Genomic DNA, 115,343 nt, shown 5'->3' with positions numbered 1-115,343 from the left:
ACGACCAGCAGCACCAGGCCCGCCGCCGTGCACACCCCATGGCGTACGTCCCATGCGGAGACCCCGTACTGGGTGAGCGCCTGCGGGCGAAGAGCCCGGCGTGCAGGTCGGCTGCGGGGTCGGGTCGCGTCACGGGCAGCCAAGGTATGCACCAATCCCACCGCGTGCCACAGCCTTTACGAACAGGAGCAGCGCTCACCGGGCGCTTCCTTGCCAACGGCATAAGGGTCATCTCTAGCTCAACTCACCTTGCAAAACACGGACTTCGCGTCCGGCCACACCATCCGCAGCTTCCGCGGCGCCCCGTTCGACCACTGCGGCACTTCACTCGATGACTCGTTCGGCGACGGGATCGTCGTCGACGAGACCGCACCGGCTCGCATCATCGTCGAACACGACGTGTACGAAGTCGACGAGCCCCCGCTCCGCCGGGTTCGGGGCCGGTCGGAGCCGAAGGCGAACCCGGCAGCCGCAACATCTCGACGTGTGGTCTACACCACTATACGTTCCGGTACGCATGGACATCTGACGTCAGAGGTCCGTTGGTCGGGTGCTCTCGGCGCCCGGGCATCGGACCCTGTGGGGCTCAAATACGGGATTCGGCCGCTGATCTGCGGGTTCGTAGCGGTGTCAACTAGCGATCTGGTACTCGTTAATGAGTCCGCCGAGGACCGCTGTGCGGCGGACTCGGTGCTCGGCGAGGTCGACGGGGCGCGGAGGTCCGGCTTCAGCTTGCGATGGACAGAGCTGGCTCAGTGTCACGTTCCGGTCAGCTCGGTCGGTGGTGGAGCAGGGTGGCCCGTAGCTCGTTCTCGGTGATCTGCTCGGCAGGGCGGTGGAGCGTCCAGCGGTGGGCCTCGCCGTCCATGGGCTGCACCTCGACGACGGTCTCCAGCGGTGGGTAGCCGACTTCGCCGCAGATGAGTTGGCGGATTATGACGGCGGTGTCGTCGTCCAGGCCGAGCAGGGCGCGTACGGCATCCTTCAGTTCACGGAGGTGCGGGCTCGGCCAGGCGATTCCTGGGCGCGGTTCCAGGTACATGGGGGTACTCCTGGGTTCCGGAATGAGGGGCGGGCGGCGCAGATAGCGCCGGTGAGGTCGACGGTGTGTTCGGCGGCGAAGCCGATGCCGCAAGCGTTGCGACTGGCCCGCCTCTCGACGATGTCGGTGTCCGCGGGCGGGGTGTGCTGTAGCCGCGGCACGGCTGGGGGTGGCGGTGCCGGTCGGCGGGACGCAGACGGGTGCGCCCCGCCGGCCTGTCTGTTCGCGTACGGCATCCACTCCGCCTGCGGCTCGCGCAGCGTGGTAGAGAGTGGTCGGTGGTCAGGCCGAGCGACGGGGCTTCGGCAAGCAGCAGGGCGTGCAGTGCCTGGGCCGACACGAAATTGGTAGCCCGTGCGGCGGTGTGTGGCTTTGCCGGTCCCGCCGCACCCCGAGCCAGGACGCAGGCATCCCGGGCGGCTTCATGGTGGTGGTTCAGTTGGGTGGTGTGCGGGTGGTGGCCCAGTTGGGTGTCCTGACGGGCGGTCGGGCAGCGCGGTGTTGTCTGGTCACGGTCACCTGCCAGATGGCGAGGAGCAGCAGCGTGCCGGTTTCGGCGAGGAGGCTGAGGACGGCTTGTGGCTCGGGCTGCAGACCGTGCTCGGTGAATCCGAACACTCCTACGGTGCGCGAAGCGGTGAAGCCGCCGAGAGCGCCGAGCGCGACGCCTGCCGCGGCGGTCCTCAGCAGCAGGGGTGATGTCCCGATCAGCAGCAGGGCGGCGAGGGCGAAGGAAGCGCTGGCCTGGAGCAGGAACAGGGGGCCGATGATGTGGATGAAGCGGTATCCGTCGATGTAGAGCTGGGCGTGGATGTATCCGCTGGCAGCGAGGGTTGCGGCGGTCGCGGACCGCAGGGTGGGGGCGAGGAATCTTTGGGTGTTCATGCCAGCCTCTGGTCCTTGATGGCCAGTTCGCGGTCGCCTTGGCGGTAGCCGACGCTGCGGATGCCGAGTGCGTCTTTGAGCTGCCGGGCAGGGACGACCTGCGGAGTGGGGGCGGGGGCGCGGCCCGGCTTGGGCAGGGGGTAGGCGGTGGTGGTGGCGGAGTGGAAGGTGATGTTGCCCTCTGTCTTGGTGAACAGTTGGTGGACGTGCCCGTTGAGACAGGTGACGGAGGAGAAGCGGCGCAGGAGGGCGATGACCTTGAGGGCGTCGTCGGTGCTCCAGCCCCACTGCGGGTACATGGCGAACAGCGGGATGTGGCTGAAGACCACGATGGGGGTGTCCGACGACAGTCCGGCGATGTCCTTGCGAACGAAGTCGATCTGGTCGTTGCCGAGGTGGCCGAGCTTCTCCAGGCTCAGGGTGTTGACCAGGGCGATGAAGTGCACGCCGTGGGTGTCGAAGCTGTACCAGCCATCGCCCAGCGTGCCCATGCCGAAGTTCCGCCGGTAGGCGCGGCCTGCATCGCCGATGGAGTCGTGCTCGCCCGGCACGGTGAAGACGCGGTCCGTCTTCATTCCGGCCATCATCTGCTTGACCTGGTCGAACTGCCCGGCCATGGACAGGTGGGTCAGGTCGCCGCTGTGCATGACGAAGTCAGGTCTGAATCCGAGCGAGTTGACCTGCTTGATCGCTTCGGCGAAGGAGCCGACCACATCCATGTTCGCCGGGCCCTGGAACCCGATATGGCTGTCGGAGACCTGCACGAACCGCAGCGCGCCGCTTCCCGCTGCGGCGGCCCCGGCCGCGGCCCCGGCGTTGGTGTCTCGGGAGCCGGCAATGTGGCTGATCACCTCTCCACTGGCCACGGTCAGCACCACCGCGCCGCCGAACCACCCTGCGTGCCGGATAAGTTGACGTCGAGTCATGCCGCGTTCGGTATCGGGCTGACCGGCGTCGTCGGCCAGTGCTCCGTCGTGACTGTCGTAGTAGTCGGTCATCGGGTCACCTCCACGGTGGCGGTCATGAACGGATGGATGGTGCAGAGGTAGGCATAGGTGCCGGGCTTGGTGAACGTGTAGCTGTAGGTGGCGTGGGTGGCCAGGGCGGCCGAATGCAACGGGCCGCCCGATCCGGCGCTGGTGACGGTGTGGGCGTCGGTGTCCTGATTGGTCCACGTCACCCTCGTGCCCACTTTGACCTTCAGCGTGGCCGGGGAGAATGCGAAATTCTTGATCGCCACCGCGCTCCCGGTCACCGGCGCGGCCGGCGCGCCCGTGCTCGAGGGACTCATAGGCATGCTCATACTGGGCATCGGCGAGGCGCCGGGAGTGGAGCCTTTCCCCGGCCCCGTGGCGCCGGGCATCCCTGCCGTCTGGTGCTGACCCGGACCGGGTGTGATGGCGCCGACTCCGCTGGCCGAGGAATGCGACGACTGGCCGCATGAGCTGAGGAGCCCCACCGCGCCGGCAGTGGCGATGATGGCGACAGCCAGCCCGGCCGCAGCGCGTGACCGCTTGCCTGGTGTGCGAAAGTTCAGGTACACGGTGTCCGTTCCTCACTGATCAGGCGGAGACGGGGACTGCGCCGGCTCGGCGCACGTAACCGCAGGAATATGTAGTGGATGCTGTGTTCATGGGTGCGTGCCCCTCACGGACCCGGCGAACGAGCATGGGTGCCGCCCCGGTCCGGCGGCTCGCCTCGACGTGACCCGCGCTGCACGTCCGCCCTTGCGCGCCGCGAGCGTGCGGGCGGCATGCGGCAGTTCCCCCTATGGGGGGCCGCGAGTGACTCGGGGCAGGTCGGCGGTGCCCATACGGGTGGTGCGCACGCCGGGCCGGGCGGAGTTCTGTCCCGGTGGTTGCGCGGCCCTCGATCACTGTGCGCGTAGAGCCGTCGCCGCGGTGTGCGCTGGGCACGGGCGGAGACTGCGCGGTGGCGCCTACTTGGATGCACGGGGGCGGGGTGAGCTTGGCCGGCGCCATGAGCGCGTCCGTCGCGTGGTACATCTCGGTCACCTCTGATCCATCCTTTGTCGCATGGGGAATCGATGAGGAATTGCGCGTGAGTCGGCTCTTGTCCGGCTCCACGGACGGCGGGGGTCCCACGGTTCGGTAGATTTGCACTTTTTGTGAGACCTCTTGGCATCGCCGCAGATCAGCCGGCCTCCCGGGCGCCGCGCACGCTTGGCCCTCTTGGTGCCACAAGGCCCGACATGGACATATCACCCATGACGCTCACGGAACGTCACCGGCATCGCGCTGTGCGTTATAGGACAAAGCAGTACATGTGCGCGATGATCGGCCTATGCACTGGAGTTTCCCAAAACGTGGTCCAAGGACCGATCCGGATCGCTCCGCGCACCGTGTCTCTGGTAAAGGGACGCTTTCGACCGCAGATGAGGAACTGCTGCGCACGCTGTACGCGGAGCACGCAGGAGCCCTGTTCCACTACGTGCTGCGACTGACCTCAGGAGATTGGCAATGGGCGGAGGATGTGGTGCAGGAGACACTGCTGCGAGCGTGGCAGCATCCCGCCGCGTTCGACCCCGCACGCGGCCCGGCCCGGGCATGGCTGTGTACGGTCGCCCGACACCTGGTCATCGACGCCCACCGGGCCCGGCAGGCCAGGCCGGCCGAGGTCGGCGGCGAGGCCCTTCAGCGGGCCGCCGAGCAGACGCCGGGCGAGGACCAGATCGAGCAGGCACTGCAGAGCTGGGCGGTTGCCGACGCCGTCCGGTCGTTGTCCCCGGACCACCGCGCCGTCCTGCTGGAGACCTACTACCGGGGCCGGACCATGGCGGAGGCCGCACAGGTGCTGGGCATTCCGCTGGGCACCGTGAAGTCGCGGACGTACTACGCCCTGCACGCCCTGCGACTGGCGTTGCAGGAACGGGGCATCGAGCCATGACCGCGGCGGGCAGGAGGTGGCGACCATGAGTGCGGAGTACGACGCCCTCCGGCTGGCGCTGGGGGGATACGTCCTGGGCACGCTGCCCTCGGCAGAAATGGAACGGGTGCGCAGCCACCTCGCGGAATGCGCCGAATGCCGGGCCGAACACACCCGGCTGGCGGGATTGCCTCCGCTGCTGGCGACGGTGACCGAAGCCGAAGTCTCAGGCCAGACGGTGCCGACGGCCGACGGGGACCTGGCCGACCGGCTGGTGGCACGGGCAGCCGAAAGCGCGCAGGGCTCCCTGCCCGAACGGCCCGCCGCGCCGACGGTGTCGAAGGCGCCAGCAGGGGGTGTGCTGGAGAGGCTGCTCCAGCAGGCCGCGGCCCGGCGCCGCAGGACCTGGCGTCTGCAACTGGCCGGCGCGGCCGCCTCGCTGATGTTCATCGCGGCAGCGGCCGGCGGCACATGGCTGGCGGCCGTCGGATCCGTGGGCAGTCTGGCGACGCCGCCTGGGCCGACCGCACCGATTGCCTGGCGCACCTTCTCCGGAAGCGATCCCACCACCGGCGTCTCCGCCTCGGTGAAGGTCTCGCCCTCTGCCTGGGGCAGTGCCCTGCAGGTCTCCGCCAAGGGGGCACCCGCCGGAATCACCTGCCGGCTGCAGGCGGTCGGACCCGGCGGAGCCAGAACGGACGGCGCTACCTGGCGGGCAGGCGAGTACCCTCCCGGCACCACGATCCCAGGGGCGGTTGCCATGTCCCCGGGAGCCATCGACCACTTCGAGATCCTCGCAGACAACGGTCAGAAGCTGGTCACAATCCAGGCGTGAGGCGAGGCCAGGGTCGTCATGTCACTGGGCGGCCTGGCCGCCCAGTGACATGACGACAGCCGTTGGGTGTGAGCGCACGGCGGCACAAGAGGCCAAGAAGACGTCGCCACCGAAGGGCCGGGCCGTCAGCGGCGAGGGGGCCGGGCAGTCGACGAGAAGCGAGCCGCCTCAAGACCGGTGGGCCAGGCTGAAGAAGCGCACACAGGGCGTCCAGCCGATGGCCATCGAGGAGGCTTGTGCTCGTGACATCGGCTGCGCAGGCACGCTCGTGACCACCGTCGTCGACCGATGCCACCACGCCGCACGGCTCCGGGATCGGCGAGATCGTCCGACAACGGCACCCGACGGATGAGCGCGGCGGCCTCGGAGGCCGACACCGGCGCCTCTGTGGCCGAGGGGCTGATCGGCGCCACGCGCGCGGAGGCGGCTCGTGGTCGAAGCGGCTGCCACCGGCCGGAAAAGATCACCTGCGCGGCCGGGCTGATCGAGGTAAAGACCGTCCGGGTGCACGACCAGCGGGTCGAGGGGCGACCGCAAGCGGTCGTCGCTCTGGCCGCTGTGGTGCCACACGTCCCCGGGCCCGGTCAGATGCTGCGGCTGCTTCGCCCCACAGCCTGTCATCGGGGGACTGCGTCGGCACCGGGCAGTTCTGCGGCTCGTTCGCGGGGCTCTTGCCCGCTCCCGTCACGCGGCTTCCGGCAGTGGCAGGCCGGTCACCCCCGCGCCGGGCCTTCTCGGGTGCCGGCCGCGTACATGGGTGGGCACGGCTGTGCGGGGCCGAAGGCATACACCTCAACCTCCGCCGGGAGGAGGCCAAAGCCGACACCCGGGTCCTTCTCACGGCGCGCCGACGGTTTCCGGAAGCTGGTGACTCTCACCCCGGCTCCGGCGAACCGGCTGCGTCCTCAGCCGACTTGATGCGTGAGTGCGCCGACGGGGCGTGCACTCCCTCTCCGGGTGGCCAGTGGCGCCGCCCTTGGCCTCAGCAAGGGCCCGGCCGAAGTGATCCCCGTCCCGCGCGCAAGCAGAGGTATGCGGTTCACCAAACGGCCGGCGACCTCAACTCGCCTTTTTCCTCCGAAGTCCGTGCAGCCCGGAGAAGACGGTCCAGGATGTCTGCGCGCCGAGGGCCGCGACCGAGCCGAGACGCGGGCAGGGACGCTCGTCCGGCCCTGCGGCGCGACGTTCCCGCAGGGCCGTCCGGAAGACCACGGGCGAGGGAACGAGCTGCCGGTGCCCGGTCCGGCCGAGTACGGCATCGAGCCCCGGCAGAGGCGAGTGAGCCCAGCCAGGCCGCCGGCATCGACGTGACCCGCAAGAAGTCGAGAAAAAGGGGCGAACAGCTCGAACCGTTCGGCATGCGTCGCCCGTGGAACTGAATGAGCGCGCCCCTTCAGGATCCGGCCTACCGACCGCCCCCGAAGTTGTTGGTGGTCTCCCCCGTTCCGCTCTCCGCACATCCACAGAAGAGCCAGAAGACCATGTTTGTGACCGATTCCCCCAGCCCGAGTTCACTGCTCGGCCAGCCCTGCCGCCACGAGGCGCTGCTCACCCTGCCCGCGCAGAAAACGCACGTCTCCGCCGCTCGTCACTTCGCGGCCGATCTGCTGGAGACCTGGAGCGTGCCCGCAAACGAGCGGGACTCCGCCGTTCTCATCGTCGACGAACTCGCCGCCAACGCCGCCCAGTACGGCCGCGATCGCATGACCCTGCTGCTCGTCCTCGACGACGGCACTCTGCACATTGTGGTCACTGACTCCGGCATGGCAGTGGAGCGCCATCGCCCCGACATCGCCCCCGACGAACACGGCCGCGGCACTGGCATCGTCCAGTACCTCGCCCAGTCGACCGAGGTCCACCAGACACGCAGCAGCCGCGAAGTCCGCGCCTGCCTCAGGTGCTCGCCATGACCGGGCCGGGCGTTCCGCACGAACTGCGGCCCCTTGCCAGGGCCGGCACCGCAGCACAGCGACGGGTCACCGGGGGCGGCTGCGGCGCCGGGTCACCCGACGGCCCCGCCGAGTGGGCCTTCGCGACCCACAAGCCGTGCCCCGTCGACGGCTTCCCGGGCCCGGCCCGGGTGCCCATGCGGTCCGCAGCACACCCATCGGCCCTTGATCACGGCGACCACGACCACGACACGGTGCTGTGTCAACGCTGCGGCGCCGGCCCCTGCGTACAGGCGGAGATATGAGCGTGGACGTCACCCCGAACAGCGGCGAGGGCATCGGCGCCCCGCCCCCGCACGAGGCGTACGCGAATGCGCCAGACCTGCGCCGCGAGATGCACCAAGTGCTCGCTCTCGGGGCCGAACGCGACGGCCGCCAGGCCAGGCCCGTCACCGGCCCCCTGGTCGATGCGACGGCCGCCGAACGCGCCTGGCTGCTACGACGGGCCGCCCTCATGGACCGGATGGCCCTCGACGACCCCGGCCCCGGCCCGGTCGCAGCCGCCGCAGAAACCGCCGAGCAACTCGTCCTGCACGACCGTCGCCATCCCGACCTGGTGGCCGGCCCGCACCACCCCGACGCGATCACGCTCGTCCCCAGCCACCGCCTCTACGTCCGCCAGGAGTACGCCGCCTGGACGGCTGCCGGGCGCCCCAGAATCTGAATCGACCCCGATCCGACAAGGAGAAGGACCCATGACCCGCAAGGACAATGACACCCGGCACGCCCCCGCGGCAGCCGGCCCCCTCCACTCGCCTCGCCTCACATGCCCGACAGCCATGCGTGAACATCACGCCGGTCGGCGACAGGAACGGTCACGCCAGGGAAAGCCGATGAACGCACCGTGGCCGAACGCGAAGACCCATCGGCTGTTCCAGGTGCCCGAACGTGGTTGCTCCCAGGGGCAGCGGCTGGGCGTCCATCCGGCCCAAACGCCCCCGCACACTCCGCGGGCCGGGCAGCCGACGCAGGTGGCCATGCAGGTCACAGGCGGCGAACTGCGCCTCGTCGTACACCTGTTGCCAAGCGAGCTCCCCGCGGTTGCGGCGACGGGCGACGAATTCACTTGTGAGGCCTGGCTGGACGACGCCGTGGGAATCTCCCGATGGCGCGGGCGGCGGACACCGGTGAAACCGCCGTGCCAAGTGCACCGGGAAACCTCCTCCCAGGCGCCCGCGCACGAGACCGCGGGCGCGGGCACGGACGCCGGCCTGCCCGGCCACCTCCTGCGGATCCCCTTCTGCGACGACGAGTGCCAGCCATCCGTCGGTGTAGAGCCTTGCCGGGTCGTGGACATCGACCGCGTCCAGCAGCATGGTGTCCCGGCCGAGTGCGGCCGGGACGCGGAAGGGGAACTCCTCGCCGTATCGGCGGACGGGCAACCGTGCTGGACGCGCCCGCCGGCGGCAGCGGGCCGTCGTCCGCGGCCAAAGGTGTGCGCCTCCCGCCGCGTCAACCTTCTGCAAGGCCCGGTCGTGGACGGGACGCTTCTTTGGGCAGCGGCCGAAGTTCTGCGCGCGCCCGGAGAGCGATGGGGGCATGCTTGGGGCGGCAAGACACGATGCGCCGCGGTCGCTCCCGCTCCCACCGCTGCCGCGCAGGAACAAGCGGCACGGATCGCCGAGGCAGGTATGAGGGCCGACGCGTTCGAAGGGGTGGTGTGACGATGTTCCGCAATGCGCTGGAGCCCTGGCACTTGCTGATCCTGGTCGCGGTAGTAGTTTTGATCTTCGGCTCGAAGAAACTACCCGACACGGCCCGGGCGCTGGGCAAGTCCATGCGGATCCTCAAGAGCGAGACCAAGGCCATGAAGGACGACGGCGCCTCAAACGAGCCACGCCCCGAGCCTGAGCCTGCACCGGGACCGGGACCGGGACCGCGGACGATCTCGGGCGCTCCCGGAGACACCGCCACCGCCCGCACCGCGCCCACGGACAGCACGACCAACCACTGAGACTGAGCCCGGTCCTGCGCACCCCTGGCTCATCCCCGCACGAGACGCTGCCCGAAGCCTCCCCGGCCGGCTCACCTCTTACGCTGTCGGGCCGCCCGCGTCGTTGTCTGCGGTACCGGCCGGCGTCTTGGCCGGAGCAGCGCTGTTTCCTGGCTCAAGCGCGGCGCGTAACAGTGGACGGTCTGAGGACCTTCGTGAGCCGCCCACCCTCGGGCTGGGCAGGGCCGATCAGCTCGCGGTAAGTGGTACCGACCTGGACCAACTGCCTCCTGGACGCGCTACCGGCCGCAACCGGCGCCATGGCGAGCTCGCGCCCCACCGGGTGACGGAGACGATCAAGTACTAACGCAGGGCCGGTAGTCTCCGGTCTGCCGCACGAGATGAGGACGTGGCGTGCCTCAGTCAGCCCGCAACAAGGAAAAGGATCCCGAGGGGCGGATGCCGCTCGCGGAGCACCTTCGTGAGCTCCGCAACCGGCTCGCCAAGGCCGTCCTTGCCATCCTGGTCATCACGATTGCCGCAGCCTTCTACTACAAGGACATCATGATCTTCTTCACCAGGCCGGTGCTGGACTCGGTCGGCTGCCCGACGTCCTTCGCCGATCTGGCCAAGCAGACCGCGGACACCACCTGCGCGCGGATCACTATCAACGGTCTGCTCGCGCCTTTCACCCTGGCGCTGAAGGTGTCCCTGATGGCTGGCGTCGTGCTGGCCTCGCCGGTATGGCTGTACCAGCTGTGGGCGTTCGTTGCCCCCGGCCTGCACAAGCACGAGCGGAAATACGCCTACGCGTTCGTCGGCGCGGGCGTCCCGCTGTTCTTCGGCGGCGCCTTCTTCGCCTACAAGGTGCTGCCCACGACCGCGAAGGTGTTGATCGACTTCACCCCGCACGGGGTGAAGAACCTGCTGCCGCTGGACGATCTGCTCGACCTCGTCACCCGCATGGTGGTCGTCTTTGGTCTCTCCTTCGAGATGCCGCTGCTACTGGTGATGCTGAACCTCACCGGAGTGCTGTCCGGCCGGCGGATGCTCGGCTGGTGGCGCCGCATGATCCTGGGGATCACGGTCTTTTCGGCTGTGGCGACGCCGAGCACGGACCCGCTGACCATGCTGGCGCTGGCCGCGCCGATCTGGGTGCTCTATTTCGCCGCCGTTGTCTTTTCACTTCTCAATGACCGGCGCAAGGCCCGCAGAGAGGCAGAGGGACCCGGCGACGACGAGACCTCCGACATCGACCTCACGCCGCAGGACATCGGCGAAGTGGAATCGGTGTCCGCCAGCCAGGCCCTGCCCGCGCAGCCGGACGCTGACGACGACCGCGCCGACGGGTAAGACCACGGGACCTGAGGGGGCCTTCAGTAGGGCACGGAGCGCGGCAGCCCCGCCGACGCGCAACACCAGCTCCAGGCCGCCCGATCCCCGCCGCGCCGAGCACTGCTTTGCTCGGGTGCCGTTGCGGCTGTTGCCGCTGTTCTTCCCGGCCGCCTCATGCTTGTCGCAGCCGAGGTGATCAGTGATCTCGCCCTCCAGGGCGGATTCCAGCACCCGCTTCGTCAGCTGCTGCAGCAGCCCGCCCTCCCCAGTCAGCTGCAGGCCCTCCGACCGGGCCCGGTCTATCAGCATCGAGATCAGCTGGTCATCCGGCACCCCTCCGGGAACCGCCGGACCAGTGGCCTCGATCGAATCCAACTCCACACCCTGCACAGTCGCTTGGCGTCTCTTCCTTGATCAGCAGATCCGCCGTTAGTTTTTTTACACTCCCCGTTAGCTGGGCCTGGCCGGTCCGGCCGTGGTCGACGCCCATCAATCCCCGCCGGGTCACACGCCGGTGAGAGCTTCCTGTGGCTACCACTCCTCTGCGGCGAGCGCCTTGTTGCGCCGGACGGAGGACCAGAAGGACCAGCCGATCAGCACGACGCCGACGAGACCGGTGATGATCTCGTTGATCTGGTACTGGATGGTGATGAGAAGGATGACGGACAGCGCGCCGATGGCGTAGTGCGCGCCGTGCTCCAGGTAGACGTAGTCGTCCAGGGTGCCCTGGCGGACCAGGTAGACGGTGAGCGACCGGACGTACATGGCGCCGATGCCGAGGCCGAGGGCCATCAGCACGATCTGGTTGGTGATGGCGAAGGCGCCGATGACACCGTCGAACGAGAAGGACGCGTCGAGGACTTCGAGGTAGAGGAACATGAAGAACGCGGCCTTGCCGGAGAGCGCCACCGCCGACATCTTCTTGCCGGTCTTCCTGGCTTCCTCCTCGGCCTCGTTCTCGCGCTCCTCCTCTTCCTCGAGCCTGTTCTCGAAGTAGCCGGAGAGACCGCCGACGATGAGGTACGTGATCAGACCCGCGACGCCCGCGAGCAGGACGGTCTCCGCCTTGTCCGCGTGCGCGCCGCCGTGCTGGTGCGCCTGGGTCGCGAAGGTCATGGCCGAGACCAGCAGCACGATGAGCGCGATGCAGACCGACAGCATGTCGACCTTGCCGAGCTTGGCGAGCGGGCGCTCGATCCAGCGCAGCCACTGGATGTCACGGTCCTCGAAAATGAAGTCGAGGAAGATCATCAGAAGGAACATGCCACCGAAGGCGGCGATCGCCGGGTGGGCGTCCGTGACCAGTTGCTGGTAGCGGTCGGGCTGGCTGAACGAGAGATCGACCGCCTCGATGGGCCCGATCTTGGCGGTGATGGCCACGATCACGACGGGGAAGACCAGCCGCATACCGAAGACCGCGATGAGTACACCGACCGTGAGGAAGATCTTCTGCCAGAAGGCATTCATCTTCTTCAGGATTCCGGCGTTGACCACCGCATTGTCGAAGGACAGCGAGATCTCGAGGACGGAAAGAATCGCGACCACACCGAACGCTTCCCACCCCCCGTAGAGCACCGCTGCGACCAGGCCGAGCGCGGTAATCGCGAACGACCATCCGAAGGTTTTCAGAACCACTGGTACCCAATCGTGTAGACAGGGTCGCTGACGAACTCGTGCATGGTTGGCCAGGACGCACCCCGAGGCGACGGAATGTCAGGAATCTGCTTTCACCGCGAGGACCGGACACGGCGAATCCAGGAGGATCCGCTGCGCCGAGGATCCCAGGAGGAGCTTGCCGACCGCGCTGCGGTGCCTCAGCCCGATCACCACCAGGGAGACCTCGGACGACCCCGCCAGCTCGACGATCTCCTCGGCGGCATCGCGCCCGCCGACCACCTGGCGTATGTCGAAGTCGACACCCAGCTTGGTCAGGTCCCGTCGGACATGGTCGAGGTCTTTCTGCTGTGCGAAACCGCGGTCGACGTACGCGTCGCCTCGCGAGGCATTCATCACCAGCAGGGTCTCGCCCCGGGTGAGGGCCTCGTCGACTCCCGCGCGCAGGGCCGACTCTCCTTCCGGCGAGGGCACATATCCAACCAGTACCGTCATGACTGCCCCTTTCAGGCTCGTTGCTCAACGAGCGGATGCACGATGTACCGGCGGACCAGCGGCCAGGCCAGTACGAGCACGATCACCGCGTAGATCACATAGGACACCGGTCCGCCCAGCAGACCGGACAGTTCGCCGCCCGACAGCTGAAGCGACCGCCGGCCCTGCAGTTCCGCGCGGGGGCCGAGGATGACGCCGACAATGAGCGGCAGCACCGGCAGCCCGAATCTCCGCATCCCGAAACCGATCAGCCCCAGCGTCAGGAGGAGGAACAGGTCCAAGGGCTGGGCGTTGACCGCGTAGGCACCCATCGACGCGAAGAACACAATTCCCGCGTACAGATAGGGGCGCGGTATCCGCAGCAGCCTGGCCCAGGCCGGCGCAAGCGGCAGATTCAGCAGGAGCAGCAGCAGATTGCCGATGAACAGGCTGGCAATCAGCGCCCAGACAAGCCCCGACTCGCGCTCGAACAGCAGAGGGCCGGGCTGGATGCCGTACGACTGGAATGCCGCGAGCATCACCGCGGCGGTCGCGTTCGTCGGCAGCCCGATGGCGAGCATAGGCACCAGGGTGCCTGCCGCGGACGCGTTGTTCGCTGCCTCCGGGCCGGCAACTCCCTCGATCGCCCCCTTGCCGAACTGCTCGGGGTGCTTGGTCAGCTTTTTCTCTGTGGCGTACGACAGGAACGTCGGGATCTCCGCGCCACCGGCCGGCATGGCCCCGAAGGGAAAGCCGAAGGCGGTGCCGCGCAGCCATGGCTTCCAGGACCGTTTCCAGTCCTCCCGGCCCATCCACGGCACGCCGACGGGGATCACCCCTGCGGGCCTACGCCGCAGATGCGCCGCCACCCAGAGGGCCTCGCCGACGGCGAAGATGCCGACGGCGACCACCACCACATCAATGCCGTCGGCGAGCTGGGGGATGCCGAAGGTGAGCCGCTGCTGCCCGGAGACCGAGTCGATTCCGACAATGCCGATCACTAGGCCGACGAGCAGCGAGGCGAATCCGCGGATGCGTGACGAGCCGAGTACTGCGGTGACCGCGATGAAGGACAGCAGCATGATCGCGAAGTAGTCCGGTGCACCGAGGCCGACCGCGAAATCCACCACGAGCGGGGCGACGAGCACCAGCAGCAGAGTACCGATCGTTCCGGCGACGAAGGATCCGATCGCCGCGGTGGCGAGCGCCTGCGCCGCCCGGCCGGCCTTGGCCATCTTGTTGCCCTCGATGGCCGTGACGACCGAGGACGATTCACCGGGCGTATTCAGCAGGATCGAGGTGGTCGAACCGCCGTACATGCCGCCGTAGAAGATGCCGGCGAACATGATGAATGCCTGGGTCGGCTCCATTCCGTACGTCACTGGCAGTAGCAGGGCCACGGTCATGGCCGGGCCGATGCCGGGCAGGACCCCGACCGCCGTGCCGATCGTGACGCCGATCAACGCCAGCAGAAGGTTCATCGGGGTGACGACGTGCGCGAACCCCTCGAGCAGATGATTCAGGTTGTCCATTACAGGATTCCTTGCAGCACGCCGGCCGGGAGATTGACGCCGAGCCCGATCGCGAAGGCGTAGAAGGTGATCAGCGACAGCGCCACCGCGATCGCCAGGTTGCGCAGGTAGTGCCGGTTGCCCAGGGCGAAGGCTGTTCCCCAGAACAGGAGGGCTCCGCTGATCACCCAGCCGAGGGCTTCGATCAACACCGCGTTGACGACGAACGCGCCGATCAACAGCAGCACGGTGCGCCAGTCGATCGGATTCGTCAGGTCGACGTCCTCGCCGGCCTCCGGTTCAGCGCGGCCGCCCCGCGCGACGTCGACGGTGTACACCAGGGCGATCAGAAGGAGCAGTACGCCGAGGAGCACCGGCACTGTGCGCGGCCCGATCGGGTCGGTGCTGCTCGTCGCGTGCGCGATCCCGGTGGCGTCGACGATCACCAGCACGCCCAACAGGGCGAGGAACGCGCACACACCGTACTGTGCGCGGTCCCCGCCCGGGGACGGGCGGGAGCCCGAGTCGGTGCGCTCAGTGACGTCCAGGCTCATGCCAGGCCGAGCTCTGTGAGGATGTCGGCGACGGCCTTGTCCTGTTCCGTCAGGTAGGTGGCGAACTCGTCGCCTGTCGTGAACGCGTCGGTCCAGCCGTGCTTGGTCAGCTCGGCCTTCCACTCCTTGGAGTCGTGCATCGCGGTCAGCGAGTCGATCCAGACCTTCTTGTCGGCGTCTCTGATGCCGGGCGGGGCGACGATTCCGCGCCAATTGGTGAAGACCAGGTCGATGCCCGAAGACTTCAGCGTCGGGGCATCCTTGAGGGCGTCGACCGGCTTCTCGCTGGTCACCGCGAGCACCCGCACCTGACCCGCCTCGATCTGGTCGAGGAACTCACCGAAACCGCTGGCACCGAAGGCGATCTTGTTGCCGAGGATTGCCGGGAGCAGCTCACCACCGCCGTCGTAGCCGATGTAGTTGACCTTCTTCGGGTCGATGCCGACCGTCTTGGCGAGCTGCATCGGAAGCAGGTGGTCCGGTCCGCCGAGCGACGAGCCGCCCCCGACTGCGATGCTCTTGGGGTTCTTCTTCCAGGCGGTGACGAGATCGTCGATCGTCTTGTACGGAGAGTTCTTGGGCACGACGATCGCGCCCGCCTCCTCCATCAGCTTTGCGATCGGTGTGGTCTGGGAGAGCGTCGCCTTCGACTTCGAGGCGTACGAAGCACCGACGACTCCTAGTCCCATCTGCATGGTGAGCTTGCCGTTGCCCTTTTCGTTCACGGTGCGCTGCAGGCCGACCGTGCCGCCGGCGCCCGGAAGATTGAACACCTGAATTCCGGACGCGATCTTGGTGTCCTCCATCACCTTGGCCGCCGTCCGCGCCGTGGTGTCGTACCCGCCGCCCGGGGTGTTGGGGACCATGATCCGCAGGCCGGTGACGGGCTCGTCGCTCTTGCCCGTCCCCTCCTTCTCCGCGGTGGCGCCGCAGGCGCCTACCGCGAGCATGGACATGGCGGCCAAGGCACTGACGACAGCAGCTCTGCGAGTTCTCATGGCTTGTCTCTTTCACTTCCGGCAGTCGGACGCCATGATTGTGCGACTCGGCAGACACCACGTCTGTGTTGTGTCAGCATTGAAGATTGAGTTAATTGTGGTCGTAACTTTTCGCCGCCATACCCTCGCGGGCGAGCTGTTGGTACTCCAGCTCGCCATCGTCGTGGTGGTGCTGCTGGCGGTCGCCGCCGTCTCGCTGGCCCAGTCGGAAGCGACCTTCAACCGGGTCGAAGGACGCCGGGTCACCGCGCTGGCCGAGCAGCTGGCCGGCAACCCTTTGGTGTCCAGTCAGCTCGGCCGGCCGGCACCGGGTGAGACGCTCGCTCCGCTCGTCCAGACCACGCTGACCCAGTCGGGCGTCACCTCCGTGACGGTCGCCGACAGCAGCGGCAGGATTGTCAGCTCCACGAATCCCACGATGATCGGTACAAGGTTGCCGCTCGGCCCCGGCGTCGCCGAGGCTCGCGGCTGGTCAGGGGATCTGGTCCTGGACGGTACCCATGAGCTGGTGGCCCAGGTGCCGGTGATCAAAGCGGCTCAACCCAACCTCGGCCGACATCTCGGCACGGTGATGATCGGTGAGGCGTCACCGACGATCTGGCAGCGACTGAGTGGCGCGTCATCGTATCTGCTCGCCTACCTTGGCATTGCGAGCGGGCTCGGCCTGATCGGATCGTGGCTGCTGGCCCGGCGTACCAAACGCCAGACCCTCGGGTTGGAGCCACGCGAGATCGCGGGGCTCGCCGAGCACCGTGAGGCAATGCTGTACGGGATCGCGGAAGGCGTGATCGCCCTCGACCCGCAGTTGCGGCTCACACTGGTGAACGAGGTCGGCAGGCGGTTGCTCGATCTGCCCGAGCACTGTGTGGGGATGAGCCTGGCCGACCTCCGGATTGAGGGCCGACTGCACGACGTACTCGCCGGATCCCCCAGTGACACGGCCGAGCGTCGCGACGAAGTCGTCATACGCCGGAGTCGGGTTCTGGTGATGAACCGGATGACCGTCACCAAGGACGGCCGCCAGCTCGGCTCGGTCACGACCTTGCGGGACCGTACCGAACTGGCGCAGCTGGAACGCGAGATCGGATCGTTCCGCAGCTCCGCCGAGCTGCTGCGCGCGCAGGCCCACGAGTTCGCCAATCAGCTGCACACGATTTCCGGGCTGATCCAGATCGGTAAGCACGACGAGGTGGTGCAGTACGTCCGCGCGCTGAGCCGACACCGACAGTCGCTGGACACGACCCTGACCAGACGGGTTCGCGACATGGCCGTCGGCGCTCTGCTGATGGCGAAGTCCTCGCTCGCGGCCGAACGGAAGGTCGTGCTGCGCGTCTCGGAGCATACGGCGCTCGACCGGCTGGCGCCGGAGGACTCGGTGGACGTGGCGACGGTGATCGGCAACCTCGTCGACAACGCCGTCGACGCCGCGGCGGCGGGCGACGACGGCCACGATGCCTGGGTGGAGGTCGAATTGCGGCAGGACGCATCCAGCGTGGAGATCGTGGTGCGCGACTCAGGCCCCGGCGTGGCGCCCGAGCTCGCCCAGGAAGTCTTCTTGCACGGCTTCACCACGAAGGCTGCCCAAGAGGGGGATCGCGGCATCGGGCTGGCGCTCACCCGGCTCGTCTGCGAGCGCCGCGGCGGCGAGGTCGCGGTGACCAACACGCCCGACGGCGCCATGTTCACCGCGAGGATGTCCGTCGGCAACCTGGCCGGCGCGGTACCGGAAGGAGCCTCCCGATGATCGACGTACTGGTCGTCGACGACGACTTCATGGTGGCAAGTGTCCACCAGACCTTCGTCGACCGCGTCGAGCCCTTCCGGGTCGTCGGCACGGCGAACACCGGCGAGCAGGCGATCACGGCCGTCGGCGAGCTGCGCCCCGACCTGGTCCTGCTCGACCTCTATCTTCCGGACATGTTCGGCCTGGACGTCATTCCACGCCTGCGGACCGCCGGGCACGACTGTGACGTCATGGTGATCAGCGCCTCGCGCGAGGCCGACGCGGTCCGCCGCTCCGTCCGCCAGGGCGTGGTCAACTACCTGCTGAAGCCGTTCGACTTCGAAGACCTGCGTCCCCGCCTCGTACGGTACGCCGCCCAGCGCAATAGCCTGCTCACCACAGTCGTCAGAGGTCAGGCCGACGTGGACCGGGTACTGACCGGGGCCAGCTTGCCGGCGCCGAGTGTCGCGCTGCCGAAGGGCATGAGCGTGGAGACCGCGGAGCTGATCGAACGCACACTGTGCGGTACCGACGGAACGCTGTCCGCCGCCGAGTGCGCGGCCCGGAGCGGCATCTCCCGGGTCAGCGCCCGCCGTTACCTCGAATACTTCCACGACACCGGCCGCGCCGAGGTGTCCCTGCGGTACGGAGCCGCCGGCAGACCCGAGCGCCGCTACGGTTGGCGTGCATGAGTTCGCTCTTGCCGGTCCGGCCGCAATGGAGCCAGTCCCCCACTCACACAGCAGCGAAGGCATGGGGAGCAGTGATAGCAACGCGACGTGAGCCTAGTGTTCTGCGCCGGGAATTCGATCAAGATATGTCGCGAGGCGTTGGAGGATCTCGTCGGCGTCCTTGGTCCAAATGAACGGCTTCGGGTTGTCGTTCCACTGGGCGATCCAGGCGCGGATGTCGCGCTCCAGGGCCTGGAGGTTCCTGTGTACTCCGCCGCGTATCCGCTTGTCCGTCAGCAGGCCGAACCAGCGCTCGTCGGGTAGTACCGCTGCATTGCTGCAGGGTGGATTCAACCGGTCGTCGCAACACCTCGATCATGGAGGTGTCCGATGGGGCGACCGGCAGGGTGGACGACGGCGGTGACGGGGCGCCCGGCGATGCGGTCTCCGGGCAGGCCGCCGGTCCGCCGGGATGTGGAGCGTGCCTTCTGGAAGAAGATCGCTGATGGGCTGACCAGCGAGGACGCGGCGATCGCGTGCGGTGTGTCGGGGCCGGTCGGCTCACGATGGTTCCGGGAACGTGGCGGTATGCCGTCGATCGAGCTGGGCCCGGTGTCGGGCAGGTATCTCTCCTTTGCAGAGCGCGAGGAGATCGCTGTGCTGAAGGCTCAGAACACCGGGGTCCGGGAGATCGCCCGTCGGCTGGGCAGGCACCCGTCCACTGTTTCGCGGGAACTGCGGCGCAATGCGGCCACCCGCAGCGGACAACTCGCCTACCGGGCGTCGATCGCGCAGTGGAAGGCCGAGCTGGCCGCGCGGCGGCCGAAGCCGTCCAAACTTGCCTGCAGCGAGCGGCTGCACGAGTACGTCCAGGACCGCCTGGCCGGAGAGATCCGCCGCCCGGACGGCATGCCGGCGCCGGGACCTGCGGCACCGCCGTGGAAGGGACGGAACAAGCCGAGGCGCCAGGACCGCCGTTGGGGCAACTCGTGGAGTCCGCAGCAGATCTCCCACCGGCTGAAGGTCGACTTCCCTGATGATGATTCCATGCGCATCTCTCACGAGGCGATCTACCAGGCCCTCTATATCCAGGGCCGGGGAGCACTCAAGCGCGAGCTGGTCGCCTGCCTGCGCACCGGCCGTGCGCTGCGGGTGCCCCGGGCTCGCACCGCCGGCCGGGGGAAGAAGTTCGTCACCGAGGACGTGCTGATCAGTCAGCGGCCGGCCGAGGCGGAGGACCGGGCGGTCCCCGGCCACTGGGAGGGCGACCTCATCATCGGCCTCAACAGCTCCGCGATCGGCACCCTGGTCGAACGCACCAGCAGGTTCACGATGCTGCTGCACCTACCGCCCATGCCCGGCCACGACGGCACACGGGCCAAGAACGGCCCCGCACTGGCCGGCCACGGAGCCGCAGCCGTACGTGACGCCCTGACGGAAGCGATCACCCGCCTACCCGCCCAACTACGCAAGTCCCTTACCTGGGACCAGGGTTCGGAAATGGCGCAGCACGCCGAACTCCGCATCGACACCGGCCTGGAGATCTACTTCGCCGACCCGCACAGCCCCTGGCAGCGCGGCACGAATGAGAACACCAACGGGCTGCTACGGCAGTACTTCCCGAAGGGCACCGACCTCAGCAGACACACCCGCGAGGATCTCGCTGCCGTCGCAGCTGCCCTCAACGGCCGCCCCCGCAAAACCTTGGGCTGGAGGACACCCTCCGAGACTCTCAACAGTCATCTACTATCAACATAAAACGGAAGTGTTGCGACGACTCCTTGAACCCGGGCAGTGGTCCCCCCTCAGAGTGAAGTAGGCCGCCGACGAGATGCCCGTGGCGCGGGTCCTTTTCCGACGGCCCCTTCCCGAACCGGACGGGCCCGATTTCCAGGCATCCGGCTCTCCAGTGATCACTTCCGTAGTACTGCGGTGGGACGCCCCGCGTGGATGCCTTCATGACAGCGACGGCAGATCACCAGGGTCTTGCGCCGTCGCATCGCCATCAGACGGACCCATGCGGGTTTCTCCCGGCGTCCGGGCCGGTTGAGATCAGCGAGCTTGCGGACATGGTGAACCTCAAGGTTCGTCCGCGCCTCGCACATCTCGCAGCATTCGGCGAGGAGCCTATGGATCAGCTCGTTGCGTTTCATGCTGGCCATGACCGGCCGGATGTCAGTGAGAACGGCCGTGCGCTGCCGTTTGAGCGGTATCCCGCCGAAGCGGGCGACCAGTGGCTTCTTCCCTTCATCGCGGGGGACAGTGACCTGGATGCAACGGCGCAGCTCCTCCTCCGCGACGCCCTGCCCCAGGAAGTAGGAGGACCAGAAGCCGGGCATGCCGAGGAAAGGCGTCCCGTCGGCAAAAGGAGCGGTGTCGTCGGGCGCTGCGAGGAGGCGCTCGTATCCACGCACCTGAATGCTCATGCGGTCTCCAGCTCGGAAGCAGAGGGGCGCCGTTCAGACGGCGGGGCTGGATCAGGCGTTGAGGTCCAGTACACGGACCGGCTCGCCCTGCCACCGCTTCGGGGTGGTGGTGGCGATGATCGCTCCGTCGGGGCGGTCGGGTGTGGGCTGCGCTGCGTACTGGCTGTGGGCCGCAGCCCATGTTTCCTGCCGGGCGAGGGCCAGGGCCGCAGCCAGATCCAGGTCCAGGACGGTGATACCCGGCAGTGCGGCAAGGTGCTCGGCTGTGCCGGGCCGTGCGCGGTCGGCTTCGACGAGCGCACACGCCGGGGCGTACAGGAACCAGCCGGATTCGGCGTGGGCCCGGTGGATGAGACGGGACGCGAGGACGTTGCCCTGACCCGCTGCGGCCATCGCCGTTTCGTCCAGGACGATATGCATGGCGTCGGTCACCGGCTCGTCACCTGGGCCAGGCGCCGGTCCAGCTCACTGTCCAGGTCGTCCTGCTCGGCCGGGGTGGGGGCGTAGCCGTTCCACTCCTTCAGTGCAGCAAGGGCCTTCTCGGCACGCTCGGCACGCTCGGCCGGGGTGAGCATGGTCTCGGCCAGACGAGCCAGATAGGCGCGCAGCGACAGCCCCTCAGCAGCTGCGATCGCGGCGAGCCGGTCCTTGGCCTCTTCGGGGATACGGACATTGGCATCGGACATTGTCGTGCTCCTTCCCATTCCTCCAGGGTACGGGTACGTACCCGTACCCGTCACGCTGGTGTGGGTGACCACTACCTGCCGAACGGTGAAGGTGCGGCAGGCACCGCCCAGCCTGTGCCGACGATGAAGCAACGGCTGACGAAACGCTGCTCGTCGGTCCGCATCATCGGAGACCTGCTGACCTGCGGACTCACCGTCGAGGACCTGCGCAGCTGCGCCGACCGCCTCCATTTACTCGTCCAGGACCCGCCGCCGCTGTGTGGCTCTGTCGAGCCCGGCGTCTCCACCTCCAGGGTTGTCGGCCGCAGGCTCGCCGCCCTCGACGCCGGGAGCAACGGCTGACCCGACTGCGTGAGAGCCTCGCGCAGCGCGCCTCGGGAAAGAGAGACGGACGCTTCAGCCTCTCGCCACCCGAGTAGAGCCGCTGGCAAAGGCACCACCGCCGCTTGGTGACAACAAGGCTGCCTGTGTGACCACTATCGTGCGTCGGCTCAACCGGCCTGTGCCGAGGCTCGGTACTTGTCACTGGCAAAGCCGGATGACGTGGCGAATGGGACCGGTCGAAGCAGCCTGGTTGGCACCAGTGAGGCACGCGGCTTGTCACAAATGCTCATTCGGCAGCCCTTCTGTCACCAGTAACGGGTCTGTCAAACGAACGGGGAGTGTTTGAATCCCCAACCGCCGCGCGGCCGGCCGAACCCGGGCCCCGCCCAGAACTGTTGCGGTGTGTGCGGCCTCGCGAAAGAGGACTCAGCGACAGCTCACTGGATCAGGTCGGTGTGCGGATGCTCCGGAGACGCCGGGCAGACATAGAGCTGCAGATTGTCAGTGCTGCCGACTTCGACCGCGGTCGGCTGCGCGGGGTCCTGGCCGGCGACATGACCGGCGGAAAACGCGGCGGCTTGATCCTCGTACGGCGCCCAGCCGCGCGTACCGCCGTCCCATTCGAAGGAGGCGATGGTCAGCAGCGGGACCATCTGAGCGTCGCAGACAGCGCAGAATCGGGGATACGGGTCGGTGCGGCCCCACGGGGGCCAGCCGCCGACCTTCCAGCCGGGAGCGTCAGCCAGCTCACAGTCATAGAACTCCGCCGGATAGTCCGCGTACGAGCTGTCCACGCCGACGTCAGCTGCCTGCCATCTGCTCCAGTCCCCCAGCAGCTGCCGCACCTCCGCGCTCAAATCGAGGCTGTTGGGGTACTCGGTGATCTGTTCCGGTGCCAGCAGACACGGCTCCGGCACATAGCCTTCCCAGTCCGCCTCATACGGTTCCGGCGGCACGGCGAGGACATCGCCGACCCCCGCGGCAGACCGCCAGAACAGTGCGGTCGAAGGCTTGGCATGCGGCTCGTGGTCGTAAGGGCACCACAGCACCTGGAGCAAGTCCGCCTGTCCGGGCGGCCGCAACAAGGGCACGTCGCGCACATACAGCTGGGCCACAGGCAACATAGGGACCGGGCACTCCGCGGGCCACGGAGGGCCGGCCTCAAGTCGCTCCATGAACATCGCGTCGCTGCGCTCCTTGATCGCCGCCTCCTCAGGCGTGTACCCAGGACCGTGACTCCTCCCCGCCCTGAAGAGCGGGGCTTCTCGCTATGCCGGTTGGGCTTCGCGACGGGCCAGCCCGGCCCGTAGGACGTTGAGAGCCCCGGCTGTGTCGGCGTGTGCGCTGTGGCCGCATGCGACGCAGTGGAACTTCTCCTGTGTGGGCCGGTTTTCCTTCGCGGTGTGCCCGCATTCGGGGCACGTACGGGAGGTGTTGCGGGGGTCCACGGCGACCACTTCCCGCCCGGCGCTTTCAGCCTTTGCGTGCAGGATCGTCAGGAACACCCCCCAACCGGCATCGTTGATCGAGCGGTTCAGCCCGGCCTTCGCGGCGGCACCGTTGGGCAGGAAGGTGCCCGGCTGGTCGGGGTCCGGCTTGGAGGCGGGGGTCCTGCTCATGTTGCGGATCTTGAGATCTTCGTGCGCGATGACGTCGTGCGCGCGGACCAGGCCGAGGGCGGTCTTGTGCGCGTGGTCCAAGCGCTGACGGCGCACCTTGCCATGCAGTTTGGCGACCTGCTCCACGGCCCGCCGGTGGTTGGCGGTGCGGTCCTTCGCCTTGCGGCGCGGGAACCGGGACAGCGCCTGCTGGGCGGCTTCGAGCCTCGCGGCGGCGCGGCGTCCGTGCCTGGGGTTCTCCACGAACCCGCCGCCCGAGTCGGCGAGGAAGTTGGCGATGCCCAGGTCGATGCCGGCCACGCTGCCCGTCGGCGGCAGTGGCTCGGGCCGCTCCTGCTCAGCGGTCAGTACGACGAACCATTTGTGGCCCTCGCGCTTGACGCTGACCGTCTTGACCTTGCCCACTACGGGCCGGTGCTGGTTGACCTTGACATGTCCGACACCCTGCAAGCGCACGCGGGTGACAGGGTCGTGCGGGGTGGAATCCCAGCGGCAGCCGTCCCCGTCCTTCGGGAACTCCACCGTGTCGAACCAGTTCACCCCACGAAAACGCGGGTATCCAGGCGTCTCCCCAGCCTTGATCCGCCGGAAGAACGCCGCAAACGCCTTGTCCAACCGGCGCAAGGTCGCCTGCTGCGAGGAGAACGACCAACGCCCCTGACGCTCCGGGTCGAACGCCCGAATATCCTTCAACTGCGCCGACTGCATCCCGTACTTGATGCTCGTCTTCGATACATGACGGTAGGCATCACGCCGTTCCTGCAGTGCGCCGTTGTAGAGCGAGCAGTGATCTCGCAGCATCTCACCGAGCGCCTGGCCCTGCCGGACGGTGGGCCGCATGAGGAACTTGTACGCACGAATCACGCAGCCACCCCCCTTCGGTCAGTCCGATCAACATAGCTGGCGCCACTGACAACGCAGAGCACTCGGCGCTCCGCGCCTCCGGTCCAAGGATCGCATTCCCGCCCGGCCTGAAGGCCGGGATTCCCTGCGAAGATCAGGGATGGGGATCACGGTGCAGCCGAGCTCGCACGTGCCTCTTGAGCCGCACTTCTGCCGGTGACTGGCACACCCCACTGCCCGGGTGCGAACTTTCGCAGTCCGGCCATGGCTCCTCAGCCGGCCACAGCAACGGCCCCCCGACCGAGCTCTCCCACACCGAAGGCGACCCGGCACGAGGGTGCAGCCGAATTGCAGCACGCGCCAACGGAGCCAGCTCAGGAAAGACCGCAGTAACGTCGACAGGCCGCGGCGGAGTAGTACGTACGAAGACCATGCCGGCGATCCTGCCACCAGCCACCGACAGTCCCTGGCCGCCTCAACCGGCGTCAGCGCTCAGCTGGCCGAGTGAAACGCTCGCTGACTCAGTCACAGTGACAACAAGCCTGCCTATGTGGCAACTATCGTGCTTCGGCTCAATATTGTGCCGAAGCACGTTGGTTGTCACCACTACCACTATCCGACCTGGGGCTTCCCGTCCCGCGAAGCGGCCCAGTTGTCACCAGTGAGGCAGACTACTTGTCACCAGTGTTGAGTTTGCGGGTTTGTTGTCACCGTTCAGCGTCCTCTGGAGAGTGTGGACGAGGCCGAGAGGGCGAGTTTTCGAACAGACCGGCCCGACCAGGCGTAGCCACCATGCGGCCTGGGTTACCGTCCGGGCGCGAGTGCCGTGGTAACAGCGGCCTCGGCGTGCAGCCGGGTGGTGGCGAAGACAGGAACAGGGCTGTGCTCCGGGCCGATGAGGAGCTCAATCTCGGTGCAGCCGAGGATGATGCCTTGCGCGCCGGAAGCCACGAGCCTGCTGATCACCTCACCGTAGGCCGCTCGGGACTCCTCCCGGATGATGCCGAGGCATAGCTCTTCGTAGATCACCCGATGGACGACAGCCCGGTCGTCCGCGTCGGGAACCAGGACCTCCAGGCCATGCCCGGCCACGCGGTCGCGGTAGAAGTCCTGCTCCATGGTGAACGCGGTGCCCAATAGCCCCACTCGGCGCAGACCCACAGTCCGCACCGCAGCCGCCGTCGCGTCGGCCAGATGCAGCAGCGGAATGTTGACTGCCGCCACCACATGGTCGGCGACCTTGTGCATGGTGTTGGTGCAAATCAGCAGCAGGTCCGCACCAGCGGCCTGCAGGGATCGGGCGGCGTCAGCGAGTACTTCGCCAGCCTCATCCCAGTGCCCGGCCACCTGCAGCCGCTCGATCTCGGCGAAGTCGACCGAGTACAGCACGCACTTGGCCGAGTGGAGACCGCCCAACCGCTCCCGAACCCGCTCGTTGAGGAGCCGGTAGTACTCGGCCGTCGACTCCCAGCTCATGCCGCCAATCAACCCGATGGTCTTCATCGCCCCACTCTCGCACGCCCTTCGCTTGTCGCGGGGCTGAGGGCCGGGGTGACAGCAGCGCTGCCTTTGTGACAACTATCGTGCTTCGGCTCACGGCCGCGGTCGGCGGAGGCGGCGATGCCTGGCTGGTCAGAATTCGAGTTCGACATAGTCGATGTCGGTGAACTCCACCAGGAGTCCGTCGGCGCGGCGGCCGCGGTCTTTGAAGTACTGCTCCTGAAGTCCTTCGGCGATCACGGCCCGGAGTTGTTGTTCGGAGGCTCCGGCGGTCTGTGCGTCGAAGAGGCGGGCCGCGTACTGGGGCGGGAGGTGCTGGGTGATCAGCCGGATGCGTCCGTCGTCCGTGGTGCCCGGTGCGGCGGTGAATCCGAACCGCGCCCTGGTTTCGACGACGATGCCGGTGGAGGTGGCGGCGTTCTTCTTCGCTTTCTCCTTCACCCTCGGCTGCCAGCGGTAGCGGACCTCACCGGTGAGCCGGGCCGCGAGGTCCGGGCGCGGTTTTTTGATCTGGTCCTTGACGTACCGTTCGACCGTGCGCTGTGTGATGCCCAGGAGGTCGGCAACGGCTCTGGTGCCTTTGAACTGCTTGACCAGGAACCGCATCTGCGCACCGGCCGATTTCGGGATGGGGCGGGTGGCTGTGCTCGCTGCGGCCCTGTCGAGACTGTCTCCGAGGATGCCCATCAGGTGGTCCTACTCCCCGCTGTCTTCGGTGTCGCCCTTGATGTGCCGGGCCGGGTTGTGTCCTTCGTCGAGCATCTGTACGGCCCAGAGCAGGTCCTGGGTGCCCTCGTGCTTGACCATCCCTGGCGAGACACCGAGCCGGAACGTGCCCGGGGCCGGCTTCCCGTCCGCGGTGCGCGGCAGTACGTCCAACGGGCTCGGCCCGTCGGACAGGTAGACGGCGCAGTCGGAGAGCAGCGCGATCGGGATCAGTGCGTCCTCGCCGAAGGTCAGGTTCCTGGCCGGGGGCGGGGCGGTCTGGGTGACTGCGGCTGTTTTGAGGATCTTGCGGTGCATGTTGACGCGGGCGGTGGAGATGACGGCGGCGCGGATGTCGGGGCGCCAGGTGGGGCGTTCCAGTGCGGGCCAGCGTTCGCCGAACTTGTAGCCGGTGCCCTGGGGGCGCTCGCGGAGCTTGCCGATGCCGCCCTTGACCGTCGACTTGATGGCCGAGAGCACGGCCGCCATGCCGGGGTCGGAGTGCTTGTGGTGTTCCATCGCGGTCAGAAACTGGGCCTCGGACAGATTTGGGGTGACGCCGAGGTCGGCCATCGTCTGCTTGTACGCCTCGCTGAGGTGCTTGTACCAGGGGTCCAGGTACGGGCCGGACTCGGTACGGATCCATGCCTCAACCGGGCGCAGGGTGAGCGGCAGGTGGTAGGTGTCGATGAGTTCCTGGGCGTAGGCCACGGTCGGTGTCGCGTACCAGGCCGGGCCGTCGGGCTGCACGCCGTGGGGCGTGAACGGGTTCGGCATCCTCGGGTCCACCTCGATGCCGGACAGGTCGACCAGCCAGCTGCCGGGTGTCTTCTTGTCGAAGGCCGGGGCCTTGACATGGACGGGTGCGCCCAGGCCCACGATCAGGCGGTTCGCGGCAGCGAGGAACGCGGTGTTCACGTCGATGCCGACCGCGAACGCCCTGGTGCACTCGGCATCGGTGAGCAGTTGCGGGTCACGGGTCCACTCGTAGGCTTCTTCGTCCAGGACTTCGGCCGGGGTGCGCTGGTGGGTGCGCGGAAAGAGGGCGGCGACGACCGGGTGTTCGTCCGGGGCCTCGACCGGCGCCGGGTCGACGGGCTCGGTGAGGGAGCCGGGCATGGGTCCGGAGACCCAGGTGCCGTTCTCGTCTTTCACGGCCCGGGTCGGTGGGCGCAGCGCGGTCATCGTTTCCAGGCCGGAGACGGCGGTGGAGCCGCGGGGGGTGATGACCCGGGTTGCGTAGGTGCCGAGTACGTCGGCGATGTCGGCCGGGTCCAGGTGGTCGGTGGTCCCCCAGGAGCGGGAGTCGAGTGCGCCCCAGGGCAGGACGGCGAACTGGACGCACTGGCGTCGCCCGCCTTGTGCGGGTCGGTAGACGCGGGCCCAGGGGCCGAAGCCGCGGCGGGTGAGTTTCCATTTCGCTTTGGTGATCTGCTGCACGACCTTGTGGTCGTCCGGCAGGCGCAGGCGTCGCCGGTCTTCGAGCCGTTCGGGCAGTCCGAGACGTTCGGCGGCGGTGGCGGTCAGGACGATCAGGGGGTCGAAGTCCTTGCCGGACGAGTGCAGGCGCGGGGCGCCGAGCTGCGCCTGGGAAAGGACCCATTCGACCAGTGCGGGAAGGGACTTGGCAGGGCAGTCCAGGACCAGGCCGCCGACGCAGTACAGCAAGCCGTCGCCGTCCAGGACACCGAGCGGCCCGTGCGCGAACTGCGGGTCAGCAGCCACGGCAGAAGAACGGGGCGCCGTCTCCTTCACGGCGGGACGTCGTACTGCCGGGGGTACGGCCGGGGGTGCTGATCGCACTGAAGTCGCCGGGGCGCTGGACGATGCCAGGGCCGGAGCCGGCGCAGGTTCGCAGGTGGCCTCGGGCGGGCCGGGCACCTGCGGCACCGATGCTGTGGGTGGTGGCTCCGGGGTTTTGGCGGGGTAGAGCTCGGCCAGCTGGGCCAGCAGGCGTGCGTACGCCTCACGCTGGGGCGGCCGCGGCTCCGTCTTCCCGTTCTCCCACGACACCACCGTCGCGCGCCGGACCTTCAGTGCGTTGGCCACCTGCTCCTGTGTCAGCCCGTGGGCCTTGCGCAGCCGTTCTCGTTCCGTGGGCGGGGGCAGCGGGGACGCGGATTCGATCAGGGCGTCGACTGCGTCAAACAACTCGGACATGGCCCCTCCTCTCCTTCAGTATAACAAATAACTGCACATTCTACGTACTTTTCGCGTTCAATATACGTACACCTTCTATAGACGCCTGCCTGACGCACGGAACGAGGGAAGGGAAAGCGAAGCGCCACCACGTCCCGGCTGCCAAGCCGGGACGTGGAAGCGCGCAGCGCTCGGTCCGGACCGCAGCGAAGCGCCCGGCACGCAGCAAGGCGGGCGGGGAAGCGCGTCGAAAATGAAGCTGCGCCATCTTGAAGTGGCTGGTCAGGGTGCTGGTGTGATGTCGTTTCGGGGTGCTCGTGCTGGTCGTGGGCGGCAGTCTGGGGTGTAGATCGTCTGGCGGGAGTGGGTTTGTGGATTCCCGTCCGTCGTCGCGGGTGCCGCTCCTACGCTCCGGCCCATGATGGATCCCGAGGTGTTGGAGCGGATCGCCGCGCGGCGTGCGGAGCTGGACGGACTCGAAGAGCAGCTGGTCAAGCAGCTGTCGGAGGTACGAGCTGAGCGCGATGAGCTGGCCGTGGCCGAGCGGGTGTGGCAGCGGATGAGCGAGCAGCTCGCCGACGAGCGCACGGAGGCCGGGTCGCCGGTGGTCCAGGTGGCAGGTCGGGCGGTACGGCTGGTCCCGGACCGTGGGCCGGGGGTGGCTGAGTCCGCACTGCCAGCGGAGTACCAGCGCATCCTGACCGCGGTGCGGCAGGCCGCCGGCCCGGTCGCCACCCGGCAGATCGGCGAGGTGCTGGGCTTGGACACTGGGGTACGGGGCAAGCTGGAGCCGTTGCGCGGGAAGCTCACGAAGCTGGCCGACCGCGGCTGGCTGCACAAACGACCCGACGGGAAGTTCACCACCCGCCCGTGACCGGTCCGCACGGCGATCGGGGCGTAACCAAGGTACCCCCGGCGGCTGTTGGAATTGTGTGACGAAAACCGAAGAGCACGCCGGAGACACCGTGTCCCTGGTCTACCAGTGCCGCCTGCCGCTGTCCACGCACACCCTGCACTACCTCACCGACCTGCTGCGACGCCATCTCAAAGCGATACGGTCGAGGTGGCGGGCGCTGCCGCCCGGGAGGATCGCGGTGATTGTCTTGGCTGTGCTGCGGCACGATCAGCGCCTGGCCGACATGGCCGGCGGCAACGACATCTCCGCCACCACCATCCGGCGCTGGCGCGACGAGCTGATCCACCTGCTGGCCGCGAAGGCCCCTCGCCTGGACCGCGCCCTGAAGAAGATCGCCCGGCGGGGCGGCGAGGTCGTCCTGATCGACGGCACCCTCATCCCCACCCAGCGCCGTACCGGAGAGGCGAACCGCCCGAATTACTCCGGCAAGCATCGCCGCCACGGCCTGCACGTCCTCGCGCTGACCGACGAGCGGGGCCGTCTGGTGTGGATACGCCCGGCCCGGCCGCACCCACGACATCACCGCCGCCCGCCGCGACCGCATCCTGGCCCACCTGCGTGCTGCCGGCCTCGGCGCCCTGGCCGACCTGGGCTTCCTCGGCCTGGACGACGACGGGGACGATCCCGTGGTCGTCACCGGCTTCAAGGCCACCCGCGCCCGCAGGCTCTCATCCGCCGAGAAGGAGGCCAACCGGGTCCTGGCCGCCGGACGCGTCCCCGTCGAACGCGGCTTTGCCCACCTGAAGAACTGGCGGATCCTCACCAAGCTCCGTACTGACCCCGCCCGCGCCACCCACCTGTTTCGCGCGCTGCTCGTCCTGACGAACATCGAGGCCACTACCGACAATTGATCTCTACCGCAGGTAGCCCACGATCAGCACATGCCCCCGGAACAGCGTCACCGGGCCGGGATCGGCTGAGTGAGGTTCACCGGATTGCCGTCGGGGTCCTGGATGTGGGCGACCCGCTGTCCCCACGGCATGTCGTTGGGGCCGCCGCGGACCGAGCCGCCCAGCGCCTCCACCCGGCCGAGCGTCTCGTCGACGTCGTCGACACCGATGCTGAGCAGGATCCGCGACGCCGCCCCAGTCCCCGGGTTCGCCTTGGCCACCAGCCCGAGGTCGGTGTCGCCGATGCGCAAGCCGAGGTAGAAGGCCGGGCCTTCCGCCGGTACCCGGAAGATCTCCTCAGCGCCGAACAATTTCGTATAGAAGCCGAGCAGAACGTCCTGGTCGGCAGTCACGATCACTGGCTGGATGGTGGACATGGCACTCCTGTCGAGAACGGTCGTGTCGCTGGGTAGACCGTTCGAGGACGGTGAATTCATCGGCAAAACCACCCCGCCGGACGATCTACAACACAGACTGCCGCCCACGACCAGCACGAGCACCCCGAAACGAGGTCACGCCACCCCGCTGACCAGCCACTTCAAGATGGCGGACCTTCAATGAACGAAACCAGGAAGGGCGCCGACCTCTGCGCCGAGGTGTGGGACACAGCCGGTCGACTGCGCCCCCCGAAGGCCTAGCTGGTTGCGCGGGCTGGCCGTCCTGGACTTCACCATGGCGCGGACAGCGTCGACCGCGGGCGCCGCCGCATCGACCGCGACGCGCACTGGCCCCTCCTCAGCACCACGAAACGGCTTCGCCCCATCGCGTACCGCGCCCGCCACGGTCGGCCGGCGGGCAGCGGGCAAGCAAGAGCCTCGCCGACGGGGGGACGGCCTGCTCAGCACCGAGGAGAAGGCCGAGCTCGCCCAGCTACGGCGCGAGGTGCGGGAACTACGCCGGGCGAACGAGGTCCTGCGGACGGCCTCGGCTTTTTTCGCCGCACAGCTCGACCCGACCCGACCCAGGTGACCGCGCTCATCGACGAGCACCCGCAGCGGGGTCGCCCAGGACGTCCAGCGGGTCGGCGAAGGTCGCGAGCCACCTGTCGAAGCGGGCGAAGCACCGCATCCTCTCCTGGCTCACCGTCGACCAGCGCAGGGTCGCCACCACGGTCCTGAATGCCGGATTGCGCTACGAGGGCCGGGAGCCCTGCGGCTACGGAAAGGAACTCGGGTTCCGCAGCGGACCGACCTGGATCGTGATCGTCGCTGACACCACCTCCGGCTCGCCAGGCCCCCTTACCGAGGGCCTCCGCCCTCCCTGGGAGAAGCCCGCCACCCCCGGCAGGCTCCCCCGGCCCGGGTCCGTCGGGGGCTCCGGAACATCCGTGCTCACCTTGCTTGCCCAACCCGTGTTCCAAACCGACCGGCACAGGCCCCGGGTGGTCGCCCGGCTCCAAGAACAAGCGCCGGGTGTCGGCGTACACCCAAACGTGGTCAGGCAGGTACACGGCTACGTACCCAGCCTCGGCGGGCAACGTGCGCGCCCGCGTGTTGACGCTCCCTCCACTGCTGCAGGGGCAAGACGGCCGCGCTGCGTCCGATCCGGGGCTCATGCCCCGGCCACGCGGGCTATGGCTTCCATCTGGCTCCGGCCACGCAACCGGCCAGTTCACGCGTCCCTGACTCAGCAACAGGCGACGGGATGGCACCCGACGGTCCAGGACGAGCGGCGTGATGCAGTTGCCGTGCCAGCATGAGTCGCCATGATCAAGACGCAGACTACAGACGGTTGCCGAGGAGCCAGCGTGAGACACAACGTCGGATTGACGGTACCCCTGGCGGCTCTGGCGCTGCTGACCGCGTGCGGCGGTTGCGCGAGAGACACCCATACCTGCACCCTGATGGACTCGCCCGCCGGGATCCGGGTCAAGGTCCACCCGGAACTGGCGAACAGGGTGGCCGACGCGACTCTTACGGCCTGCTGGGACGGCACATGCCGGCAGAGCACGCTCCAGCTTCGGGAGACCCGCTCGGAAGAACCGCTGACCCCAGGGAACCCCGTGATGACCACGGAATCCCCCACCGCCACAGAGAACCCGGCAACGAGGCCCCCCAAACCCCCCGAGCCCTACACCTGGCCTGGCTTCGCGGCCGTCCGCGACCTCCCAGGAAAGCCGATACACGTCACACTGATATTCAAGAACCAGCAGGGCGCCACCGTGCTCGACCGACCGATCAGTATCACGCCGCAGCCCACCTATCCCAACGGCCGCAACTGCTCGCCGGGCGGCCACCAGGCACGCCTGACGGTCACGGAAGAGGGCTCACTGATCCCACGCTGATTGTGCGCTCCACAACGGATTTGGGCTGGCGTGGCGCTGGGACCACCGCGTCTCCAGGGCCCGGCTATCGGATAGCCCCAGCGGTCCGGCGTCCAGCCTGCTGGGTACGTTTCCGTGTACCCAGCAGGGTACTTTCCCGCGAACGCCGACACCGGGCGTCCCGCTGTCGGCAAGACGGTCAAAAGCGAACTCACGATCACCGCATATCAAACGGCCGGAGGACTCAGTAGCCTACGGCGCGAGCAACTCCGCCTGGAGCTGCGGAGCTAGGGCGTGTTCCAGGTTCAGATCACTGTTGGGTCAAATCGCTCCGCCGGAGTGGCTCGGGACGGTAGACATCCGGGGTGACGCGAGGCGATCTGACGGATGCAGAGTGGGAGTTGTTCGAGCCGCACCTGCCGCTCGGCGTGAGTGGACCGATCCCTGACCTGCGTAAACAGTTGAACGCGGTGATGTGGAGGTTCCGGACCGGGAGCCCGTGGCGCGACATCCCCGAACGCTACGGGTCCTGGTCCACCGTCTACGGCCGCTTCCAGAAGTGGGCCCTTGCGGGCACCTTCGAGACGCTGATGGAGCGGATGATCGCCGAGGCGGCCCGGCGAGGACAGGCCGATCTGGACCTGGTCAGCGTCGATTCCACCGTCGCACGCGCGCATCACCACGCGGCCGGCATGGCCGTCGAACCCGGGCTCCTGGAGGAACTGGTGAAAGCCGCCGAGGAGGAAAAGGGGCTCCAGCAAAGGGACAATCCGCCCAGGTGACGGCCGAAGGCGACCCGGTCGAGGAAGCGTTACGTGCCGAACGACGACGGATACGCCGCCGCCACAAGGCCCGCCTGAAAGCTGCCGCGTTGGGGCGCTCGCGGGGCGGGCTGACGGTCAAGACGCACCTGGCCACCGACCGGCGGTGCCGCCCGCTGTCGTTCGTGGTGACGCCGGGACAGGCGGCCGACAGTCCGCGTTTCGCCGCGGTCCTCGACCGAGTCAGGATCCGTGGGCCGGTCGGTCGGCCCCGCACCCGCCCCCGGGCCGTCGCCGCCGATAAGGCGTATTCCTCCCGCGCGAACCGCTCCTACCTGCGTAAACGCCGGATCCAGGCGGTGATCCCGGAGAAGAAGGACCAGGCCGCCCACCGCAAGAAGCGAGGCTCGAAGGGCGGCCGCCCCCTCTCCCACGACGCCGAGCTTTACAAGGAGAGGAACACCGTCGAGCGCGGCATCAACAAGATCAAGGAATGGCGAGGGCTGGCCACCCGCTACGACAAGACTCCTACCAGCTACCTCGCCGGACTCCACCTACGCGGATCGATCATCTGGCTCCGGAGTCTCCGCCCCACATGATCCGAACCTGGAACACGCCCTAGGTACTTCAGTGGAATAGCAGTGTCGACCAGCGAGCCGCCGCTACTTCCAGTGTCCTGGAGGGCCTGGAGGGAGATCACGTCACCGGCGTTCAGCTGAAGAATCGTGGACACCTGCTGCTGCCCGCCTTCGGCGAGCTCACGGTCACGGGCGACGGTATTGCCATTGATCATGATGAAAAGGATCTGATCGGCCGACGTCCCCGGATTCAAAAGGCTCCAGAGAATCTGCCCCTTGAGGAGGTAGCGGCCAGCGGTGTGGACCACCAGAGTCGAAGACGACGAATCAAACATCGCGTCAGTGTCGTACTCAGCGCCACTGAACTTGATCTGGGTGAGGGTGTTGTCCGGGATGACCTGGTTGACTTCGGCGAAAAGACTCGCGCCAGCATGAACCGTGGTCCCGGTGGCACCCGTAGCGCCAGTGGCGCCCGGCAAGCCTTGCGCTCCCGTAGCACCGGTCGGCCCGGTGGCGCCCGGTGCGCCCGTCCCGGTCGGCCCGGTAGCGCCAGTGACACCGGTCGACCCCGTAGGCCCCATAGGACCCGCCGGACCCGCAGGGCCAGTGGCACCTGGGACGCCCTGACAGTCGCCGCCCTGACGGCCGTAGTTCAGCCGGTGCTCGAAGGATGTCATGTCGGCCAGCTTGGACTGCGGCTTGTGCGGCTTGTGCGGCTTGTGCGGCTCGCAATCCTCGCCGCCATGCCCCGAGTGGCTAGCAATTCCGACACCGGCGGCACTTGCCGCAGCCATCGCCGGGCCAGCGACACCTGCCACCAGGACCAGCGCGAACGAAGCGAGCGCGCCGCCTACCATCCACTTGTCTCGCCGGGGCAGCGGGCCGAGATGCGACCCTGTCCTACGCTCAGGACTCATCTAATTGCTCCTCGTTCAGCGGGTTTGGGGATGATGTGAAAACCCGAGGGCGAGCTTGACCCCTGCGTGGCCGATAAATAGTGATACCGGGCCCGGGCTGGGCCGATTAGTCAACTAGGGCGTGTTCCAGGTTCAGATCACTGTTGGGTCAAATCGCTCCGCCGGAGTGGCTCGGGACGGTAGACATCCGGGGTGACGCGAGGCGATCTGACGGATGCAGAGTGGGAGTTGTTCGAGCCGCACCTGCCGCTCGGCGTGAGTGGACCGATCCCTGACCTGCGTAAACAGTTGAACGCGGTGATGTGGAGGTTCCGGACCGGGAGCCCGTGGCGCGACATCCCCGAACGCTACGGGTCCTGGTCCACCGTCTACGGCCGCTTCCAGAAGTGGGCCCTTGCGGGCACCTTCGAGACGCTGATGGAGCGGATGATCGCCGAGGCGGCCCGGCGAGGACAGGCCGATCTGGACCTGGTCAGCGTCGATTCCACCGTCGCACGCGCGCATCACCACGCGGCCGGCATGGCCGTCGAACCCGGGCTCCTGGAGGAACTGGTGAAAGCCGCCGAGGAGGAAAAGGGGCTCCAGCAAAGGGACAATCCGCCCAGGTGACGGCCGAAGGCGACCCGGTCGAGGAAGCGTTACGTGCCGAACGACGACGGATACGCCGCCGCCACAAGGCCCGCCTGAAAGCTGCCGCGTTGGGGCGCTCGCGGGGCGGGCTGACGGTCAAGACGCACCTGGCCACCGACCGGCGGTGCCGCCCGCTGTCGTTCGTGGTGACGCCGGGACAGGCGGCCGACAGTCCGCGTTTCGCCGCGGTCCTCGACCGAGTCAGGATCCGTGGGCCGGTCGGTCGGCCCCGCACCCGCCCCCGGGCCGTCGCCGCCGATAAGGCGTATTCCTCCCGCGCGAACCGCTCCTACCTGCGTAAACGCCGGATCCAGGCGGTGATCCCGGAGAAGAAGGACCAGGCCGCCCACCGCAAGAAGCGAGGCTCGAAGGGCGGCCGCCCCCTCCCACGACGCCGAGCTTTACAAGGAGAGGAACACCGTCGAGCGCGGCATCAACAAGATCAAGGAATGGCGAGGGCTGGCCACCCGCTACGACAAGACTCCTACCAGCTACCTCGCCGGACTCCACCTACGCGGATCGATCATCTGGCTCCGGAGTCTCCGCCCCACATGATCCGAACCTGGAACACGCCCTAATCGGCCCAGCCCGGGCGCCGGATGGAGCAATGGAGAGGGAATCGTCCTGAGCCCAGGAACTTGACGACGCCATCCGCGATCGCCGCTTCGAACGGCTCAAGGAACCGTTCCTGGGCAGTGAGCAGGAATGAGTCCCAGCTCACCGGTACGCCCCGAACGGTCTTGGGCGCACTGGTCCTCCGCTTTCGCGTCCCGGTCGGCGACGCATATCCCGTATGCGGTCCGTCCCGGGCGGGCGGAATTCCTACGACCTGGCCATATGGGTGTGGCCAGAGGCGACGGGGAGGCCCCGAACCATCTCGCTGGTGACACGGGGGCCCCGACTGCTGACGCCACACCCGGCATCCCAGATCGCACTGAATACGTTACGCACACCCCGCCGGACATGCCCGCAGCTCGTCGCGCCGTTCACCCAATCGTGCCCATGTTCGCCAAAACGATGTGTCTGCCCAGCAGTTGTGAACCCCTCGCCGACCGTGCTCCAGGTGGCACAGCTCGGTGATACGGGTGGCGTACGCGACGATCGAGCCGGTCGCCGATCCACGGCCCGGGCCGACGGGGATCTTCTGGTCGCGGGCGTGCTGGCAGATGTCCGCGACGACGAGGAAGTAGCTGGAGAAGTTCATCGGGCCGATGACCTTCATCTCGGTCTCGAACCGCTCCAGAACCTCGGCCGGGATCGGGTCGCCGTAGCGCATGGCGAGGCCCTTGAGGCACTCGGTCCCGGTTCCCCGGGCCCTGCCTCTCGAGCAGGCCCGAGTGGGCCGCACGGCGGTTCAGCAGTGACACCGCCCCGGTCAGTCTCGTCGTTGCATGCCCCGCATCTGCTGGTTCCTCACCTTGAAGGGCAGAGTGAGACATCACTCGACTGGCACATCAGGGCTCTACTCGTGCGTACTATCTCTAGACACTGCTGCACATTGCGGCAGTTGTGCCCTGCGGGTGTCCCAGTCAGCACAGACGGGACACCTGCCTCCACCCGCTCGCGGACCGGGTTCGTGCTTTTCACAGCCGTACCCGCGAGCTGCAGAAAGGCCCATGACATGTCCGAAATTCAGGTCCACACCACAGGACTGGCGTCCCAGTACATCGCCCAGGTGACGGGCGACCTTGAGCGCAACGTCAAGGAGCAGGAACGCCTCGGTGCGGAAATCGAGGCGTTGCAGGAGCAGTTGGGTGCCCTGCAACACGACCACTCCGTGCTGGTGAGCATGCAGGAGGCACTCGGCGGCGCGAGCCCCGCTAGCGAGGCTGACACCACGGCCGCGCCGACCGTGCCGCGCCAGGCCACCGCCGAACCCCAGCAGAGCAAGCCGAAGAAGGCGGCCGCCACGAGTGCAAAGGCGACGGCGTCCAAGAAGAGCGCCGCCAAGGCCTCATCCGCGAAGGCCACGTCCGCGAAGGCACCCAAGACAGACACCAAGCCGACCCTCGTCAACCTGATCCGCGGTCACCTGGAGCAGCAGAGCGAGCCGCGTTCCGCCACCGAAATCTCCGCCGCGCTCACGCACGCCCACCCTGACCGCGGCGTCAAGACCACCGTTGTGCGTACCACCCTCGAAGGGCTGGTCGCCAAGAGCCAGGCTCAGCGCACCAAGCAGGGCTCGTCCGTCTACTACACCACGGCGGCTGTCTCGGAGCCTGCTGCAGCCGACCCTCAGCAGGAGGCGGTGGCCGGCTGAGCACCCGCAGAAGCCCGCCACCAGGCCGCGGTCCGGTGGCGCCCCGGCCGGAACCGGGGCCGCCCAGTGAGAGTGCGGTGGTGGGGGCTGGGACGGGGCCGGTGAGGTGGCCTTTGTACAGGTAGTCGCCGGGCTGGCCATGGTAGGGCCAGTTCTGGGGCTGGGTGAGGTAGACGGCGTCGGTGCGGAAGGCGACGACGGTGCCGGGCGGGGTGTGGAGTGCGCCGACGAATGTGTTGTCTTCGCGCATGCGCATGGAGAGGAGTGCGGCGCGGGCGCCTGACCAGATGCTGGCGGCCCATTCGGGTGTGCGTAGGGGTCTCGGGTGAATCCGGTGGGGCGTTGCCAGGTGATGGTGGTGTTGTCGAAGCCGATGATTTCGGCGTCCGCGGGAACGTCGCGCTCTGCGGTGCGGGGGGTGGTTCCGGTGACGGTGCGTGGGCGTTGGGCGAAGGAGCCGATGCCGTACAGGAGGATGGCGCGCACGGCGCGGGAGGCGAGGTGGGCTGCGGTGCGCTGGGTGGGGTCGCCAAGGAGGTCGGCCTGGGCGGTGAGGTTGGCCCAGGCTTCTTTGAGTTTCCGGGACCAGCGCTTGTGCTCCGAAGGGCCGAGGTGCGGTGCGCCGACCAGGCGCGCTATGTGACTCCTCCCCGCCCTGAAGAGCGGGGCTTCTCGCTATGCCGGTTGGGCTTCGCGACGGGCCAGCCCGGCCCGTAGGACGTTGAGAGCCCCGGCTGTGTCGGCGTGCGCGGTGTGGCCGCATGCGACGCAGTGGAACTTCTCCTGTGTGGGCCGGTTCTCCTTCGCGGTGTGCCCGCATTCGGGGCACGTACGGGAGGTGTTGCGGGGGTCCACGGCGACCACTTCCCGCCCGGCGCTTTCAGCCTTTGCGTGCAGGATCGTCAGGAACACCCCCAACCGGCATCGTTGATCGAGCGGTTCAGCCCGGCCTTCGCGGCGGCACCGTTGGGCAGGAAGGTGCCCGGCTGGTCGGGGTCCGGCTTGGAGGCGGGGGCCCTGCTCATGTTGCGGATCTTGAGATCTTCGTGCGCGATGACGTCGTGCGCGCGGACCAGGCCGAGGGCGGTCTTGTGCGTGTGATCCAGGCGCTGACGGCGCACCTTGCCATGCAGTTTGGCGACCTGCTCCACGGCCCGCCGGTGGTTGGCGGTGCGGTCCTTCGCCTTGCGGCGCGGGAACCGGGACAGCGCCTGCTGGGCGGCTTCGAGCCTCGCGGCGGCGCGGCGTCCGTGCCTGGGGTTCTCCACGAACCCGCCGCCCGAGTCGGCGAGGAAGTTGGCGATGCCCAGATCGATGCCGGCCACGCTGCCCGTTGCCGGCAGTGGCTCGGGCCGCTCCTGCTCAGCGGTCAGCACGACGAACCATTTGTGGCCCTCGCGCTTGACGCTGACCGTCTTGACCTTGCCCACTACGGGCCGGTGCTGGTTGACCTTGACATGTCCGACACCCTGCAAGCGCACGCGGGTGACAGGGTCGTGCGGGGTGGAATCCCAGCGGCAGCCGTCCCCGTCCTTCGGGAACTCCACCGTGTCGAACCAGTTCACCCCACGAAAACGCGGGTATCCAGGCGTCTCCCCAGCCTTGATCCGTCGGAAGAACGCCGCAAACGCCTTGTCCAACCGGCGCAAGGTCGCCTGCTGCGAGGAGAACGACCAACGCCCCTGACGCTCCGGGTCGAACGCCCGAATATCCTTCAACTGCGCCGACTGCACCCCGTACTTGATGCTCGTCTTCGATACATGACGGTAGGCATCACGCCGTTCCTCCAATGCCCCGTTGTAGAGCGAGCAGTGATCTCGCAGCATCTCACCGAGCGCCTGGCCCTGCCGGACGGTGGGCCGCATGAGGAACTTGTACGCACGAATCACCCAGCCACCCCCCTTCGGTCAGTCCGATCAACATAGCTGGCGCCACTGACAACGCAGAGCACTCCAACGCTCCGCGCCTCCGGTCCAAGGATCGCATTCCCGCCCGGCCTGAAGGCCGGGATTCCCTGCGAAGATCAGGGATGGTGAAGAAAGGACGGGGTGAAGGGACAACGCGGCCACGGCGACGGCCACGAACCCTCCCGATGGTCGGCGGTCAGCGGTTCTCCGCGGCAAAAGCGCCGTCTTCGCCGAAGGCGAGGTGGGCGAAGCGTTCGCCGATGCGCTGGTGAGTGGCGGGGTTCGGGTGCAGATTGTCGGGCAGCGGCAGTTCGGCGTGGTCGGTCTTGCTGTAGAGGTCGAGGCCGTCGAGGTAATGCAGGTTCGGGTCTCTGGTGGCGCGCTGATGGACGATGCGGGCCAACTCGTCGCGGATCACGGTGAGGGTCAGTTTCCCGGCAGCTGTTTGCGCGGGGTCGCCGGTGGCCACGAACCGCAGCCGCCCCTCGCTCATCGCGCTGAGGTCCGGGGCGGTGGGTCCGGGCGTGTTCTCGTGGATGGCACAGTAGATGGGCGAGACGACCAGCAGCGGGGTGGTGGGGTGGCCGTCGCGGATGGTGTCGAGGAAACCGTGAACGGCCGGGCCGAACGCGCGCAGCCGCATCAGATCGGTGTTGACGATGTTGATGCCGATCTTGATGCTGATCAGGTCGGCGGGGGTGTCGCGCATGGTGCGGGCGGTGAACGGGTCGAGCAGGGCGCTGCCGCCGAATCCCATGCTGACCAGCTCCACCTTGCCCAGAGCGGCGGCTAGGGCGGGCCAGATCCCGGTTGGGGTGGCGGCGTTGGAGCCGTGGCTGATCGAACTGCCATGGTGCAGCCAGGCCTTGCGGCCGCTGGGCGGTGGTGTGTGGACGGGGGCGTTGGTGCGCAAGGCGGCCAGCTGGGTGGTCTCGTCGTGCGGCAGCCAGATCTCGACGTCCTTCTCGTCGTCGGGCAGGCCGGTGAAGCGCAGGGTCTCCACCGGCCCGAGCCGGGTTTGTGCGGTTCCGGAGGCCATGTCGATGGTGAGCGTGTCGCCCTCGGTCGCGCTGGCCCGCCCCGCGAGCCGCCCGTCGACGAGGAGCTCGTACACCCCGTCGGGGCGTGGCGGCGCTCCGACGTAGACCCGTTTGGTGGCCACGACGTCCAGCTCGACGGCGGTGGCCCGGGTGCGGAAGGCCAGCCGCACCCCGGAGGGCTGTGACTCCGCCATGGCCAGCTGGCCGTCGGGGATCTGCTGCCGGGCGCGCGCGGGCAACCGGTGGGGCAGTACACCGCGTTCGGTGCGCTCCAGGTCGAGGGCGCCGCGCAGGAGGCCGGCGGTGATGGGAGTGGTGGTCCAGTCGTGGTCGGTGTTCATCTCGTCGGTCTCTTCGATCAGGAGGGTCAGTTGGCAGAGGCGGCCGGAAGGGTTGGTCAGGAGGTGGTGGGCCAGGTGCGCAGCAGGGCGTCGAGCGCGTTGAGGATCTCGGACCAGCTCTCCTGCGAGTCGGGGGTGCTGTGGCTGAAGCCGCCGGCGGTCTCCAGGCCGACGTAGCCGCTGAAGACGCTGCCCAGCAGCCGCACCGCGTGCGTCTGGTGCGGTTCGGCCAGGTTGTATCCGCGCAGGATCGCCCGCGTCATCTGGGCGTGCCGAACGCCGGCGCTGGCGGCCGCCGTCTGCGGGTCGAGCCGGAACTGGGCTGCGGCGAAGCGCCCCGGGTGCTGGAGCGCGTAGTCGCGGTAGACGTTCGCGAAAGCGGTCAGGGCGTCTTTGCCGGCCCGTCCGGCCACGGCGGTGGAGACCTGGTCGGCGAGTTCCTCCAGGGCGAGCAGGGCGATCTTGGTCTTGAGGTCGTGGGCGTTCTTCACGTGCGAGTACAGGCTCGCGGTCTTGACACCGAACCGCCGGGCGAGTTCCGCGGGGGTCGCCTGCTCGAAGCCGACCTCGTCGGCCAGCTCTGCCCCCGCCCGGACCAGGCGCTCCGTGGTCAGTCCTACGCGTCCAGCCCGTGCCATGTTCATCCTCCGAATCGCTTCTCATCCCTGACATCGATGATTATGCACTTGCCTAATTACATTAGGCAAATTAGCGTGGCTTTTATGAAGCCGCTGACTGAGCAAGAGATTCGTACCGCGTTTGTGAACTGCACCAAGGGCGAAGCCAAGCGCCTGAGCGTCCCTCGCGACCTGGCCGAGCAGTGCTGGGACGACCTGGACTTCCTGGGCTGGCGAGATCCCCAGGCCCCCGACCGGGCCTACCTCGTGGCCGAGCTGGACGGCCGCCCGGTCGGCATCCAGCTGCGCTCCTCCGGCGTCGGCTCCTGGCAGATGCGACGCAGCATGTGCTCGGTGTGTGTGACCACTCACACCGGGGGCGTTTCCCTGATGGTCGCGCCGAGGTCCGGGAAGGCCGGGCAGCAGGGCAACTCGGTCGGCGTCTACATGTGCAGTGACCTGGCCTGCTCCCTCTATGTACGCGGGAAGAAGGACGCGGGCATCGGCGCACGCCTCCACGAGTCCCTCACCCTGGAGGAGAAGGTCCAGCGGACCGTGGCGAACCTCGCCGCGTTCATCGCCAAGGTGACCGCGTGACCCGGGCCCGCCTCCCGATCCCACCCGTATCGCCGGCGCTGCCCGGCCCTGAAGTGGCCGACCGAGGCATCGGCTCGCAAACTGATCACTGCCCTGGCCGGCCCCTGATCTTCGCTCAGCCCTCATCCGCCCCGTTGCCGTCATCGTCGAGGCCGGGGGTGTCCTGGTTGCGCAGCGGACGCAGGCCCTCGCGCGGGACGGAGGCGATGAAGCTGTAGCGGCCCAGGACGTTCACGTTTCGTTGCTTGAGCGGAGACAGCCGTGCGACGTCCTCATCACGGAAGGGCGAGGATGCCCGCGATGAAGCTGGTCACGATGAGTACCTGCATGGCCTTGGTCATCGCCTGGCCCACGAACTCGCTGTTGAGCGAAACTCGATCTGGGCGCGGGTGGCGGGGCTGAAGCGGAAGCGGTACCTGGGCGAGGCGATCAGCTGCGACAGGTGCGGCCCCATCAGCAGGACCACGCAATGGTCATTGACGGAGCGGACCCCGCGGCCCATGCCCTGCTCGATCCGCTGCAGCTGCCGGTTGACCATCTCGTCGGAGTCGCCGAGCACGATCGCCTCGCGGCGAGTCAGACCGCCGTAAGCCTGCGGCAGTCCGTCCAGGACCAGCACCTCGCAGGCTTTGCGGGGCAGGTCGATCCCAGCGTACTTGTTGACCAGAACCACCAGGCCGACGTGCCTCTCGTTTGACAGACCCGAATCGAGGCCCGGCTACCGCCTTGGGTCGACTACTCGTTGACCAGTACGGGGATGGAGACCACCGCGGTGGCCGGAGTGCCGGTGAGATTCTTCGCGGGCACGGTGAAGTCGATGCCGTTCCCGGCCGCGCGCGGGCCGTCATGGTGGGCGTCGCCGTGCGCGTCCTCTCCTTCTTCCTGGTACTGGAAGCTGCCCGTGCCCAGCAGGCGGCCGTCGGCGTCGTAGTAAGCGGCACGTAGTTCCAGGGCGAGGACGTCACTGACATCAGAGGTGATGGCCACATGACCGGTGACTGTCGGCTTCTTCGTGAGGGCGAGACCGGTGACGCGTACCCGGTCGGTGAACGGTCCCTCCTCGATACGTACTTCGCCCCGCTTTGGCAGTGAGGTGAGTGTGGGAGCCGGGGCAGGGGCGGAACGCGGGGCGGGCAGGGCGGCCGGAGTGAGCGTCGGCAATGGCTGCGCATCGGCGCGGTCGGCGTCCGCGGCGGTGCTGCAGCCGGTGAGGGCCGCCAGCATGACGGCGCCCAGTGTGGCGAACGCCTGAGAGTGGGTGAGGTGTCTCATCGTCGTACTCCAGATGCATCCGGGCCGGGACCGGGAGGGGGAAACCCTCTCGGCCCCGGCCTCAAAGAGGTCAGCCGTGATGGGGCGCGGTGCCGAACAGGGAGCGGTACAGCTTTCCGTACAGCTCGGTGTTGTTCTGGCTGGCGGCGAAGGCGCTGCCGTTCGGACCATAGGCGTAGATGGGCACGTCGGCGCCGGTGTGGTTGCCGGACAGGTAGGTCAGCCAGAGGCTGGCGTCTTTGCTGCCGTCCTGCACACCCTTCGGGTCGTCGGGCGTACGGAACGTGGCGGGCGCGAAGTTCTTCGCGTCGCCGGAGCCCGCGCCGTTGACGATGCCGCTGGAGCGGGCCGCATCCTTGGCGCCGGAGGACGAGCGGGACGGGGTGCTGTTGTTGGCCGGGTTGCCCGCGTCGGTGTTGGCCGGGGGCGCGACGGCCTCGGCGTTGGTGTAGGTGCCCTTCTCGATGATGTTGAAGCCGGCGCACTCGTGGTCGGCCGTGACGACGACCAGGGTGTGGCCGTCCTTCTTCGCGAAGTCGTACGCTGCCTTGACCGCGTCGTCGAACGCCTTGACCTCGGCGAGTGTCTGGGCGGCGTCGTTGGCGTGCGAGCGCTTGTCGATCTGGGCGCCCTCGACCTGGAGCAGGAAGCCCTTCTTCGAGCGGCCGTTCAGCAGCGAAAGGGACTTCTTGGTCATGTCCGCCAGTGTCGGCTCCTGCTTCTGCGGGGCGTCCGCGGGCAGGGAGGCCTTCGCCTGCTCGACGCTCAGGTTGCCCCGGTTGAACAGGCCGATGACCTTCTTGCCCTGGGCCATGTCCAGGTCGGTCTTGGTGGCGACCTTCTGGCTGGCGGCGGTCTGCGCGGTCAGCGACGGGTCGCCGAAGCTGCCGAGCACCTGATAGCCCTGCGCCTGCAGCGCCTTCTGGTCGTCCGGCTCGAAGCGGGCGAGGCCGCCGCCGAGAATCACGTCCGCCGTGCCGTTGCGGGCGATCTGCTCGGCGATCGGCGTAATCAGCGTCTTGTCCTGGGGCGCCGGCTCATACGTGCCGTCGGCCTTCTTCGGCAGGCAGGCGGCGTCGGAGTAGACCGGGCCCTGGCAGCCGCGCAGCAGCGCGTGGCTGAACTGGGCCGCCGGAGTGGCGTCGGTGATCTCGGCAGTGGAGACGTTTCCCGTGGCGAAGCCGGCCGACTTGGCCTCCTCCATCAGCGTCGACACCTTCTTCTCGTACGTGTCGACGCCGATCGCCGCGTTGTACGTCTTGATGCCGGACGACCAGGCGGTGGCCGAGCTGGCCGAGTCGGTGACCAATGCGGGCTGCTCGCTGCCCTTCTCGACGGCGTAGGTGGCGACCGCGCCCGTGTACGGCAGGCGCTCCATGTTGAGTTTGCCGGCCGCCCCGTAGTAGCGGTCGCGGCCGGCCGTGACGTGAGTGCGGCCCATTCCGTCACCGAGCAGGTAGATGACGTTGCGTATCTCCTTCCCCTGACCGTCTTGCTGGGGAGCGGAGTTGGCGGTGATCGCCGTACCGGCGGCCACGACGCCGGTCAGGGCCAGGACCGTCAGCGTCTTCACAGGTCTACGTCGCATGCTCGGGAGATTCCCCTCAAAATGTGTGACTCGGGCCGCCGACGTTAGGAGCGGGACATGAACACGCCACCTTCCCTGGGCGTCGCCGAGTCGAACACCGCCGGCTCCTATCGGCCCCTCACGCGGCGTGCCAGGATTCCAGCCGTGGTTTCTGCAGACAGCTATCCGGCCGAGGGTGAAGTAGACCAGGCCGCCCGGACGTGTCTTGTCCTTCGACAATGAAGTCAGTCGACGTCATTGCTCTGACCAGGCTCGACTGACTTCGTTGTCACGCGCCGCTGCTCTTCTCGTGCGGCTGGTGCCTGCCGCCGGGCGGGTACACATGCGGCCGATGCCGCGACGCCGAGAACACCACCCGCCTACAATTCCAGCGAATAAGAAGCCGGTCACATCCCGGCGCCGGCACCGACGACGAAGCAGGCCCTGGCTCCGGCATGCGGCCGCCCCCGTCAGGGCGGCCGCATGCGGGCCGGGCGGTGGGTGGCCCGGCGGTGTCAGCCCTGGTCAGCCCTGCTTCACGCGGCCGAGGACCTCGACCTCGGCCATGTTGAGTTCCACAGGGTTCTTGCCGGCGAGCCACACCCGCACATAACGCCCCCGGGCGTTGGTGTCGATGGTGGTCGGGCTGCCGGCCTGGGCGGTCTCGTGCTGGCTCCAGACGTCCGGTTTGCCGAGCTGGTCCGCGAGTGTGCCGGAGAAGGGCTGGTCGGAGACCAGGACGTAGTAGTCCTTCGTCCTGTCGGCGCAGCAGTCCGTCCGGTTGTAAATCTTGATCTTCTCGAGGTCGGCGCTGGTGCCGAGGTCCACCTGCCACCATGGCTGTACTTCCCGGCCACTGGTGGTGGAGAAGTTGAAGCGGTCGCCGTCGACGGCCTTGTCGGCACTGAACGGGAAGGTGCCGCCCCAGGCGTAGTCGGAGATCTGGGTCGCCTTCTTGCCCTGGGCGAGTTCGCGCAGGGGCGGCAGGCCCATCGACTCGTCGTGGAGGTTCTCCACACGCGTGACGAAATCCTCGACGAACGGATCGCCGATCTTCACCGGGCCGTGCTGGTGGTGCTCGGCCGGGTCGACCATGATCTGCGACGCCTCGGCGGCGAGGGAGTCCATGGCCTTGCGTTCCCTGGCCGCCTCGGTCGTGTTGCCGGCGTCGATCGCGGCGAGCGCGTTCAGGCCGTGCTCCATTGCCCGGCCCCACAGTTCCGTGGCGTCCAGCCAGCGGGAGGTGTCGGAGAGGAACAGCTTGTCGGGGACGCCCTCGCGGATGACGGCCGGTGCCCGCGTGACCGCGCGGACGGACGGGCGGAAACCGTTGATCGCGGATCGCTCATCGGTTGCGTACGCCTTCCAGAACCGCTCCAGCTCGGCGCTGAACACCGGGGCCTGGGGCTGCCACAGTTCGGAGCCGAAGGTCGGGGCCGCGTGGTTGAGGTCGACGAACACCTGCACCGCGTCGGCCGTACGCGGGTCACCCGCGGCAAGGTGGAGGGCGGCCTGGCGCCCGGAGCGGTCGCGGTCGTAGCCCCGGTCGTTCCACGAGAAGTCCGACATCGTGAAGACCGCGAGCTTGCTGGCGGCCTCCTGGTTCATCGGGTTGGAGACGATGCCGCTGAGGTGGTCGGACAGTCCCGGCTCACGCTTGTCGTACGGCGCCAGCAGCAGTCGCCCGGCGGTCCGGCCGAAGTCGTTGACCGGGTAGTTGTCCCACACGAAGACCTTGCGGCCGAAGAGTTCGGCGGCCTTGGACGCCTGGGCGTTGGTGATCTCCCGCGGCACCACGTCCGTCCCGGTCCACATCACCTGGACCTCGGGGTCGAGCGTGGCACGGAGCGCCTGCTTGTACGCGGTGTCGGTCAGGTCGCCGTACTCCGTGGGCACCATCTGCAGCGGGTTGGCCCCGGGCCGCTCGGCGATGAAGTCGCGCTGCACCGTGTTCAGCAGGCTCACCTGGGCGTGGGCCGCCGCGCCGCGGCCCGGCGGGCCGAACTTCCGCGCGTCCGCGTCGCAGTTCCAGCGGGTGTAGCTGATGTCGTCCAGGGGGATGGAGAACGACCGTACGCCTGCGTCGTACATCGCCTGCATCTTGTCGGTCAGCGCCTTGGTGTCGGCGTAGTCGGAGTAGCAGATGGAGGCGCCGGGTGAGACGGCGAAGGTGAAGCGGACGTGGTCGGCCAGGGCGCGGTCGATCAGTTCGCGCAGTTCGGCGAGCTTGGCCTGCGGGTAGGGCTCGCGCCACTTGTCCCGGTGGTAGGGGTCGTCCTTCGGCGCGTAGACGTAGGTGTTGGACTTCATCTCGCCGAGGAAGTCCATGTGGTCCAGGCGCTCTTGTGCGGTCCACGGCGGGCCGTAGAAGCCCTCGATGGTGCCGCGCAGCGGCATCGACGGGTAGTCGCTGACCTGAGCGCCCGCCACCTTCCAGTCGTCGCCCGCGCGCTGGAAGAGCTGGCGCAGCGTCTGCACAACGTAGAACTGGCCCGTGGCGTCCGTGCCCCCGAGGGCGATCTCGGGATGCGACTGCCGGCCCGTGACCCGTAGGGCGTAGCCCTCGGCGTGGCCGGGCACGGCGGTGTCACCGAGCGCCTTGGCAATGTCCGGGCGGTCGGCGGGCCCCAGCCTGACGGTGAGCAGTCCGTCGGACGCCGACGGGACGCTGTCGGGGGAAACGTTGTCGACACGCGCGGCGCCATGCTCCCTCAGCTCGCGGACGAGGCGGTCGCGGGCGGCGGCGTCCGTGTGCGCGTCCGCGACGACGAGTACCCGGCCGGTGACGGCCACATCGTTGCCCGAGCGGGAGATGGCCTGCGGTGTCGGGGAGACGGTCGGCAGGGGGCGGGTGCCCGCCGGGGCCGCGCGCGCTCCCGTGGTTTCCGCGGCCTGTGCTCCGGCTCCGGGGGTGAGCACCCCGAGCGTCACACAGCCGGCTATGGCGATCACGCCGAAGGCTGTTCTACGCCTTCTCATCAGACCCTCCACATGGTCTAGACCACTTTGGCCTTAAGAGGCTACTGGTCCCACTCGGTTCACTGTCAAGACATTCGACCCGTCGGCTGCGGCAGGGGCTCGTGCCGCGCCTCTGGCAACAGGGGCCGGTCGGGGAGAAACCGGTGACGGCGGCTGGCTTCCGCGCTGGGCGCTGGGGCCGAGCGAGACCAACGTGATGAGCGGGGAGGGTCCGACGCCGTTCATCACCTCCCTGTACGCGCGCGGGCTGCTCGACAAGCCCACGGCGCGGGCCCTGTTCGAGGCGCTGTGGAAGAACGTCACCGAGGTTCCGGCCGATCCGTCGGTGTTCCGTGGACGGGACGGCAACCCAACGTATGTGCGCAACGGATGGATCGGCTACCAGGACAAGGGCGGCTACGTCTGGGGCGACTCCCGGCAAGCCGGTTCGGCGACGCTGGAGTACGCGCTAGCCGACTGCGGTCTGGCCGACATGGCCCGCGGTCTCGGTGAGTCGGCGAAAGCGGCCGCGCTGCGCGAGCGGTGCGGGAACTTCGCCAACGAGTGGGACTTCGGCGTGGGCTCGAAGGGGTTGCGAGCTGCTGTTGGTTTGCCACCGGGCGTTACGTGCGAATCCAGCTCGCGACCACCGCTCCGCTGTCCCTGGCCGAGGTGGAGGTGATCCCGTCATGACCGCGGCACGTCGATGGCTGACGGGGTGTGCTGTCGCTGGTCCTGTGCGCCGCGACGCCCGCCTTCCTGCGTTCGGCCGGCGTCAGCGCGTCCTGCGTCCGACACAACCGGTCGGCCACGGTCTCCCCCGCCTCTCTGCCCCGATCGGAACCCGTGCGGGCGCGCCGCCCTCAGCATCTCGTCGGCCGCTCATGCAGTCCTTCCGCCCTGTGGACACTTGTCAGCGCGGATCGTTCCACAGCGGAGGGACGGCCCCCCGGCACTGCCCCCGAGCCCGCCCCGCACGGCCTCCAGCTCGCACCGCACGGCCCTGGCGCCACTCCGGTCCCGGGAACGGAGCAGTCCTCCGCGCAGGGACTGAGCAGGCCTTCACCCGGAAGCGGAGCAACCCGCGCCCGGGATGACGGACGCGAGCGTCGCCTCCGGCCGGCTCACCGGCCGGAGGCGACGCTCAACGGCGGCCGGCGTCAGCCGTCGTCCGCTTCGCCCGTCACCTTGATCCGCACCGGGTCGGAGACGGCCTCCCGCCCGCCGACGGTGACATGGGCACGGATCAGGGCCTTGCCGCTGCCGACGGCCATGACGAGCCCGTCGGCGGAGACTCGCGCGACCGACTCGTCGCTGCTCGCATAGGTGATCTCCACCGGACCGGACGTCTGGCGGTCGGCGTTGAGGGCGAGCCCCTCGCCGTCCGCTGTGATCTCGACCGGGTCCATGTTCCGGGTGTCGATCCGTCTGTTGAAGCCGTCGTCGTAGTCGTTGTTCGCGATCGTGACACCGCGCGCGCCGTCGAAGGTGAACAGCGGCGCGGTGTCCACGCGCGGGCAGCGTCTCGGGCTGTGCTTCACCCCGGCCTACGCACGGTACGACGGCGCTGGGCCTTCTCTCCGGCGGCTCCGACGAGACGGTGTGCAACGCCTCCTCCAGCGGCACCTACCGGAACTACTTCACGAAGGTGCAGACCGTGCTGAACGAACGTGGCCTGCACGTCTACTGACGGCTTACCCCAACCAGCTGCCCCAACCGGTGAAACCTGTCCCGGCCCAGCCACGTCACAAAGACCGGACAACCCACCAGTCCGTTCATCAGGGAGGCCACATGCGTATCAGGACAGCGCGGTCCGTCAGCCTGCTCGCTGGAATCGCTCTGTCTGCCGCCGGCCTGGGGGCCGCCGCCGGTTGCGGCAGTGAGCAGGAAACCAGTCGCAGCACGAAAATGCAGGCGCAGCGCGCTCAACAGGTCGCCGCGGCCTGGGACGGGTCAGCCGCGGCTGCCACATGGCGTGATGGTTTCCACCCCATGAGCAACGTGGTCCAACTACCGCGAGGCGGACTGCGGAGCAAGTCTGATCGGCAGGCCTACCAAGACCACAGCTTCGTTCTTGAAGGCAAGTTGCCCACCACCTCGCCGAAGGAGGGCCGAGTGGCATGGAACGACGGTAGGACACTCACGCGACCGCTGGTGGGGGCGGATGAGTCGTACAAGACCGTGGCTGGCGGCGACCGCGTCGGCGGAAAGCCACACCTCACCGTGACCGGGGCGAGGCTGGGTGAGATGAGCGTGGCCACCGCCCGCGGAGCGGCGGTGGTCCCAGCCTGGCTGTTCAGTCTCAAGGGTTATGGCTCTCCCCTCAAGCAGGCGGCTGTCATCCCGTCGAAACTCCCCCAGTCGCCGATCAAGCGGGCTATCGACGTCCCCGGTTATTCACTCAACAGGATGGTCCGAATGTCCGCAGACAGGCGATCGGTCACCGTGGAAACCCTTCATGGCGTCTGCGACTACGGCCCCACAATGAATGTGCTCGAAACACGCGGCAGCGTCGTGCTGTCAGCATCCGTCAAGGACCAGGCGGACGGCGGGCACTGTACTAAGCAGGGGAAGTTGCAGCAGGTGACAGTGAAGCTGGACCGAGCCGTGGGCGACCGCGTGCTGCTCGACGCACACACCGGCCGACCGGTTCCCTACAGGCCGCCGCACGGGCCTTCGCCGAGCTGGAGCTGAGCCGCGCCACGAGACCATCCGGCAGTGGTGCGCCAAGTTCGGTCCCGAGTACGCCCGCCAGTTGCGCCACCGCCGACCGCACCGCGGGTGCTGGTGACCGACAAGCTCCGCTCCTACGGTGTCGCCCACCGGCAGCTGCTGTCACAAGCCGAATTGTGCAGGCATGGAACGCGCGCCGAGACCACATCCACTCATTGCCGCCCCACCTGCTGCCGGCGTGCTGTCTCACAACCAGCCGCGGCGGGCCGCGATCACTCCGGCCTGGAAGCGGTTGGCGGCGCCGAGGAGGTCGTGCAGGCGGCTGATGCGGCGGCGCATGGTGCGGACGGACCAGCCGAGCTGGCGGGCTATCGCCTCGTCCTTGAGGCCGCTGACCAGGAGGGTGAGGACGAGTCGGTCCTCCTCGCCGAGGGGGTCCTCGGCGGGGGCGTTGAGGGGAAGGGCCTGCTTCCAGCACATTTCCCAGTAGCCGGTGAGGGCATCGAGCAGGGTGGACGGGCGGATCACCGCGGCGCGGACGTCGTTGAGGTCGAGGGAGAGCGGCATCAGGGCGAGCTTGCGGTCGGCGATGGCGAGTTTGATGCCCAGGCCGGGCAGGACGCGGGCCTGTTCGCCGTGCCGGACCAGCTCGCGGACGTCGTCGAGGACGCCCGGCCATTCCAGGGCCTCGGGGGCGTAGACCGCGCGGTACCGTACGCCGCGGCCGAGCGCCGTCGCCTCCACCGGGTTGGAGGTGGTCAGGGCGTACGGCGGCCGGTCCAGGGTCATCACGTCCTCGTGGGCCTCCTGCTGAAGGCGGACGAACCAGCGGCCGAGCGCCTCGCTGCCGGTGGTGATCTCCACCTCGTCCTCATAGGTCGCGCCGGTGCGCGCGGCGGCGAACAGCCGGGACAGCTCGTCGGCCGCCGAACGGACCCGCTCCAGTTCATTGCTTCTGGCCCGCACCAGCGCCTCGACGGCGGCGCCCGGTTCGATCGCGGCGTACCGGCGGCGGGAGCCGGCGAGCCGGCCGACCAGCCCGTGGTCGCGGAGCCGGTCCAGCGCCCTGGCGACGCGCTCGGCCGAACAGTCGAGATCCGCGGTGAGTTCGGCAGGCGCCGCCGTCCGCCGGGTCAGGACGGCGCGGTAGACGCTCTCGTCGAACGGATCGATGCCTGCCGCCGTGAGTTGCGGTGTCTCGGGAGTCATGGACGGATGGTGGCCCAATTGTGCCAGCGGCAGCAATGGGCCATGGAGATCAGTTGTGCGGCAAGTGCCCTCGCCACTAGGACCTTTACGCATGGCAATGAAGTCACGAAGATCGCGTCATGCCGCCCTCGCCGCCGTTGTTCTCGCCGGCACGTTGGCGGTGACACCGGGTGCCGCCAACGCGTCCACGCCCGACCCGTCGCAACGAGTGCTCGTCGAACTGTCCGGGAACCCAGCGGTCACCGCCGCGCCCGGTGGATCGCTGCTGTCCGCCGAGGCCGCCCGCGGCGTCGGCGCCGCCCGCCGCGCGCTCGACGCGCGGCAGGAGACGTTCCTCGGCTCGGCGAAGAGCGCCGGGCTGCACCCTTCGGCGACCCGCAAACTGGGTCTGCTCGTCGATGCCGTGGCAATGACGGTGCCCGCGTCCGAGGTGGGGCGGCTGTCCTCGCTGCCGGGCGTCACCGCGGTCCGCCCCGACACCCGGGTGCTGACAAAGACGGACGTGAGCGTGCCGCTGATCGGCGCACCCGGCGTCTGGCAGCGCAAGGACACGGCCGGAAGCCGCGTCACCGGCAAGGGGACCACCGTCGCGATCCTGGACAGCGGCGTGGACTACACCCACCCCGACCTGGGCGGCGGACTCGGCAAGGGGCACAAGGTCGTCGGCGGGCACGACTTCGTCAACGGTGACGAGGACCCGATGGACGACAACGGCCACGGCACCCACGTCGCCGGCATCATCGCCGGCAAGGCGGCTGAGAAGGGCGGCGTCACCGGCGTGGCGCCCGGCGCGAATCTGCTGGCCTACAAGGTGATGGACGCCGACGGCTCCGGCTACACGTCGGACATCATCGCCGGAATCGAGGCGGCCTCCGATCCGGCCAACCCGCACCGCGCCGATGTGATCAACATGAGCCTCGGCGGCCCCGGCGACGGCACCGACCCGCTGGGCCGCGCCGCGACCGCGGCCGTACAGGCCGGTGTGGTCGTGGTGGCCGCGGCTGGCAACGACGGACCGGGCACGGGTACGGTCAGCAGCCCCGCAACGGCCGACGGCGTGGTCGCGGTCGGCGCGTCGACAAGCAATCTGCGGCTGCCCAGCGCCTATCTGGCCGGCCAGAAACCCGAGTTGATCCAGACCTACCGCGGCATCCTGTCCGCGAACCCGCCGGAGCACCCCGTCACGGCGCCGCTGGTCGATGTCGGCGAGGGCACCGCCGAGGACTGGAAGCGGGTCGGCGACGTACGCGGAAAGATCGTACGGGCCGAGATGCTCATCGCCTCCAACGCCCAGTACCTGACGGCGAGGGCCGTGGAGTGGGCGAAGGAGGCGGAGAAGCGCGGCGCGATCGCCGTGCTGGCCGGCCTGCCCTCCAACGACGGCCCGGTGTTCGTCGCCGGAGCACCGGGAGAGGTCGGGCCGCCGGAGGTGAGCCCTGAGCCGGGAGTGGCCCAGGTGCCGTCCTCGTCCGCGCGGATCGACGCCTCCGGCGACTCGCTGCGCATGGACCACCTGGTGGTCATGGGCATCGACTCGACCCAGTACACGGAGTTGAGCGCCCGACTCGCCGCCGGGAAGGTCTCGGTGACGCTGCGCGGCACCGACACCACCGACCGGATCGCCTCGTTCTCCTCACGCGGTCCCGCACAGGGCTTCGGTTTGAAGCCCGATCTGGTCGCACCGGGCGTGGAGATCCGCTCCACCGTGCCCAAGGCACTGTACGGGCCCGGCGAGTACCGCATGTCGGGCACATCGATGGCGACCCCGCACGTCGCCGGCGCTGCGGCCCTGCTGCGCCAGCTGCATCCCGGCCGGGCGCCTGCCGAGATCAAGGCCGCGTTGGTCGGCACCGCGAAGCCGCTGAGCGGCAACGGGCCCACGACGCAGGGCTCGGGCCGGCTCGATGTGGCCGCGGCCGCCTCGGCCACGGTCAGCGCCTCGCCGGCGTCGGTGTCGTTCGGACTCGCCGATCTGTCCGGGCGTCACGTCGGCGGAATCGCGAAGGTGACGCTGCGGAACTCCGGCAAGCGGCCGGTCGCGACCTCGCTGCGGACCGACGGTCCGGCCACGGTCTCGGCGAAGCGGGTCACCGTACCGGCCGGGGGGACCGCGACCGTCACGGTCTCGCTGCGCGTCGCCCGACCGGCGGCCGACACCGAGATCAGCGGCCGTCTCACGGCGACTCCCGACCGGGGATCAGCGATCGGGGTGCCCTACCTGCTCGCCGTCCGGTATCTGGCCGTCCAGGCCGCACCCGACCCGAGCGACGGTCACTCGACCGTGCACATCGCCCCGCCGACCCGGCTGGCCGCACCGCCGGTCGTCACCGTCACCCCGCCTCGCGGCAAGGCCGTCGACGTCACTTCCACGCTCGATCCCGCCAGCGGCTACTACCGGGCCGAGGTGACCGGCAGCGTGGCCGGCGCCTACCGGGTCTCGGTAGGCGGCACCGCCGGCACCGGGCAGCGGCTCACCGGCGCCGGTGCCTTCGAGGTCACCCCGGTCGACAGCCGCAGGAACCGCTGGGAGCCGGTAGGTCCCAACGGCCAGGCCGGCTCCATCACCCTCTCGTCGAGCCGGCCGAAGCAGGCCGTCCTCACCCAGTACAAGAAGGCGGCTCCCTGGCTGACCACCGACAACGGCGCCTCCTGGCGCCAGTTGGGACGACTGCCTGTCGCGGACGGCACGGGTCCGCTCGTGGTGGACGCGAAGAATCCCGACCGCTGGTGGTACGCCGTGAACAGCGTTCACGACGGCAGTCGCCGGGGCGCCATCCTGCGCACCGATGACAACGGGCGGACCTGGCGCACACTCGACGTCCCGGACACCCGCATCGCGGCGCTCGCCGCCGATGAACGGACCCGCACCCTGGTCGCGGTCACCTCGGACGCACTGCTGGTCAGCACGGACGCGGGCGACCACTGGACGACGTATCCGACCGGCGTCACCGGCGGCATCACCGCCGCCGTCGTCACCGGTGACACCCTCTATATGACGACGTATCACGGCGTCTGGGCCCGCTCCGGCATCGGCTCGGGCAACCCCGGCGAGGCACGCCTGCTCTTCGACCCGTCCGGCGAGACCGTCGGCGGGCTGGCCGCCGACTCCTCGGTCGTGGCGGTGTATGTCCCGGGCCGGGGAGTTGTCGGTTCCCGTGACGGCGGGGAGACCTGGACCACCCTGCTGTCCATGACGAACGGCGGCCTCCGCCTGACCATCTCGGGTGACGACCTGTACCTGAGCACGCTGTCCGGCAGCGGCCGTCTCAGCCGCGACCACGGGCAGACGTGGACGACGGTCGCCGCGCCGTCGCGCGCATCGGTACCGATGGACTACGACCGTTGGGCCGACGGTTCCGTCACCGTCTCCAGCGAGCAGGACGGTCTCTACCGGGGTGCCGCGGACGGCACCGGATATCGGCGGATCGGCGTCCAGGGACTGACTGTCAACGATCTCGTGGTCAGTGACGGCCATCTGCTCGCCGCCACCGACAGCGCGGTCTACCGCACCGCCCTTCCCGTCGCGAGCCCGGAGTGGGGCCAGTCGGGCGGCGAGGGCATGAGGGGCGTCACCGTCCCGCACCTTGCCGTGTCGGCCAAGGATCCGAAGGTGATCTGGAAGGTGCGGCGCACCGCGTTCAGCTCATTCACCGTCGAGCGCAGCGGCGACGGTGGTGCCACCTGGGAGGAGAAGGGCCGTTCGGCGGAGGTGCCGACGGCGCTCCTGGTCCACCCCGCCGACCCGAACCGGGTCATGGTCAGCTTCCAAAGCCTTCTGGGCCGGGGGCTGTTCGCCACCAGCGACGGCGGCACGACGTGGAAGAACCTCTACCACGAGCGCTCCTTCGGCACCATCGCGGGCGACCCCGCAAATCCGCTGCGCCTGTGGCTCGGCAACACCGCCGGTCTCTACCGGTCTGACGACGGCGGGGTGACCGTCACCAAAGTCGCCGACGGCCCGGTGACCGCGATCGACCTCGACGGACGGCGTCTCGTCGTCGGCGGCGAGAGCGTCCGCGTCAGCACCGACGGCGGCCGGGCCTTCCGCACCGCGGACACCGGCGCTCTCGCGATCCATGTCTCCGACCTGCTCCGGGTCGAGGACACGCTCTACGCGGCCACCACCAGCTCCGGGGCCAGCGGCCTCCTGCAAGGCGGCCGCGGCGTACTGCGCAGCACCGACCACGGTCTGAGCTGGCACAACATCTCAACCGGCCTGCAGAACACCGACACCACCAAACTGGCCGCGAGCCCCGACGGCCGCACGCTCTACGTCGGCACCGTCGACGGCGGCGTGCACCGTCTCAACCTGCGCCACTGATCACTACGGACCGGGCGCCCGGACGGAACCTCTGTCCGGGCGCCCGGTCCGCGCGTTGACGCGGCCGGTGGATCAGCGCAACGACCACGACGGCCGGGCCGCCCAGCGCGGGCGCTTCAGCGGCGGTTTCGCAGCTGCGCTCCCCGGGCGGCAGCGGAGGGAACGGGCGGCGCTACGGGTCTCCGCCGGGGTCACCGCGCACCGCGTCGCACAGGACCGGGGGCCGCGTGACAACGAGAAGATGGGCTACGGCCACCGCGCCGGCCGGGTCCAGAGCCAGATCTCCCGGCGGGTGCGCAACGCCACCCGCCGCCTGGAGGAGCTGGAGCGTTCCCAGGTCGGCGAGCCGCCGAAGCCGCTGCGGTTCGAGAGCACGGCGCTCGCCGCACCGGCGGCGGAGGGCGACGGTCCGCTGGTGTCCCTGGATGACGTACGGGTGCCGGGCCGGCTCGCAGCGGTGAGTGCGGAGGTGTCGGCGACGGACCGTCTGCTGGTCACCGGTGGGAACGGGGCCGGGAAGTCGACTCTGCTGGCCGTGCTCGCCGGGCGGCTCGCACCCGAGGGCGAGATGCGGCGGCGCGGACTGACCGTGGGACTGCTCGCCCAGAACACCGTTTTCGACCGGCCGGACCGGTCCGTCCGGGACACCTATGAGCTGGCGCTGGGTGCCGAGCGGGCCGAGGCGGTGCCGCTGGGCTCGGTCGGCGCGCTGCTCGCGCACGCCGTGGAGGAGACCTGCCGGGCAGGGATCTCCCTCCTGCGCGTCGACCGCTACGCGGGCGACGACCGCATGCTCGTCGCGTCCTACGGAAGCAACGGCTTCCCGCCGACCGGGGCGTTCACGGTCGGCGAGGACCGGTGGCCGGGGCAGGCGCCGGCCCGGCGCGTGGGGCAGTGCGCCGGGCTCGGGCGGCGGGGTCGGTCAGTCCTCGGCGCGCAGGGTGCCGAGCAGTCCGTGGGCCTCGCCCTCGATTCCGGCGGCGAACCACACGGAGTCCTTGCCACCGGACTTCTGGGTGCCGCGCAGCAGCCCCCACAGCCCGGGGATCTCGATCGCGTTGCCCTTGCGGTCCCGCAGCGTGCCCTTGAACTTGCCGCTGTTCGGGTTGAAGACGTTGATGTGGCCGTCCCCGAAATTTCCGACGAGCAGGTCGCCGGAGAACTTGCCGAACTTCTTGGGCGCGATTTCCAGGCCCCAGGGCGAGTTGAGCACGCCGCGGCTCGCGAAGCGCTTCAGCAGCTTGCCCTCGGTGCTGAACGTGTCGATGAAGCCGTTGCCCGCACCAGGGACGTCGTCCTTCTTGTCCTCGTCCTGCTTGGCGTAGGTCACGAAGACGCGCGAGCCGATCTTCTTGACGTCGAACGGCGCGAAGCCGTCGGGGATGTTCGGGTCCTGGAACCGGTCGTCGGGTGGCAGGAGGTTGAAGTCCTTGTCGAAGACGTCGATGCGGGCGTCACGGAAGTTGGCGACAAGCAGCCGCGACCGCTTGTCGTTGCCGGCCGTCTTGCCGCGCTGTGCGCAGGCCCTGCTGTGCTTCTTCTTGGCCGGGATCAGGGTCAGGCCCTTGAAGACGGCGTTCTCGCCGTCGCTGTTCTCGTGCGCGACCTGGACGGCGTTCGTCAGGTTCACGTCCGGGCTCCAGGCGAAGAGGTCGCCGTTCTCGCCCGCGAACAGGAACTGGGCGACACCGCTCTTGCCGAAGCCACTGAAGCGGAAGTCGTCGGTGTCGTTGCGCACGATCCCGGTCGGGGCGCCGCCCTCCGGGATCGACACCACCAGGTCCAGGATGTTGACCGGCTTCCCACGGACGGCGCCCGAGTACATCGTGGCCTTGTCCATGCCATTGTCCGAGGCCCACACCTCTCCGGTGCGCGCGGCGGCCAAGCCCCAGGGGTTAACCAGGTTCCCGTCGGTCGCCTCCGCCCTGCCGGGGATATCGGAGACGAGATCACGCTCCCGGAAGCCGTGATCGGCCCCGTGCGGCGACTCCCCCGACCCGGGCGGTGCCGCGGCAGCGAGGGCGCCGACCGTGCCCAGGGCCAGCGCCGCCGCCGTCAGCCGCCTTCGAAGGGGCCGGGGTCGACAGGCCGATACGTGCTGTGCCATTCAGATACTCCTCTACCGCAATCAGACAAACTGGCAAAAGTCATCAGATGTGACGGGGTGTCATTTGGCCAGTCGACACACCGGATCGTCACACCCCGGTGGGCGGCTCCCTGCGCGGCACGAGGCGGACCTGCCCCTACGCCGCGGTCGCTGGTCCCTTACGCCGCGGTCGCCGGCTCTGGTACCCGAGATACCAGTGCCGGTCACCCACGTTGGTTCAGAGCGCGTGTCAGCTCGCGGTTGGTTGCCCGCGCGGCCTCCAGCTCAGCTTCCCGCTCCTCCGGGTGCGACGACAGCTCGACGCTCTTCTGCTCCAGCCGGGTAATCGTGCGCTGGAACTCCTCGATGTCCGCGGGAGCGCCCAGGTCCGACTCGCGCCAGGTCTGCTCGCCCATCAGCTCCGACAACGGCTTCTCCAGTTGGTGAACCCGAGCGATGAGCCGGATATTGCGGGCGTGAGCGTTAGCGAGGTCGGCCTGGAGCGAGGCCACGCTCACGGGGGGAGGCGCCAGCCGGGTCGTTCCGCGAGGGCTCAAGCTCGGCGGCGTGGTGCAACAACCCGCCATAGAGGCGGGTGATGGCGGTCGGCGCGGAGCAGTCGGCGGCGGTGCAGCGCTCCCCCGCAGGGCTGCGGCCTCGGTGGCAGCGGCGCCGAACGCAGGCTGCCTCGATCGTGGCCGGCGCATCGTCCGGGACCGTCCCCGGCTCGGGAAACGCCCGGGCGCTGAACTCACGCATCGCGCGGGTCTGCCGCTCGACCGCCTCCGCGATGCCCGGGTCCACCCGCCGCACGGGCGTGACGGCCTGGTGAGCGGCGAGCTTGTGAACGGGGTTCTGGGCTGACCGTTGACCGTTCTTGGTGCAGCTTGTCCTTGGCGCCTGGTGACTCTTGGACTCCTAACAAAAGTGGTGGGACCGGGTCGGTGTCGTGCATGAGGCCGCCGGTAGCGGGACGTGGTCAGCCGCGTAATCGCACGCGATAAACCCGTGCGACGTCGGCGATCATCCCCGGGATACTGTCGCCCATGGATGAGGTCAAAGTCGTCGTCGCCCATTCCGAGCGCGCGACCCTGCGCGTCGGCGACGTGTTCCTGAAGGTGGACGCCGATCAGGCACGCATCGACGTCGAGGTCGAGGCGATGTCCCTCGCCCCGGTCCCGACCCCGGAGGTCCTGTGGCGCAAGCCGCCCGTGCTCGCGATCGCCGCACTCCCGGGGACGACGCTTGGGCGCCTCGGCGGGCCGTCGACCGGGTCACCGGCGGCGTGGGCCGCGGCGGGCGCCGCCATCCGGAAGCTGCACGAAGCGCCGCTGCCGCCCCGGCCCGGCCGGGCCGGGCGGAGCATCGTCGCGCTGGCGGCGGAACTCGACGACGAGTGCGAGTTGCTCGTGACGAACGGCCTCCTGCCCGCTGACCTGGTCGCCCACAACCGCCAGGTCGCCGAGGCCGCGCTCCGGCCGTGGACTCCGGCGTTCACACACGGCGACCTGCAGATCGCGCACATCTTCGTCGACGGCGACGAGGTCACCGGCATCATCGACTGGTCCGAGGCGGGCCAGGGTGATGCCCTGTACGACCTCGCCACCTTCACGCTCGGACACGAGGAGCACCTCGACGACGTCATCGGCGGCTATGGCACCGACATCGACCTCGACGTGATCCACGCGTGGTGGTCGTTGCGAAGCCTGCTGGCAGTTCGCTGGCTGATCGAGCACGGCTTCGACCCCTCCGCGCCGGGCTGTGAGGTCGACGTGCTGAGATCCCGGATGTGAGGCTGCGCGGGCCAATCTGCCGGGTTTTGTCTGTCAACCGCGGTAGCGGTGGTTGCTGATGTGCGTGACTTTCGCCTGTGCTTCCAGCGCCTCCTCTGCCTGGGCAGCGCGGAGGGCAAGGAACTGAATCTGTGCGGCGGCGAGCTTGAGTTGATCTTTCAACTCTCGGTTGCGGCGACGGAGCTTTGCGTTCCTGGCGGTGAGCCGGTCGTGCTCGCTGCGGGTGCCGGGGGTCGGCTTCGTCGGTTCCGAGCGGCGGAGCCCGATCTCGCGTGCGATGTCGGGGTAGTTGCGGCGGAGGGTCGTGTTGCTCATGCCGACCTTCTGCGCGAGGGCGAGGACGCTCGGGCGACGGTTGTGCTGCTCGCAGGCGGTGAGCATCTCCTGGAGCTTCTTGCGGATCAGGGCCTCGGGGACGGTGTTCATGCTGAGGCCTCCAGCCGGCCGCTGTCCCGGAGGAACTCGGTGATCTTTTCTTGTCGTTTCCGCAGGCGGTCGGCCAGCAGCGGCGGCAGGGGCGGGCGGGCGTCGAGCCGGCACTCGATCCGGTCGAGTTCGCGGTGCCAAGCCGCTGTGTTGGCGGGTGTGAGGGCGACGTTGCGGCAGGCCAGCGGCTGGCATCCGCCGTGCTCGGGCATGTCTTCGGCCCGGCCGCGCTTGGCCTTCTCGCAGAGGGCATTGGTCGAGTCGTGGATGCAGGTGATGTAGTCGCCTGGATAGACCGCCGGATCATGCCGCTTCATGATCCTTTCTAGTCGGCGCTCGTCGAGAACGACGGTGCCTTGGAACTGGGAGCGCTCGCCGAACTCATCAAGGCGCCGTTCGGCTTCGTCGGCAGCCGGTCCGGCGAGGTCGCGGTGTTCGTGTCCTTCGACCATCCCGATGAGGCCCTGGCCGCGAGCCAGGGCCTGCTCACTTTCGACCTCCGCGCGGAAGCCGGACGAGCTGGTGCCGGCATAGCCCTCGAACATCTGGATGCTGTGGTGGCGGTATTGCAGGGCCCCGGCAACGACGCCTCCGGGGTGGCGGGCGATGAACCAGGCCAAGGTGCGCCGGAAGAGACTCGTCTTGAGGGCAAGGACGCTGCCGTTGACCTTCGGGATGCTGTCCGGCCGTTCAGTGGCGGTGCAGTAGTTGTTGATCCACTTCATGTAGTCGTTCAGCTGCTGATTGGTGCTGCTGGTGCAGAGGGCCGAGCGGACAACGGTCTTCTTGCTGCCCGGGCCGTGCGGCAGACCGTTGAAGAGGTAGTCGGCCTCGGGCGGCTGGAGTTGTTCGAGGATCTTGATCGCCTGGGCGACCGGCTTGCCGACGACCCAGGTGGCCATCACGCCCGCGCTCTCGTCCTCGCCCTTGAAGGCCAAGCTGGTGACTTTCCAGCGGTAGGGGTTGCCGTCGGCGTCGCATTTGACGTGGAGGCAGTCCCGCCGCAGGTGCTTGACCTCGGAGTCCCGCATGCCGCTGAGGAACGCGATGATCACGTAGGCCGCGGCCATGAGCTGGCGGGAGAGAACGGCCAGGCTCTGCGGGGTGGTGTGGTGGCATTCGATATCGGTGATCCAGGGCTGACCGTCCAGCCGGCCTCGGATCGGGATGTCCATCCCGGCAGAGTAGGTCGTTCCGACGTGTGCGGCTGCCTCTTCGATCTGCGATGTGTGCAGCGACACCTGGCGGCTTTTGGCCCGGATCTTCCGGGCGATCTGGGTGACGTTGGGGTGGCCAAGGAACCCCGGCAGGGGACGGTTGGCCTCAATGTGCTCGGCGAGGAAGCCCTCAACGAGTGCGGCGACCTCCGCCGGGGGCCGTCGCGGCATCGTGTCACTCCGGCCCGACCGGCGACGTTCGTGCCACTGGCGGCTGCCCTCCAGGATGTCGGGAGCGAAGTCGTTGATGAACCGCAGGGACCAGACGACCAGCGGCCCCAGAACGGACTCGGGCAGCCTGGAGGTTGCGTTCTCGCTCCTGCTGCCGGACGAGTGCGGACTGCTCCAGTCGTCGAGGTGGAGCGGGTCGAAGGCCAGCGCATCCGGCCCAAGAGCCGTGCGCCATCGCCAGAGCAGACGGACGAAGGACCGGGCCGTGACGCCGCGGGTCGAGCCGGCCGACAGGACGACGATCAGGTGCCGAAGGTATGCCTGCAGGTCAGGGCCGGTGATCAAGCCGAGGTGGAGGAGATCGGGATGGTGGGACCACCGTTTGTCGAGCCACTTCGTGAAACGTACGAACTCTCCGAAGTAGGTGCGGATCGTGACGATCTCAAGGCGGTCCTCGCCGTCCGGCAGTGGCCCGGACAACAACTCATAGAACAGCCGTTTGCCTGCCGGGCGGAACCTTTCCGGGACGCGGGGAAAGTTCAGGATCAACGCGCGGTCGTGGGCCATGAGTTGGGCCGAATCCATCCGCCAGACCGGGTCGCTGTAGCGGCTGGTGTCCTCAAGCCGCAGACCTGAGCCGAGCTGGCGGCCGTGCAGGACGAACGGGTCCGCCGCATGCTCGGGCAAGGCGGAAGGCAGGACAGCGGTCGCGGTAGGAGTCACGGGTGTTCCCAGGGTGATTCGACAAGATCGAGGAGGGCGTCGGGCAGGGGGTGCTTGCGGATCTCGGCGACCTCGGCCGGGCTGAACTTCGGCAGCACATCGCGGCGGATCGCGGTCCAGGTCGGGCCGTAGGCCTTCCACCAGGTGTCCTCGTCCATCTGCTGCAGCCGGGTGTGCATCGCGTCCAGAAGGGCCAGCAGCCGGGGTAGCTTGTCCCGGGTGATCAGGCAGTTGCCGCAGTGGAAGCAGGCCAGGAACGAGTCCTGGCAGGGCCGGCCGGTCTCCGGGTGATGGTCGTGGTCGGTGCAGGCTCCCCAGGCGGTGTCCGTGCCGGTCGCGTCCGCGTCCGGTGCGACGGCCGGGCCGCCACCGCGGACCCGCGAACGCTCCTCATGGACCTTCAGGGCAGCCCGTTCGTGGGCGGTGCGGGCCGCCTGTTCCGCATCCACCAGGGCCTCACCCATGACCTCCTCGGCCCACTCGCGGATGGTGGGGTCGGGCCGCAGATAGTTGGTGTAGAGGACCTGGGCGGTGTTCGACTTCGCCGCCGAGGGCAAGTGCCCGCCCATCCGTTTGGTGCGGCGGGCCTCGGCGGAGGTCTTGATCCGGTTGAAGGTCACGATCAGTGGCCCCGGCGGAGCCGGGGCCACCTCCTCGCCGTTTCCGGCCTCCGGGGCGACGTCGGCCAGCAGCGGCTTGGCCCGGGAGGCGGCCCAGCGGGCAAGCGGCAGGTTGCCGCGGGCCCGCAGGGCAAGGCCCTGTTCGGCGCACCGCTGATTCGCCGTGGTGAACATGTCCTTCCAGGTCGAGACCGCCAGCGGCATGCCCGACTCGCCCAGCCAGAACATCGCCGGCTCCAGGCCGTCGGCCGTTTCCCGCAGCAGTCGGCAACGCTCCGCGACTTCAGGCGCCGGACGTCGACCTGCTGGCCGGCCGCCGTGCCACCGGTTCGGGTGGCGATCATCGGGCGGTCTGGGTCGGCGATCACCAGCGGGCGGCGGATTCGGCGGTAACGGCCGGCAGCCCGGGCCTCAGCGACCACCTCGGCCCGGTCGATGTCCCGGTAGTTGGCCAGATCCCTCGCCACCGAGCCCGGGGCATAGATCCAGCGGGCCGAACCGCCCTTCGCGATCGCTTCCGGAAGCCAGAACCGGCGGAAACCCGCAGACCCCGGCCCGGCTGGCATCTCCATGTCAGTCACCGCGGACTGCTCGGAGATCCGCATCCCGGTGCGGACCATCAAGTCGGTGTAGAGCGCGTTCCGCGAGGCCCATCGGCCTCGGAACCGCGTCCGTGGCAGGCCCGCGACGTCGTAGCCGCGGACGCCGACGTCCCGCCAGCGCCGGTAGGACGCCGCCGGCAGCCACTCGATCCTCTCGCCGGCCTCGTCGTGGGCGTAGGTCGCCGGAACCGTCTCCCGCCCAGACCTCCCAGACCGGCGAGGGGCGACCGTCAGTCCGGGCGGCGGACTCCGCCGATCCCGCTGGGGAATGGGGACCTCGGACACGAGCTGCCTGCCGACCGCCCATTGGTAGAACTGGTTGACGTGCGAGACCTCCGTGCTCCACGTCGTCCCCTGAACCGTCGGCCCGCTCTCGTCCCGGCGCCGCCAATGGTGGAAGGCCAAATGGTCCTCCTCGGTGGCCTGCCGCCAGTCCTTGCCGCCCCGCGAGAAGTACAGGAAGTTGAAGTACCTCGCCATCGCCTCGGCGGCGTTGTTCTGGGAGTGCCACGACGCCTCCAGCAGGATCACCCGATGGAAGTACGCGTTTAGCGCGACGTCGTACGCGAACGTCGGTGACAACAGGTATGGCGTCCCATCCGGGATTCCTGCCTCGTCAAGCCAAGACTCCCAGGTCAGAGGCAACCCCGGCACCGCCCAGGCCAGCTCGGCGGCCTCTGGAAGCTCCCGCGAGCTGTAGTGGACTGACCAGCGCTTCCTCCCCAACACACCCGGACCATAGCTAGTGCTGTGACCGGGATGGTTCACCGTGGTCGGGAGACGGCTCACGGGACGAGCGCGGTCCGCGAGGCGACTGGTATTACTGGTGCATGCAAGAAGAGACCGCGCGGTCCGCGATCGACACGTTCATCTCCGCGTTCAACGCCTCGGACGACAGCTATGTGACTGCGCTGCTCTCCCAGGCCCTAACCTCGGACGTGGTCTTCTGGGGACCGTTGGGCCGCAGTGAGGGGATCGAGGCGGTCGAGCGGTTCGTGCTGGACATCCGGCGCCACCCCGCGGGGACCGGCACGATGGTGCGCTGTTCGGCGGTGGACATGCCGGACGAGTGGGCCCGGTACCAGTGGGTCTTCACGACGCCGGATGGAGGCCCCCGCCTGGCGGGAACGGACGTCGTCCATCTGCGGCGGAGCCTCATCGACCAGGTCATCGTCTTCGCGGGGGAGATCGAGCCGTCCGCCTCTTGAGTCATTCTCCTCTGGCGCCGTCCTTCTCCTGAACCGGCCCCGTTCGGGGCTCCGGGTCTGCCCAGCCGAGATCATCCGGCCGAGGCCAGCAGCATCATCGCGCGCCGATAGCGCACCGAGTTGGTGCTGCCCCGGCGCAAGATCTGCTGCAGCCGCTGCCCCTCCTGGTCGGTCAGTCTGCGCACACGGACAGGCTCGGCCACCGCGCCTCCAGCGGTCGGATCGGACGTCACCGCACATCCAACCGCCACGACGACCAACCCGGCGAACCTATGCGGTCACAGCACTAGCTCCGGTCATAGACCGAGCGCACACAAGCGAGCGCCTGACGGAAGCCGGGCGAGGCCATGTCGCGGATGTTCACCGGCGTCTCGGGCGCGGCAGCGGCTGCCGGGGCCGTCGCGCCGACGGCCAGGCCCCGGCCTGGGTGATTTCGTGCGCAGGCGGACTGTCGCGAAGGTCGTCTCGATGGGGTTCACAACTGCTGAGCAGGCACATCGTTTTGGCGAACGTGGGCACGATGGGGTGAACGGTGTCACAAGCTGCGGGTATGCCCGGCGGGGTGTGCGTAACGTATTCGGTGCGATCTGGGACGCCGGGTGGGCGTCAGCAGTCGGGGCCCCCGTGTCACCAGCGAGATGGTTCGGGGCCTCCCCGTCGCCTCCGGCCACACCCATATGGCCAGGTCGTAGGAATTCCGCCCGCCCGGGACGGACCGCATACGGGATATGCGTCGCCGACCGGGACGCGAAAGCGAAGGACCAGTGCGCCCAAGACCGTTCGGGGCGTACCCGTGAGCCGGGACTCACTCCTGCTCACTGCCCAGGAACGGTTCGTCGTCCGCAGGTGGTAGTCGTAAAACGCCAGCAGTTCGTCCTCGTCCTCGACGATCTTCTTGACGGCCTTGGGGAACTTCGCCCCATACTGCCTGGCGAACACGGCGACGGCCTGGGCCGCGCACTCGCGGTCTTCGGCGTTGTCCGTGGCGACCGGCTCCAGCAGCCTGGCCTCGGCACGGTCGCCACGTGACGACGGTCCATCCGGCAGCTCGGCCCCCTTGGCGCTCTGTACCTCAGCAGACACCGGCATGAACGGCTAGGGCAAGCTGCGACGCTGCACCGAGAGGAGTGGCAAGGCGGTGAACTTCTACCTCCGCCTCGCCGCATCGTCACGCTCCGCATGCTCATCCGCCGCGCGGCGACGCTGTACCGCTGGGACACCCGGCCCACCACCCGCCGCCTCAAGTGACACCTACTGCCGGTCGGTCCAAGGGTGAAGGTCAGACATGCGAACACCGTCGACGCGGCGGTCGTCGGGTTCACCGGTCCACGTGCCCAGCCCTGGCGGCTCGTGCTCGTCCCGACCGGGGAGAGGCAGGTCCGATTGCTGGCCCGGCTCGCCGCGGGCCTGTCTGTCCGGATCGGCCAGGAGCTCGGCGCGGCCGTCGAGCCGGCCCGGTCGGTGCACCTGGCCTGACCGGACCGACGGGCCGGACCCTCGTCGGGTGCAAAAAAAATGGCCCACGTCCGTCTGCCGTGTCGATCCGCGGCTGCCCCGTTCGACCTTGGAGTGAGAGGGTCGAAAGCGGCCCCGACATCAAGGAGACCGAAGATGGCGAAGTACATGCTGATCATGCGAGGCACGGACGAATCCGTCGCAAAGATGATGGAGACGCCCTTCGAGCAGATGCTCGAGACGGTGGGTCGCTTCAATGAGGAGATGATCCGGGCCGGCGTGCTCGTCGCCGCCGAGGGCCTGGACGACCCGGCCCAGGGCGTGGTGGTCGACTTCAGCGGCGAGGCGCCGGTGGTCACCGACGGTCCGTACGGCGAGACGAAGGAACTGTTCGGCGGCTTCTACGTGATCGACGTGGCTTCAAAGGAGGAGGCGGTCGAGTGGGCCAAGCGACTCCCGGCAGTTGCCGGCACGAAGTGCGAGATCCGCCGCGTGCCGAGCATCGACGAATTCCCGCAGGACAACGAGTGGATCATCAAGGAGCGGGCGTGGCGCGAGCGAACCGGCCAGCTCTGACGCCCGCAGCCACCAGCGGTCCGCCGAGCACCGAGTCGGCGCGGCGGGCCGTCGAGGCCGTCTGGCGGATCGAGTCCGCACGGATCGTCAGTGCACTGGCCCGCTACACCGGGGACTTCGAGCTGGCCGAGGACGTCGCACAGGAGGCGGTGGCGGAGGCACTCCTCACCTGGTCGCGCGACGGTGCGCCGGCGAACCCGGTGAGCTGGCTGCTGGCGACCGCGCGACGGCGCGCCATCGACAGCTTCCGCCGCCGGTCGGCACTCGACGAGCGATACGCCGTACTCGCCGGCCGGCTCGCCGAGGGGGAGGCGAGCTCGGGCGCGGTGGCCCCGCGGGACCGGTCGGACGACCTGCCGTGGGACCCCGACCGGGTCGACGACGACGTCCTCGCGCTGATGTTCGTGGCCTGCCATCCGGTGCTCTCGCCCGAGGCCCGTGTGGCCCTGACGCTGCGCGCGGCCGGCGGCCTGTCGAGCGAGGAGATCGCCCGGGCGTTTCTCGTGCCCGTGCCGACGGTCCAGGCACGGATCACGCGGGCGAAGAAGACGATCGCCGCGGCGGGAGTGCCGTTCGAGCTGCCGCCGTCCGAGGAGCGGCGCGAGCGGCTCGGCGGTGTCCTGAGCGTGCTGTACGTGATCTTCACGGAGGGCTCGACAGCGACGACCGGTGACCGCCTGCTGCGCCCCGATCTCGCGTACGAGGCGATCCGGCTGGCCCGGATGCTGGCCGCATTGCTGCCCGATGAGCCGGAGGTGTACGGGCTGCTCGCTCTGTTCGAGCTCACGGCCGCGCGCTTTCCCGCACGCACTGGGCCCGATGGCGAGGCGGTGCTCTTGGAGGATCAGGACCGGCGTCTGTGGGACCGGTCGGCGATCCGTCGTGGTCTGGCCGCGATCGGCCGGGCCTCGGCTGTCGGGCGCGGCCTCGGACCGTACGGGCTGCAGGCAGCGATCGCCGCCTGCCACGCGTCGGCGTCCTCGGTGCCGGAGACCGACTGGGAGCGTGTCGTGCTCCTCTATGAGGCGCTCGGCCGCGTGGCTCCGTCACCCGTCGTCGAACTCAACCGGGCCGTCGCCGTCGCAATGGCGAATGGACCACAGCAGGCGCTGTCCATTGTGGACGAGCTGGTCGCCTCCGGCCGCCTGTCGGGGTCGTACCTGCTCCCGAGCGTGCGCGGCGAACTGCTCGTCCGGCTCGGCCGGACCGCCGAGGCGCAGGCCGAGCTGGAGCTCGCCGCCCGGCTGTGCCGCAACGTCCGCGAGCGTTCGGTGCTGCTGCGTAAGGCGGCCGCGCTGGCGTGATACCCGCCCGCCTCCCGCTGTCCGGGGAGGCGGACCGACCGAGTCGGACGGGCCGCTGCGGAGCAGCCGGAACCACATGAGCAGCGAGTGTGCCGGGGCTCAGTCTCGGCTGCGAACCTGCAGATCAACTCATATGCGCCGAGTTCTGACACGCCTGGGCTGCGCCCTGATGATCAGGGGTGGGGCAGCGGGTGGCCGGCCGGGCGGGCCTCCCGTTGCGGGAGACCGCCCGGCCGGACCATGTGGTTACCGGACGTCGTGGGCGCGGGTGATGGTCTGGGTGACCGCGTTGCCGTTGGCGTCGGTGAGGGTGGCCTTCATCGTGACCTGCTTGCCGGAGGCGCCGGTGTGGTCGAGGACTGCCGTCCACTTGCCGTCCCGCTGCTCGGTCGGCGCCTGGGTCCAGGTGGTGCCGCCGTCGTAGGAGTAGGAAAGCGAGGCCGCCGTGATCGCGCCCGGGGTGTACCCGGCGTGGCCCTCGACCGACAGGCCGACCTTGATGCCGCTCTGCGCGGGCAGGGTGTTCATGCCGTCCACCGGCACGTCGTACGCCGGGAAGAGGAACGGCAGGCCGCGCGAGTAGACGTCCGGCTCCAGGTGGGAGCGGAAGCTCCAGGTGGTTTTGACAGCGGTGGAGCGCAGCCAGTTCCGGTCCGAGGTGTCGATCTTCTCCAGGTTCTGGGTGAGCTCGTACGCGGAGTCCTCAGCCGGCACCTTGAACACGGCGTACGGGTAGGTGCTGGTGGCGATCTGCTCACCGTTGCGCTTCAGCACCAGGTTGCCGAGGTCGCCGAACGATCCGCCGTAGGACCAGTGGTCGCCGGAGGCGTCGAGCCAGAGCGCGTTCTGGAAGCCGATCAGGTCGCCCTGCCGCTCGGCGGTCAGCATCAGCTTGCCGTCGGCGTCGCGCGGCGCGGCCGGCCGCAGGGGGCCGCCGTACCACTCCTCGGCACGCCGCTCTCCGGCCCGGTAGGTGCGCTCTTGGTCGCTCATGAACGCGGCAAACGGGAAGCTGGTCATCGCGCCGTGGTACCAGGCGTCGTCGCCGGTCGTGTAGTAGGCGGTGCGGGTACCGGGCACGTGAACGGAGCCGAAGGGGCTCACGGGGACGTAGGCGCCGCTGCTCCCGGAGGGGCGGATGAACATCGCGTCGATGTAGTCGGCCTCCTTGCCCATGGCGTTCCAGGTTTCGGTGACCTGGGCCAGCTTGGAGTCCTCGGACTTGTAGACCTGGTCGGACTGCAGCGGACCCTGGGTCGGGAACGACAGGTTGTAGACGTAGGGCGAGCCGTCCTCGGAGCCGGTCGCGCGCCAGGTGGGCCGGAACTCGAAGGTGCCGTTCTCGGCACGTCCGTCGACGTCTGCGTAGAACTTCTGGACGGTGTTGCCGGCCATGAGTGATCCGGATATCTGCCAGGTGTCGTCCCACGTGCGGGCGTAGCTGAGCGTGGTGTTGTTCACCGTCGAGGGGCGGTCGGTGTGCAGGCTCAGCTGGTGGGCCTTGCGGGCGTCGAGGACGACGGTGGTGTCATGGGTGATCCGCAGCTGCGGGTTCCCGAGGTAGCTGATCGATTCGGGCTTGTTGTTCGCGTCGTAGCTCGCCACGAAGCTGCTCAGGGCATAGTCGCCCGGGCGCACGCTGTACGTCTGGGTGGTCGCACCCGCGTTGCTGCGGCGCTCGCCCTTGTCGGTGTCGAGGCTGACCAGGTCCAGGGAGGTGGGGCCGGTCGCGGGCTTGCCATTACGGTCTATGACCTTGACCCGGAGGGTGACCGTCTCCGGCTGGACGTAGAGCGTGACGGGCACGGAGACGTGCGCATCGCCGCCGGTGGCCAGGATCCGGCCGGTGACAGCGCCGTACTGGCCGGCCTTGAGGCGGGCGGTGGGGTCGATCTGCAGCGGCACCTGGGCGGTGGCCCCTGCGGGGACGGTCACCTTGCCCTGTTCCAGCTTGATGGTGCCGGAGTTGACGTCGCTGCCGTCGTTGCCATGCACGCCGCTGAGCTTCAGGCTCAGGGTGATGTCACTGCTGCTGGTGTTGGTGAAGGGCACCTGCACGGTGGTGCGGTCCGAGGCGTCCTGCGGCCAGTTGTAGCTGCCGGCCTGGACAGCCGGTGCGGAGAGCACCTGCTGGTCCACCGCGGTGGCCACGTCGAGGACGCCGCCCCCGGTCTCGTCAGCGCCGGCGACCTTGCCATCAGTGCGGGCGGAGGAGACCAAAGAGGCCTTGACCTGCTGCGCGGTCCAGTCCGGGTGGGCCTGGCGGACGATGGCCGCAGCACCGGCGACATGCGGGGTCGCCATGGAGGTGCCCGACATCGTCTGGTACGCGTATGTGCCGCGGCCGCCCGCGGCCGCCGCCGAGATGCCGACGCCGGGGGCGGCGATCTCGGGCTTGAGGGTGTGGGTGACAGCCACGGGACCGCGGCTGGAGAACCACGCGGTGGTGTCATCGCGGTCGACGGCGCCCACGGTCAGCACACCGGGGACACAGCCCGGCGAGGAGACGGTCTCGCTGCCCGAACCCAGATTGCCGGCGGCAATGACGAACAGGGTGTGCTTGTTCTGCGACAGCTCCTTCGTCGCCGCGGCCAGCGGGTCGCCGCAGTCACCGACCGCGGAGTTGCCCAGGCTCATGGAGACGACGTCGGCCTGCTGGTCGACGGCCCACTGCATCCCCTCGATGATCCAGGAGGTCTGCCCGTAGCCGGAGTCGTTGAGGACCTTGCCGATGAGCAGGTCGGTCCCGGGGGCTACGCCCTTCTTGCGGCCGTCGCTGGCCGCTCCGGAGCCGCCGACCGTGGAGGCGGTGTGGGTGCCGTGCCCCTGCCGGTCCTTGACGCTCTGGGAGTCGGTGAAGTTCTTGGACGCGGCGATCCGGCCCGCCAGGTCCGGGTGCTCGGCGTCCGCGCCCGTGTCCAGCACGGCGACCTTGGTGCCCTTGCCGTCGTAGCCGGCCGCCCAGGCCTCCGGCGCGTGCACCTGCGCGGTGGACCGGTCCAGGGTGGCCTCGACCTTGCCGTCCAGCCACAGCTTCTTCAGCGTGGAGGCAGAACGTGAGCGGGGGTTGGTGACGTCCTGCCAGAAGGTGGCGGCAGTGTCCTTGCCGGCCTTGAGCGCGACGCCGTCCACAGCCGGGAGGCTCAGGCCTCGCTCGGCCCCGCGAGGGGCCGCCGGCGCGCTGTCGGCAACGTTCACACTGTTCTGGTAAGTGGCGATGAGTGGCAGCGTGTCGGTGTGTGTGTCGTCGTATCCCTGGCGGATGAGCCCAGTGACGTTGAACAGCTGCTCGTCGACCTTGCCCTCGGCAATCGCCTGGGAGGCGTCCTCCGGGTAGACGTAGAGGTCCTTGCCCCTCTGATAGGTCTGGACCATCGGCTGCGTGCCGTCCTCGCGGGGCAGCACAGCCGCCGAGCTGTGGCCCGACCTGTCCGTGGTCACCAGCACCTTGTCGCCGGTGACGAGCGTGACCGTCACCCGCTTGCCACCCGTTGCCGTGGTCCCGCTGCCGACGATGGGCCGCTTCCCCGAGGCACCGTCAGGCGGCGTATCCGCCGCCCCGGATGGCCCGACCGCGGTCACGGCCAGGACCGCGGCGGTCGCCGCGCCCAAGGCTGTACGCGTTATGGGGCGCATGAGTCTCCCTACTTGACGCCGTGAACATGCCATTCCGCAGCCTGGCAGACACACGGATCGTGTAGGGATGCTGCGTGTGACGGGTTTCCCGCATGTCGGTTTTCCGTCACGCGGTCACATCAACCGGTTCGTCAGCTCGTTGGGGCTTCGGACCTGGCAGGTGGGGGTTCACAACTGCTGGGCAAGCACAACGTTTTGGCGAACGTGGACACGATGGGGTGAACGGTGTGACGAGCTGCGGGTATGCCCGGCGGGGTGTGCGTAGCGTTCTCGGTGCGATCTGGGACGCCGGGTGGGCGTCAGCAGTCGGGGCCCCCGTGTCACCAGCGAGATGGTTCGGGGCCTCCCCGTCGCCTCTGGCCACACCCACATGGCCAGGTCGTAGGAATTCCGCCCGCCCGGGACGGACCGCATACGGGATATGCGTCGCCGACCGGGACGCGAAAGCGGAGTACCAGTGCGCCCAAGACCGTTCGGGGCGTACCGGTGAGCCGGGACTCACTCCTGCTCACTGCCCAGGAACGGTGACCACCCACAGACGGAGACACCTCGGCCCTCAGGCCGAGGAGGAGGAGGAGGAGGTCAAAGCCAGCCCGCACGTGCGGCGTGCCACCCGAGTTGCAGGCGCGAATCCGCTCCGGCGAGGTCCATCAGACGGCGTGTCCGCCGCTCCACGGTGCGTACGGAGAGGCCGAGCTGGGAGGCCGCCCGCCGGTCGGAGATCCCTGCCAGCAGCAGGGCGAGGACCTCCAGTTCCCCCTCGGTCGGCTGCTCATCGGCTGCCGGCTCCGCGCGCACACCCGTGGTGGTGGCGTACAGCGGCCGGGCCTGGGCCCATTCCTTCTCGAAGAGATGGACCAGTGCCGTCAGCAGGCCGCTGCGGTGCACCACGATTGCGCTCGGCTCGTCGCCGGAGTCCGCCATGTCCAGTGGCACCATGGCACGCTCCCGGTCCGACACGACCATCTTCAGCGGCAGCGAGTCGACCAGGCGGAGCTCGAGGCCCGCCGTGACGGCCGCCCGCACGTCCCGCGCTACGTCGTGACCGTCGAGATAGTCCTTGGCAGCCACAACCCGGAAGTCGACTCCGCGGTCCAGCGCGGAACTCTCCGACGCGTCGGCATCCTCGCGCGGCACCGCGATGGGCGCGCCGACAAGGAAGACGAGCAACTCCCGCTGGGCGCCGCGCTGCAGTTGGTGGAACCGGTGTGCGACCTGCTCCACACCGACGACCACCTCCACGACGCTGCCCGCAGGGTGTGCGGCGGTACTGCGGTACTGCTCGGTCAGCATCGAGAACGCGGTCTCGGCCCGGTGCAGCGCGTTGCGCTGCTCGACGAGGAGCGGGGCCAGGGCCACCGAGGGTGGTGTGAGCCGGTAGCGGGCGGACTGGAGGCCGGCCCCGCAGTCGGCCGAGTCGGGTGCCCCACTCTCGGCCTCGGTGGCGACCGCGACCAGCCCACGTGTCGCCAGGTCGAGCAGGATGCGGGCGGTCTCGGCCTTCTCGATTCCGGTCTGCCGGGCGAGGTCCTGCGCGGAGGCTGTCGGGCGGGCCAGCAGTGCCGTGTAGATGGCCTCTTCGGCCGGGCCCAATCCCAGTGCCTGCAGCATCCAGCTCCCCCTCGGGCGGCCGCCGTGTCTGGCCTTGGCGCAGCTCGGGTGGACCGAGCGGATTCTTCTCAGCCGACCCTATCCCGCTGTCAGGGTGTCGCCGTTGGCAGCTGCCTGTTGTGCACCCCACCTGGGATGTCCGGACCGGCCTCCCGGGTGGGAGACACCGCGCAACGAGGGCTCCGCGACATGGCTGGTGCTGTGATTCGTGCCCTGCACGCTGATCTGGCGACCACGCTTGAGCGGCGTGCGCTGCCGCCGAACCGGTGGGTGCGTCCCGACAGGGACGTTCGTGGCAGGCACCGTCACAGTCCTGACCGCCCCACCGGCCCGGCGTCGGCCATCGACATTTCTGAAGGCTCGGACGGGGGCGACCGTGCCCCGGATGACCCGAGTCTTCGACCCGCGGCTCCGCCACCGGGCGTGACCAGCGGATGCGCCCGGGTCGAAGGTGTACACGGGCCGCTCACCTTGCACGTAGTGCTGGTCACCGCACAGGGGACATCGTCCGGCGGGGCGCGGCTCACCCACGGCCGGGCCTGCCTACCGTACGGGGAGTACACCACCTGACCGGGAGGTCCCGTGCCCCGTAAGCATCCGAAGAGTTTCGCGCGTCCCTTCGAGGCCATCGAACCACCGCGCGACGCCGAAGTAGTGATCGGCGTGGCGTCAGTGACGGTCCTGGTGGTGGCCCTCGGTGCCCTGTCCGAGTCCCCGGTGTGGCTTCTCGGGCTCCTTGTATTCCTGCCGGGGACGGCGTCCGCGCTGTGCACCGTACGCCAGACGAAGTTCGTGTCTGCGTGGACCACGCTTGTGGTCATCGTCACCGTGCTGGTCCGGCACGGTGACGGGCGGTCGTGGCTCGACAGGATCCTGATGATGCTGCTCACCGTCGCCATGGGCGCGGCCTCCGTCTACGCCTGCCACCGTCGTATCCACCGCGAGCACGAGATGCTGCGGCTGCGCTCCACCGCCGCAGCGATGCAGCGCCACATCCTGCGCCCTCTGCCTCTGCTCACCGACGACGTCCTGGTCGACGGCGTGTACGAGCCCGTCCAGGAGGACCGGCTCATCGGCGGCGACATCTACGACGTCGTCGTCTCTCCGTGGGGAACCCGGGTTCTGATCGGCGATGTCCAGGGCAAGGGCCTGCCCGCGGTCGGCGCCGCGTTCGCCGTCATCGGCGCCTTCCGTGCGACGGCCCACCGGGAGCCCACCCTGACCGCGCTCGTCGATGCCCTCGATGCCTCTGTCGTACGGCACAATTCCTACGCCGCGCAGACCGGCGACGACGAACGGTTCGTCACGGCCCTCATCGTCAACGTCGACGCGCACGAAGAGGTACAAGTCATCAACTGCGGGCACATTCCGCCGCACCTGCTGCACGACGCCACCGTCATCACGCCGGCCCTCGGCTCCGGCGTCCCTCTCGGTCTCGCCGAACTCGCCGCCGAACCCGCGACCGTCGACTGGTTCGCCTTCCCACCCGGCGCGACGCTACTGCTGACCACCGACGGGCTCACCGAGACCCGCTCTGCCGACGGCACTTTTTACCCCGTCGCCGAACGCCTCACCGAGCGCGTGTCCCTCTCCCCCACCGACCTGCCGCGCGCCCTCTACGACGACGCGCGCGCGTTCGCCGGGGAGGGAGGCCAGCACGACGATGTGGCGGTCCTGTCCGTCCGACGGTCACCGCACCGCTGAGCGCATCGCAGCGCACGTCACGCAATCGACGGTTACGCCCGCCACCTGCGGGACGCACTCCCGCACGCCACGTTGCTCGCCTTCACCGGCACCCCGATCGTGCTGTGCAAGAGCGTGAGCCGGCGGGACGTTCCCGCGGAGCGGGTCGGTTGCAGTGGGGTGACGGCCTGGCGGCGTCTGCGGGACTGGACCGGGGCCGGGGTATGGCGGTCGCGCCGACGCGACGGCTGTGAACCGTCAACTCGCAGGAGAGCGGGCCTTTGTTGGGATTCCGTCAGAGCAGACACGCGGGAGCTCGGGGCGGGCCGCGTCGGCGGGTACGTCGTAGTCGTACGGGTTCGGTTGCCCGGGGAGCGCCTGCTCGTCGAGCCACCAGTCCGGTCCGCGGGATGCCTGGACGCGCCGGGAGACGGCCTCGGCCGCGGCGAGGACCGGTGGCGCGAGCCGCAGCGGCCGGAACGTCTCGACGGGCGTCACCACGCCGACGGCGGCCACCACGGTGCCCAGCGCGTCGCGGATCGGGGCCGCCAGTTCGGCCGTCTCCGGCGAGACGGTGCCGACGGTCACCGCGTAGCCCTGCCGCCTGATCTTCGCCAGGGAGTGCTGCAACTCCGCGCTCCCCAGGCCGGTGACCGGCTGGTCCGCTGCTCCCGCGTTCGCGTGGGCCAGCAGGACCAGGCCCTGCGCGGTGGTGTGCAGCGGCTGCCGTCGGCCCCGGGCGCCCGGGGCGGACGCATGGCCGGGGTCACGGGAGACGAAGCTCAGGCAGACGGTCTCGTCGCCGTCTCGGATCGTCAAGAGGGCGGCGGCCGCGGTCTGGCTGTGCAGGTCCACCAGGGCGGGCTGCGCGATCTCCGAGACGAGGGAACAGCGCAGAGCGAGTGTGCCCGTCTCCCACAGCCTGAGGCCGATGCTGTACTGCCCGTCCGCCGTCCGACCCAGGGCACCCAGTCGGTGCAGCTTGGTGACGATGCGGTGGGCGGTGGCGACCGGGAGCCCGGAGCGGCGGCTGATGCCGCTGAGCGTCAGGACGCGGTTACGTCGGTCGAAGGCGCTCAGGACGCCGAGCGTGCGGTCGACAGCCGAGCGTTCGGGGACGCTGGGGTGAGTGGTCATCCCGTCGACTTCCCTTCATTTGTCCAACTCGTCTGCGCGCCAGACGTGTTCTGGTAGCGGGCGATCAACTCCCCATAATTGAAGCCTCAGGTGAGCAAAGAAGGGTTGATTACGGAACGGCCATGGTCAATTCCGTAACGCTACCGATCCCCGTCATTCCGTACACCCCCGCCTGCCGGCCGTCACCGGCAAATCCACCAAGGATCTGATAGACGCCCGGGCGGCCCTGGAGGCACAACGGCTTCTCGTGCACGCGGACTGGGGAATCGGTGTCATCGCGCATGATCTCGGGTTCACCGAAGTGACCAACTTCAGCACGTTCTTCATGCGCCGGGTGAATGTGCCACCGGGAGCTTTCCGGCAGGACCCGACGGCACGCACCGCCCTGCCCTGTTCGGTATTTCGGCATCGGCGCATTGCGGCACACGGGCAGGCGGCACACCGCGAGGGTGTACCGCCTGCCCGGAAACGTGCGGTTTCGTCACACCGTACGGAATGCCAGTACCACGTTGTGGCCACCGAATCCGAAGGAGTTGTTCAGGGCGGCTATGCGGCCCTCCGGGAGGGGGCGGGGCGTGTCGCGGACGATGTCCGCGTCCACGTCGGGGTCGGGATTGTCGAGGTTGATGGTCGGCGGGGCAAGGCGGTGCCAGAGCGCGAGGACGCTGGCGACGGTCTCGACACCGCCGGCGCCGCCCAGCAGATGGCCCGTCATCGACTTGGTGGCGGACACCGCGAAGTGGTCGGTGTCGTCGCCGAACACCTTGCGCAGGGCGAGGATCTCGGCGACATCGCCCTTCGGGGTCGAGGTGGCGTGCGCGTTGACGTGGACGATCTCGGCGGGCTCGAGATCGCTGGTGTCCAGCAGGCTGGTCAACGCGGCGGCAATGCCACGGCCCGACGGTTCCGGCTGGGTGATGTGGTGGCTGTCGGCAGACAGGCCCTGGCCGACGGCCTCCGCGTAGACCTGCGCCCCGCGCTGGGCCGCATGCTCGGCCGCTTCCAGTACGACGACGCCGGCGCCCTCGCCCATGACGAAGCCGTCACGGTCGGTGTCGTAGGGGCGGGAGGCGGCGGTCGGGTCGTCGTTCCGCTTGGACATGGCCATCATGTTGCCGAAGGCGGCCATGTTGAGGGAGCAGATGGCCGCCTCGGTGCCACCGGCGATGACGACGTCGGCGCGGCCGGTGCGGATCATCTCGATGGCGTAGCCGATGGCCTCGGCGCCCGAGGCGCAGGCGCTGATGGGGCTGTGCACACCGGCGCGGGCGTTGACGTCCAGACCGACGTTGGCGGAGGGAGTGTTGGGCAGCATCATCGGGATGGTGTGCGGGGAGACCTTGCGGGCGCCCTGCTCCTTGAGGATCTCGTACTGTTCGAGCAGCGAGGTCACCCCGCCGATGGCGGAGGCGATGACGACGCCGAGCCGGTCGGGGTCGACCGAGGCGTCCTCGCCCGCCTGGCCGGTGAATCCGGCGTCGCCCCACGCCTCGCGGGCCGCCACCAGGGCGAGTTGGGCCGTACGGTCGAGCTTGCGGGCCTGAGGTCTGGGCAGGACCTCCGTCGGCTCCACGGCGACCTCGGCGCCTATGCGTACCTGGACCTCGGCGGTCCAGTCGTGCGTGAGCTGCCGGACCCCGGAGCGGCCGGCCATCAGGCCCTCCCAGGTCGAGGCGCTGTCACCACCGAGCGGGGTGGTGGCGCCGACACCGGTTACGACGACGGTGCGGTCGATCGCTTTCACAGGAATCACTCCACGTCTGGATGGGGGAATTGCCGGACGGAGCGGCGGCTGCGGGGCCACCGGTCGGTGAGTGCCTGGTCAGCCCTGGTTGCTGAGGATGTACTCGACGGCTTCGCCCACGGTCTTCAGTCCGTTCGCCCGCTCGTCGGGGATGGTGACCCCGAATCTCTCCTCGGCGGCGACGACCACTTCGACCATGGACAGCGAGTCGACGTCCAGGTCGTCGGCGAAGGATCGCTCCATGACGACGTCCTCCAAGGGGACCCCGGTGATCTCGTTGACGATCTCGGCGAGCCCGGCGAGGACTTCTTCCTTGGTGACGGTCATGTACTTCTCCCTATCAGTAGTTTTATTTACTTGCGCGAATTAATTTCGTGAACACGAAGGCAGTTCGGGTGTTTTTAACGACTCTGCCGGGCGGGACGTCTTCGTCTCTTTTCGCCCTCGGGGCCGTGCAGGGCCGCGAACCGTTCGGATATGAGTTTGGCGGTGGTCAGTACAGGTTTGGCGCGTTGTGTTGCATCGCCATTTTCCGTGCCGGTAATGAGGGAGATGGCGGCGATGACGGCTCCGGTGCCGTCGAATACGGGGGCTGCGACACTGCAATAGTTCTCGTTCATCTCACGGTCGCATATCGCGTATCCCTGCCTTTTCGCCCGGTCGACATGGGCGCGCAGGACCAGCGGGTCGGTTTCGGTCCACTTCGTGTATGCGTGCGGATCCTGAGCATAGAACTCTTCCTGCATTTCGGGGCTCGCGTACGCGAGGAGAACCCGTCCGGAGGCGGCCGAGTAGAGCGGGAAACGATTTCCCACACTGCCGGCGCCGCGGCAGGACGCCTCGCCGCTCCACACGCTCTCCAGGCAGATTCCCTCCAGCTTGTCCTGGACGGTGAGCGCCACCGAGGCGCGCGCATGGGCCTGGAGTTGCAGCATGTACGGCATGGCCACGGCGCGGAGCGCCGAGTACTGCGGGGCGAGTAAAGCGATTTCCCAGAGCTGCAGACCGATACTGTAGCGACTTCCTTCTGTTCGCTCCAGAGCCCCCCAGGAGAGAAGTTTTTTCACGATACGGTAGGTGGTCGCCACCGGCAGACCGGATCGTTGGCTGATATCGCTCATCGTAAGGGTACGGTCCCGGAAATTGAAGGCTTCCAGAACACTGAAGGTGCGGTCGATGATAGAGCGGTCTCCGCTGACTTGCGGGGCGGGCATCCGGCAGACTTCCCTTCACATTCAAGGCGCAGGCTCCGGTCGAGAACCAAAAGAATTGTTGCATCCTTGAGTAAACTCGGAAAGAGAAGCAGGGGAATTTTAAAAGAGCCGCCATAATTGTACGCGTGCAGATGTGAATTTCGATGTGCAGATGGGAATTCCGTCCGCACGGGGCTGACGGAATCCGTCGGCCCCGTGCCGGTCCCGCTCGCGCTCAGGCGACGGAGGCCGGTGCCCCCGCCTCCTCCCGGCGCGGGTGCCGCGGCCGGAGCGCCGGGTCGGTCGCCGGGAAGCCCACCCGGAAGAAGACCAGGGGCCGCTCCCCGTCCTCGGCCCCGCACAGCTCCGCGAGGTCGTCGACCGTGCCGGGACAGTCGATGACATGGCTCTGCGGATGGACGTACACGCCCTGCTGGAAGAAGTGCAGCCATAGCCGGGTGACGAGCCGCCCCGCGCCGACGTCCCGCGCCGGGTCGCCGCCCTTGCCCAGGATCACCAGGACCGCGCCGTCGCCGCTGGTCGCGCTGGAGGAGAGCACGGTGAGCAGCCGGACCAGGCCCAGCGGGCGCAGCAGCCGGTAGACGACGGGGGAGAACAGCACCCGCATCGCGGAGCGCTCCGCCCGGTTGAGCACAAGCATGACGTCGTTGAGACCGTCCTGCCGGTACTCGGGGCGGCGCGGGTCCAGCCGGGTCCACGCCAGCAGTTCGGCGGCAATCCCGGCGTGGCCGAAGAACCAGTGGTACGCACGGACCAGCAGCGGCCGGGCCGCGGCCGTGGACACCACGGCCACCCTGAACCCCGCCTCCCGGGCGGTCTGCTGGGCGGCCCCGATCAGCGGCAGCTCCACCTGCCGGGTGGACCAGGGCCCGCGCCACACACGGCGGCCCTCGACGTCGGAGACCTTGTACGCGGTCGTACGAGGCGTTCCGGCGGGCCGGAGCCGGCCGACCCGGGTGGCCTCGGCGTCGTGGTCGGATTCGAATTCGAGCGGGACGCCCGCCTCGGCGGCGCAGATCAGCAGGGTCTCCACATAGGTGCCCAGGGAGAGCCGCAGATCGCGGTGGGAGGGGTCGCTCGGGCCGAGGGCGTACTCGGTGCGCCAGCCGACCTCGACGTGGTCGGTGTGGTAACGCAGCTCCCACGGCTGGGTGTTGTGTGCGTTGGCCGCCCGGGCCGCGGTGGTCGCGATTTCCCGCAGCCGGTGCAGGGAGCCTCTCTCTTCGCTCTCGGTCGTGGTCATGGCAGCAGTCCCGTCTTCTCGCGGTGGCTCGCGGTGGTGGTCTCTTCCGTGCGGGGGGCGGCGGTGGCCGGTTCCTCCTCGGCCGACTCCTTGATGCCGAAGCGGCGGTGGAGGGCCTTGAGCGGTGCGGGGGCCCACCAGTTGTAGGGGCCGACAGCCCGCATGAACGCCGGCACCAGCACGCCGCGTACCAGGAAGGCGTCGATGACGATCGCGAGGCCGGTGGCCAGGCCGTACATCTTGATCAGCGAGACGCCGGAACTGAGCATCGCGAAGAAGGAGACCGCGAGGATGGCCGCCGCGGCGGTGATCACCGGGCCGCTGCCGCCCAGGCCCTCGCGGATCGAGCCGGCCAGGTTGCCGGTGTGGTCGTAGCGCTCCTTGATGCGGGCGACCAGGAAGACCTCGTAGTCCATCGACAGGCCGAAGGCGATGCAGAACATCAGCACCGGCATCGACACGGCCAGCGGCGATGGTGTGAAGCCCAGGGCTCCGGAGAGATGGCCGTCCTGGAAGATCCAGACCGTCGTGCCCAGGATGGCGACCAGGCTGAGCGTGTTGAGCAACAGCGCCTTGAGGGGCATCAGCACGCTGCCGGTCAGCAGGAACAGGAAGAGCAGACTGAACAGGCCGATCAGGACGATCGCGAGGGGCAGCTTGCCGGCGATGGAGTGGGTGATGTCGACGAGCTGGGCCGCCTGGCCGCCGACCAGGATCTCGGCTCCGGCCGGCGGGTCGACCGAGCGGATGTCCCGGGCGAGGTCGCCGCCCTTCTCCGAGTAGGGCACCAGGTCCGTCTCGACGAGCAGCCGGACCCCATCGCCCTTCTGGAACCCGGCCGCCGTCTGCGCGGGCAGGTCGGTGACCTTGCTGCCGTCCGTGTAGACGCCGGCCGTGCTGGTCACTCGGGTGACCTCTGAGGTCTTGGACAACTCGGCGGTGTAGTCGGCAAGTTGGGAGGCGGAACCCTTCCAGTTCGTGGAGACCACGTTGAGCGCGCGGTCGTCGCCGGCGACGAAGTCGTCCCGTACCGCCTCAGTCACCACACGGCTCTCGACGTCCTTCGGCAGCACCCGCTCGTCCGGCACGCCGAACTGGGCGCCGCCGAACGGCACGGCCATCACCAGCAGCAGCGCGACGACCGGGGTGGCGAGCAGCGCCGGACGCCGGAAGGCGAGGGCGGCGAACCGGCCCCAGAAGGTGTCCGCCGGGGGGCGGGGCGCGGTGCGGCGGCGCCGGCGGAGGGCGAGCACGTCGATCCGGTCGCCGAGCAGGACGAGCGCCGGGGGCAGCAGGAGCAGCGAGCCGAGGACCGCCAACGCCACCACCGCGATGCCCGCCATGGCGAAGGAGCGCAGGAAGTACTGGTCGAAGACCAGCAGCGCGGCCAGGGCGGCGCCGACCACGGCCCCGCTGACCAGGACCGTACGGCCCGCGGTGGCGCGGGTGACGCGCAGGGCTTCGGCGTTGGTGCGGCCGGCCGCGCGTTCCTCCCGGTAGCGGGTGACGATGAGGAGGCTGTAGTCGACGGAGAGGCCGAGCCCCAGCGCGGTGATGAGGTTGACCGCGAAGACCGACACCGAGGTGAACTGGGCAGCCACGTTCACGGCGGCCAGCGCTCCGACGATGGTGAGCACCGCCAGCAGCATCGGCAGCAGCGCGGCGATCACTCCACGGAAGACGATGACGAGCAGCAGCAGAGTGATCGGGATCGCGATCGACTCGGCCGCGACGATGTCCTTCTCGACCTGCTTGTTCATGTCGTTGTTGATGGCGGTGATGCCGCCGAAGGAGACCGACACGGCGCCGTCGGGGTCCGACAGCTTCTCGTGCAGATCGTCGGCGGTGTGCATGCTCTCGTTCTCGTCGCCGTCGACCCGCACCAGGATCAGACCCGCGTCACCGGAGCGCAGCGTCTTGTCGGGGGTCTCGAAGTACGAGGCCACGACCCGCGCGGACGAGGTGTCACCGATCGTCTTGTCGATGTCGTCGGCCTTGGCTGCGGCCCGCGAGCCGTCCACCCCGTCCTGGGCGTCCTTCACCAGGATGACGAGGTTGGGCTGGCTGTCGGGGAACGAGCGCTCCAGGGCCGAGGCCGCGCGCACGGAGTCGGAGCCCGGATCGTCGAAACCGCCCGATTTGAGATTGTCGAGCACACCGGCGCTGGCGGCACCGCTGATGAGTAGGAACAGCAACCCCGCGAACAGGGTGAACCACGGACCGCGGCGATTTTTCCGATCGCTCCCGGAGGGCACCGAGGCAGCCATCGTACGGATCCTTTCTGCTACTTCTGCTAGGAGGCGATCAAGGGCGAATGAATCGCCCGTGAACTCCTATGGGGTGGTGCGGTTCGGATGGGGCTCGTGATGCGGAATCCCGCCCGGATCCGTCGACACGGCGAAGCGCACTGTCGAATTCGGGGGATTCGCCGGGGGTACAGCTTGTTATTCGATCCGGCCTGGTCGTTTTGTTTTCCTCCGGCCGGGCATTGGCGGCGGGCCAAGTCGGCGAAGGGTTCAGAGAGCAGCGCTCTCGCTTGAGTGCAGTGTTACACCGAGCGGTGGCCCGAAGCAAGAGCACTGCTCTTGTTATTGGTCACTGCACCGAACGGTGGCAGACTGTTCACATGGGTGTCATTCGAGGAGCCAGGGAACGCGCACGGGCCGAAGTCACCAAGGCGATCAAGGACGAGGCCCGCAAGCAGGTCCTCGCGGAGGGCGCCGCCAGGCTGTCCCTACGGGCAGTGGCCCGGGAGCTGGGCATCACCTCCTCGACCCTGTACCGATATTTCCCGAGCCGCGACGAGCTCCTCACGGCGCTCATCGTGGACGCGTACGACGCCATCGGTGCGGCGGCTGAGCGGGCACTCGGGAAGTCCGGGCCGGCCGGCTCAATCGAGGAGTGGATCGCCGTCTGCCAGGCCGTTCGCCGCTGGGCGCTAGCCCATCCGCACGAGTACGCGCTGATCTACGGCTCCCCCGTGCCGGGCTACTCCGCCCCCTCGGACACCGTCGGCCCGGCCTCCCGGGTCGTCCTCGTCCTCTTCTCCATCGCAGCGAGCGCCCACGCGGCCGGCGCGCTGGAGGTGCCGGCCGCGGCGGGCCCGGCCGCCGACGGCATCGGCCCCGACGCCCGGCAGATCGTGCGGGAGTCCGGCCACGAGCTGTCCCCGGCGGCCGTGCCACAGCTGGCCGCCGTCTGGGCGCAGCTGTTCGGACTGCTGAGCTTCGAGGTCTTCGGACGCTTCGACCGGGTGGTCGACGCCCGCGACGATCTGTTCGACCAGGCGGTGCTCGGACTGGCCCGGCAGGCCGGCTTCAGGCCGTAGAAGCGTCCCAGAGACGTCGTAGAGGCGTCGTAGAGGCGCAGTAAAGGTGATGAAGGCCCTGTGGAGACGCCGAGGTGACCCGATTCACCAGTTACGGGCGAGTAGCTTTTCCGCTGGATGAGAAGCAGGGTTGTCCGGTCCGTCGCCGGCTCATGAGACTTTGAATCCCGACGTCAGGAAGACATGGCAGTAACCGCGCTCACGGTGATTCCCGGAGATTTTCCGTCGATGCCACCGCCGTGTATTTCTGCCGTCGTACCAAATTCATCAGTCAACGTTTGATCGAGGTATCGACCATGGCTGGTATAGCTATTGTTGGCATGTCGTGTCGTTTTCCCGGAGCCACGAACATCGATGAGTTCTGGGAAATGCTGATACGCGCCGAGCCTCAGTTTTCCGAGGTGCCGCGAAGCCGCTGGGACCACTCCGCCTACTACCGGCCGGGAGATTTCCGGGAGCCGCACAGCGTTTACACCGACCAGGTGGCCTTCCTCTCCGAGGTCGATCAGTTCGCACCCGCGCACTACGGCATCCCGCCGCGCCGCGCCCGCACCATGGACCCGCAGGCGAAGCTCTTCGTCGACCTGGCCCGGGAGGCCCTGCAGGACGCGGGTTGGGAGCGGGACGGCTTCGACCGGGCCTCGACGGGTGTGTTCGCGGGTGTGACCTCGCTGGACCACCGCGATGTCAGTGTCTCCAGGATCAGCGCCAATCTGCTCGCGGACGGCTCGCTGCACGACGACGAGGGCGACCCGGAGCTGATGGCCGCCCTGCACGACGCGACCGGTTCGTCGCTGATGCCCATGAACCCGTTCACCATTCCGGGCTGTCTGGCCAACATGGTGCCGTGCACAGTGAGCGAGGTCTTCGATCTCGGTGGCCCCTCGCTCTCCGTGGACGCGGCGTGCTCGTCCGCGCTTGTGGCGCTGGACGCGGCGGTCCGCAGCCTGCGCTCCGGGGCCTGTTCCACCGCCCTGGTGGGCGGGGTCTACCTCAGCCTCTCGCCCACCCCGCTGGTCGGTTTCGCCCGCTCCGGCGCCCTGTCCCGGGACGGGGTGTGCCGCCCGTTCGACGAGCGCGCGGACGGCTTCGTGCTCGGTGAGGGCGGCGCCCTGCTGGTGCTGCGCCCGCTGGAGGACGCCGTCGCGGCCGGTGACCGGATCTACGCCGTGGTGACCGGGGTCGGCTCCGCCAACGACGGCAAGGGCGGCGGCCCGATGACCCCGCAGGTCACGGGACAGCTCGCCGCCCTGCGCGCCGCCTACCGGGACGCCGGAATCAGCCCCGGCGAGATCGACCTGCTGGAGGCGCACGGCACCGGCACACCGGTCGGCGACAGGACCGAGATCGAGGCGATCCGGCTGCTGCGCGCCGAGTCCGGGCAGGCCGGCCCCTGCTATGTGGGCTCTTCCAAGGCGCTGATCGGCCACACGCTCTCGGCGGCCGGCGCGGCGGGCCTGGTCAAGGCGGCCCTCGCCATCCACCACGGCGTCGTACCGCCGCAGCCCGCCGAGCACCGGGTCAACGACGCCCTGGCATTGGGCGAAGCGTCGCTGCGCCTCACCACCGAGCAGCGGCCGTGGCCCAGGGAGGGAGCGCGCCGGGCCGCGGTGAGTTCGTTCGGCTTCGGCGGCACCAATGTGCACGCCGTCCTTGAGGGTACGCCCACCGAACCCGCCGACCAGGCCGAGGAGTCGGCGGACACGCCCTGGCTTTTCCTGCTCTCCGCCGGGTCCGTGCCGCTGCTGGCCCGCCACGCCGCGGAGGTCCGGGACGATGTCGCCGCCGCCCCGGAGGCCACACCCGCCGCGGTGGCCCGGACGCTGGCCGCCCGGGAACTGCTCACCGCGCGGCTCGCCGTAGTCGCCGCCACCCGCGAGGAACTGCTCGACCGCCTCGACGTGGCCGCCCGCCGACTGGCGGAGGGCGGCCTCGGCGAGCTGGCCCCGGGCATCCACGCGGCGGACAAGCCGCTGCCGCCCGAGGAGCGTAAGGTCGCCTTCGCCTTCCCCGGCCAGGGCTCCCAGCATCCCGGCATGCTGGCCGATCTGGTGCGCCGTTTCCCCGTACTGGCCGAACGTGCCGCCGAGTTGACCGCGCTGATGGCTGATCAGAACGACGCGCTGCCCGATTCCCTCGCCGAGCTCTTGTGGGAGCGGGAGCCGGACGACGCCGAGGCGCAGGCCGCCCTGATGGTGACCGACATGTGCCAGCCCAGCCTCGGCATCTGCGGGGTGGCCACCACCGAACTGCTCGCCGCCTGCGGGGTCGAACCGGACCTCGCGGTCGGACACAGCGTCGGCGAGTTCCCGGCGGCGGTCGCGGCCGGCGCGTTCGCGGGACCTGACGCGGTCGCGTTCATGGCACGGCGCGGCGCCGCCCTCGCCGCCGCCGTGCCGCCCGGCACGGGCGCCATGCTCGCCGTGCAGGCACCGGTCACCGAGGCGGAGCGGGTCGCCTCCGCCGTGGAGGGGGTGTGGCCCGCCTGTTACAACCACAAGGGCCAGCTGGTGTTCAGCGGCAGCGTTGAGGCAGTGGACCGGCTGCGGGCGCACTGCGCAAAGGAGGGTGTCGCGGCGGTCCGGCTCAAGGTCTCGCACGCCTTCCACTCCCCCCTCGTGGCCGCGGCCGACGAGGCGATGGCCGAGACGATCGCGTCCCTGCCTCTGACCGGGCCGACCCGGGCCTTCGTCTCCAGCGTCAGCGGCCTCACCTGCGAACAGCCGGACCATATACGTGAGTTGTGGGCCCGGCACAACACCGCCCCGGTCCGCTTCACCCGCGCCGTACGGTCCGTGACGGACGCCGGGGTCCGCTTCCTGGTGCAGATCTACGGCGGGGACACCCTGCTGCGGATGGCCCGCCAGGACGAGGCCGGCACCGCGCTCACCCTGCTCCCCCTGACCGCCAACCGGCCGGACGGCGGCCGGGCCCTGCTGACCGCCCTCGGCCGGCTCGCGGTGGCCGGCGTCCCCGTCGACCCGGCGCCGCTCTTCGCCCGGAACACCTCGCCGCTGCTGTCGCTTCCGGTGTCCCCGCTGGAGACGGCGGCCTACACCGTACGCACCGGTGGGGACCGCAAGCGCCCCGCCACCTCCCCTGGTGCCGCTCCGGCAGCCGCACCCGTGCCGAGCATCCGCACGGTCATTCCATCCCCCGTCCCCACGCACCCGATCGGAGAGCCGAGGATGAGCGGTCTCATCGAGTTGATGCACGCCCAGTTGTCCCTGCTCCAGTCCTGCAACGCCGCAGCCGACGCAACCGGGGAGCCCCACCTGGACCCGGCCGCCGAGGAGCGGCTGATTGAAGCCGCGCTCGCGCCCCGTCCCGCGCAGCACGTCCTGGTGGCCGAACCCGTCCGGGTACGGGAGCTGCCCAAGCCCGCGGTCGCCGCGGACGAAGCGGCGGTGCGGGTGTTCGCCGCGATCTCGAAGGTCAGCGCGTACTCCGAGGACTTCCTGCGCGCGGAGCACGTCTTCGCCACCGACCTCGGCTTCGACTCGATCATGCTCGCCGACCTCACCGCCCGGCTCCGCAAGGAGTGGCCCGGCCTGGAGGTGCACGTTGCGGACGTGGTGAACATCGCGACCATCGGAGAGCTGATCGCGACGGTGCAGAGCCGGTTCGGATCGGCATCCGCGGCACCGTCGCCCGGCGCGGTCGCCGCCGTCGCGTCACAGAGCACGGCGGCCATACCCGCGCAGCGGGCGCACGCCCCGGCCGCATCCGCCGCTCCCGCAGAGGCCGTACGACCGGCCGTGGACCGTGAGCAGACCGCCGACGTCCGGGTCTTCCCCGAGGTCCTCGCCTCGCTGGAGCGGAGCCGGGTCGCCGAGCAGGCGGGGGTGCGCAACCCCTACTTCCTGCCGCACGAGGGCACCATCCGGGACACCACCCGGGTCGACGGCGAGGAACTCATCTCGTTCTCCAGCTACAACTACCTGGGCCTGTCCGGCCATCCGATGGTCGCCGAGGCGATACGGGAGGCCGTCGAGCGGTACGGCTCTTCAGTGTCCGCCGCCCGCATCCTGTCCGGCAACCGCCCGTTGCACGAGGAGCTGGACCGGGCCCTGGCCGACCTCATCGGCGCCGAGGATGCGTTGACCCTGGTCAGCGGTCACGCCACCAATGTCACCGTCATCGGGCACCTGATGGGCCCCGACGACCTGATCGTGCACGACGCGCTCGCCCACGACAGCATCCTCCAGGGCTGCCGCCAGTCCGGGGCCGCACGCCAGCCCTTCCCGCACAACGACACGGCCGCCCTGGACCGCATCCTCACCAACGTCCGCGACCGCTACCGCCGGGTGCTGATCGTCGTCGAGGGCGTGTACAGCATGGACGGCGACACCGCCGACCTGGCCGCGCTGATCGCTGTCAAGCAGAAGCACGACGCCCTGCTCATGGTCGACGAGGCGCACAGCATCGGCGTGATGGGCAAGACCGGCGGCGGCATGGCCCAGCACTCCGGGGTGACGCCCGAGGACGTCGACGTCTGGATGGGCACGCTCTCCAAGTCCCTTGCGAGCTGCGGCGGTTACGTGGCCGGACGGCACGAACTGATCCAGCACTTCCGGTACACGCTGCCGGGCTTCGTGTTCAGCGCGGGCCTGCCACCGGCCAGCACCGCCGCCGCGCTGGCCGCGCTGCGACTGATCCGCGAGGAGCCCGAGCGGGTCACCCGGCTGCACGACAATTCGGCGCTGTTCCTGCGGCTCGCGAGCGAAGCCCGGGTCGAGGTCGGCACCAGCGGAGGCACCCCGATCGTGCCGTGCATCACGGGCGACTCCATGAAGGCGCTGCACCTCGCCGACCGCCTCTACAACCGCGGGATAAGCGCCAACCCGATCCTGCACCCGGCGGTGGAGGAGCGCCTCGCCCGACTGCGGTTCTTCATCACCTCCGAGCACACGGAGGAACAGATCACGGCGACCATCCAGATCCTCGCCGAGGAGCTGGCCCGGCCGTTCTGAGACGGAGCCGCTCCAAGGCCGCCGGCGGCCCGTTTCCGCAGCCGTCGGCGGCCAGGAAGCCCCCGGGACCGCTCTGTACGCGGTCGCCGCTCTCCCCCGATCCGCACCGGGGCCGTGCACACGGATCCCCCGCCGCCGGCCGGCCCCGCCGCCGGCCGGCCCCGGCGCCCCTCTCCCTTCCCACTTCACCTCTCCTCCTCAAGGAGCCCCCATGACTTTCTCCGCGCCCCGAACTCCCCCTCCACGTCCGGTCGTCGACGAGCCGGCCGGGCCGTCGCTCACCGTGCTGCTCTCGCACCGGGAGATGCTCGTCAAGGTCATGGCCGCGCCCCGCTCCGGCGACCGTGACGGCCCGGCCTACAGCGCCCGAGGCCGGACACCGAACCGAGAACCATCCCGGACACAGAAGCGAAGACTCCCAGTGCCGCGCGGGCACGGTGAGGAGATCGCGGCCGACGGAGAGACGGAGCCGGTGCTCGTGAAGCTGGACACATGGGTATCGAACACCCGCACGAGGCGAGACAAGCTCGCCCGAGAGCAGCTGGACGCGCTGGGGAAGCTGGGCGTGGAGTAGGCGTGATAGCGGCACCAGCGGCTCGTTGAACCCGGCCGGACATACCGGTACACAGAGAAACCCCGGGAGTCATGGCCCGGGGTCTCGTACTGTCAGCGCTTTTGCCGCTGTGGGGCTGGACTGTCAGACCCCGTTCCTAGTAGGGCTTTGTTAGGTGCGATGGTGGGGGTCGGAGGTTGGTGCGGGTTGGCCGCATATGGAGCAGGCGCCGGTCCAGGTGGCCAGGAGGGCCTGGAGTTCGCGGAGAACCGCGTAACAGCGGCCGGGCCGGCGGCTCCGGTCACGAAGGCGGTGCGGCCGGCGAGGCCGAGGGCGACGGCGCACGGCGCGGCGGCGAGGGGCGGAGCACGTCACAACACATCACAAGGCGTCAGAACACCTGCACCTCGGCCAGCGAGAGCGCACTCGTGCCGGTGAGTTGCACGCGCACGTAACGACCGGACCGGCCCACGGGGATCTCCGTGGGAGTGCCCGCCTGGGCCGTCTGCTTCGAGGACCAGACGCCCGGCGCGGCCAGGGCCTCGTCCAGGGAGTCCGGCAACGGCGTGTCCGACACGATCACGTAGTAGTTGGAGAGCCGCTGCCCGCAGCAGTCCGTACGGTTCCAGATCGCGATCTTGTTGATCGACTTGCTGGAGCCGAGGTCGACCTGCCACCACGGCTGGGACTGGGTCTCGGAGGTGTGCGTGACCGAGCCGTTCCCCCACACGCCGTCGGTGTTGCCGTCGACGGCGCGGTCGGGTGTGCCGTCGTACGCGGTCGAGGACTGCTGGGCCGGCTTGCGGACGGCGATGCCGGGGTCGCCGACCGCCGGGTCGAGGAAGAGGCCGAGGCCGGCGACGCTCGGCGCGAGCCTGGATTCCAGGATGCGCAGCCGGAGCCTGTCGGTCGTCGTCGGAGCCACGTTGAGCAGCCGCTTGTAGCCCACGGTGGTCCCGGTGCCGATCTCGGTCCAGCCGCCGTCCAGCCAGGCGTCGACGGCGAACTTCTCGATGCGCTGGCCGACGTCCATGCTCTCCTGGAGCGAGAGGGTGGTGAACCTGCGCGGCTCCGGGAGGTCGAGCACGAGCTCGGCCGGGACACTGCCCGAGCGCGGGGTCCAGTACGTCGACGCGTCGCCGTCGACGACCGTGGCAGTGCGGTGCTCGCCGGTCGTCTCCTTCGGGTCGGCCGAGGTGACGGTCGCGCCCGTGGCGAGGTCCTTGCCGAAGATCGTACGGATCGCCTCGCCGAACTCGCGCAGCCGCCGCACGTCGCCGTCGGTGAACTTCCCGCGCCGGTCCGGCGGTACGTTGAGCAGGAGCACGCCGTTGCGGCCGACGGACTTGTTGTAGATGCCGAGCAGCGCGGGGAGCGACTTGATCTGGCTGTCCTGACTGCTGTGGTAGAACCAGCCGGGCCGGATCGAAACGTCGGTCTCGGCGGGGAGCCAGCGCAGGTAGTCGTGGAAGGGTAGTTGCTCGCGTGCGCCGAGCACCTTACTACAGCAGGGCGTGGTGCCGACCTCGTTGGCGTGGGCGTCGCCGTACATCGGCAGCACGCTCCACTCGGTCTCCCGGCCCACGCCGGACTCGTTGCCGACCCAGCGGGCGTCGGGACCAGAGTACTCAACCTTCGACTGGGGGCCGGTCTGGATGACGGCCTGGGGCTGGAGTGCGCGGACCATGCGGTACCAGGTTGCGTAGTCGTGCCGTTCGTAGACGGGAGCACCAGGGTTCTCGATCTCGACCGGGTTCGCGCCGTCCATCCATACCTCGTCAACCGATCCGTATTCGGTGAGCAGCTCGTAGAGCTGGTTCTCGTAATAGCGGTTGTAGTCGTTGCTCACCACGTCGAAGGTGGGCAGCTCGCCAGAGGCCACCTTTTCGGCCCGGTTGTCGTCACGGACCAGTGTCGGGATGGTGGTCTTCTTCCAGGCGCTGTTGTTGTTGTAGACGCCCTCCTTGTACTGGTGCACGTCCGCCGGCGAGAGATAGAGCGCGGCGCGCAGGCCCTCCGCGCGTGCGGCCTCCACGAACTCACGCACCACATCGCCCTTGCCGCCCTGATACGGGCTGTTCTTCACCGAGTAGTCCGTGTAGCGCGACGGCCACATGGAGAAGCCCTCATGATGCTTCGCCGTGAAGATCACCACTTTGAAACCGGCGTCCTTGAGGGCGCGCGCCCACTGCCGCGCATCCAGGTCGGTCGGGGCGAACTGCGATGGTGGCACCTCGCCTGATCCCCACTCCACGCCATCGGCTCCGGCGAAGGTGTTGATCCCGAAGTGGACGAACGCGGTGAGCTCGTCGTTCATCCACTTCTTCTGCCGCTCGCTCGGGACGACGTTGGCCGCCTTGGCTTCGATGTCCTTGGCCGTGTCACACGGCGAAAGCGTCACGACCTGCCCGGGGCCCTTCGTCTGCCGCTGGGCGGGGGCTTCGAGTCGGAAGTCCGCGCTGGAGAACTCGCCGTCGAAGGTGGACAGCGCGATGCCGTCCAGTCCGCCCGCGAAGCCGCGGTCCGCGGCCGACGGGTTGGTGTCGCGGCCGAAGCCCACCGCCTCGGAGCGGCTCGGGGCGAGAGCCCCCAGCTCCAGCGCCTTACCCACCGCGCAGCCGTCGAGGAACAGCCGCAGCGTCGAACGCGTCGCGCTCACGGAGGTGTAGACGAGCGCGACGTGCCGGAACTGCGTCTTCGGAACCACCAGTCCCTGGCCGCGTACCGGGGCGGCACCGTCGGCGGACATACCGAACTCTGTCTCGAAGTCGTTGGCGTCCTTGTAGCGGAAGTAAGGCGAGCCGAACAGACTCAGCAGCGTGCCGAGTCGCGGCACATCGGTGCTCCGCTTCACCACGGCCTCGGCGACGAGATTGCCGGTGATGTGCCCGTCGGCGGCGAGCGGCGTACCGGGGGTGAAGCGCAGCCCGGACGCTCCGCCGGGCAGCGTCGCCTTGCCCCGGTCAACCCGGACATCGGATCCGTCCCGGGCCAGTGTGCCGCGAACGATCTCGCCACCTGCGGGGGTGTACGACTTTCCCTCGAACGATCCCTCGAAGTCCACCTTGAGCAGTGTCTGCGCGCGGGGTGCCGCCGACCCGGCCCCCGGAGGAGACCCGGCAGTGGTTGGGTCTGCGAAAGCTGACGGGACGGACGCCCCGAGGATGATTGCCGTCACGGCAGCCACCCACCCGGAAACTCTACGTACCATGTGGCTTCCTCCCAAGGGAGCAACAGGTCTACACCTCGGTTGTTTGTGGGGGAAGTTAACAGCTGACTCCTATTCGGACAAGAGAGGAGGCGCCAGTCATCCGATGACTAGCCTCGCCGTTTCGGTTGCCGTGACGGGATGTGCGGACTCCAGCACCCGCTTGGTCAACTGCAGCAACAAACCACCCTCACCGGTCAGTTGCGGGCCCTCGCTGCGGGCCCGGTCGACCAGCATCGCGACGAGCTGCTCGTCCGACACAGCTGACGGCATCGCACCGCCGGCCGACACCTCGACGGACTCGTGCTCGATCGTCGTCTCGCTCACTTGGCGTCTCTCCCTTGATCAGCAGATCCACCGTTGATTGGGCTCTGGCTCACATCCGGTGGTGACTGAAAGTCACGACGGCGACGAATAGGCCATCGATCACGAAGCCGCAGGTCCGTGCACCACAGCGGTCGTTCCCTGGGGCCGACCGATCGGCCCGGCGTCTGTCCGTGAGAGTCCGGCGCGACAAGCTCAGCGCCCCCGATGCGCTGCCATCCGCTTCAAAGCATCGAGGTCAGAGCACCAGCCGCACTCTCTGCAAGGTAGAGATACCCCATACTCACGATCCGTCACCGCTGAGTAGGTCCGGAGAAACGGACCGGGAGCAATCCCGGCACCGCGCTCCGGGCCTACTCAGCTTGCGCCCCCTCCCAAGGTGCACGTTCGGCGAGACAAGGACGGCCGGATCGTCGGCGCCGAACAGGCCGACGGCGAGAACCAGGAACAGCACGACGACACCCAAGCCGCGGTGGAGTCCGCGCTGCTGCACATCGGATTCTCTCCCCGCCTGAAGACGGGGATTCCCTCCGAAGAACAGGGATGGAAGTCGAGATCACCGAGGCCGTTGACGCGGAGCTGAGCAGGGAACGCGCGGCGCGGATCGAGCGGGACGCCGCGCGGATCGAGGAGCTGGCCCGCAGCGGGTTCGAGGGGCTGGCCTACGAGGTGTTCGAGATCGAGCGGGAGGCCGAGCCGATCCTGCTCGGCATGCTCCGCAAGGGCACGCTTCCCCGGATCGCCCGGAAGCAGTGCAGGAGCCGGGGCTGGAAGTTTCGCTCTTCCTCCTCACTTGAAGCCCCCGGAGCGCGGCCGACGAAAACTCCGTGCCGCGCCCGCCCGCGCAGGAGCAGAATCGCCCCATGGCTGACATACGAACGTTCCGGGACGCGGTCACCAGCTGGGCGGCGGGCAGCCCCGGTGGGCTGGCGAGTGAGCTGGCCGTGCGACTGCGGGTGCGGACTGCGGTGTTGTTGGAAGGGCTGAGCGACCTCGCGGCCGTTGAGACGCTGGCCGCGCGCTATGGTCGGGACCTGCCCGCCGAGGGGGTGTGCGTCATGCCCATGGGTGGAGCGATGAGCGTCGGCCGCTACGCCAGCCTCCTCGGGCCGCCGGGGTTGGGTCTGCGCCTCGCCGGACTGTGCGATGAGGGCGAGCAGCGCTTCTACGACCGCGCTCTTGAGCGGGCCCGTGCGCCGCGCCAAGGGTTCTTCGTGTGTGTGACGGACCTGGAGGACGAACTCATCCGCGCGCTGGGCGTGGCACGGGTTGAGGAGATCGTCCAGGCTGAGGGCGAACTCCAAGCCTGGCAGACTTTCGTGCGCCAACCTGCACACCAGGGCCGGCCCCCGCAGCAACAAATGCGGCGCTTCCTCGGCACGAAGAAGGGCCGCAAGATCCGCTACGGCCGCCTCCTGGTCGAGGCCCTCGACTCCGAGCGGGTACCTGCTCCCCTCGACAACCTGCTCGCGAGCCTGTGACCGAAGCACTGATCGAGGTCAGCAGCAGCGGCAGGTCCGGCGCCAAGCACGCAAGCTCCACAGGATCCGGTCCAGAGTCGCGGAGGCAGACGCCCTCGAAGCCATCGCGAAGATCACCACTTGTCTTGGACGCAACCCGCGCGGACGTCGCGCTGGACGCGGAAGATCAGCCGTCTTCGTCTCTGTCGCGGACTCGATGTCAGGGGGCCTGCCGACCGCTGCGCAGCCGGTACCGCTGGATCTTGCCGTTGGGGGTCTTCGGGAGCTCGGGCAGGAAGGTGACGGCTCGCGGGTATTTGTAAGGCGCGATCGTGTCCTTGACGAAGGTCTGGAGTTCGGTCGCCTTCGCGTCGTCGCTCGGCACCCCTTCGCGCAGGACGACGAACGCCTTGACGATCGCGCCCCGCTCGGCGTGCGGTACTCCGACGACCGCGGTCTCGGCCACATCGGGGTGGGCGAGCAGCGCCTGCTCGACCTCGGGCGCCGCGATGTTGTACCCGGAGGAGATGATCATGTCGTCGTTGCGGGCCTGGAACCAGAAGTAGCCGTCGGCGTCGCGTAGGTAGGTGTCGCCTGTGATGTTCCAGCCGTGCTGGACGAAGACCCGCTGCCGGTCGTCGTCGGCGAGGTAGCGGCAGCCGGTGGGTCCCTGGACGGCGAGTCGGCCCGGTGCGCCGTCCGGGAGCGGGTTGCCGTCGAGGTCCATGATCGCGGCGCGGAAGCCCGGGACCGCGCGGCCGGTGGCGCCGGGCCGGATGCCCTCGTCAGCGGCGGAGATGAAGATGTGCAGCATCTCGGTGCCGCCGATGCCGTCGATGATGCGGATGCCGGTGGCCCGCTCGAACTCCTCCCACACCGTGACCGGAAGGTGCTCTCCGGCCGACACACAACGTCGTATGCCCTTCAGGGCGTACGCGCGGCCCGCGGCGAGGATCGCCTTGTACGCGGTGGGGGCGGTGAACAGGACGGTGGCACCGTGCTCGGCGACCGCGTCGGCGAGTTCGCCGGGTGTGGCCCGCTCCAGCAGGAGCGTCGAGGCACCGGCACGCAGCGGGAAAACGATCAGTCCGCCGAGCCCGAAGGTGAAGCCGAGCGGCGGGGTGCCCGTGAACACGTCGTCCGGTGTGGGCCGCAGGACGTGCAGCGAGAAGGTGTCGGCGCTGGCGAGGACGTCGCGGTGGAAGTGCATGGTGGCCTTGGGCCTGCCTGTGGTGCCGGAGGTGGGGCCGAGCAGGACGACGTCGTCGGCGGCGGTGTCGACGGCGGTGAACCCGCCGCTCTTGGTGGCGGCGCGGGTGGTGAGGTCGTCCGGATCGCCGTCGGCGCCGAAGCACAGGACGGGCAGACCGTCGCCCGCCGCCGTGCGCAGGTCGTCCGCGTAACGGTGATCGCACAGGGCGAGGCTGGGGCGGGTCAGCTCGATGAGCGGTGTGAGTTCGCCGGCGCGCAGCAGCGGAACGGTGGTCACGACCACCCCGCCCGCTTTGACGACCGCGAGCCAGCATGCCACCACCCAGGGGGTGTTGGGGCCGCGGAGCAGTACGCGGTTGCCCGGCACCAGACCGAGGTCGTCGGTGAGCACCTGGGCGATCCGGTCCGTGTGGCGCCGCAGTTCGCCGTACGTCCAGTTCTCGGTGGGCGTGCGCAGGCAGGGGCGGTCGGGGCCGAATCGGCGGATGGTTTCGTCGAGGAGGACCTCGGCGCAGTTCAGGCGCTCGGGGTAGCGCAGTTCGGGCAGGTCGAAGTGGAATTCCGGCCACTGATCGGCGGGCGGCAGATGGTCACGGCAGTACGTGTCGTGGTGCGCGGACGGCGAGAGCTGCATGGGCAGCGCCCCCTTCTGACTGGCGGTGTCCGGAGCGCGGGTTGAGGGGCGGGCCGCTGCCGTGCGGGTGGGCGACGGCCCGGTGTCGTACGGCCGGAGCGGCGAGGGCCCGTGTCGTACATGCGGCGTGGGGTGGTGAATCAGACGGCTGGAAAGGGGGCGTCGGCGTAGGCGCCGGACAGCAGCCGGCCTGCGCCGGGAGCAAAAGCAGGCAGGCCGAGGGCGCGCATCATCTGGTGGGCGGTGGCGATCGAGGCGGACAGCACAGGCTTGCCCAGTTCCTGCTCGACGACCTCGATGGACTCCAGTGACGGCATCTGCACGCACGCCGAGAGCACGATCGCGTCCGCGTCGCCGTGGTCGAGTTTGCGGACGATGGGCACCAGGTCGCGCGGGTCGTGCGCGGCGACCTGGAGGTTGTCGGGGATCTCCAGTGCCGTCCAGTCGCCGACCTCGATGCCCTCGTTGCGGATGTAGTCGACGACGGTCTCGGTGAGCGGCCGCAGATAGGGGGCGACGAGGGTGATCGAGCGGGCGCCCATCGTGTGCAGCGCACCGACCAGTGCGCCCGCGCTGGTGACGACCGGCGCGGGAGCGCCGTTCTCCCGGGTCACCGCGGTCAGCTTCCGCTCGGACGTGCGGTGGTAGCCGTGCCCCATGCTCATGATCGCGACGAGGCAGGCGTAGCCGAGCACGTCGACACGGGCGTCCGACAGCTCGGCGGCGCAGCGGGTGGAGTCGGCGTCCATGGCCGCCAGTTCCTCCTTGCGCACCTGCTTCATCCGCATTCTGCTGGAGTGGAAGGTGAACCGCTCTGGGGCGACGGTCTCCCGGGCCCGGAAGAGGGCCGGGATCTCGGTCTCCATGGTGACGTTGGAGCTCGGCACGATCTGGCCGATGCGGAAGGTCTTGGGGCGTTCGCTCATCGTGCGTCCACCACCGGGTTGCGCAGGGTGCCGATCGACTCGACTGTTGCCTCAACGATATCGCCGGGGGTGAGGAACTGCTGCGGGGTGAAGCTCGCGCCCACTCCGGCCGGGGAGCCGGTGGCGATGACGTCGCCCGGCTCGAGGGTCATGCCGGCGCTGATGTCGGCGATCAGTTCGGGGATGCGGAAGAGCATGTGGCGGGTGTTGCCCTTCTGCTTCACCTCGCCGTTGACGCGCAGGGACAGGTCGAGGGCGTGCGGGTCCGGTACGTCGTCGGCGGTGCGGACGGCCGGGCCGAGGGGGGCGTAGGAGTCCTGGCCCTTGGAGTAGAACCACTGCCCGGAGCGGCGCTGGTCGCGGGCGCTGATGTCGTTGACGATGCTGTAGCCGAAGACATGGTCGAGCGCGTCCTCGGGCCGCACCCTCTTCGCGGTCCTGCCGATGACGACGGCGAGCTCGCATTCCCAGTCGAGCTGGGCGGTGAGGTCGCCGTCGTGCCAGATGGGCTCGCCGGGTCCGGTGACGGCAGTGGCGGGCTTGCTGAACAGCACGGGCCGCTGCGGCAGTTCCTTGTCGGTGTCGAGCGTGCGGGCCGACTCGGCGACGTGCTCGGTGTAGTTGAGGCCGACTCCGACGATCTTGCCGGGACGCAGGGGCGCCTTCAGCGTGACCTCGGCCAGCGGATGCCGCGCCGCTTCGGGCACGGGACGGGTCAGCAGTTCGGTCAGGGCGGCGACGGCTTCGGGTGCTGCGTGGACGAGGTCCAGCACGGTCGCGGGAGCTGCCCCGAGCCCGGGGACGACGGCGCGGTACTCGGCGGTGAGCGTGGCGATGTCGATGACGGTGTCGTCGCGCTGTATGCCCAGCCGGCGCGCCTCGTCGCCGTCACGGGTGTAGCTGACCAGCAGCATGTGGACTCCTTGGAGGTGTGCGCGGTTCCGGGGTGGTTCAGGCGGTGGGCTGGTGGCCGTCGTTGTCGGTGTGCGCCTCCTCGCGCCAGAAGGCGAGGGAGCGCATGACCGGGAAGTCGTTGAAGGAGAAGAGGACGGCGTCGTCGGTGCTGCTGGTGTTGGCGTGTTCGTGCCAGGCCCAGGACGGGACGCAGAAGATGTCGCCCTCCCGCCAGTCGAAGCGCTGCCCGGCGATGATCGAGTGGCCCTGGCCCTTGGCGACGTTGTAGACGACCGAGCCGGTGTGCCGGTGCGCCTTGGTGGCCTGCGAGGGGCGCAGCAGCTGGAGGTGGGCGCCCATGGTGGGCATCACGGAACCGCCGGTGAGCGGGTTGCTGTATTCGAGGATGATCCCGTCGTACGGGGAGCCGTCGCTCGCCTCGGCGGCGTTCAGCAGCGCCGGGTACGCCTGGTCCCAGGGGTAGGCGAACAGCGGGGAGTAGGGCTTGGTCCAGCCGTCCTCGAAGCCGTACGGGCGCAGCTCGCCGGCGCCGTAGGTGAGCAGCGAGGAGTTCACGACCTTCCCCTGCTCCTGGTGCAGGTCCGGGTGTACCTCGTAGAAGCCCGCGTCGTGCGCGTTGACCAGTGGGATGTCCAGGCCGTCCTGCCAGATGACGGGGGCGTCGTCGCCTTCGTTGCCGTGCTCGTGCCAGGCCCAGTTCGGGGTGATGGCGAAGTCGCGCGGGCCGACCTTGAGCTTCTGTCCGTCGACGATCGTCCAGGCGCCCTGCCCCTCGATGACGAAGCGCAGCGCCGCGGCCTGGTGGCGGTGCGCGGTCATGGACTCGCCGGGTCCCATGATCTGCAGTCCGGTGTAGAGCATGCCGACGGCGGCGGAGACGTCCTTGCGGCCGGGATTGACCAGCATCACGACTCGGCGACCTGCGTCATCGGCCTTGACCAGGTCGAGCGACTCCAGCACCAGCGGGCGCAGGCGCTCGTACGACCAGTGCACGGGGACCGACTTGGGCTGCGGGTACCACGGCTCGATCTCGTTGGCGACGGTCCATAGCGCTCCGGCTTCGTGCTCGGCGAGCCGCTCGTAGTACGCGCTCAGGTCCGCAGTGTCGCTGACTCGCGCCCGGCCCGGTACGTCGTCGCTGTACGTCATGTCCGCTCGGCCTCCTCGCCTCGCCGTCATCCCGTTATCTTGACGGTCGTCAGCATCACGCTATAGCTTCCGGGGTGTCAAGAGGCTGGAGGAAGAGCGATGGACACATCGGATCCCGGATCCACACCCCGTACGGCTTCCGAGGCGGCCGTGGAGCGTCGGGTCGAGTGGTACGACACCGACGCCTCGGGCCATCAGCACCACTCCGCGGTGCTGCGCTGGGTGGAGGCCGCGGAGGCCGAGCTACTGCGCCACCACGGCCTGGACCGGCTGTTCGGGCGCACCCCGCGGGTGCGCCACGAGGTCAACTACCGTGCCCGGCTGTGGTTCGGCGAGACCGTGACCACCCGGCTGCGCGTGGTCGGACTCGGGCGCACCTCCCTCACCTATGCCTTCGAGGTGCGCGGCCGTGAGGGTGTCGCCGCCGACGGCACGCTGGTCGTCGCCCATGCCGAGCCCGACTCACCCGCGGCCACACCCTGGCCGCAGGACGTGCGGGACGCGCTGGAGGGCGAACGGGACACGCGGGAGGGCGCACCTGCGACTGCCCCGGGGGCGATCGCATGACGCGCATCGCGATCATCGGCGGGGGCCCTGCCGGTCTGTACTTCGCCGCCCTCGCCCAGCAGCTCGACCCGACCCGCGAGATCACCGTCTGGGAGCGCAACGCCCCGGATGACACCTTCGGCTTCGGCGTCGTCTTCTCCGACGAGACACTCGACGGCATCGCGGGCGCCGACCCGGCCGTCTTCGCCGGGATGGAGGCCGAGTTCGCGCGCTGGAGCGACATCGATATCCACTACCGGGGCAGCGTGCAGACCTCCGGGGGGCACGGCTTCGCCGCCATCGCCCGCAAACGGCTGCTGCAGATCCTGCAACGGCGCTGCACCGAACTCGGCGTCGACCTGCGCTTTCGTACCCAGGCCCCGCCCGCCGACGAGCTGTCGCGCGCGTACGACCTGGTGATCGCCGCCGACGGGGTCAACTCCGCGATCCGTGCCAAGCACGCCGACGTGTTCCAGCCCTCGCTGGACGTGCACGGCTGCCGCTACATGTGGCTCGCCACCGACCGGGCGCTGGAGGCGTTCACCTTCATCGTCGCCGAGTCCGAGCACGGCCCGCTCCAGGTGCACGCCTACCCATTCGGCACCGACCGGTCCACCTTCATCGTCGAGATGCCGGAGGACACCTGGCGCAAGGCCGGCTTCGACCGGTCGGCAGCACGTCGGTACGGCCCCGGCGAGAGCGACCACGCGAGCGTCGCGGGCTGCGCCGAACTGCTGGCAGACCACCTCGACGGGTACCGGCTGCTGACCAACAACTCCAAGTGGCTGCAGTTCACGACGGTGCACAATCGCACCTGGCGGCACGGCAACATCGTGCTGCTCGGCGACGCCGCGCACACCGCGCACTTCTCCATCGGCTCCGGCACCAAGCTGGCCATGGAGGACGCGCTCGCGCTCGCCACGAGCCTGGAGGCCGAGCCCGGCGACCTGGCGGCGGCCCTCGACCGGTACGAGCGCGGGCGCAGGCCCGTCGTCGAGTCCACGCAGCGCGCGGCGCAGGCCAGCCTGGAGTGGTTCGAGACGATCCGGCACGCGGTCGGACAGGAGCCGGAGCAGTTCGCGTTCAATCTGCTCACCCGCAGCCGCCGGGTCTCGCACGACAATCTGCGGGCCCGCGATCCGCAGTACGCGGCAGGGGTGGAGCGCTGGTTCGGCGGGGAGCGGGCGGCGCCCCCGCTGTTCCAGCCGTATCGGCTGGGCTCGCTGGAGCTGCGTAATCGCGTCGTGGCCGCGCCCGTCGCCACCTACACGGCGACCGGTGAGGGCGTGGTCGGCGACACCGAGCTGGTGCACCTGGGCGGCGCGGCCTTCGGCGGGGCGGGCCTGGTGTTCGCCGGAATGACGGCGGTCAGCCCCGCGGGCCGAGTGACCCCGCTCTGCCCGGGGCTGTGGGACGACGCACAGATACCCGGCTGGCGGCGGATCACCGACCTGGTGCATGCGCACAGCGGCAGCGCTGTCGGCGTCCAGCTCAGCCACAGCGGGCGCAAGGGCGCGACGAGCGTCCCCACGCGCGGCTCACTGGGTGCTTCCCTGTCCGAGGGCGGCTGGCGCACCGTCGCGCCCTCGGCGCTGGCCTGGGGCGACCACCCCGCGCCGCACGCGCTCGAAGAGGACGAACTCGGCTTGATCGCAGAGGAGTTCGCGGACGCGGCCCGGCGCGCCGACGCTTCGGGCTTCGACGTGCTGGAACTCCAGGCGGGCCACGGCTTCCTGCTCTCCTCCTTCCTGTCCCCGCTCACCAACCGCCGCACGGATGCCTACGGAGGCGACCTGCCGGGCAGGCTCCGCTTCCCGCTGGGGGTCCTGGACCGGGTGCGCGCCGCATGGCCGGCCCACAAGCCGCTGATCGTGCGGATCTCCGCCGTCGACTGGGCCGAGGGCGGCACGACGATCGAGGACTCGGTCGCCGTCGCGGCCGCCCTGCATGCCCGGGGCGCGGACGCGATCGACGTCTCCACCGGCGAGGTCGTGCCCTGGGAGCGTCCCGCGTACGGGCGTACGTACCAGACGCCGTTCGCGGCCCGCCTGCGCGCCCAGGCCGGGGTGCCGGTGATCGCGGTCGGCGGCTACTCCACGTATGACGACGCCAACTCCACGATTCTCGCGGGTCGTTCGGACCTGGTGGCGCTCGGCCGTGCCCAGCTCCGCGACCCGGCGTGGACGCTGCACGCGGCCGCCGCACTCGGTCACCGGGGCCCGGCCGCCTACTGGCCCCGGGTCCTTCGCGCGGGCAGCACCCCGCCCCCGGACGGCAGCAGGCAACGCCCGGCGCTGACCCTGCGCCCGGCCGCCATGCCCGACATCCACCACCGCTGGCGCCCGGCTCGTCAGGAAAGGATCGTCTGAGCATGCGACACCTGGAGGACTTCCCCCGCTTCACCGCGGCGGCCGTCCAGACGGCCCCCGTCTACCTCGATGCCACCGCGACCGTCGACAAGGCCGTCGCGCTCATCCACGAGGCCGCCGGCCACGGCGCCCGGCTCATCGCCTTCCCCGAGGTCTTCGTCCCCGGCTACCCCTACTGGAACTGGACCATGAACCCGGTCCAGGGCTCCCCCTGGTACGAGAGGCTCTACCGCTCGGCGATCGACGTACCCGGCCCCCACGTGGACACCCTGCGTGCCGCCGCTGCGGCGACGGGCACCACGGTCGTCATCGGCGTGAACGAGCGCGGGGCCCACAGCCTGGGTGTGCTCTACAACAGCGTGCTCGTCATCGGCCCGGACGGCGCGCTTCTGGGCGTTCACCGCAAGCTCGTCCCCACCTGGGCGGAGAAGCTCACCTGGACGGGCGGCGACGGGAGTTCGGTGCGGGTGCACCACACGCCCCTCGGCCCGCTCGGCGTGCTGGCCTGCGGCGAGAACACCAACACCCTCGCCCGCTTCTCGCTCCTCGCCCAGGGCGAACTCATCCACGTCTCCAACTACATCTCGCTGCCGGTCGCACCCGCCGACTACGACATGTCCGAGGCCATCGCCATCCGCACCGCGGCCCACTCCTTCGAGGGCAAGCTCTTCTCGATCGTGGCCTGCTCGACGATCACCGAGGAGATGGTCGAGGTCGCGGCCGGCCACGACCCGGAGATCGCCCAGGCAATGCGACGCCCCCGCAGCGCCCTGTCCGGCGTCTTCGGCCCCGACGGCCGTCCGGTCACCGAACCGCTCGTGGACGAGGAAGGCATCGTGTACGCCGAGATCGACCTGGCCCGCTGCATCCAGCCCAAGCAGATGCACGACATCGTCGGCCACTACAACCGCTTCGACGTCTTCCGGCTGCACCACGACACCACGCCCCAGCAGCCTCTCGTACGCACCGAGGAACCGTCCGGCGACGCTCCTCTCACCGGCCCCTGGACGTCCCGGACATCGGCGCCGGGCGACGGTGCGGCCCAGTCCTGATCGCTCCCTGGGCGGACGGCTCACCACGGGTGCGCCGCCCGCCCATGCCGCTCTCGTGACGGAAGTCCCAGCGGTGTGACGGTGTCCTAGGATGACGTCATGGCGACAGCGAGCGGACATGAGTCCGATGGGGACTGGGGACCGGCGGGGCAGATTCCACCCCGGCAGTTGATCGTGACGATCTACGGACTGTACTCACGCGCCACGGACGGCTGGATGTCGGTGGCCTCCCTGGTCCACCTGCTGGCCGACCTCGGTGTCGACGAGTCCGCCGTGCGCTCCTCCGTGTCACGTCTCAAGCGCGCGGGGATGCTCGAGTCCGAAGCGATGGCCGCAGCCGCCGGATACCGGCTCTCCGACCAGGCGCGGCGCATGCTGCGCGACGGCGATCAGCGCATCTTCTCGGCCCGGCGGGCCACCTTGGACGAGGGCTGGGTGCTGGTGGTGTTCTCGGTGCCGGAGTCCGAGCGGGCCAAGCGGCACACCCTGCGCACCCAGCTCACCCGGCTCGGCTTCGGCGCCGCCTCCCCCGGCGTGTGGATCGCACCCGGTCATGTCCACGACGAGGTGGAGGACGTGCTCGCCCGGCTGGAACTGCGGTCCTACGCGGACCTCTTCCGGGCCGACTACCTCGCCGTGACCCCGGACCTGCCCACGAAGGTGCGCCGCTGGTGGGACACCGAGCGGCTGCAGGACCTCTACCTCCAGTTCCTCGCCGTCCACCGCCCGGTGACCGAACTCCTGGCCCAGGGCGGCCCGGCGACGGACGCCGAGGCCTTCACGGCCCACATCAGGGTGCTCACCGACTGGCGCCGGCTGGTCTACCTCGATCCCGGCGTGGCCCGGGAACTGCTGCCCGCCAAGTGGAGCGGCACCGAAGCGTCGGAAGTATTCGACGAGTTGCACGCCCGGCTGGCCGGACCGGCCCGCCGCCATGTGGAACGGGTGCGGTCCCGCTGACCGCCCCGTCCCGGACAGTCGGCGGGACCGCGAAGGTCACACGGTGACGGGTTCTTCCTCGACGGCTGACGGTGCGGTGCGCCGCCGGATCACCACGGCGTAGACGGCCAGGAGCACCAGCGTGAAGCCCAGGCCGATGACCGCAGCCTGACGCATCGCCGGGACGACAGCCGCCGTTGCCATGACCGCCAGCACCCCTGCGATGCCGGCCCAGGCGGTGCGACGGCCGCCGGGCACCCGGCCTCCGCGCCCGTCCGCCGACGCGTGCCCGCGTCCGCGCGTGAAGGCGAGATACGAGGCGAGGATCAGCAGCCAGACGAGAAGAATCGCGAAGATCGCGATCGACACGAGCACGCTCAGGACGTTGCTGACGCCGTAGGCGGCCAGCCCGGCGGCCACGGCGATCCCGCAGGCCGATCCGATGAGGGCGAAGACCGGGACACCCCGCCGGTTGAGCCGGCCCAGCGCGGCCGGGGCAAGCCGGTCGTGCCCCAGGGAGTGCAGCAGGCGACTGGCGCCGTAGAGATTGGCATTGGCGGCTGAGATCGCCGCGATCAGGACCACCGCGTTGGTGAGCGAGGCGGCCGCGGGTATCCCCATGTCGGCGAACACCCGGACGAAGGGACTGGCCTGGACGCTGCCGTCGCCCCCGGCGGACTCCCGCCACGGCAGCAGCGTGACCACCAGGGAGATCGCCACCACGTAGAAGAGTCCGAGCCGCCAGACCAGCGAGCGCATGGCCGTCCGGATGGACCGGCCGGGGTCCGAGGTCTCCGCCGCCGAGATGAATGTGGTCTCGAATCCGGCGAAGGCGAACATGACCACGGCCATGGCGACCCACACAGCGCTGCCGCCCGCAGGGAAGAAGCCCCCGTCCCGCGTCAGGTTCCCGAGACCCACGGCCGGGGTGTGCGGCATGCCGAAGAAGACCAGCAGGACACCCGACGCGATGAACACGATGAGTGCGGTGACCTTGATCGTGGAGAACCAGAACTCCGCGACGCCGAACGACCTCACGCTGATGAGGTTCACACCCAGGACGACGGCCGCGACGGCGAGCACCGCCGCGAGCAGCGGCACGTTCGGCCACCAGAAGCGTATGTAGACGGCGGCGGCCACGACTTCACCACCGACCGCGACGACGGCCCCCTCCCAGTACAGCCAGCGGGTCAGGAAGCCCGCCCACGGCCCGAGATAGCGCTGGGCGATGGAACCGAAGGCGCCCCGGACGGGGTGGGCGATCGTCATCTCCCCGAGGACCAGGCCGATGATCCCGACGAGGGCCGCTCCGGCGGCGTACGAGAGGATCACGGCCGGGCCCGCCGTGGCGATGGCGGAGCCGGATCCCAGGAACAGGCCGGTGCCCAGGGCCGAGCCGAGTCCGATCATCGTGATGTGCCGGTGGGTCAGAGACCGTGACAGTTCGCGCTCGTCCTCGGCGGACCCATCGGCCGGGGCGGTCATTCGGCGTCTCCGATGCCCGTGGCTCCGGCCAGCTCCGCCAGGACGGCCATGCCCCGGTGCACCTCGGCGAAGGACGTGCTCAGTGGCGCCAGCCCGATCCGGATGCCGTCGGGCGCCCGGAAGTCGGGCACCACCCCCTGCTTCCACAACTGCCCGGTCAGTTCACGGAAGTCGGGCCGGCTCAGGGTGATGTGGCCGCCCCGCCGGTCCGCATCCCGGGGCGAGGACACCGTGACGCCCTGGTCGACGAGCCAGGCGTCGGCGAGCTCCAGGGCATACTCGGTCATTAGCACGGACTTGGCGCGGATGGCCTCGATGCCGACCTCCTCCAGCATCTCCAGACCGGTCAGCAGCGGCAGCATGGCGAGGATGGGCGGGGTGCCGCTGAGCACCGACCGGATCCCCTCCGCCGGTTCGAACCCCGGGCCCATCTCGAACGCGTCCTTGCGCCCCATCCAGCCCCACACGGGCTGCTGCGTGCTTCCGTGGTGCCGGCGGCTGACATACCCGAACGCGGGCGCGCCCGGACCGGCGCCCAGGTACTTGTACGTGCAGCCGACGGCGAAATCGACGCCCCACGCGTCCAGCTGGAGCGGGACGGAGCCCACGGAGTGGCTGAGGTCCCACAGGGCCAGGGCGCCCGCGGCGTGTGCGGTCCGGGTGATCGCGGCGGCGTCGGCCAGATACCCGGACCGGTAGGCCACATGGCTGAAGACCACGAGGGCGGTGTCCGCTCCGACCGCCTCCGAGACCTGCTCCTCGGTGATGCCGCCCGTCGGATCGGTCTCGATCCACCGCAGGGCAAGGCCGAGCTCCGCGGCTATGCCTTCGAGGACATAGCGGTCGGTCGGGAAGTTGTCGGTGTCCAGGACGATCTCGCGGCGGCCAGGGCGGGCCATCAGCGCTGCCCGCGCCAACTTGTAGAGCATGACGGTCGTCGAATCCGCGACGACCGTCTGACCGGGCGCGGCGCCCAGCGCTGCGGCGGCCAGGCGGTCGCCGACGGTCTGCGGCCAGTCGAGCCAACCGTCCGTCCAGCCGCGGATCAGGCGCCCGGCCCACTGCTCGGTGATGAAGCGCTGCATCTGCTCGGCGGCGGCGCGGGCGGGGCGGCCGAGCGAGTTTCCGTCCAGGTAGGCGACCAGGTCGGAGCCCCCGGGAGCGATGAAGCGGTCACGAAAGGACCGCAGCGGGTCCGCCTCGTCCAAGGCGCGAGCCTTTCGCGCCAGGGCGCTCGGTGAGGACACAGCGGTGTCGGGAACAGCCATCGAGGGGCCTTTCGGGAGAGGGCGGCGCATGGCGTGCCGGACGCGGCAGCCGACAGAGGACGACACCATCACGCCAGAGCATGCGTCGATTATTCGACGGTCGTCACAAAAGTGCAAGAGCCTGAGTGAGAGCCGGGCCTCGTGACCCGTACAGTCCCCAGTGATCACCCCTGTCCCGGAGGAGGCCACCGGACCATGGCCGTCGACGAGCTCGACACCCGCATCCTGCGGCTGCTGCTGGAGCAGCCGGGCACCGGCGTGCGCGACAGGTGATCCGGCTCCCGGCCGTGGTCCGCACCCGCACCGAGGTGGCCCTGCGCGAACGGGTCCCGCATCGGCTGCTGCCCCTCGTCGAGGAGATCGGCAGCACGACCCGCACCCGAGCGGGCCGCCAGACCCCCGCGGCACAGACCGGCCGCCCACCCGGCGCAGCGCGAGCGGAGGTGCGGCGAGCCATTCGCTTGCTGGGGCGGACACCGCATTGCTGGTCCGTGCCGTCGATAGGGCGGATCCTGACGGCAGCGTTCCGTGGGCGCTCACCTTTCGCACCTGTGTTCACGAGGACGAGTTCGGGGTGGTGATGGAAGCCGTGGAGTGACTCCTTCGGAAGGCGACCATCGACGGATGGGTCGGGTTCGTCCGCAGTTCGGCCTCGGAGGGCACTCACCATGCTGTCCGGCACGAGGGCGGATTCGACCTTGTCAATGTCCGTTCAGCGGGAAAGTGGGTCCAGGTCTCGTGGTCGTAGCGATAGCCCGCCGTCCGGGGGGTCATCTGCCGGTCGGTGAGGATGTCCCGGCGGGGGCCGAGGGTGAAGTGGGCGGGAGCGGCCCTGCGCAGGGCGTACGGGCCGCCGAGCTCGGGATGGTCCCGGGCGCGTATGAGGGCGTCGGTGCCGCGGTCGGCGTAAGCAGTGTCGTTTCGGCGATGAAGTCGCTGGACCGTACGGGTGAGTTCGTGGCTCCGGGGCTGTCGCAGGCATGTGCGGACTGCGTAAATCCGGGGTTGTGATCACGAACCTCGTGCAAGTGAATGATCGAAGCTCGAACGGGGAGAAGACGGAAAGTGAGCACGCGTAGGAAATTCCTCGGCGCCGCTACCGCAGTCGGTGCCATGGCGTTTCTCGGCGGCACTCAGGCCGCATCTGCAGACGAGGGCGATCCGGGACCGGACTCGGCGGCCCTGGAACTCCAGGCCCGCAACGCAATCTTCGCGGTCGATACCGACACCCAGAAGAATTACGACGCGCTCCGGGCCGAGTTGATCAAGCATCTCAGCCCGGTCATCGTCGTTCAGAATGACGACCGGGGTGGCCTGTACACCCTCATCCACAACGGAGAGCAGGAGTCGTTGCACCCTGTCTCCGAAATCTTCGAGCTGGCCAAGTCGATCGCCCACGCTCCGCTGGGCATCTACTCGGTCATCGCGCCGTACCTGAGCCGCCAGATCCCGAACCTCCCCAGCTCCGCCTGTCTCGACCAGCACGACGTGGACATGGTGGCGTTCAAGGGGCCCGGAACGAACGACTGGGTCAGCCCACTTCAGGCTTTCGGTACCACCTTGACCACCGCCCGACAGCAGCTCGACAACGCGCACATGCCGCAGGAGCTGGAAGCGTCGAGCACGCAGATCCTCGACGTCGCGCTCAGGTTCATCAACGAGTCCATGCAGCGCGGCTCCTTTGACATGAAGTCGTTCGAGAACTTCACGGGCGGCCTGAACGACGCTATCGGTACCAACGTGAGGTATGCGACCCAGGCGCAGATCGACGGCGTGGAAGATCTCATGAAGCGGTGGCGGGGCAAGGTCGGCAAGGAGGACTGGCCCGGTCTGTACGTCGTCGTTCTGTCGATCTGGACGACGTCCGCCCTGAACCAGAACTCGATTATCGTCAAGCAGTTCATGGACCCCGCGAAGGCGGACTCGCACCTGATCGACCTGCCGACGGCCCAGCTGCCCGCCGACCCGGTCTTCGTCGCCCTCGACAACTTGGCCCGGATCGTGCAGGACAACGTCGCGGCGGAGATGGTGTTCCCCGTTGACCAGAAGCTAGCGGACGCGCTGAAGGGGCCCGAGGATCTGCTTGCGCAGGAGATCCTGCACCAGCTCGCCTGCCCCTACCAGAGCAAGACCCCGGCGAAGAAGGCCGTAGGCGCGGCCTCGTAGAAACGGCCCGACCACGCCTGAGACTGCTCGAACCACTCCACGGGACGAGTATCGCCTAGCGCTGCCTGGTACAGCATCGTGAAAGTGGTCGTCGACGAACCTCCGCCAGGGCCGAGCACCGCTTGCCAAATACCCTCAAAACGCCCTCCGAGAGGGGCAGTCCGCGAGCGGGTAGAGCCAGGCAGCGGCCTCGCGCTGATCGGCCGCTGCCGCAGGGGCTACGTCGTCGTCATCACCGTCGGGCTCCCCACCGGGCTTCGCCGGTTCCGGAAACCTCGTCCGCGTCCACCGCGTCGGCGTGGACAGCCCCACCGTTCCTGGGCAGTGAGCAGGAGTGAGTCCTGGCTCACCGGCACGCCCCGAACGGTCTTGGGCGCACTGGTACTCCGCTTTCGCGTCCCGGTCGGCGACGCATATCCCGTATGCGGTCCGTCCCGGGCGGGCGGAATCCCTACGACCTGGCCATATGGGTGTGGCCAGAGGCGACGGGGAGGCCCCGAACCATCTCGCTGGTGACACGGGGGCCCCGACTGCTGACGCCACACCCGGCGTCCCAGATCGCACCGAATACGTTACGCACACCCCGCAGGACATACCCGCAGCTTGTGAAACCGTTCACCCCATCGTGCCCATGTTCGCCAAAACGATGTGCTTGCTCAGCAGTTGTGAACCCTTCGGAAATGCCCCCCGCATCACCGAACCCCTCTCCGGGGAGCCCACGCGTCCCTCAGCGCATGGCGACACCGCACACCCCCCGACCCGCATCTATGGCCGTCCGCCCCATGGGGGAGGTCTCCCGCACCGCCCTACCGTGGCGGACCTGGACCACCGAGCCCGCCCCGGACGGGAGAGCCGCGATGCGCAGAATAACGAGCACCCTGCTCGGCCTGCTTCTCACACTGCTGAGCCTCGGAGCAGCCACCACACCGGCCCACGCCGCCCCACCCACCTATCTCACCCTCGAAGCCACCTACACCACCGTTGCCAACGGCTGGGACCGCGTCGACCGCTACCTCGACACCACCAGCGGTTTTCATTCCGAGCAGTACCCCCCGGACGGCCGTGGCGACCAGGACGGCCAGCGACGCACCTTCTTCAGCGGCGTCAAGCAGCCCTACTCCGGCCGTTTTCTCCTCTACTCCGCCCCCGGCTGGAACAGAGGCAGTCGCCCGACCCCCGTCCTCCTCGTCCACGGCGCCAACGACAACGCCGACCGCGCCTGGGCCAACCCCGGCGAAGCCGGTGGCTACGGCTGCGGCACCATCTCCTGCCCCAGCACCGGACTCATGCAGTACCTCGCCGACCGCGGCTACCGCGTCTTCGCGATCAACTTCGCCCATAAGCAGGGCGACAACCTGATGCAGGCCCAGCAGGTCGGCGACGCCATCGCCGTCATCAAGGACCGGCTCGGCGTCAGCCAGGTAGACCTCGTCGGCTGGAGCAAGGGGGAGATGTCCACCCGAGCCTACGTCTCCTCACTGCACCCCACTTGGGGACGTCCCTACGCCGGAGACGTACGCCGCCTCATCACTCTCGGCGGCCCCAACGGCGGCTACGACTACCCCTACGCTCATGGCTGGGCCCACGACTTCAGCGTCTGGCCCCAATGCGGCGGCAGCGTCAACGCCCCCTCGCCCCACCTCTACATGACCTGCTACGGCACCTACACCGCACACCCCGAATTCGCCTTCGCTCCCACCAGCGGCTACGACGCCTATCCCGGACAGCGCCAGATGCTCGCCCGCTGGGACACCGCCTACGGCATCGACATGACCCAACAAGACTGGTACACCACCTACCACGGTGGCCAGGGCGTCTACACCTCCGGCAGTGGCATCCAGACCGCCATCGACGCCGGCTCCCTGATCACCCCCCTCCACAAGGCAGGCATCCCCGGCACCGTCGCCACCTACCTCCTCGCCGGCGGATCCCCCAACGTCCTCGGCATCTACAACGAGAACCGCGGCCCCAGCGACGGCGTGGTCTTCGTCAACAGTGCCCTCGACCGCACCGGCATCGCCAACGTTGCCGGCAACTCCCTCATCGCCACCGCCAACCACCTCCAACTTGGCTGGAACTCCTCCGCCTGCGCCCAGATCGCCGCCTGGCTCGGCTGACCTGCCACTCCCAAGGACGGACCATGACCGCACCCGCACTCCTCCCCGGCATCCACGCTCGACTCATCACCACCCCCCGGCTCACCCTCAACCTCCTCGAACTCCCCGACCGGACCGGCGAACCCGTCCTCTTCGTCCACGGCAACGTCTCCGCCGCCACCTTCTGGCAGCAGGCCATGCTCGACCTGCCCCAGGCCTACCGCCCCCTCGCCGTCGACCTCCGCGGCTTCGGCGGCACCGACCCCCTTCCCATCGACGCCACCCACGGCCTCCGGGACTACAGCGACGACCTCACCGCCCTACGCGACACCCTCGCCCTCGACCGCGTCCACCTCGTCGGCTGGAGCATGGGCGGCGGCATCGCCCTCCAGCACCTCCGCGATCACCCCACCGCCGTCCGCAGCCTCACCCTCGTCAACCCCGTCTCCCCCTACGGCTTCGGCGGCACCCACGGCCCCGACGGCCGACTCAACCACCACGACGGCGCCGGCTCCGGCGCCGGCACCGTCAACCCCGAATTCGTCCGGCGCCTCACCGAAGGCGACCGCAGCGAGGACTCACCACTGTCCCCCCGCGCTGTCCTTGCCTCCAGCTATGTAAGACCGCCGCTGCGCCCCGCACTCGAGGACGCCTTCGTCGACGCCATGCTCTCCACCCGCACCGGAGAAGACCACTACCCCGGCGACACCCGTCCCAGCGACCATTGGCCCGGCACCGCCCCCGGCCCCCGAGGTGTCCTCAACGCCATGGCCCCCACCCACTTCCGTATTGACGACCTGCACCGGATCGACCTCAAACCGCCCATCGGCTGGATCCGCGGCACCGACGATCTCATCGTCTCCGACACCTCGCTCTTCGACCTCGCCCACCTCGGTGCACTCGGCGCCGTACCCGGCTGGCCCGGCGCCTACCACTGCCCTGCCCAACCGATGCTCGCCCAGACCCGCCACGCACTCGATCACTACGCCGCCGCGGGCGGACACGTCCGCGAAACTGCCATCCCCGACGCCGGCCACGCCGTACACATCGACAAACCCAAGGAGTTCACCGCCGCCCTCCTGGACACCCTCACCGCGGGCCGGTGAAGCGGCCCGGCACAAGGCCAGACAGACCGACGAGGTTGCCCGCGTCCGTCAGGATCAGCAGCGTGTCCGTGGTTCCTCGTCCACCGGCTTCACGCCAGGTCGGTGCTCTCGCTGCGGGCGGTGTCACATCGTGGCTGCAGCGTGCTCCGTTGCCGCGTCCCGGCCTTCGCAGGTACATCACGAGAAGTGACGAACCCCGCAACACTGCCCGGGGATATTTCGCTCCGAATCCACCACCGGCAAGCACCTGAACTGCGGAAACGCGGTAAGTCACCGGCATTGCAGCCCAGAAGGCTCTTTCGCATTACTGGCCACCAACTGACCCCGCCCCAACCGAAACCGCGAGGCTAGGTCCTGTCCGACAGGTCACGAGCCCGGTCGAACGGTCTCGGGCGTGAGGGCCGCGAAACTCCGTTGCCTACTGGCAAAGGGCGGCTTACGGTCTTGATCATGCTGCCTCCGGTGGAAACAGACGAACAGTGGGATGCGGTCGTTCCTGACGAGACGGTGATGCGGCCTGGAGTGGAGGCCCTTTGTGCACGCGTCGGTCTTGCCGACGCACCGCTGACTCGCTTCCCGGACGGGTCGCAGCCGGTATACGCGGTGGGCGACGAGCATGTCCTCAAGCTATTCCCCGGAGCCGCTGCACAGGACGGCGTCGCTGAAGGCCGTGTTCTGTCCTATCTCCAGGGGCGGCTACCAATAACGACGCCGCAGGTGCGCGAGTTCGGCCCGTACGAGAACGGTTGGCAGTTCGTCCTGATGTCCCGGCTCCGCGGCGAAAACCTGGCCCACGCCTGGGACCGCATACCGCAGGCCCACCGTGAACGGCTCGTCGCCGAGATCGGAGAGGCCCTCGCAGTTCTTCACTCTCTTGATCCCGGTCCCCTCGAGGACGTCCTCGGTCCTGGAGACTGGGGCGCCTTCCTGGACCGCCGGCGTGAAGGCACCGTGGAACAGCAGCGCGCACACGGACTGCCGGCCGGCTGGCTGGAGCAGATCCCGGAGTTCCTCGCCTCGGTCCCCCTGTCACGCGCCCCACACCGTTCCCTGCTGCACACCGAGGTCATGCAGCAGCACTTCCTCGTTGATCCCGACGGGTGGCGCCTGACCGGACTCTTTGACTTCGAACCGGCCATGATCGGTGACCGCGCATACGACTTCGTTGGTGTCGGCTTGTTCGTCACCCGAGGTGATCCGGAACTGCTGGCCCGGCTCGCCAAGTCGTATGGCCACATCTTCGAACCGACCGAACTGCTCGCGTACACGTTGCTACACGTCTACAGCAACCTCCCCTGGTACATGCGGGAATTGCACGTACCCGCCGAAGGAACGCTGCCTTCGCTCGCTGAGGCATGGTTCACCGCGGCGTGACGCAGGCGAACGTGCGTTTGCCATATCGGCGGACGCGGCGGCCTGTTCCCTCTCCGAATGGCAGGCCACCAGCGTGGCGTCGCTCCCAGCTACCTTCACTGCTGGCCCACGCTTCATAGTGGCCGGGGCGGGGTGTGCGGCGGGAGACGGGACCGGAGGGCCGCTGCGAACGATCGCGATCGTCAGGTGCATGATGCCTGTTGTCGGCTGCCGGTATCAGCCCATGCTGAGTGGAGCGGTTTACTCGGCCTCGAGTTGGTGGTCGGCCCAGATGTAGCTTTCGGGCAGCAAGTCGGTGATAAGGACGGTTCGGATGCGGTCGTCTTCGCCGACGATGACCTTGAGGGCGGGGAAGTAGTCAAGAAGGACCTGACGGCACCGGCCGCACGGGGGAACAACACCTCGGTCGCGGTCGCCCACGGCGACGATTGTGTGCAACTCGTAGGCACCCTGTGCGGCTGCCGCGCCGATGAGTACCAGCTCAGCGCAGGGGCCTCCCGTGAAGTGGAAGGCGTTCACCGCGGTGACGATCCGGCCGTCCTGGGCGCGGGCTGCGGCTGCCATGGTGTGGTTGTCGCCCCGGCAGCGAGTGCGAGCCACGTGAGCCGCGGCCTGGATGAGTTCGTGGTCGACGTGCTGGGTCTGCATGGTCATCTTCTCTGCCTTCGTCGGGTGTCAAGCGACGTTGACCCGCGTGACGAGGGTGCGCAAGCGAATATCGGCGGTGTGCTTGTTCCGCCAGATGATGTAGCGGTGCCCGCACGCCACCACTCGCTTCAGACAGCAAACCAACAGCAGCTCACATCCCCACTGACCAGCACCGAAACACCACACCACCGACTCTCACCACCACCGACACCAAACCGAGAGATCGCACTTGTCTGCCAGCGCCTCGAAGTCCTGTTTCTCCAGGGCTTGGGCGAGCCCGGGAAGCTGTTCAAGGACCTCACCTCAGCGACGTGCGACGGCTTGGGATCCCGACCTGTCTCGGCGGGTTCCCCGCTGAGCAATCTGGGCGAAGACACCGACTGATTGATCCCTGCACTCTGGTCTGTGAACACGCTCCGCGGGAGCTGAAGAAGTCTTCACGCGACTCGCGAGTGCGGCCGGATCGGAACTGGGGAAGGTCTCGCATGTCGTCCACTCTCTTCGGGTTTTCTGGCGATTTCGACGTTATCGTCATCGGCGGCGGACCCGCCGGTGCGACCACCGCAGCGCTTCTCGCCAAGCGCGGACACCGTGTTCTCGTGCTCGACCGTGAGAGATTCCCCCGGTATCACGTCGGGGAATCACTCATCCCTGGCGTCATGGTGCCCATGGAGGAACTCGGCCTGAAGGAGCGCATGGAGGCCAAGGGGTTCGAGCGCAAATATGGTGGCACTCTGGTCTGGGGCAACAACGAGGTCCCGTGGAATTTCTCGTTCACCACGGGCGGTCGTATC

At 69.0% G+C, this 115,343-nt stretch carries 92 protein-coding genes and 14 pseudogenes (2 of these 106 only partly in view); 48 read left to right on the top strand and 58 right to left on the bottom strand.

Annotated elements, in window-relative coordinates:
* The 5 genes from OH809_RS42855 to OH809_RS42835 all read right to left on the bottom strand — a co-directional run.
* Positions 1-143, bottom strand: partial view of a hypothetical protein gene (locus OH809_RS42855; protein WP_406415414.1) — the 5' portion only. Its footprint begins 43 nt before the window's first position; only the first 143 of its 186 coding nucleotides appear in the window; its start codon is at positions 141-143; the stop codon falls past the left edge of the window.
* Between the two features lie 626 nt (positions 144-769).
* Positions 770-1,042, bottom strand: coding sequence for a hypothetical protein (locus tag OH809_RS42850; protein ID WP_406415415.1), 273 nt, complete (start codon positions 1,040-1,042; stop codon positions 770-772).
* Positions 1,043-1,477: 435 nt separating this feature from the next.
* Positions 1,478-1,927: a hypothetical protein gene (locus OH809_RS42845; RefSeq protein ID WP_384952093.1), complete on the bottom strand. Its 450-nt coding sequence runs from the start codon at positions 1,925-1,927 to the stop codon at positions 1,478-1,480.
* A complete protein-coding gene (locus OH809_RS42840; protein ID WP_406415417.1) occupies positions 1,924-2,925 on the bottom strand; it encodes a metallophosphoesterase family protein in 1,002 nt (333 codons plus the stop codon). Before OH809_RS42840 ends, OH809_RS42845 begins: the two co-directional genes overlap by 4 nt.
* Positions 2,922-3,218: a plastocyanin/azurin family copper-binding protein gene (locus OH809_RS42835; protein ID WP_352272256.1), complete on the bottom strand. Its 297-nt coding sequence runs from the start codon at positions 3,216-3,218 to the stop codon at positions 2,922-2,924. The genes OH809_RS42840 and OH809_RS42835 overlap by 4 nt, the downstream gene beginning before the upstream one ends.
* 1,013 nt (positions 3,219-4,231) lie before the next feature.
* On the opposite strand from OH809_RS42835, the gene OH809_RS42830 reads away from it, so the two are divergent.
* From OH809_RS42830 to tatC, 7 genes are all read left to right on the top strand, one after another.
* The gene (locus tag OH809_RS42830; RefSeq protein WP_406415419.1) at positions 4,232-4,834 is read left to right on the top strand and encodes a sigma-70 family RNA polymerase sigma factor; all 603 of its coding nucleotides are present in this window, start codon (positions 4,232-4,234) and stop codon (positions 4,832-4,834) included.
* Positions 4,835-4,859: 25 nt separating this feature from the next.
* A complete protein-coding gene (locus OH809_RS42825; protein ID WP_406415421.1) occupies positions 4,860-5,648 on the top strand; it encodes a zf-HC2 domain-containing protein in 789 nt (262 codons plus the stop codon).
* A 1,379-nt stretch (positions 5,649-7,027) separates the two neighbouring features.
* Positions 7,028-7,558 (top strand): ATP-binding protein, encoded by a 531-nt coding sequence (locus OH809_RS42820; protein WP_406415423.1) that lies wholly within the window; start codon positions 7,028-7,030, stop codon positions 7,556-7,558.
* 280 nt (positions 7,559-7,838) lie between these two features.
* Entirely contained in the window at positions 7,839-8,261 is a 423-nt protein-coding gene (locus tag OH809_RS42815) for a hypothetical protein (protein ID WP_406415425.1), read from the top strand.
* Positions 8,262-8,430: 169 nt separating this feature from the next.
* Positions 8,431-9,261, top strand: a complete 831-nt coding sequence (locus OH809_RS42810; RefSeq protein ID WP_406514807.1) for a hypothetical protein — start codon at positions 8,431-8,433, stop codon at positions 9,259-9,261.
* A 2-nt stretch (positions 9,262-9,263) separates the two neighbouring features.
* Positions 9,264-9,551: a Sec-independent protein translocase subunit TatA gene (tatA, locus tag OH809_RS42805; RefSeq protein ID WP_406424644.1), complete on the top strand. Its 288-nt coding sequence runs from the start codon at positions 9,264-9,266 to the stop codon at positions 9,549-9,551.
* Between the two features lie 393 nt (positions 9,552-9,944).
* Positions 9,945-10,883: a twin-arginine translocase subunit TatC gene (gene tatC, locus OH809_RS42800; RefSeq protein WP_406415429.1), complete on the top strand. Its 939-nt coding sequence runs from the start codon at positions 9,945-9,947 to the stop codon at positions 10,881-10,883.
* Between the two features lie 105 nt (positions 10,884-10,988).
* On the opposite strand, the pseudogene OH809_RS42795 reads toward tatC, so the two are convergent.
* From OH809_RS42795 to OH809_RS42770, 6 genes and pseudogenes are all read right to left on the bottom strand, one after another.
* Positions 10,989-11,174, bottom strand: a pseudogene (locus OH809_RS42795) (transposase); the annotation flags it as partial.
* Positions 11,175-11,396: 222 nt separating this feature from the next.
* Positions 11,397-12,500 carry a DUF475 domain-containing protein gene (locus tag OH809_RS42790; RefSeq protein WP_406415431.1) on the bottom strand — a complete coding sequence of 368 codons (1,104 nt, stop codon included), beginning with the start codon at positions 12,498-12,500 and terminating at the stop codon, positions 11,397-11,399.
* A gap of 78 nt (positions 12,501-12,578) precedes the next feature.
* Positions 12,579-12,974 (bottom strand): universal stress protein, encoded by a 396-nt coding sequence (locus tag OH809_RS42785; RefSeq protein ID WP_406415433.1) that lies wholly within the window; start codon positions 12,972-12,974, stop codon positions 12,579-12,581.
* An 11-nt stretch (positions 12,975-12,985) separates the two neighbouring features.
* Positions 12,986-14,485 carry a tripartite tricarboxylate transporter permease gene (locus tag OH809_RS42780; RefSeq protein ID WP_406415435.1) on the bottom strand — a complete coding sequence of 500 codons (1,500 nt, stop codon included), beginning with the start codon at positions 14,483-14,485 and terminating at the stop codon, positions 12,986-12,988.
* A complete protein-coding gene (locus tag OH809_RS42775) occupies positions 14,485-15,018 on the bottom strand; it encodes a tripartite tricarboxylate transporter TctB family protein (protein WP_406415437.1) in 534 nt (177 codons plus the stop codon). Before OH809_RS42775 ends, OH809_RS42780 begins: the two co-directional genes overlap by 1 nt.
* The gene (locus OH809_RS42770; protein ID WP_406415438.1) at positions 15,015-16,016 is read right to left on the bottom strand and encodes a Bug family tripartite tricarboxylate transporter substrate binding protein; all 1,002 of its coding nucleotides are present in this window, start codon (positions 16,014-16,016) and stop codon (positions 15,015-15,017) included. The genes OH809_RS42775 and OH809_RS42770 overlap by 4 nt, the downstream gene beginning before the upstream one ends.
* 97 nt (positions 16,017-16,113) lie before the next feature.
* Between OH809_RS42770 and OH809_RS42765 the strand changes: the two genes are divergently transcribed.
* Complete coding sequence (locus OH809_RS42765; RefSeq protein WP_406424646.1) at positions 16,114-17,760, top strand: ATP-binding protein; 1,647 nt, start codon at positions 16,114-16,116, stop codon at positions 17,758-17,760.
* A complete protein-coding gene (locus OH809_RS42760) occupies positions 17,757-18,431 on the top strand; it encodes a response regulator (RefSeq protein ID WP_406514808.1) in 675 nt (224 codons plus the stop codon). Before OH809_RS42765 ends, OH809_RS42760 begins: the two co-directional genes overlap by 4 nt.
* 93 nt (positions 18,432-18,524) lie before the next feature.
* Here OH809_RS42760 and OH809_RS42755 read toward each other — a convergent pair.
* Positions 18,525-18,725 (bottom strand): annotated as a pseudogene (locus tag OH809_RS42755) (IS630 family transposase); the annotation flags it as partial.
* A gap of 75 nt (positions 18,726-18,800) precedes the next feature.
* Between OH809_RS42755 and OH809_RS42750 the strand changes: the two are divergent.
* The gene (locus OH809_RS42750; RefSeq protein ID WP_406416556.1) at positions 18,801-20,168 is read left to right on the top strand and encodes an IS30 family transposase; all 1,368 of its coding nucleotides are present in this window, start codon (positions 18,801-18,803) and stop codon (positions 20,166-20,168) included.
* Between the two features lie 155 nt (positions 20,169-20,323).
* Here OH809_RS42750 and OH809_RS42745 read toward each other — a convergent pair whose 3' ends face one another.
* Genes OH809_RS42745 through OH809_RS42735 form a run of 3 tightly spaced genes read right to left on the bottom strand, consistent with a single transcriptional unit; the run spans position 20,324 to position 21,522 of the window.
* A complete protein-coding gene (locus OH809_RS42745; protein ID WP_406415442.1) occupies positions 20,324-20,836 on the bottom strand; it encodes a hypothetical protein in 513 nt (170 codons plus the stop codon).
* Positions 20,837-20,887: 51 nt separating this feature from the next.
* Positions 20,888-21,256: a hypothetical protein gene (locus tag OH809_RS42740; protein WP_406424648.1), complete on the bottom strand. Its 369-nt coding sequence runs from the start codon at positions 21,254-21,256 to the stop codon at positions 20,888-20,890.
* A gap of 8 nt (positions 21,257-21,264) precedes the next feature.
* Positions 21,265-21,522 carry a hypothetical protein gene (locus tag OH809_RS42735; RefSeq protein ID WP_030936061.1) on the bottom strand — a complete coding sequence of 86 codons (258 nt, stop codon included), beginning with the start codon at positions 21,520-21,522 and terminating at the stop codon, positions 21,265-21,267.
* Positions 21,523-21,582: 60 nt separating this feature from the next.
* On the opposite strand from OH809_RS42735, the gene OH809_RS42730 reads away from it, so the two are divergent.
* Positions 21,583-21,864, top strand: coding sequence for a hypothetical protein (locus tag OH809_RS42730; protein ID WP_406514809.1), 282 nt, complete (start codon positions 21,583-21,585; stop codon positions 21,862-21,864).
* Positions 21,865-22,283: 419 nt separating this feature from the next.
* Here the strand turns inward: OH809_RS42730 and OH809_RS42725 are convergent, their stop codons facing one another.
* The 6 genes and pseudogenes from OH809_RS42725 to tap all read right to left on the bottom strand — a co-directional run bounded on the left by OH809_RS42725 (position 22,284) and on the right by tap (position 28,673).
* Positions 22,284-22,961, bottom strand: a complete 678-nt coding sequence (locus OH809_RS42725) for a hypothetical protein (RefSeq protein WP_406415446.1) — start codon at positions 22,959-22,961, stop codon at positions 22,284-22,286.
* A 153-nt stretch (positions 22,962-23,114) separates the two neighbouring features.
* Complete coding sequence (locus OH809_RS42720) at positions 23,115-24,329, bottom strand: RNA-guided endonuclease InsQ/TnpB family protein (protein ID WP_406415448.1); 1,215 nt, start codon at positions 24,327-24,329, stop codon at positions 23,115-23,117.
* 142 nt (positions 24,330-24,471) lie between these two features.
* Positions 24,472-24,741: pseudogene (locus OH809_RS42715) on the bottom strand (hypothetical protein); the annotation flags it as partial.
* Between the two features lie 371 nt (positions 24,742-25,112).
* Positions 25,113-25,811: an aspartate/glutamate racemase family protein gene (locus tag OH809_RS42710; RefSeq protein ID WP_406415450.1), complete on the bottom strand. Its 699-nt coding sequence runs from the start codon at positions 25,809-25,811 to the stop codon at positions 25,113-25,115.
* 129 nt (positions 25,812-25,940) lie between these two features.
* The gene (gene tpg, locus OH809_RS42705) at positions 25,941-26,495 is read right to left on the bottom strand and encodes a telomere-protecting terminal protein Tpg (RefSeq protein ID WP_406415452.1); all 555 of its coding nucleotides are present in this window, start codon (positions 26,493-26,495) and stop codon (positions 25,941-25,943) included.
* Positions 26,496-26,504: 9 nt separating this feature from the next.
* Positions 26,505-28,673 carry a telomere-associated protein Tap gene (gene tap, locus OH809_RS42700; protein ID WP_406415454.1) on the bottom strand — a complete coding sequence of 723 codons (2,169 nt, stop codon included), beginning with the start codon at positions 28,671-28,673 and terminating at the stop codon, positions 26,505-26,507.
* A 397-nt stretch (positions 28,674-29,070) separates the two neighbouring features.
* Here tap and OH809_RS42695 point away from each other — a divergent pair, with 397 nt between their 5' ends.
* From OH809_RS42695 to OH809_RS42685, 3 genes and pseudogenes are all read left to right on the top strand, one after another.
* Positions 29,071-29,526, top strand: coding sequence for a hypothetical protein (locus OH809_RS42695; RefSeq protein WP_406415456.1), 456 nt, complete (start codon positions 29,071-29,073; stop codon positions 29,524-29,526).
* Between the two features lie 265 nt (positions 29,527-29,791).
* A pseudogene (locus OH809_RS42690) lies at positions 29,792-29,998 on the top strand (IS5/IS1182 family transposase); the annotation flags it as partial.
* 88 nt (positions 29,999-30,086) lie between these two features.
* On the top strand, positions 30,087-30,419 hold the full coding sequence (locus OH809_RS42685; protein ID WP_406424650.1) for a transposase family protein: 333 nt from the start codon (positions 30,087-30,089) through the stop codon (positions 30,417-30,419).
* A gap of 47 nt (positions 30,420-30,466) precedes the next feature.
* On the opposite strand, the gene OH809_RS42680 is transcribed toward OH809_RS42685, so the two are convergent.
* Positions 30,467-30,835, bottom strand: coding sequence for a VOC family protein (locus tag OH809_RS42680; RefSeq protein ID WP_405482418.1), 369 nt, complete (start codon positions 30,833-30,835; stop codon positions 30,467-30,469).
* 481 nt (positions 30,836-31,316) lie between these two features.
* Here OH809_RS42680 and OH809_RS42675 point away from each other — a divergent pair.
* Positions 31,317-31,394 (top strand): annotated as a pseudogene (locus OH809_RS42675) (XRE family transcriptional regulator); the annotation flags it as partial.
* 39 nt (positions 31,395-31,433) lie between these two features.
* Here OH809_RS42675 and OH809_RS42670 read toward each other — a convergent pair.
* Positions 31,434-31,565 carry a hypothetical protein gene (locus OH809_RS42670; protein ID WP_406415458.1) on the bottom strand — a complete coding sequence of 44 codons (132 nt, stop codon included), beginning with the start codon at positions 31,563-31,565 and terminating at the stop codon, positions 31,434-31,436.
* A 598-nt stretch (positions 31,566-32,163) separates the two neighbouring features.
* On the opposite strand from OH809_RS42670, the gene OH809_RS42665 reads away from it, so the two are divergent.
* Positions 32,164-32,742, top strand: a complete 579-nt coding sequence (locus OH809_RS42665) for a hypothetical protein (RefSeq protein ID WP_406424611.1) — start codon at positions 32,164-32,166, stop codon at positions 32,740-32,742.
* A 344-nt stretch (positions 32,743-33,086) separates the two neighbouring features.
* Positions 33,087-34,081: pseudogene (locus OH809_RS42660) on the top strand (IS5 family transposase).
* On the opposite strand, the gene OH809_RS42655 reads toward OH809_RS42660, so the two are convergent.
* Positions 34,018-34,977 carry a hypothetical protein gene (locus OH809_RS42655; RefSeq protein WP_406514810.1) on the bottom strand — a complete coding sequence of 320 codons (960 nt, stop codon included), beginning with the start codon at positions 34,975-34,977 and terminating at the stop codon, positions 34,018-34,020. The pseudogene OH809_RS42660 and the gene OH809_RS42655 sit on opposite strands and share 64 nt — an antisense overlap.
* A gap of 192 nt (positions 34,978-35,169) precedes the next feature.
* On the opposite strand from OH809_RS42655, the pseudogene OH809_RS42650 reads away from it, so the two are divergent.
* Positions 35,170-36,162, top strand: a pseudogene (locus OH809_RS42650) (IS5 family transposase).
* Between the two features lie 496 nt (positions 36,163-36,658).
* Here the strand turns inward: OH809_RS42650 and OH809_RS42645 are convergent.
* Positions 36,659-36,904 (bottom strand): annotated as a pseudogene (locus OH809_RS42645) (hypothetical protein); the annotation flags it as partial.
* 324 nt (positions 36,905-37,228) lie between these two features.
* Between OH809_RS42645 and OH809_RS42640 the strand changes: the two are divergent.
* A complete protein-coding gene (locus tag OH809_RS42640; protein ID WP_406415461.1) occupies positions 37,229-37,867 on the top strand; it encodes a hypothetical protein in 639 nt (212 codons plus the stop codon).
* Positions 37,868-38,542: 675 nt separating this feature from the next.
* On the opposite strand, the pseudogene OH809_RS42635 reads toward OH809_RS42640, so the two are convergent.
* The 3 genes and pseudogenes from OH809_RS42635 to OH809_RS42625 form a co-directional block, all read right to left on the bottom strand.
* Positions 38,543-39,756, bottom strand: a pseudogene (locus OH809_RS42635) (RNA-guided endonuclease InsQ/TnpB family protein).
* Positions 39,757-39,970: 214 nt separating this feature from the next.
* The gene (locus OH809_RS42630; protein WP_406415465.1) at positions 39,971-41,155 is read right to left on the bottom strand and encodes a GDSL-type esterase/lipase family protein; all 1,185 of its coding nucleotides are present in this window, start codon (positions 41,153-41,155) and stop codon (positions 39,971-39,973) included.
* Between the two features lie 56 nt (positions 41,156-41,211).
* The gene (locus tag OH809_RS42625) at positions 41,212-41,793 is read right to left on the bottom strand and encodes a TetR/AcrR family transcriptional regulator (RefSeq protein ID WP_406415467.1); all 582 of its coding nucleotides are present in this window, start codon (positions 41,791-41,793) and stop codon (positions 41,212-41,214) included.
* Between the two features lie 84 nt (positions 41,794-41,877).
* On the opposite strand from OH809_RS42625, the gene OH809_RS42620 reads away from it, so the two are divergent.
* On the top strand, positions 41,878-42,369 hold the full coding sequence (locus tag OH809_RS42620) for an FBP domain-containing protein (protein WP_406415469.1): 492 nt from the start codon (positions 41,878-41,880) through the stop codon (positions 42,367-42,369).
* Positions 42,370-42,706: 337 nt separating this feature from the next.
* On the opposite strand, the gene OH809_RS42615 is transcribed toward OH809_RS42620, so the two are convergent.
* The 4 genes from OH809_RS42615 to OH809_RS42600 form a co-directional block, all read right to left on the bottom strand.
* On the bottom strand, positions 42,707-43,042 hold the full coding sequence (locus OH809_RS42615; protein ID WP_406415471.1) for a hypothetical protein: 336 nt from the start codon (positions 43,040-43,042) through the stop codon (positions 42,707-42,709).
* A 62-nt stretch (positions 43,043-43,104) separates the two neighbouring features.
* Positions 43,105-43,641 carry a hypothetical protein gene (locus tag OH809_RS42610; protein ID WP_406415473.1) on the bottom strand — a complete coding sequence of 179 codons (537 nt, stop codon included), beginning with the start codon at positions 43,639-43,641 and terminating at the stop codon, positions 43,105-43,107.
* A gap of 70 nt (positions 43,642-43,711) precedes the next feature.
* Entirely contained in the window at positions 43,712-45,229 is a 1,518-nt protein-coding gene (locus OH809_RS42605) for an alkaline phosphatase (RefSeq protein ID WP_406415475.1), read from the bottom strand.
* 504 nt (positions 45,230-45,733) lie between these two features.
* Positions 45,734-48,187 (bottom strand): beta-N-acetylglucosaminidase domain-containing protein, encoded by a 2,454-nt coding sequence (locus OH809_RS42600; protein ID WP_406415477.1) that lies wholly within the window; start codon positions 48,185-48,187, stop codon positions 45,734-45,736.
* Between the two features lie 112 nt (positions 48,188-48,299).
* Here OH809_RS42600 and OH809_RS42595 point away from each other — a divergent pair, with 112 nt between their 5' ends.
* Positions 48,300-48,848, top strand: coding sequence for a glycoside hydrolase domain-containing protein (locus tag OH809_RS42595; protein ID WP_406424652.1), 549 nt, complete (start codon positions 48,300-48,302; stop codon positions 48,846-48,848).
* 478 nt (positions 48,849-49,326) lie between these two features.
* Here the strand turns inward: OH809_RS42595 and OH809_RS42590 are convergent, their stop codons facing one another.
* The gene (locus tag OH809_RS42590; RefSeq protein WP_406415479.1) at positions 49,327-49,677 is read right to left on the bottom strand and encodes an Ig-like domain-containing protein; all 351 of its coding nucleotides are present in this window, start codon (positions 49,675-49,677) and stop codon (positions 49,327-49,329) included.
* 280 nt (positions 49,678-49,957) lie between these two features.
* On the opposite strand from OH809_RS42590, the gene OH809_RS42585 reads away from it, so the two are divergent.
* On the top strand, positions 49,958-50,860 hold the full coding sequence (locus OH809_RS42585) for a hypothetical protein (RefSeq protein WP_406415481.1): 903 nt from the start codon (positions 49,958-49,960) through the stop codon (positions 50,858-50,860).
* A 225-nt stretch (positions 50,861-51,085) separates the two neighbouring features.
* On the opposite strand, the gene OH809_RS42580 is transcribed toward OH809_RS42585, so the two are convergent.
* Complete coding sequence (locus OH809_RS42580; RefSeq protein ID WP_406415483.1) at positions 51,086-52,048, bottom strand: helix-turn-helix domain-containing protein; 963 nt, start codon at positions 52,046-52,048, stop codon at positions 51,086-51,088.
* A gap of 97 nt (positions 52,049-52,145) precedes the next feature.
* Between OH809_RS42580 and OH809_RS42575 the strand changes: the two genes are divergently transcribed.
* Both OH809_RS42575 and OH809_RS42570 read left to right on the top strand, forming a co-directional pair.
* Positions 52,146-56,369, top strand: coding sequence for a S8 family serine peptidase (locus OH809_RS42575; protein WP_406415484.1), 4,224 nt, complete (start codon positions 52,146-52,148; stop codon positions 56,367-56,369).
* Between the two features lie 88 nt (positions 56,370-56,457).
* Positions 56,458-57,081: pseudogene (locus OH809_RS42570) on the top strand (ATP-binding cassette domain-containing protein); the annotation flags it as partial.
* Positions 57,082-57,291: 210 nt separating this feature from the next.
* On the opposite strand, the gene OH809_RS42565 reads toward OH809_RS42570, so the two are convergent.
* Complete coding sequence (locus OH809_RS42565) at positions 57,292-58,476, bottom strand: TIGR03118 family protein (protein WP_406415486.1); 1,185 nt, start codon at positions 58,474-58,476, stop codon at positions 57,292-57,294.
* 203 nt (positions 58,477-58,679) lie between these two features.
* A complete protein-coding gene (locus OH809_RS42560) occupies positions 58,680-58,973 on the bottom strand; it encodes a hypothetical protein (RefSeq protein ID WP_406415488.1) in 294 nt (97 codons plus the stop codon).
* 528 nt (positions 58,974-59,501) lie between these two features.
* On the opposite strand from OH809_RS42560, the gene OH809_RS42555 reads away from it, so the two are divergent.
* Entirely contained in the window at positions 59,502-60,248 is a 747-nt protein-coding gene (locus OH809_RS42555) for a phosphotransferase family protein (protein WP_406415490.1), read from the top strand.
* Between the two features lie 33 nt (positions 60,249-60,281).
* Here OH809_RS42555 and OH809_RS42550 read toward each other — a convergent pair whose 3' ends face one another.
* Genes OH809_RS42550 through OH809_RS42540 form a run of 3 tightly spaced genes read right to left on the bottom strand, consistent with a single transcriptional unit; the run spans position 60,282 to position 63,633 of the window.
* On the bottom strand, positions 60,282-60,674 hold the full coding sequence (locus OH809_RS42550; protein WP_406415492.1) for a hypothetical protein: 393 nt from the start codon (positions 60,672-60,674) through the stop codon (positions 60,282-60,284).
* Complete coding sequence (locus OH809_RS42545) at positions 60,671-62,785, bottom strand: hypothetical protein (protein WP_406514812.1); 2,115 nt, start codon at positions 62,783-62,785, stop codon at positions 60,671-60,673. Before OH809_RS42545 ends, OH809_RS42550 begins: the two co-directional genes overlap by 4 nt.
* Positions 62,782-63,633 (bottom strand): hypothetical protein, encoded by an 852-nt coding sequence (locus OH809_RS42540; protein ID WP_406415496.1) that lies wholly within the window; start codon positions 63,631-63,633, stop codon positions 62,782-62,784. The genes OH809_RS42545 and OH809_RS42540 overlap by 4 nt, the downstream gene beginning before the upstream one ends.
* Before the next feature lie 1,204 nt (positions 63,634-64,837).
* Here OH809_RS42540 and OH809_RS42535 point away from each other — a divergent pair.
* Complete coding sequence (locus tag OH809_RS42535; RefSeq protein WP_024757633.1) at positions 64,838-65,215, top strand: nuclear transport factor 2 family protein; 378 nt, start codon at positions 64,838-64,840, stop codon at positions 65,213-65,215.
* Positions 65,216-65,289: 74 nt separating this feature from the next.
* Here OH809_RS42535 and OH809_RS42530 read toward each other — a convergent pair.
* A pseudogene (locus OH809_RS42530) lies at positions 65,290-65,418 on the bottom strand (IS630 family transposase); the annotation flags it as partial.
* A 424-nt stretch (positions 65,419-65,842) separates the two neighbouring features.
* Positions 65,843-66,298: a hypothetical protein gene (locus OH809_RS42525; RefSeq protein WP_406514813.1), complete on the bottom strand. Its 456-nt coding sequence runs from the start codon at positions 66,296-66,298 to the stop codon at positions 65,843-65,845.
* A 16-nt stretch (positions 66,299-66,314) separates the two neighbouring features.
* On the opposite strand from OH809_RS42525, the pseudogene OH809_RS42520 reads away from it, so the two are divergent.
* The 4 genes and pseudogenes from OH809_RS42520 to OH809_RS42505 form a co-directional block, all read left to right on the top strand.
* A pseudogene (locus OH809_RS42520) lies at positions 66,315-66,463 on the top strand (IS5/IS1182 family transposase); the annotation flags it as partial.
* 24 nt (positions 66,464-66,487) lie between these two features.
* Positions 66,488-66,691 (top strand): hypothetical protein, encoded by a 204-nt coding sequence (locus OH809_RS42515; protein WP_406415500.1) that lies wholly within the window; start codon positions 66,488-66,490, stop codon positions 66,689-66,691.
* A gap of 135 nt (positions 66,692-66,826) precedes the next feature.
* On the top strand, positions 66,827-67,246 hold the full coding sequence (locus OH809_RS42510) for a YciI family protein (protein ID WP_037699834.1): 420 nt from the start codon (positions 66,827-66,829) through the stop codon (positions 67,244-67,246).
* The gene (locus OH809_RS42505; RefSeq protein WP_406415502.1) at positions 67,219-68,550 is read left to right on the top strand and encodes an RNA polymerase sigma factor; all 1,332 of its coding nucleotides are present in this window, start codon (positions 67,219-67,221) and stop codon (positions 68,548-68,550) included. Before OH809_RS42510 ends, OH809_RS42505 begins: the two co-directional genes overlap by 28 nt.
* A gap of 246 nt (positions 68,551-68,796) precedes the next feature.
* On the opposite strand, the gene OH809_RS42500 is transcribed toward OH809_RS42505, so the two are convergent.
* Both OH809_RS42500 and OH809_RS42495 read right to left on the bottom strand, forming a co-directional pair.
* A complete protein-coding gene (locus OH809_RS42500) occupies positions 68,797-72,186 on the bottom strand; it encodes a S8 family peptidase (RefSeq protein WP_406415504.1) in 3,390 nt (1,129 codons plus the stop codon).
* Between the two features lie 582 nt (positions 72,187-72,768).
* Positions 72,769-73,797, bottom strand: coding sequence for a TrmB family transcriptional regulator (locus OH809_RS42495; protein WP_406415506.1), 1,029 nt, complete (start codon positions 73,795-73,797; stop codon positions 72,769-72,771).
* Positions 73,798-74,379: 582 nt separating this feature from the next.
* On the opposite strand from OH809_RS42495, the gene OH809_RS42490 reads away from it, so the two are divergent.
* A complete protein-coding gene (locus OH809_RS42490; protein WP_406415508.1) occupies positions 74,380-75,501 on the top strand; it encodes a PP2C family protein-serine/threonine phosphatase in 1,122 nt (373 codons plus the stop codon).
* Positions 75,502-75,738: 237 nt separating this feature from the next.
* On the opposite strand, the gene OH809_RS42485 is transcribed toward OH809_RS42490, so the two are convergent.
* The gene (locus OH809_RS42485) at positions 75,739-76,617 is read right to left on the bottom strand and encodes an IclR family transcriptional regulator (RefSeq protein ID WP_406415510.1); all 879 of its coding nucleotides are present in this window, start codon (positions 76,615-76,617) and stop codon (positions 75,739-75,741) included.
* Between the two features lie 172 nt (positions 76,618-76,789).
* Here OH809_RS42485 and OH809_RS42480 point away from each other — a divergent pair.
* Positions 76,790-76,969: pseudogene (locus OH809_RS42480) on the top strand (helix-turn-helix domain-containing protein); the annotation flags it as partial.
* 129 nt (positions 76,970-77,098) lie between these two features.
* Here the strand turns inward: OH809_RS42480 and fabF are convergent.
* The 5 genes from fabF to OH809_RS42455 form a co-directional block, all read right to left on the bottom strand.
* On the bottom strand, positions 77,099-78,361 hold the full coding sequence (gene fabF / locus OH809_RS42475; protein ID WP_406415511.1) for a beta-ketoacyl-ACP synthase II: 1,263 nt from the start codon (positions 78,359-78,361) through the stop codon (positions 77,099-77,101).
* A gap of 78 nt (positions 78,362-78,439) precedes the next feature.
* Positions 78,440-78,688 carry an acyl carrier protein gene (locus tag OH809_RS42470; protein WP_406415513.1) on the bottom strand — a complete coding sequence of 83 codons (249 nt, stop codon included), beginning with the start codon at positions 78,686-78,688 and terminating at the stop codon, positions 78,440-78,442.
* A gap of 74 nt (positions 78,689-78,762) precedes the next feature.
* On the bottom strand, positions 78,763-79,575 hold the full coding sequence (locus tag OH809_RS42465; protein WP_406415514.1) for an IclR family transcriptional regulator: 813 nt from the start codon (positions 79,573-79,575) through the stop codon (positions 78,763-78,765).
* A 214-nt stretch (positions 79,576-79,789) separates the two neighbouring features.
* Positions 79,790-80,818: a hypothetical protein gene (locus tag OH809_RS42460; RefSeq protein ID WP_406415516.1), complete on the bottom strand. Its 1,029-nt coding sequence runs from the start codon at positions 80,816-80,818 to the stop codon at positions 79,790-79,792.
* Positions 80,815-83,085, bottom strand: a complete 2,271-nt coding sequence (locus OH809_RS42455) for an MMPL family transporter (RefSeq protein ID WP_406415518.1) — start codon at positions 83,083-83,085, stop codon at positions 80,815-80,817. The genes OH809_RS42460 and OH809_RS42455 overlap by 4 nt, the downstream gene beginning before the upstream one ends.
* Before the next feature lie 359 nt (positions 83,086-83,444).
* On the opposite strand from OH809_RS42455, the gene OH809_RS42450 reads away from it, so the two are divergent.
* From OH809_RS42450 to OH809_RS42440, 3 genes are all read left to right on the top strand, one after another.
* Entirely contained in the window at positions 83,445-84,146 is a 702-nt protein-coding gene (locus tag OH809_RS42450; protein WP_406415520.1) for a TetR/AcrR family transcriptional regulator, read from the top strand.
* Positions 84,147-84,442: 296 nt separating this feature from the next.
* Positions 84,443-89,119: an aminotransferase class I/II-fold pyridoxal phosphate-dependent enzyme gene (locus tag OH809_RS42445; protein ID WP_406514814.1), complete on the top strand. Its 4,677-nt coding sequence runs from the start codon at positions 84,443-84,445 to the stop codon at positions 89,117-89,119.
* A gap of 211 nt (positions 89,120-89,330) precedes the next feature.
* Positions 89,331-89,693: a hypothetical protein gene (locus OH809_RS42440; RefSeq protein ID WP_406415524.1), complete on the top strand. Its 363-nt coding sequence runs from the start codon at positions 89,331-89,333 to the stop codon at positions 89,691-89,693.
* Positions 89,694-90,063: 370 nt separating this feature from the next.
* On the opposite strand, the gene OH809_RS42435 is transcribed toward OH809_RS42440, so the two are convergent.
* Positions 90,064-92,736, bottom strand: coding sequence for an alpha-L-fucosidase (locus tag OH809_RS42435; protein WP_406415526.1), 2,673 nt, complete (start codon positions 92,734-92,736; stop codon positions 90,064-90,066).
* Between the two features lie 243 nt (positions 92,737-92,979).
* Positions 92,980-93,207 (bottom strand): transposase, encoded by a 228-nt coding sequence (locus OH809_RS42430; RefSeq protein ID WP_406415528.1) that lies wholly within the window; start codon positions 93,205-93,207, stop codon positions 92,980-92,982.
* Between the two features lie 376 nt (positions 93,208-93,583).
* On the opposite strand from OH809_RS42430, the gene OH809_RS42425 reads away from it, so the two are divergent.
* Together OH809_RS42425 and OH809_RS42420 are read left to right on the top strand one after the other, a co-directional pair.
* Complete coding sequence (locus OH809_RS42425; RefSeq protein ID WP_406415530.1) at positions 93,584-93,787, top strand: hypothetical protein; 204 nt, start codon at positions 93,584-93,586, stop codon at positions 93,785-93,787.
* A 280-nt stretch (positions 93,788-94,067) separates the two neighbouring features.
* Entirely contained in the window at positions 94,068-94,685 is a 618-nt protein-coding gene (locus OH809_RS42420) for a TOPRIM nucleotidyl transferase/hydrolase domain-containing protein (protein ID WP_406415531.1), read from the top strand.
* A gap of 199 nt (positions 94,686-94,884) precedes the next feature.
* Here the strand turns inward: OH809_RS42420 and OH809_RS42415 are convergent, their stop codons facing one another.
* From OH809_RS42415 to OH809_RS42400, 4 genes are all read right to left on the bottom strand, one after another.
* Positions 94,885-96,510, bottom strand: coding sequence for an AMP-binding protein (locus OH809_RS42415; RefSeq protein WP_406415533.1), 1,626 nt, complete (start codon positions 96,508-96,510; stop codon positions 94,885-94,887).
* A gap of 140 nt (positions 96,511-96,650) precedes the next feature.
* Entirely contained in the window at positions 96,651-97,436 is a 786-nt protein-coding gene (locus OH809_RS42410; RefSeq protein ID WP_406415535.1) for an Asp/Glu racemase, read from the bottom strand.
* Positions 97,433-98,350, bottom strand: a complete 918-nt coding sequence (locus OH809_RS42405; protein WP_406415536.1) for a fumarylacetoacetate hydrolase family protein — start codon at positions 98,348-98,350, stop codon at positions 97,433-97,435. Before OH809_RS42405 ends, OH809_RS42410 begins: the two co-directional genes overlap by 4 nt.
* 37 nt (positions 98,351-98,387) lie before the next feature.
* The gene (locus OH809_RS42400; RefSeq protein ID WP_406415538.1) at positions 98,388-99,500 is read right to left on the bottom strand and encodes a cupin domain-containing protein; all 1,113 of its coding nucleotides are present in this window, start codon (positions 99,498-99,500) and stop codon (positions 98,388-98,390) included.
* A gap of 99 nt (positions 99,501-99,599) precedes the next feature.
* On the opposite strand from OH809_RS42400, the gene OH809_RS42395 reads away from it, so the two are divergent.
* The 4 genes from OH809_RS42395 to OH809_RS42380 all read left to right on the top strand — a co-directional run bounded on the left by OH809_RS42395 (position 99,600) and on the right by OH809_RS42380 (position 104,427).
* The gene (locus tag OH809_RS42395; protein WP_406415539.1) at positions 99,600-100,067 is read left to right on the top strand and encodes an acyl-CoA thioesterase; all 468 of its coding nucleotides are present in this window, start codon (positions 99,600-99,602) and stop codon (positions 100,065-100,067) included.
* Positions 100,064-102,415: an FAD-dependent monooxygenase gene (locus tag OH809_RS42390; RefSeq protein WP_406415541.1), complete on the top strand. Its 2,352-nt coding sequence runs from the start codon at positions 100,064-100,066 to the stop codon at positions 102,413-102,415. The genes OH809_RS42395 and OH809_RS42390 overlap by 4 nt, the downstream gene beginning before the upstream one ends.
* Positions 102,416-102,417: 2 nt before the next feature.
* Positions 102,418-103,467, top strand: a complete 1,050-nt coding sequence (locus OH809_RS42385) for a carbon-nitrogen hydrolase family protein (protein WP_406415543.1) — start codon at positions 102,418-102,420, stop codon at positions 103,465-103,467.
* Between the two features lie 99 nt (positions 103,468-103,566).
* A complete protein-coding gene (locus tag OH809_RS42380; protein ID WP_406415545.1) occupies positions 103,567-104,427 on the top strand; it encodes a PaaX family transcriptional regulator C-terminal domain-containing protein in 861 nt (286 codons plus the stop codon).
* 36 nt (positions 104,428-104,463) lie between these two features.
* Here the strand turns inward: OH809_RS42380 and OH809_RS42375 are convergent, their stop codons facing one another.
* Both OH809_RS42375 and kynU read right to left on the bottom strand, forming a co-directional pair.
* Positions 104,464-105,891: an amino acid permease gene (locus OH809_RS42375; RefSeq protein ID WP_406415547.1), complete on the bottom strand. Its 1,428-nt coding sequence runs from the start codon at positions 105,889-105,891 to the stop codon at positions 104,464-104,466.
* The gene (gene kynU / locus OH809_RS42370) at positions 105,888-107,159 is read right to left on the bottom strand and encodes a kynureninase (RefSeq protein WP_406415549.1); all 1,272 of its coding nucleotides are present in this window, start codon (positions 107,157-107,159) and stop codon (positions 105,888-105,890) included. The genes OH809_RS42375 and kynU overlap by 4 nt, the downstream gene beginning before the upstream one ends.
* 141 nt (positions 107,160-107,300) lie before the next feature.
* On the opposite strand from kynU, the gene OH809_RS42365 reads away from it, so the two are divergent.
* From OH809_RS42365 to OH809_RS42340, 6 genes and pseudogenes are all read left to right on the top strand, one after another.
* Complete coding sequence (locus OH809_RS42365) at positions 107,301-107,432, top strand: hypothetical protein (protein WP_406415550.1); 132 nt, start codon at positions 107,301-107,303, stop codon at positions 107,430-107,432.
* Positions 107,423-107,536: pseudogene (locus OH809_RS42360) on the top strand (Lrp/AsnC family transcriptional regulator); the annotation flags it as partial. The gene OH809_RS42365 and the pseudogene OH809_RS42360, both read left to right, overlap by 10 nt.
* Positions 107,537-108,224: 688 nt before the next feature.
* Positions 108,225-109,325, top strand: coding sequence for a hypothetical protein (locus OH809_RS42355; protein WP_406415552.1), 1,101 nt, complete (start codon positions 108,225-108,227; stop codon positions 109,323-109,325).
* An 857-nt stretch (positions 109,326-110,182) separates the two neighbouring features.
* Positions 110,183-111,442 carry an esterase/lipase family protein gene (locus OH809_RS42350; protein ID WP_406415553.1) on the top strand — a complete coding sequence of 420 codons (1,260 nt, stop codon included), beginning with the start codon at positions 110,183-110,185 and terminating at the stop codon, positions 111,440-111,442.
* Positions 111,443-111,465: 23 nt separating this feature from the next.
* Entirely contained in the window at positions 111,466-112,527 is a 1,062-nt protein-coding gene (locus OH809_RS42345) for an alpha/beta fold hydrolase (RefSeq protein ID WP_406415555.1), read from the top strand.
* Positions 112,528-112,977: 450 nt separating this feature from the next.
* Complete coding sequence (locus tag OH809_RS42340) at positions 112,978-113,901, top strand: phosphotransferase (RefSeq protein ID WP_406415557.1); 924 nt, start codon at positions 112,978-112,980, stop codon at positions 113,899-113,901.
* A 240-nt stretch (positions 113,902-114,141) separates the two neighbouring features.
* Here the strand turns inward: OH809_RS42340 and OH809_RS42335 are convergent, their stop codons facing one another.
* Positions 114,142-114,555 carry a cytidine deaminase family protein gene (locus OH809_RS42335; RefSeq protein ID WP_406415559.1) on the bottom strand — a complete coding sequence of 138 codons (414 nt, stop codon included), beginning with the start codon at positions 114,553-114,555 and terminating at the stop codon, positions 114,142-114,144.
* 479 nt (positions 114,556-115,034) lie between these two features.
* On the opposite strand from OH809_RS42335, the gene OH809_RS42330 reads away from it, so the two are divergent.
* A protein-coding gene (locus OH809_RS42330) for an NAD(P)/FAD-dependent oxidoreductase (RefSeq protein ID WP_406415561.1) crosses the window boundary here: on the top strand, positions 115,035-115,343 show its start. 972 nt of this gene lie beyond the right edge of the window; only the first 309 of its 1,281 coding nucleotides appear in the window; the start codon lies at positions 115,035-115,037; its stop codon lies beyond the right edge, outside the window.

The sequence above is a fragment of the Streptomyces sp. NBC_00873 genome, assembly GCF_045207415.1.
In the GTDB taxonomy this organism is placed as follows: Bacteria; Actinomycetota; Actinomycetes; order Streptomycetales; family Streptomycetaceae; genus Streptomyces.
This window is presented reverse-complemented; position numbering and strand designations above follow the sequence as displayed.

Bases quoted from the DNA above. Each gene is read 5' to 3' on its own strand.
- OH809_RS42850 (WP_406415415.1), bottom strand. From the start codon at position 1,042: ATGTACCTGGAACCGCGCCCAGGAATCGCCTGGCCGAGCCCGCACCTC.
- OH809_RS42845 (WP_384952093.1), bottom strand. From the start codon at position 1,927: ATGAACACCCAAAGATTCCTCGCCCCCACCCTGCGGTCCGCGACCGCC.
- OH809_RS42840 (WP_406415417.1), bottom strand. From the start codon at position 2,925: ATGACCGACTACTACGACAGTCACGACGGAGCACTGGCCGACGACGCC.
- OH809_RS42835 (WP_352272256.1), bottom strand. From the start codon at position 3,218: ATGAGTCCCTCGAGCACGGGCGCGCCGGCCGCGCCGGTGACCGGGAGC.
- OH809_RS42830 (WP_406415419.1), top strand. From the start codon at position 4,232: ATGCACTGGAGTTTCCCAAAACGTGGTCCAAGGACCGATCCGGATCGC.
- OH809_RS42825 (WP_406415421.1), top strand. From the start codon at position 4,860: ATGAGTGCGGAGTACGACGCCCTCCGGCTGGCGCTGGGGGGATACGTC.
- OH809_RS42820 (WP_406415423.1), top strand. From the start codon at position 7,028: ATGAGCGCGCCCCTTCAGGATCCGGCCTACCGACCGCCCCCGAAGTTG.
- OH809_RS42815 (WP_406415425.1), top strand. From the start codon at position 7,839: ATGAGCGTGGACGTCACCCCGAACAGCGGCGAGGGCATCGGCGCCCCG.
- OH809_RS42810 (WP_406514807.1), top strand. From the start codon at position 8,431: ATGAACGCACCGTGGCCGAACGCGAAGACCCATCGGCTGTTCCAGGTG.
- tatA (WP_406424644.1), top strand. From the start codon at position 9,264: ATGTTCCGCAATGCGCTGGAGCCCTGGCACTTGCTGATCCTGGTCGCG.
- OH809_RS42785 (WP_406415433.1), bottom strand. From the start codon at position 12,974: ATGACGGTACTGGTTGGATATGTGCCCTCGCCGGAAGGAGAGTCGGCC.
- OH809_RS42780 (WP_406415435.1), bottom strand. From the start codon at position 14,485: ATGGACAACCTGAATCATCTGCTCGAGGGGTTCGCGCACGTCGTCACC.
- OH809_RS42775 (WP_406415437.1), bottom strand. From the start codon at position 15,018: ATGAGCCTGGACGTCACTGAGCGCACCGACTCGGGCTCCCGCCCGTCC.
- OH809_RS42770 (WP_406415438.1), bottom strand. From the start codon at position 16,016: ATGAGAACTCGCAGAGCTGCTGTCGTCAGTGCCTTGGCCGCCATGTCC.
- OH809_RS42760 (WP_406514808.1), top strand. From the start codon at position 17,757: ATGATCGACGTACTGGTCGTCGACGACGACTTCATGGTGGCAAGTGTC.
- OH809_RS42750 (WP_406416556.1), top strand. From the start codon at position 18,801: ATGGGGCGACCGGCAGGGTGGACGACGGCGGTGACGGGGCGCCCGGCG.
- OH809_RS42745 (WP_406415442.1), bottom strand. From the start codon at position 20,836: ATGAGCATTCAGGTGCGTGGATACGAGCGCCTCCTCGCAGCGCCCGAC.
- OH809_RS42740 (WP_406424648.1), bottom strand. From the start codon at position 21,256: ATGCATATCGTCCTGGACGAAACGGCGATGGCCGCAGCGGGTCAGGGC.
- OH809_RS42735 (WP_030936061.1), bottom strand. From the start codon at position 21,522: ATGTCCGATGCCAATGTCCGTATCCCCGAAGAGGCCAAGGACCGGCTC.
- OH809_RS42710 (WP_406415450.1), bottom strand. From the start codon at position 25,811: ATGAAGACCATCGGGTTGATTGGCGGCATGAGCTGGGAGTCGACGGCC.
- tpg (WP_406415452.1), bottom strand. From the start codon at position 26,495: ATGGGCATCCTCGGAGACAGTCTCGACAGGGCCGCAGCGAGCACAGCC.
- tap (WP_406415454.1), bottom strand. From the start codon at position 28,673: ATGTCCGAGTTGTTTGACGCAGTCGACGCCCTGATCGAATCCGCGTCC.
- OH809_RS42695 (WP_406415456.1), top strand. From the start codon at position 29,071: ATGATGGATCCCGAGGTGTTGGAGCGGATCGCCGCGCGGCGTGCGGAG.
- OH809_RS42680 (WP_405482418.1), bottom strand. From the start codon at position 30,835: ATGTCCACCATCCAGCCAGTGATCGTGACTGCCGACCAGGACGTTCTG.
- OH809_RS42665 (WP_406424611.1), top strand. From the start codon at position 32,164: ATGATCAAGACGCAGACTACAGACGGTTGCCGAGGAGCCAGCGTGAGA.
- OH809_RS42655 (WP_406514810.1), bottom strand. From the start codon at position 34,977: ATGAGTCCTGAGCGTAGGACAGGGTCGCATCTCGGCCCGCTGCCCCGG.
- OH809_RS42640 (WP_406415461.1), top strand. From the start codon at position 37,229: ATGTCCGAAATTCAGGTCCACACCACAGGACTGGCGTCCCAGTACATC.
- OH809_RS42630 (WP_406415465.1), bottom strand. From the start codon at position 41,155: ATGAACACCGACCACGACTGGACCACCACTCCCATCACCGCCGGCCTC.
- OH809_RS42625 (WP_406415467.1), bottom strand. From the start codon at position 41,793: ATGGCACGGGCTGGACGCGTAGGACTGACCACGGAGCGCCTGGTCCGG.
- OH809_RS42620 (WP_406415469.1), top strand. From the start codon at position 41,878: ATGAAGCCGCTGACTGAGCAAGAGATTCGTACCGCGTTTGTGAACTGC.
- OH809_RS42610 (WP_406415473.1), bottom strand. From the start codon at position 43,641: ATGAGACACCTCACCCACTCTCAGGCGTTCGCCACACTGGGCGCCGTC.
- OH809_RS42605 (WP_406415475.1), bottom strand. From the start codon at position 45,229: ATGCGACGTAGACCTGTGAAGACGCTGACGGTCCTGGCCCTGACCGGC.
- OH809_RS42600 (WP_406415477.1), bottom strand. From the start codon at position 48,187: ATGAGAAGGCGTAGAACAGCCTTCGGCGTGATCGCCATAGCCGGCTGT.
- OH809_RS42585 (WP_406415481.1), top strand. From the start codon at position 49,958: ATGCGTATCAGGACAGCGCGGTCCGTCAGCCTGCTCGCTGGAATCGCT.
- OH809_RS42580 (WP_406415483.1), bottom strand. From the start codon at position 52,048: ATGACTCCCGAGACACCGCAACTCACGGCGGCAGGCATCGATCCGTTC.
- OH809_RS42575 (WP_406415484.1), top strand. From the start codon at position 52,146: ATGAAGTCACGAAGATCGCGTCATGCCGCCCTCGCCGCCGTTGTTCTC.
- OH809_RS42565 (WP_406415486.1), bottom strand. From the start codon at position 58,476: ATGGCACAGCACGTATCGGCCTGTCGACCCCGGCCCCTTCGAAGGCGG.
- OH809_RS42555 (WP_406415490.1), top strand. From the start codon at position 59,502: ATGGATGAGGTCAAAGTCGTCGTCGCCCATTCCGAGCGCGCGACCCTG.
- OH809_RS42550 (WP_406415492.1), bottom strand. From the start codon at position 60,674: ATGAACACCGTCCCCGAGGCCCTGATCCGCAAGAAGCTCCAGGAGATG.
- OH809_RS42540 (WP_406415496.1), bottom strand. From the start codon at position 63,633: ATGTTCTGGCTGGGCGAGTCGGGCATGCCGCTGGCGGTCTCGACCTGG.
- OH809_RS42535 (WP_024757633.1), top strand. From the start codon at position 64,838: ATGCAAGAAGAGACCGCGCGGTCCGCGATCGACACGTTCATCTCCGCG.
- OH809_RS42510 (WP_037699834.1), top strand. From the start codon at position 66,827: ATGGCGAAGTACATGCTGATCATGCGAGGCACGGACGAATCCGTCGCA.
- OH809_RS42500 (WP_406415504.1), bottom strand. From the start codon at position 72,186: ATGCGCCCCATAACGCGTACAGCCTTGGGCGCGGCGACCGCCGCGGTC.
- OH809_RS42495 (WP_406415506.1), bottom strand. From the start codon at position 73,797: ATGCTGCAGGCACTGGGATTGGGCCCGGCCGAAGAGGCCATCTACACG.
- OH809_RS42485 (WP_406415510.1), bottom strand. From the start codon at position 76,617: ATGACCACTCACCCCAGCGTCCCCGAACGCTCGGCTGTCGACCGCACG.
- OH809_RS42470 (WP_406415513.1), bottom strand. From the start codon at position 78,688: ATGACCGTCACCAAGGAAGAAGTCCTCGCCGGGCTCGCCGAGATCGTC.
- OH809_RS42465 (WP_406415514.1), bottom strand. From the start codon at position 79,575: ATGCCCGCCCCGCAAGTCAGCGGAGACCGCTCTATCATCGACCGCACC.
- OH809_RS42460 (WP_406415516.1), bottom strand. From the start codon at position 80,818: ATGACCACGACCGAGAGCGAAGAGAGAGGCTCCCTGCACCGGCTGCGG.
- OH809_RS42455 (WP_406415518.1), bottom strand. From the start codon at position 83,085: ATGGCTGCCTCGGTGCCCTCCGGGAGCGATCGGAAAAATCGCCGCGGT.
- OH809_RS42450 (WP_406415520.1), top strand. From the start codon at position 83,445: ATGGGTGTCATTCGAGGAGCCAGGGAACGCGCACGGGCCGAAGTCACC.
- OH809_RS42445 (WP_406514814.1), top strand. From the start codon at position 84,443: ATGGCTGGTATAGCTATTGTTGGCATGTCGTGTCGTTTTCCCGGAGCC.
- OH809_RS42440 (WP_406415524.1), top strand. From the start codon at position 89,331: ATGACTTTCTCCGCGCCCCGAACTCCCCCTCCACGTCCGGTCGTCGAC.
- OH809_RS42420 (WP_406415531.1), top strand. From the start codon at position 94,068: ATGGCTGACATACGAACGTTCCGGGACGCGGTCACCAGCTGGGCGGCG.
- OH809_RS42415 (WP_406415533.1), bottom strand. From the start codon at position 96,510: ATGCAGCTCTCGCCGTCCGCGCACCACGACACGTACTGCCGTGACCAT.
- OH809_RS42410 (WP_406415535.1), bottom strand. From the start codon at position 97,436: ATGAGCGAACGCCCCAAGACCTTCCGCATCGGCCAGATCGTGCCGAGC.
- OH809_RS42405 (WP_406415536.1), bottom strand. From the start codon at position 98,350: ATGCTGCTGGTCAGCTACACCCGTGACGGCGACGAGGCGCGCCGGCTG.
- OH809_RS42400 (WP_406415538.1), bottom strand. From the start codon at position 99,500: ATGACGTACAGCGACGACGTACCGGGCCGGGCGCGAGTCAGCGACACT.
- OH809_RS42395 (WP_406415539.1), top strand. From the start codon at position 99,600: ATGGACACATCGGATCCCGGATCCACACCCCGTACGGCTTCCGAGGCG.
- OH809_RS42390 (WP_406415541.1), top strand. From the start codon at position 100,064: ATGACGCGCATCGCGATCATCGGCGGGGGCCCTGCCGGTCTGTACTTC.
- OH809_RS42385 (WP_406415543.1), top strand. From the start codon at position 102,418: ATGCGACACCTGGAGGACTTCCCCCGCTTCACCGCGGCGGCCGTCCAG.
- OH809_RS42380 (WP_406415545.1), top strand. From the start codon at position 103,567: ATGGCGACAGCGAGCGGACATGAGTCCGATGGGGACTGGGGACCGGCG.
- OH809_RS42375 (WP_406415547.1), bottom strand. From the start codon at position 105,891: ATGACCGCCCCGGCCGATGGGTCCGCCGAGGACGAGCGCGAACTGTCA.
- kynU (WP_406415549.1), bottom strand. From the start codon at position 107,159: ATGGCTGTTCCCGACACCGCTGTGTCCTCACCGAGCGCCCTGGCGCGA.
- OH809_RS42350 (WP_406415553.1), top strand. From the start codon at position 110,183: ATGCGCAGAATAACGAGCACCCTGCTCGGCCTGCTTCTCACACTGCTG.
- OH809_RS42345 (WP_406415555.1), top strand. From the start codon at position 111,466: ATGACCGCACCCGCACTCCTCCCCGGCATCCACGCTCGACTCATCACC.
- OH809_RS42340 (WP_406415557.1), top strand. From the start codon at position 112,978: ATGCTGCCTCCGGTGGAAACAGACGAACAGTGGGATGCGGTCGTTCCT.
- OH809_RS42335 (WP_406415559.1), bottom strand. From the start codon at position 114,555: ATGACCATGCAGACCCAGCACGTCGACCACGAACTCATCCAGGCCGCG.